The sequence below is a fragment of the Ureibacillus sp. FSL K6-2830 genome (genome assembly GCF_038004145.1).
Classification (GTDB): Bacteria; Bacillota; Bacilli; order Bacillales_A; family Planococcaceae; genus Ureibacillus; species Ureibacillus thermosphaericus.
In genome coordinates this window covers 2203187-2285000 of sequence record NZ_JBBOQR010000001.1, presented here as the reverse complement: position 1 = coordinate 2285000, position 81814 = coordinate 2203187, and the positions used below count along the sequence as shown (strand labels likewise).

Genomic DNA, 81814 nt, shown 5'->3' with positions numbered 1-81814 from the left:
GGTTCGCTCGACTTGCATGTATTAGGCACGCCGCCAGCGTTCGTCCTGAGCCAGGATCAAACTCTCCATAAAAGAAAATTTGATTTGCTCAAAAATTGAATGTCCGAATCTAGTTTGTTAACGAGGGTTAACAACTAGATAAATTATTGCATTAACGTTTTGTTGTTCAGTTTTCAAGGTTCATTCACTTTTTATAGCGACTTTCACAATATAACATGTTTCCCTATTTAAGTCAACCACTTTTTTAAGTAATTATATTTTTTATTTGAACTCATTAAGAGAAAACATTATGTCGTTCAGCGACGTTAATTATATTACAATAAATATTCCCAAAATGTCAACACATTTAACGAAAAATTTTTCGAGGAAAAATAAAAATTATTTAACCTCGAAAAATTATGTTTTAACCATCTATATACTTTACTGCTCATGATAATGTTTAGTATTTGCTCGATATAATCGATGACTAATGGATTCATTTTTGGACTCAATTTCTTCAATTATAATGTATCCTTTTTCAATTAAAAATTCAACGAAAAGCTCCAATTCAACTGAGTAATATCTGAGTTCATGATGATTATGTAAATCTTGGATTGTCCAAAGATCTTTTGTAATAAGGGTTTCCATAATATGTTGAGAGCATGATTGAATTCTAGAATTCATAGAAAATTCAATCGCTAAAAATAATAACTCTAATCTTTTTTCAATACTTTCTCTACTTGTAACTAATTCTTCGTATAATTTGTAAATGGAAGGTTCGATTTTTTTTACTTGCGACCAAACTGTCACTTCTGGATATAGACCGCTTTCGATGATTGATAGTCTTGCCAAATATTGAAGAGATTTTACTACATGATTGTATGCATCTAAATAATCTCCACGTTGAAAAAACTCTTTTCCTTCATGATAACTTCTTACTAATTTCGCAAACTGCACGCCCGCCTTAATTTTTCGTCCAAAAAAGGAGAAATCCTCCAACTTCATTTTTAAATTACTCATATATTCATTGCGCTCAAACATGACTTTCCCATGGAAAATCCAGTCTACTAATAGACGGTTTCTACCTATGTAAATCCATTTATTTATTAAATCTTCAGTTACGACATGCATTGCAACTTTTCGTTCCTCGTAACAATAGTGCTTTGTAAAAATCGGTTGCTGGGCTTCTTTAACAATAATTAAAATAATCGTATCAAATGTATCTGTTAAATTGATTTGATCTTCACGTTTATTGACGAGTATTACTCCTAAGGTTTCAGGTTGACTTGCACGTTCTTGATAAATGGAACGTAGTATATAATCCATGAATAGTCCTCCTATTTTACGATTACCATAATTCCTTTCGACATTAGGGAGAAGAATCCTTCTTTTTTTTCTTTCTATTCTCGATTCTTCTTGTCTATGTTATATTAATATCAAGATTGGGAGGGCACTCTAATGAATAAAAAATATTCAAGCAAAATTAATAGAATACGTTCCTTCGCACTTGCACTAATTTTCATCGGATTTATAGTCATGTATGGTGCCGTATTTTTCAGAAATAGTGTTATATTAGTTCTACTTTTTATGGGTTTAGGTTTATTATGTATTATTGCCAGCACTGTTGTTTATCTTTGGATCGGGATGTTGTCCACCCGGGCAGTGAAAGTAGTTTGTCCAAATTGTGGTAAGCATACAAAAATGTTAGGACGTGTAGATATTTGCATGTATTGCAACGAACCATTGACTTTAGATCCGTTACTAGAAGGAAAAGAATTCAGTGAAGATTACAATAAAAAATCGAAAAATAATCAATAAAACGAATGAGCCTGTCCAAATAGTACAGAACTTTTGGGCAGGCTTAAATTCTTATGACCAATATTTTTTATCATTTTCGCAACTATTTATCTGCGTCGAATGGATTTGTTCTCATTTTTCACCTTTCAAGTAACGCAACGGTTATCATCCAACTCTTTATAAAAAAGATAAGCATTAATCGCATACAAGCTATCTTTATGAAGACATAAAAAAACCTAGCAACGAAGGTTACTAGGATTTTTATAGCACTTGCTTATTCTTTTGTTCTAGACAGTCAGGGCATGTTCCATAAACTTCGAGGCGGTGAGAATTAACTTTGTAACCAGTAACATGAGATGCGAAGTGTTCAACTTCTTTTAATGCTGGGTAGTGGAAATCAGTAATTTTCCCACATCCTTCGCAAATCATATGATAATGGTCGTTTGTTACAAAATCAAAACGACTCGCTGCATCACCATAAGTTAATTCTTTAACTAAACCTGCTTCACGAAATACACGTAAATTGTTGTATACTGTCGCAACACTCATGTTTGGAAATTTACCTTCCAATGATTTATATATTTCATCAGCAGTTGGATGAGACATAGAATTAATTAAATATTCCAAAATGGCATGACGTTGTGGAGTAATTCTTACGCCCGTTGCCTTTAACGTGTCTAGAGCATTTTTTAGATGCAATTCAGACATCGTCATGCACCTCTTTCCACTCATTATTAATTGATAATCGTTATAAATAGTGTACCTAAATATTTGAAATTCGTCAACAATTCGACATATTTAAACTCTCGGTATATCGATTTTCTCAAATTCTTTTATTATGTTCAATATATTATTTATTGGAAGTTTTTATCATGATAACAATCTAATTTTTAAATAATATTTATTCTAATTTAAAATTAATATCCACGCAAAATATCCATAACATTTTCTAAATCTCTCTCACCGCTCATCCACTTTCTTAAGCTTGGTTTAAATATTTCAAAGCTACGTTCTAAATATCTTGAAGACCGGCTTGAAATATGAGGTGAGAGCGTTACATTATCCATTTCCCAAAGCTTGCTATCACTCGGTAATGGTTCCGTTTCATAAACATCTAACACTGCATAGAAAATTTGCTTTTCTTCAAGTGCTTTTATTAAATCTTCTGTTCGCACTAAATCTCCTCGTCCAAAATTCATAAAAATGCAATTATTTTTCATTAATGTAAAATCTTCATAAGTCAACAAGTATTTTGTTTCTTTTGTGCTTGGCAAAATAGAGATGACAATATCCGCTTTAGGTAACAATTGTTTTAATTTATCCATTGAATGCGTTTCATTCATGTATGGAGCACTTTCTCCGCTGCGGTTGAGTCCAATTGTGTATACTTCAAATGCTTGTAACATACGCCCAACTTCACTGCCAATAGCTCCTGGACCTAAAATAAGAGCAGTTGAACCATTTAATTCATACAATTTTGTTTGTTGATTCCAAATTTTTTCTGACTGCTGTTTATAAATAAATGGCAATGCTCTTTTAATCGACAACAAATGAGCTAATATGGATTCTGCCATTGGTTTTTTATGTATGCCTCGCACATTTGAAACAATAATACCTCTATCAGCAATTGCTTGTGCAGGCATTTTTTCAATTCCAGCAGAAGCTACAAAAATCCACTCTACTTTTTCAGCAATTTTAATTTTTTCATTATCTAAATCTTCCCCGTAAGTAACTAACACTTCCGCTTTCGCTAATTCTTCTTCATCGATTTTTTTATGGAAAACAAAATCAACTTCAGGAAAATCTTTTAGTAAAGATTCTTTTAAATCTGGTCTTGGATCAAATGTGAAATAAACCCTCATATCGTTACTCCCCTTTAAAATCACGCAAATATTGCAAAACTTCTTTAATATGATCTTTTACGCGAACTTTTCTCCATTCCTTCATAATGATTCCATTTTCATCTATTAGAAATGTAGAACGTTCAATTCCCATATATTCTTTTCCAAAATTTTTCTTTAAAACCCAAACGCCGTATTTTTTACATACTTCATGATTTTCATCTACTAGCAAAGTAAATGGTAAATTATATTTTTCAATAAACTTTTTGTGTCGTTCTGCCGAATCTCCACTAACACCTAATATCACCGCATTCAAATCGGCAAAGGATTCATGATGGTCACGGAAATCACAAGCTTCCGTAGTACAACCAGGCGTCATATCTTTCGGATAAAAATACAGAATTACTTTCTTTCCTCGAAAATCACTTAAGCTCACTGGTTCACCATTTTCATTTAACAGCGTGAAATCTGGTGCTTCTTTATTTACTAAAGATTCATTCATAAAAATTCCTCCCTTTTGAATATCCTACCGAACCGCGTAAAATGTTTCAATTTCTTTGGCGTATTGTACCAAAGAAGGCTAAAATAAAGTTGAAATTATAAAATGGAGGCAATACGATGATTCACACAAAATCTGAAGAAGTATATCAAGAAGCTTTACAACATATCGTAGGAGGAGTAAATAGCCCTTCACGTTCCTATAAAGCGGTCGGAGGAGGGGCACCCGTTGTAATGGCAAAAGGAGAAGGACCATATTTTTGGGATGTAGATGGTAACCGCTACATTGACTATTTAGCTGGATATGGTCCAATTATTACTGGCTTTGGACACCCACACATTGCAAAAGCCATAAAATTAGCTGCTGATACAGGGGTGCTTTTTGGAACTCCAACGGTTCACGAAGTAAAATTTGCAAAAATGTTAAAAGAAGCTATTCCATCTTTAGATAAAGTGCGTTTTACTAATTCCGGTACAGAAGCTGTAATGACGACTGTTCGTGTAGCTCGCGCCTATACTGGACGGACAAAAATCATCAAATTTGAAGGCTGCTATCATGGGCATTTCGACCAAGTATTAGTAGCTGCAGGTTCTGGACCAGCAACTCTAGGTTCACCAGACTCTGCTGGCGTTCCTGTAACAGTTGCTACAGAAGTCATTACGGTTCCTTATAATGATACTGAACAATTCCAAATGGCAATGGATAAATGGGGAGAAGACGTTGCTGCTATTTTAATTGAGCCAATCGTTGGAAACTTCGGTATGGTTATGCCAAAACAAGGTTTTTTAGAATATGTTCATAAAGTTGCAAAAGAATTTGGTGCTCTTACGATATATGATGAAGTGATAACAGCTTTCCGGTTCCATTATGGAGCTGCTCAAGACTTGCTAGGACTAACGCCAGATTTAACGGCAATGGGGAAAATTATCGGAGGAGGCCTACCAATTGGTGCGTATGGCGGCCGTAAGGAAATCATGGATACAGTAGCCCCACTAGGACCAGCCTATCAAGCTGGAACAATGGCAGGAAATCCTGCGTCTATGTTAGCTGGAATCGCTTGTCTTGAAGTATTGCAAACACCGGGAGTATATGAAGAAATGGATCGTCTAGGTGCAATGCTTGAAAAAGGAATTTTAGATGCTGCGGAGAAACATGGCATCACAATAACAGTCAACCGAATAAAAGGAGCGCTTACGGTATACTTTACAAGCGAAAAAGTTGAAAATTATAAACAAGCAGAACAATCGGATGGCGAAATGTTTGCCAAATTCTTTAAATTAATGCTTTCAAAAGGAATCAACTTGGCTCCATCCAAATACGAGGCGTGGTTCTTAACAACTGAACATAAAGAAGAGGATATTCTTGAAACGATTGATGCTGTAAATTATGCCTTTTCAAAATTAAAATAAGAAATGCAAGTATGGAATACTATGCTTCACTCCTAATAATTTTGGGATATGTTGCCTTCTGCAAGCTAAATGGGATACAATAGGATTTCATGCTTTAACCATATTTTCAATACTTATTTTTTGACTAGCATATTTCCTTGGGGGATTTATTAATATAAATGAGAATCAGATTGTTATTGAATTATTTACTTCATTTTAATTTCTTAAAACTTTATAAAGTGGGGGCTACATTATGCAATTAGGCGCCCGAGTATTAAAAACAGGAGTAGCAATCGTCTTTTCTTTATTTTTAGCAGAACTTTTAAGTCTTCCATCGCCTGTTTTTGCTGGTATTGCTGCAATCTTTGCAATTCAACCTTCCATCTATCGTTCATATTTGACGATTGTGGAACAAATTCAAGGAAACTTGATTGGAGCAGTTGTCGCAGTTTTATTCGGGCTATTTTTCGGCCATCATATTGTGGCAATTGGTATCGCAGCAATTATTGTCATTGGCATTATGCTAAAATTGAAATTAAATTCATCCCTTTCATTAGCTCTCGTTACAGTAGTAGTTATTATGGTATATGAAGGCAATGATTTTTTGGAATTTAGTATCATTCGTTTCGCAACGGTAATGATTGGAGTATTTGCTTCTTTTATCGTCAATATGATCTTCCTGCCACCTCGTTATGAAGTAAAGTTATTTAGACTTATTCAAACACTGCAGGATGATATCATTCGATGGTCGAGATTAGCGATTCGAGGTGCTTCAGAGCATGTCTCAACAAAAAAAGCTTTAAGTAAATTTGAAAAAAGACTCTCTGAAATTGAATCAATTTATGATTTATATAAGGAAGAGAGGCAATATAGCAAAAAGAAACGAAATACGCAACTTCGCAGGCTTGTTGTGTATCGTCAAATGATTTTGACAACAAAGAAAAGTTTTGAGTTGCTCGTGAGACTTCATAAGCACGAAAATGAAATCGTCCATTTACCAATCGCATTCCAAACAATGCTCCAAGAACGATTAGACTTTTTGCTAACGTATCATGAACAACTGTTATTGAAATATACTGGAAAACTTCGATCTGAGCATTCAAAATGGTCTGTTAGTAAACATCATTTAAATCGTTCGGAAGTAATGGAACAATTAATTAAACAAATCGAGATTGAAAAACAACGAGAAGGTGAAGAAGAGTTTTCTAGCTATCATTTATTCTACATTTTTTCACGAATTCTTGATTATGAGGAAAACTTGGAACATCTTGATACTTTAATCGTTTCCTTCCGCAACTTCCATAGCCAAGACCGCAATGAAGATTTAGAAGAGCAATTTTATTAATGGAGGGTTTTCTAAAGATAAGGGCTGTCCAGAAAGTCGAACACTTTCTGAACAGCCTTACTTCTTATAGTAATATTCTCTTAAAAACTTTGCTCCTGCGGTGGTCACATCAAACGCGCCCCCTTTGTTGGCTGAAAAATATTTTATTGTAGTTTTTCAACATCAACTATCATAATGATTCCACTATCATAAGATAGGGCTCCATCTTTTTTCCATTTACTTAAATAGTTACTGATTTTTTGACGGCTGCAACCAAGATAATTCGCCATTTCTTCATGGGTCAAAGGAGATTCAATTAATAGTACTCCTTCTTTATCTTTTGCCATTTTTAAAAGCAACCATCGTAACCGTTCAGAAACTGTCATCGTAGAAAGCACGAAGTTTAACTGTTCCGCTTTTTCTAATTGTTGTATCAAAGAATCAAAAATAAAACTTTCTCTTATATAAGGATTATGTAATAAATCAATCGGCATTGAATAAAGTATACAATCTGTCAGCGCCACAGCGTATCTTGTATATTCCTGACATCCCTTTAAATATTCTAAATATCCAAAAAACTCATTTGACTCGTTTAAAGAAATGGTCGTTGTTTTACCATCTAAAGAATCCTCAGCCAGTTTCACTATTCCCTTTTCAATATAATAAAATGAATTTATTTTCTCTCCTGTTTGATAAATCGGTTTTCCCCTTTTTACTGTAACTAACTCCCCGAATTGCATTAATTTATCAGCGATTTTTCCCATAATTCCTCCTTATATACTTTGATTATACTAAAATCTTTTAATTTTGTAACAAAAGTGACAGAATTTTTTTTTATTAATGTTTAAAATTTCTTTTAACAACAAAACCCATTAATTTAGTTTGTTTTATAAGAAATTAGGTGAATGAAAATGACCGAACATATTGTATTACAGAACGTATACAAAACGTTTTCTAAGAAAAATCATTCCGAGACAGTTGCATTAGAAGATGTTTCACTATCAATAAAACGTGGTGAATTCATCTCCTTACTTGGACCTTCTGGATGTGGGAAATCTACATTATTAAATATCATTGCAGGACTTGAAAAAGAAACTTCTGGAAAAGTGCTAATTAATGGCTCACCGATTACAGGGCCTGGAAATGATCGTATTGTTGTTTTTCAAGAATCCGGCTTATTTCCTTGGATGACTGTTTTAGAAAATGTCATGTATGGATTGCTTATAAAAAAAGTGCCAAAAGAAGAAGCAAAGATGCGGGCAATGAATTGGATTCAAAAAGTGCACCTTGGCAAGTTTGCTGACAGAAGCCCTCATGAATTATCTGGAGGGATGAAGCAGCGGGTTGCTATTGCTCGAGCTTTAGTAATGGACCCAGAAATATTATTAATGGATGAACCTTTCGCTGCATTAGATGAACAAACGCGAATGGTACTTCATCAAGAACTGGAGACCTTATGGAGAGAAACAGGTAAAACAGTTATTTTTGTTACCCACAACATTCGTGAAGCTGTCGTTCTTTCAGATCGAATTGTATTAATGAAAACACGGCCAGGTGGAATAAAAAATATATTTTCAGTGCAGGCAGCACGTCCACGCAATTCATCCGGCAGCATTTTAAATTATTTAGAAACTCGCATTTTATCTGAGCTTGAGCAAGAGATGGAAAAAGTGCTGAAGGAGGAATTAGGCAGTGATTACGCACTTAAGAAGGATCGCCTTCATATTGATCCTCATAATAATTTGGGAAGCGATATCTAAACTCCAACTATTTCCTGCATTTATGTGGCCACCCCTACTTTTTCCAAATGAACCTGGGGGAGTAACTGTATTTAAAACTTTCATTAGTGGAATTGCCTCTGGTCAATTGCTAGAAGCTACAGGTGCTTCCCTAATAAGGCTGATTATCGGATTTATTATTGCTGTCGTAATTGGGCTGCTATTAGGATTATTAATTTATAAATATAAAGTTGTGGATGATACGCTTGGATTTTTTGTAACAAGCTTACAGGCGATTCCAAATATCGTTTGGTTGCCGTTAGCCATTTTATGGTTCGGACTGGGGGTAGGATCTGTTCTATTTATTGTCATATTAGGTGCCGCCATCTCTGTGACCATTACATCGAGCGCTGCATTTAAAGGAGTAAATCCCCTATTGATACGTGTAGCACAAACGATGGGTTCTTCTGGCTGGCATTTATTCCGAACTGTTATTTTTAAAGCTTCCATCCCGCAGCTAATTGCAGGACTTCGCATTGCTTGGGCTCTTGCTTGGCGAGCCGTTCTTGCTGGAGAATTACTTGGCGGCGGTGGTGGCGGTCTTGGAACATTGCTTGACTTAGGCCGCTCTATTCAAGCTATGGATTTAATTTTCAGCATCATGATCATCATCGGAATCATTGGTTCTCTAATAGACAATATTGTCTTCGTTCGCCTCGAAAAATTTGTATTCCGTAAATGGGGCATTTCATCAACATAAAAGGAGATGTAAAAATGAAAAAGATTTTATACTTAGCGATTTTATCACTTATCGTATTTGTACTCGCTGCATGTGGAAACAGCGGTTCAGAAAATAGTGGAGAATCGGGAGGTAGTTCTGAAGCAACTGAAATTCGTATCGGCTATTTCCCAAATATGACACATATCGCAACAATTGTGGCATTGAAAAAAGGATATTTTGAAGAACAATTTGGCGATGTAAAGATTTCTACAAATACTTTTAGTGATGGTTCTTCCTTCATGGAAGCTATGTCAACTAACGCCATTGATATCGGTACAGTAGGACCTACTCCAGCTTTAAACACATTTATTAAAAATCCAAAACACGAAATTGTATCAGGTGCAGTTAACGGTGGAGCGGTTTTAGTTGTTGCTGGCGATTCAAATATAAACTCTGTGCAAGATTTAGTTGGTAAAAAAATCGCTATCCCAACATTCGGTAGTACGCAAGATGTTGGTTTAAGAAAATCTCTAATTGACGCTGGGGTAAATGTGAAAGATGTCATTACAGTTAAACAAGCACCAGCTGATACAGCAGCATTAATATTAAAAGGAGAATTAGATGGTGCTGCAACTCAAGAACCTTGGGGAGTAAATATCGAAACAACTGCAGGTGCTAAATTATTATTAGATGAAAATGAATTTGCTTGGGGCAGTGAATCAACAAACACTGTTGTAGTAGCACAAACAAAATTTACAGAAGCTAACCCAGAACTTACAAAAAAATATTTAAAAGCGCATATTCAAGCGATTCAATTTATTAATGAAAATCCAGATGAAGCGATTCAACTATTCTTAGATCATATTAAAGAAATTACAGGTAAAGAGCTTTCATCTGATGAAGTAACGAAAGCATTTGCTCGATTAAAAGCGACAACAGATGTAAATGAAGATGTCATTAAAGAAATGGCAGTAATTTCAAAAGAAGCTGGATACATTAATTCTGACAACATCGAAGGACTTGTAAACCTTTCTTATTTAAATGAAGTATTAAATGAACAATAATAACAAAATTTTATTGTAAAATGCGGGCACTTAACCAAGTCTTGTCCTTATCCTATGGGTATGAGCAACTTGGAGAAGTTGCCCGTCTTCGTTTAATGAAAGTACTGTTAATTTTTAGTAACACTCTTTGAAAGGACGTCCATTATGAAAAGATATAATTCGATCGTAGAACTTATTGGCAACACGCCCATTGTGAAATTAAATAAACTACCTTCTCCTGAAGGTGCAAACGTTTATATGAAATTGGAATCTTTTAACCCTGGTGGGAGCGTAAAAGACCGCGCTGCCTATAATATGATTGTACGTGCAGAAAAAGAAGGAAAATTAATCCCTGGGAAAAGTACCGTCATTGAACCAACGTCAGGAAATACAGGAATCGGGCTTGCAATGGTTTGTGCAGTTAGAGGTTATCGTTGTATTATTACGATGCCTGATAATGCAACGAAAGAACGCATTCAATTAATGCGGGCATATGGAGCTGAAGTGTACTTAACTCCAAGTCATTTGAGAATGCAAGGTGCCATTGATGAAGCATATCGAATTGCAGCAAACATTCCAGATTACTTCATTCCACTCCAATTCGAGAACGAAGCCAATTCGGATGCTCATCGAAATACAACAGCGGTTGAAATATTAAATGCTTTCGGAAATCAACTAGATGCTTTTGTTTTAACAGCAGGTACTGGCGGCACTATTACAGGTACAGGAGAAGAATTGAAGAAAGCTTTGCCAAACTTGAAAATTTACGTTGTTGAACCAGCTGGATCCCCAGTACTCGCTGGTGGAAGCCCAGGCCCACACAAAATTCCGGGAACAGGCCCAGGGTTCATTCCAAAAATTTTAAATACAAACATTTATGATAAAATTCTTCACATCCAAGATGAGGTTGCCCAAATGACTGCAAGACGCTTAGCTCGTGAAGAAGGAATTTTAGTCGGTGCATCCGGTGCCGCTTCTGCTTATTTTGCTTTGCAAATTGCCAAAGACTTGCCGAAGTCGGCTAATGTGCTGTGCCTTGCACCTGATACGGGAGAACGCTACTTATCGACCGATTTATTTGAACTATAAACAAACCACTAATGATAAAAAGAGCTTGCTAGAAAGACAAACCTTCTAGCAAGCTCTTTTCTATTAGTATTAGTTTTTCATTTTCGGATCAAGCGCATCTCTTAATCCGTCCCCCATTAAGTTAAATCCAAGAACAGTTAGCATAATTGCAAGTCCAGGGAAAATCATTGTCCAAGGTGCATTCATTAAATAAATGCGTGCATCCGCTAACATTTTACCCCATTCTGGTTGAGGCGGTTCCGCTCCTAAACCTAAGAAGCTGAGAGCTGCCGCTTCAATGATAGCAGTCGCAATTGCTAATGTACCTTGAACGATGACTGGTGCAAAAGAGTTTGGCAATATGTGTCTTAATAATATTCTGGAATCTTTCATTCCAATTGCCTTTGCTGCTGTTATATATTCTTCTTCTTTAACACTTAACACTTTTGAACGAATTAACCTTCCAAAATTCGGCACGTTTACGATAGCAATGGCAATGAGAGCATTTTGTAAGGAACTACCTAAAATTGAAACAATTGCAATAGCCAATAATATACTTGGAAAGGCTAGTAAAATATCAAAGACCCTTGAAATGATCGTATCAACCCATCGACCATAATAGCCTGCAATGATTCCTAAAAAACTACCAAGAACAGCAGACAATACAACCGCACCAAATCCGACTGTTAAAGAAATTTGTGCCCCCCATACAACACGAGAAAAAATATCTCTTCCAAATTCATCTGTTCCGAACCAAAATTCACTTGAAGGAGGTACTAAATGAGTGCTTGGATCTCCTAACTTTTGCTCGTTAATCCCTTCAGGAGCAATAATTGGAGCAAAAAGTGCAACAAGGATGAAAAACAATACAATGACTGTTCCCGCTACAGCCGATTTACTTCTTAGAAAAGTGCGTAACGCTTCTTTCCAAGGAGACGTCACTTTATCTTCCACTTCTTGCACATTCATGTCTTTTGTTGCTGTTTCTGCCATAGTCTCCCCCTCCTTCTAGTTGTACTTAATCCGCTTGTCAATGAATGAATATAAAATATCGACAATAAAGTTGATAATGACGAAGAGAAATGCCACAACTAAAATGCCAGATTGAATCACCGGATAATCCCTAAATCCAATTGCTTCATATATGTAGCGACCAATTCCTGGCCAACTAAAAATTGTTTCTGTTAAAATAGCTCCACCTAACAGCATTCCAGTTTGTAAACCAATTACCGTTAAAATTGGAATAATTGCATTTTTTAAAGCATGTTTATACACGACAATAAACATTTTTTGTCCTTTTGCACGAGCTGTGCGAATGTAATCAGATCGCATTACTTCAAGCATAGATGAACGAGTCATTCTGGCAATAATCGCCATCGGGATAGTTGCAAGAGCCATTCCAGGCAAAATTAGATGTTTTACGACTGTTCCGAATTGATCATATCTACCTTGAATTAATGTATCGATTAAATAAAAATGCGTTATGGCCATAATTGGATCTCGTACTTCCTCACGTCCAGAAGTAGGAAACCATCCTAAATTAATGCTGAACAACCATTGTTCTAACAAACCAAGCCAAAACACTGGCACCGATACGCCAATTAAAGCAATTACCATTGCTAAATAATCAAACCAAGTATTTTGGAACCAAGCTGATATAATACCAGCATTCATTCCGATTACAACTGCAATAACCATCGCAAAAAACGCTAATTCAAAGGTAGCGGCAAGATATGGCCAAATTTCAGTAGATATTGGTTGATTTGTTCGCATTGATACTCCTAAGTCTCCTGTAAGCAACCCTTTTAAGTAATCAAAATATTGGATATACCACGGATTATTTAGTCCTAAATTTTCTCTTAATGCTTCCACAGATTCTTTTGTTGCTTGTTGTCCTAAAATCATTTGGGCTGGATCCCCAGGAATTGCACGAATAATTAAAAATACAATAAAAGTCATTCCAAGAAGCACAGGGATTAGTTGCAAAAATCTACGCCCTATGTAGTGAAGCATATTCTTCACCCCTCTACAAATGGTATAAATGCTTGGCACTCATACAACTTGCATGAGTGCCTTGCATGAAATTACTGAATTTCTACATTCGATAATACTTCTGAACCCGTTGGATGTGGTTTGTAGTTCGTTACACCTTTCTTAGCAGCAAGAAGTGGTATAGAGTGAGCTAATGGTACCCAAGGAGCGTCTTCTTTTATAATCTCTTGAGCTTTCTTATATAGCTCATTTCTCTTTTCTTCGTCTACTTCAGATTGAGCTTGGATTAGTAAGTTGTGAACTTCTTCGTTTGAATAGTACGCATAGTTATTGCTTCCGATTGTATCTTTATCTAGTAATGTATAAATGAAGTTATCTGCATCCCCATTGTCACCAGTCCAACCTAATAAGAATGCATCGAATTCACCATTTTTCGCCATATCTAAATATGTTGCCCATTCTGCCGTTTTAATTTCAGATGGAATTCCAACGTCTTGTAAGTTTTTCTGAATAGCTTCAGCAACTTTTCTTCCATCTGGCATGTATGGACGTGGTACAGGCATCGCCCAAAGTTCAATTGGTGTACCATCATATCCAGCTTGAGCAAGAAGTTCTTTTGCTTTTTCAGGATTGTATTCATAATCTTGAATTTCATCGTTATAACCGCTGATGGAAGGTGGCATTGGGTTTACTGCCACTTCAGCTCTTCCTAAGAAGAATGCATCTACAATTGCTTGTTTATCAATTGCATGGTTCACTGCTTGACGCACTAGTTTATTATCAAATGGTGGACGAGTGTTCGTTAAACCTAAATAACCAATGTTCATAGATGGGCGTTCAATTAATTGTAAATTTGCATTTCCTTCAACTGATTGTGCATCTGATGGATTAATTCCGTCTGCTAAATCGATTTCCCCAGCAACTAATGCATTTAAGCGCGCTGAGTTATCAGGAATAGAGCGGAAAATAACTTTGTCTAACTTTGGTAAACCTTCTTGCCAGTAATCTTCAAATTTTTCAAGTGTAATAGAATCATTTCGTTTCCATTCAACAAACTTAAATGGTCCAGTACCAACTGGATTATCTCCAAAGCTTTCACCATATTGATCTAAAGCTGTAGGTGAAGCAATACCGAATGAGAACATCGCTAAGTTTTTCAAGAATGGTGCTTGTGGTCTTGATAATTTAAAAATCACCGTATAATCGCCATCAGCAATTACTTCACTAATAATATCTTCTCCATCCGCTTTAAACATGGAGTGATAGTAATAGAATTTTTCTGAAGCTCCAGCTTTCCAGCGTTCGAAGTTTTTCACTACCGCTTCAGCATTGAAATCTGTACCATCATGGAACTTGACACCTTCACGTAGTTTAAACGTATACGTTAAACCATCTTCACTTACTTCCCAGCTCTCAGCAAGTCCTGGGTGAATCGTTGTATCTTGCTCACCGAAATTTACTAATGTTTCATATATGTTGATTGTTACTTTTGCAGATTCACCATCTGTAACAATCGCTGGGTCTAGAGATACTGAATCTCCACCGCGTCCAAATACTAATACTTGCGGTACATTTGATTTTTTGTCTCCGTCCGTTTCAGCTGGTTCATTCGCTTTATCATTACCGCTACAAGCAGCCAAAACGAATATCAGTAGAAGCAGTCCTACTGACCAAAGTTTTTTCAACATAAAACCCCTCCTAATTTCAAATCTTAAATTTATGTCATTGCTGCGGTTCATCATAAAGATGACACGCAACAGAATGACCAGGTTTAACTTCTTTTAATTCTGGAACTTTTGTCTTACATGCTTCTGATGCAAATGGACATCTTGGTTGGAATAAACAACCATTCTTTGGTAGAGATTCTGCAACATCTCCTTGAATCAAGATTTGTTCCTTTTGATAAGTAGGGTCCGGTATTGGAACGGAAGAAAGCAACACTTTTGTATACGGATGTAACGGTTCCTCATAAAGAGAATCACATTCAGCTAATTCTACTAATCTTCCTAAATACATGACTCCTACCCGATCACTAATGTGTCGTACAACACCTAAATCGTGTGCAATAAATATATATGTTAGTTTCAAATCTTCTTGTAAGCGCTTCATTAGATTTAGAACTTGAGCCTGTATCGAAACGTCTAATGCTGACACTGGTTCATCCGCAATGATGAGTTTTGGATTTGTCATGAGAGCTCTTGCAATACCAATTCGCTGTCTTTGCCCACCGCTAAATTGGTGGGGATATCTTTTTGCATGGTACGAATTTAAACCGACGATTTGAAGAAATTCTTTTACCATTTCTTTTCGAACACTTTTATTTCCAATACCATGAACAATTAACGGTTCTTCTAATATTTGTTCAACAGTATGTCTTGGATTTAATGAAGCATAAGGGTCTTGGAACACCATTTGTAAATCTCTTCTTGCTTTCCGCATCTCACTTTTTGAGAGAGATGTTAGTTCAATGCCATTAAAATAGATTTTTCCATCCGTCGGCTCCAAAAGCCGCATAATCATTCTTCCTGTTGTGGACTTTCCGCAGCCCGATTCTCCCACAATACCAAGAGTCTCTCCTTCATATACTTCAAAAGAAACTCCATCAACCGCTTTCACTACTTCTGTCGATTTTGTAAATCCCTTTTTTTTCTTGGGAAAATGCTTTTTTAATTGTTCAACTTTCAACAGCACGTTTGTCATCCGCAATCCCCTCCCCTTTTTCCAATAAGAAACATCTTGCTTTGTGATTGTCTGAAACATCATATATTGGAGGATTTTCAGCAAAGCAACGTTTTTGCGCAAATTCACATCTTGGTGCAAATCGGCATCCTACTTTTATTGAACCAGGTTTCGGCACTGCACCAGGAATCGAGTAGAGCGTTTCTTTTTTCTGTCGCATATCTGGAACTGATTGAATTAATCCTCTTGTATATGGATGGCTTGGATTTTTAAATATTTCTATCACTGGTGCTTCTTCCACAATTTGTCCACTATACATTACAATGACTCGTTCACATATTTCCGCTACTACTCCTAAATCGTGGGTAATGAGAAGAACAGCTGAATTAAATTTTTTATTCAAATCTTGCATTAACTTCATAATTTGCGCTTGAATGGTTACATCCAAAGCAGTTGTCGGTTCGTCCGCAATAACAAGTTTCGGATTACATGCCAACGCCATCGCAATCATCACACGTTGTCTCATACCCCCCGATAATTGATGGGGATATTCTTTCATTAATTCTTCTGCCCGACGTAGCCCAACAAGTTTCATCATTTCAATGGCATGATTGGCAGCCTTCTTTTTATCCCACTTATTATGTATTCGTATGGCCTCTATCAATTGGTTACCAATTGTATAGAGGGGATTTAAAGACGTCATTGGTTCTTGAAATATCATGGCAATATCTTTTCCTCGAATCTTTCTCATTTCTTTTTCAGAAAGCTTCGTTAAATCTTTACCTTCAAGTAATATTTCACCTGATGTAATTTTTCCTGGAGGGTTTGGAACTAGTCCCATTATGGATAACGAGGTAACACTTTTCCCGCAACCAGATTCTCCAACAATTCCTAATATCTCTCCCTCATAAACTTTAAAATCTATATGATCTACTGCAGGAATTTTTCCGTCGTTAGTAAAAAACGTCGTTTCTAATCCTTTTACCTCTAACAACACTTTTCTTTCCATGTATTCACCCCATTTGTTTTTTGTAGCTTCGTGTTGAAAAATTGACTCATTTTACTTTTTACTTAGAATTTTCTGAAATAATATTGCAAAAAAAATTCGCTTGAATAAATGGCTTAGTTAATCATCCTTCTACCTTCAATCAAATATACTACTAGTAAAAAAGTAGAATATCATAATATAATGATTTAATTTTAACAAATGCTAGCACTAGCGTCGCATTAAAATAATTTAACACCTTCAAATAAACCGAATTTTCTGAAATATAATCCAAACACAAAAAAAGCCTTTATAATGGTTGGGTGGTAGTAAACCATCCAAATCCAATACAAAGGACAAAACTATGGATAAGTTTACACGAAAAACATCATTTGAACAATGGTTTTCACCGATTAATCGTCCATTATTTGACGACCTAGTGAAAACACATCAATTAAATCACTATACCAAGAAGCTTTATATGGCTTCATTTATGAAACTGCTTTTGTATGCCCAACTCCATGAAACCGAGAGTTTACGGGCGTTGAGTGACGCTGTCTTTTTAGAAGAATTACAACGAGCAACGGGATTGGAATCGATTAGTTTTTCACAGTTAGGGAGACGAATCAATACCATCCCAACTGAGTTCTTTCAAACGATTTTTCTCGATTTAGTGGCACAAATTCATCGGAAAACCAATTTCCAAACAAGAAGAAAAGTGACAACGCCTTTGAAAATCATTGATTCGAGTACATTACCGCTTAATTTGACCAATCATCAGTGGGCAGAGTTTCGAAAAACAAAATCAGGAGTAAAGCTTCACTTACGACTTGTTTTTATGGAAAAAGGACTCTCCTATCCAGATAAAGCCGTACTCACGAATGCCAACGAACATGATCGTGGTCAACTAGAAGTATTCGTGGATGACAAAGAATGCATGTACGTGTTTGATCGTGGTTACTTGGATTATGGGCGCTTTGATCAAATGACGGAAGATGGCTATTTCTTTGTGACCCGTTTGCGTAAAAACGCTGTTGTCCGAGTGTTAGAATCCTTTTCGTTACCAGAAGATTCACCCGTATTCTCTGATGAAATGGTTGTCATTGGAACACCACAAAATCGTTCTGAAAACGTGTTTCGCTTACTCAAATTGCATGATACAAAAGGAAATGAGCTTCATTTACTGACAAATCGGTTTGACATTGACGCAGATGAAATTGCAGAAATCTACCAATCACGTTGGGCAATCGAACTTTTTTTCAAATGGATGAAACAACATCTGAACATTAAAAAGTTTTTTGGTCACAGTGAACAAGCTGTACATAATCAAGTGTACGTAGCCATGATAGTGTACTGTCTGAATGTTTTAGCTCAGCTGAACACGAATAGCGAACGCAGTTACTTACAAATTAGTCGCTATTTGAAGGCTTCTTTGTGGAAATCCGCTCACATTTGGTTACGAAAAATCGAAGGAAACGGCGTCCCATAAAGGTTTGCCAGTCGTTGTTGCACAAGTCATAGGTTATAGTAAAAAAATGGATGTTTACTACCCTCGCTTAGGTGTTTTCGTTTTTTCTCTAAAGTCCAGAAAAAATAAAACTGAAAATTCAGGCATTATTTATGCGACGGTAGTGAAATGCTAGATAAGAAAAAAAATTCCCTAAACTAAAAATTTTTCCATTTTACTAAACATTTTATACTTTTATATCTAACCTAGCAATATTTGTTTTATTACAGAAAATTTAGAATTATTCAATTTATTCAATCCAACAAAAGTTTTATTTTGTTTTTTGATCTATATAAGGTGATAAAGAAAATAAATATTTTTAGAGCATAACATTATTTTCAACATAAAAAACACCCAACCTCAATTGGTTGAGTGCAAAATCAATTATTCTAAATGTTGTATTTGGAATAAATCATGATAAACTCCCTTTTTCGCCATTAACGACTCATGAGTTCCTTCTTCAATTAGTTCACCATGATCGATAACAAATATTTTATCTGCATGGGTAATTGTTGAAAGACGGTGGGCAATAATGATTGTCGTTCTATCACTTGCCAAACGTTCCAAAGATTCCTGAATTAACGCCTCACTTTCTAAATCCAAAGCGGAAGTTGCTTCATCTAACACTAATATTGGAGGATTTTTTAAGAACACCCTTGCAATCGCGATGCGTTGTTTTTGACCTCCAGAAAGCTTCACACCTCGTTCTCCCACTTTTGTGTCATAGCCATTTGGCAAGGACATAATAAAATCATGAGCGTTTGCTGCTTTTGCTGCAGCAACGACTTCTTCATCCGTTGCATCTGGTTTTCCCATTAAAATATTTTGTTTCACTGAATCGCTGAATATAATATTGTCTTGCAATACAATCCCAATTTGCGAGCGCAATGATTTAATATCTACATCCCGCACGTCTCGCTCGTCAATTTTTACCGAACCACTTGTTACATCATAAAAGCGTGGAATAAGGCTAACAATCGTCGATTTTCCTCCACCGCTCATTCCTACAAACGCAGCTGTTTCTCCTGGTTGAATTGTAAAGTTTACATTTTTCAAGACTGTTTTACCTTCTTCTTCATACTTAAATTCAACATTTTTAAACTCTACTTTCCCCGATACAGGTGGTAAAGGCAATGCATTCGGTTTATTTTGAACATCATATTCTTCATCCATCAAACTAAACATTCGATCCATAGAAGCAATGGATTGAGTAAGCGTTGTCGATGAGTTCACCAATCTTCTTAGCGGTGCATACAATCGCTCGATATATCCCATGAAGGCTGCCATTTCACCGACAGAAAGTTGTCCATTAATGATTAAATATGATGCAAAACCGATCACTAATAATGGCGCAATATCCGTTATGGTGTTAACAACCGCAAAAGATTTTGCATTCCATCTTGTATGATCCAACGATTTTTCTAAAAACTCTCCATTTTCTTTATCAAAAATCTTTTGCTCATGTTCCTCAAGAGCAAAACTTTTTATGATGCTGATGCCGCTTACTCTTTCATGTAAATAGCTTTGTACATTTGCTAACGCTTGCGAACGTATTCTTGTTAATGCCCTTAGTCTTCCAAAAAAATATTTTACGCTAATTGCAAATAAAGGAAGAGAAATAATAGAAACAATTGTTAACTTCCAATTCATTGTTAACATGATTCCTATTACAATAAGAATCGTTGTCATATCAAGCCACAAGTTCATAAGACCAATCATCACGAAGTTTTTCGTTGATTCGACATCATTGATTACACGGGATATAATATCTCCTGCACGATGATTGGAATAATATTTCAAGCTTAATTTTTGCAAATGTACAAACAGTTTTTTTCGAATATCAAACAACACTTTATTGCTGACGTGTTGGGCAAAATATTGTCGGTAATATTCAACAGGTGGACGAATAATAAAGAAAATAATAATCGCTCCACCTAGCCAATAAACCAATTGCTCAATACGCTCGGCATTCGTTAATTCCGTATTTAATATAATATCATCGATTACAATTTTAGTTAAAAACGGAATAAATAAAGGAATAGCAAACTTAATAACTCCTATAATGAGGGTTAACATAATTTCCCAATAATAGGGTTTTACAAATTGCATATATCTTCTAATACTATCCAAATATCGTCACATCCTTAATGCCACCCAAAGTTAGTTGAGTTCAAATTTTACTAATTGATATTTCATAAATAGAACGTTTATATTTTACCACAATAAAAAGACGTCTCTTCATATGAGACGCCATTGTTCGTTATTTAGTGTTAGACCGCATGTCTTTATAAAATAAATAACGGTTTGTCCAAACTTCAATAAAGTCTTGGGCAAAAGGCCCTTTTTTTTGCTTTACCCAGCTCAACAATTTCGTTACATTTCGCTTTAAAATTTTATCAATTACTTCTGGATATCCCATTTCATTTTTATGTTGTTCATATTCATCTTCGTCTAATAATGTGTAAGATTTATCTGGAAATACTTTTATATCCAAGTCATAATCAATGTATTTAATTGCGTTATTGTCAAATACGAAAGGAGAACTCATGTTGCAGTAATAATAAACTCCATCTTCACGCAACATGCAAATAATATTAAACCAATGTTCTGCATGAAAATAACATATGGAAGGTTCCCTTGTAAGCCAAGTTCGACCATCCGCTTCCGTTACGAGCGTTCTGTCATTCGCTCCAATAATAATATTTTTCGTTCCTTTTAAAACCATCGTTTCATGCCAAACTCGGTGGATGCTTCCATTATGTTTATAACTATGTATTTGTATGGTTTCTCCTTCTTTCGGTACCGTCATTTTAGCCCCACCTTTACTCTTTCTCTATATACTCACGTTTATTATATCAATGTTTATAAAAACTTGTAGAAAATTACCCATTCTTTTATTTATTATATTTAGAAATTTCCTTTTTTTCTATTTAAAATGTCATAAAATTACATAAAAGCTGTGTGACAATAAGCTACAAATACAAAAATAAGGTATAGACAGACGTCTATACCTGGAAGTGAAATTTATTCACTAATTGAATAATACCTTATTTGTTGTTATTGCGGTTGTTGTTTTGTTGGTTTTGTTGATTTTGTTGTTGTTTATTTTGTTGATCCTGACGAGTTTGTTGAAAATCTTGTTCTTGAGCAAACTCCTCTTGGTTATTTTTGTTGCGATTTTTTGCCATGAATATTCACCTCCACGCTAGATATTGTGGACAGATGAACAGGTTATTATTCCAAAGGTTTAAAAATATATTGTTTCAAGAAATTCTTAATTTTTATCATTGGCACAGGAAGTGGTAATTCCTCAATTTCTTTTAATGTTACGAACTGAACCATGTTTCCTAATGGTCCAATTTCTTTTACTTCTACTAAATGACATCGTAAATTCCAAATGAGATGTGAAAATACATGTTTTTGTTCAAAAAAATCTTCTTCCAATACTTTTGTAATTTTAACATTGTATGTTTTTTCAAAAGAGTTCCCTGTTTCTTCAGGTGATTTTTCCACAAAAATCATCGGAAATTGCCACATATTTGCAAGCAAGCCATCACTATGTCTTTTTTCAAATAAGACTTTCCCATCATTCACTGCGATGTAAACATCGTAATATTCGTTTTTTACTTTTGTTTTCTTCGACTTTATTGGCAACTGATCTGCGTCACCTTCCATAAAACCGACACAATATTCTCTAACAGGACAAAGTAAACATTTTGGTGAAGTCGGAGTACAAATCATCGCTCCCAAATCCATTAACGCTTGATTAAAATCGCCTGGGTATTCAGGATGAATAAGTTGTTCGACAGCTTTTTCAAATGTTTTGCGAGTTTTTGGAAGGGCAATATCTTCTGTTATATGTAAAACGCGGCTCAACACACGCATGACATTTCCGTCGACTGCGTGTTCTGGAAGATTATACGCAATGCTTAATATCGCTCCAGCAGTATAGGAACCTATACCTTTTAATTGTTGTAAATCATGGCGATTGTTCGGAACAATACCCCCGTATTTTTCTACAACTTCTTTAACGCCGCTTTGTAAATTCCGTGCTCTTGAATAATATCCTAAGCCTTCCCACATTTTTAATAATTCTTCTTCATCGGCATATGCTAAAGCTTCAATGGAAGGATATTTCTCTATAAAACGATGATAATAAGGAATAACCGTATCAACTCTTGTTTGTTGAAGCATCACTTCTGATACCCAAATTTTATATGGATCTTTCGTACGTCTCCAAGGTAAATCTCTTTTTTCACGGTGAAACCAATCAACAAGACTTTGTCGAAATTGTTGCGAATATGGATATTTCACTAGTACCTCCTACCAGTTTTCGATTTTAATTTTAATTAAAAGGGTATAATATAGTTATATAAATTTTGCATTTATTTTTAAAAAGTGTAGTCCTCCGATTATAAGGAGTTGATTTGGATGGATACAGGTACACATCTTGTCATGGGCATTGCGCTCGGAGGCTTATCTTTAATGGATCCAGTTGTTGCAAATCATAGCGTTACATTTGCAGCCGTTTTAACTGGGACGATTGTTGGTTCCCAAGCACCCGATGTAGATACGGTGTTGAAACTTCGCAATAATGCGGTTTATATAAGACACCATCGTGGCATTACCCACTCCACTCCTGCAGTCATTCTTTGGTCTATTGGAATTACCGCAATTGTATCACTCATTTTCCAAGACGCCAATGTACTACATCTTTGGCTATGGACATTTATTGCCGTCTTTTTGCATGTATTTGTCGATATATTTAATGCTTACGGAACTCAAGCATTACGCCCCTTTTCAAGAAAGTGGATCGCCCTAGGTGTCATCAATACCTTTGATCCATATATTTTTGCTATCCACTGTATTGGAATAATTTTATGGGCTTTAGGTTCAAACCCGGTAATAATCTTCTCCATTATGTATTTCATCATCATCGGTTATTATATTTTAAGATTTTTACTTCAACAATCTGTAAAAAATGCCGTTCGTAAAACGATTCCAGATGCAAAAATCATCATTGTTGCCCCAACGATGCGTTTTTTCACTTGGCGGGTTGCAGCAAAATCTGAAACTCATTACTATGTAGGACGAGCATTTGGAAGAACGATTAATATATACGATAAATTTAAAATTCGTCCTCTACCAAAAACGCCATTGGTGGAAAAAGCATTGAGTGATCCAAATTTATCTGCTTTTTTATCGTTCTCGCCAATTTATCATTGGGACATTTCTGAACTAGAAAATGGACTTACAGAAGTTCGATTAGTCGATTTAAGATATCGAAGTAATGAACATTATCCTTTTGTTGCGGTAGCTCATTTGGATGAAGATTTAAACATTATTACTTCTTATACCGGTTGGATTTACAGTGAAGACAAACTACAACGAAAATTGCAGATTGGTGCAAGTGATTGAAATTGAAGTGTTCTTTTGAAAAGTCATTATGAGACGGCTCACCTGCGACAAAGAAATTTGCTTCGACTAATATTTATAAAAATCATGATTTGAGGGTGTCTAGAAAGCTTTCGACTTTCAAGACACCCCTTTTCATTACTGTTCTTCCAATAAATGTGCATATTTCGGGTTACGTCCTGCAAATTCATGGATTTTATCGCCATAACTTTCAATCCATTGGCGAATAATTCTTTCTGTATATTCGGCCCCACGATAGACATAACCAGCTTTTGCATATGTTGCTTCAAAATCAGACCATAATAATTCAATCCAAGTGCGAGCTTTGTTTTCAGATAAAAACGGATTTTTTTCTAATAATTCTTTCGTCAATTTATCCATAAGTGTGTATGCGTCCATATTATTCCCCCGCTTTCAATGGTGAGAGCATGGAAATTGGTAACGCTTCTTCAAAATTTTCACCGTTTAATCGGAAACCCCATGCAAAGCGTCCTTTTAAATATTCTACTTTGAAATATTCCCCAGGAGCACCATCAATTCTGTAAATCTCACCAGGCTTAATAAGTGACGGATCCATTAAATACGCTTGAGCCATAAGCGCTTTTCTTTCGTAAACCGCAAACTCATTGACGATTCCTAATTGTTCTGCTTTTCTTGCTTTTTCCTTAAGGTTTGCTATTTCCTGTCTCAATTCTTCTGGAGTCATTTGAGCATAAGTTTTTTTCATTCCTTCTCCCTCTTTTCATCGATAAATCGCTCGATTATCTCTAATGGAAATCCTTTTTGATACAGGGCTTGTTTTACTTTTAATTCAAGTTGCTTGTCTTCATATTTCCGAACATATTTATTCCAAATTTTCTCACCTTGTATGGTAATTAATTCGTACCATTCATCATCTTCTCGCTCTAATTGAATTTGGTCAAGTATTTCATTCACAATTTCAAAAGAATATCCTTTTCGAATTAATACGTCCTGTATTTTTTGCTTTATTTGGGTAGGTGTTTTATTGCTATTCATCTTCACTGTTTTTTCAGCTAACTGCATCGCTAATTGCATTTGTTCTTCATATGTAAATGATTTTAATGTTTTTTCGAGCGTTTTTTTATCAATTCCTTTTTTTATTAAGTCTTGCTTTATAGCCATTGGACCTTTTTTTGCAGTTTTTTTCCTTGTTTCAAGCAATGCTTTTGAATACGTTTCATCATTGAGGAAACCTAATTTTTCAAGTTTCCGAATTGCTTCGAGTACAACTGATTCGCCAAAGCCCGCATCAAGCAACTTTTTTTTCACCTCATATTCACTTCGCATTTGATAGCTTAAATATGATAATGCTCGATTAAAGGCTTTCGCAATTTCATCCTCATATGCAATTTCATCAATTTCAAATGAATCGAGTAATTTCCCTTTTGTTAAGCCAAACTTAATTAAAGTGGATTCATCTACTGAAAAGGCAAATTCTTCATTTAAATATATATTGTATCGCTCTTTATTATTTTTTTGACGGGTGATTTTTGTAATTACTTGCATTGAAACACTCCTCGTTTTTAGTATACACAAAATCCCGAAACGTTCATATGATTTGGGATATTCGCCATTCGATATAAGTCGCATAAACACTTTCTTTTTGCACAATCTAAGGCAAAAAGGAGAGGAGGTAGCAAGTTGAAATGGATCAATATTGCCCTGGCCATTGTTTTGTTATTTAGTATCCCAGCACCTCAAGCATTCGCAAAAGAATACCATTGGGGTTTTACAAAATCGAAAAATGGAAATCCCCCAGATGTTGGTGCAGAGTTTGAAGGTTTATTAAAAAACTACGGTGCGTTATATAGAGGAAATCCAGAGAAAAAAGTAATTTATTTAACTTTCGATAACGGATTTGAAGCAGGTTATACGGAAAAAATACTCGATACATTAAAGAAAGAAAATGTGAAAGCAACCTTTTTCTTAACGGGACATTATTTAACAAGTGCATCGGATTTAGTGAAGAGAATGGTTAAAGAGGGGCATACTATCGGGAACCATTCAGATAAGCATCCGAACATGGCTAGATTATCTCGCGAAGGAATGATCAGAGAATGGCAAAATTTTGATAAGAAATTAAAAGAGATTACGGGTATTAATCGTACTTATTATGTTCGACCACCTGAAGGAATTTTTAATACTGAATTGTTAGAAGTAGGCAATGAAAATGGCTATACTCACATCTTTTGGTCCATTGCTTTCAGAGATTGGGATACCGATCAAAAGAAAGGTGCAGAATACGCATACAACGAGTTAATCAGTCAGCTGCATCCCGGAGCTATCATATTAATGCATACGGTTGCTGAACATAATGCTGATGCATTGCCGGATTTTATAAAAGAAGCGAAAAAACAGGGTTATACTTTTGGAACCTTGGATGATCTTGTATTTGATCATTTAGTTGATGATTATTTATGGGGGAAAGCTTCTTAATATAATTTGTGGAACCCATTTTAAAATGGGTTCCTTTTACAATGCTTGCTTGTGCAGATAATTTCATTACTTGTACGGATACAACTTCTGCTTGAGCAGATAAACATCACACTTGTGCATTAAGCTCCCCTGTTTGTGTGGATAACTCTTCTACTTGTGCGGATAAACATAGTACTCGTGCACTTAAATTCCTTTCTTGTGAGGATACAACTCCTGCTTGTGTAAATAAACCTCGCTTGTGCAGTTACCTCCACCGCTAATGCGTATACAACCCCTTCTCTTGCAGATATTGTGCAAATACCCTCAACTTTAGAAATAAAATCCTTCAACTTATAAAATCTACCTAATAAAAAAGCTGCCTAGAAAGTTTTCCTCTCCAAACAGCTTTTTATCTATTATTTAAACATCTTTTTCAAATTCGCCATTTCAATCGCAGAAACAGCTGCATCATAACCTTTATTTCCAGCTTTCGTTCCAGCGCGTTCAATCGCTTGTTCAATATTTTCCGTTGTAACAATTCCGAAAATGACTGGCACATTTGTTTGCAGAGAAACTTGTGCAATGCCTTTTGCTGCTTCATTACATACATAATCGTAATGAGTTGTAGAACCACGAATAACCGTTCCTAAACCGATTACCGCATCATACTCGCCAGTTTCAGCCATTTGTTTTGCAATAAACGGTATTTCAAAAGCACCCGGTACCCATGCCACATCAATATTTTCTTCATCCACTCCATGGCGCTTCAATCCGTCCATTGCGCCATCTAGCAATTTACTTGTAATAAATTCGTTAAATCTTCCTACTACAATGCCAATTTTCAGCCCTGTTCCAACTAAATTTGCTTCAAATATTTTTCCCATTTCCAACTACTCCCTCTTCTAAAATGTAAATACAATATCTTTGTTTAAATAAAATGATGCATTTTTTCTCTTTTTGTTTTTAAATAAAAAGCATTAGCATTATTCGGTTCGATTTTAATTGGCACACGTTCCACAACTTGGATGCCATATTTCTCGATACCTTCAATTTTTTCTGGATTGTTCGTCATTAATCGAATTTTTGTAATGCCTAAGTCTTTTAACATTTGTGCACTTAATGCATAATCTCTCAACTCTGCAGGAAACCCAAGTTTCAGATTGGCTTCAACCGTATCAAAACCTTGTTCCTGTAATGCATATGCTTTGAGCTTATTAATTAATCCGATGCCGCGTCCTTCTTGTTGCATATATAATAGAACGCCTTTTCCTTCCTTCTCTATCATCTCTAATGACTTTTCTAACTGTGGACCACAATCGCAACGTTTTGAATGAAAAACATCTCCCGTTAAACAAGCTGAATGAATTCGTACAAGCGGTGTTTCTCCTTCATGGATATCCCCTTTTACTAATGCCACATGTTCCAATCCATCAACATCATTTTCATAACCAATCATTCGAAAATTTCCGAATGTTGTCGGCATATTTACTGATGCTGCCCGACTTACAACCACTTCATTTCGGAAACGATAACGAACTAATTCCTCAATTGAAATAATTTTTAAATCATGTGCTTTTGCGAATTTCAATAAATCATCGAGGCGAGACATTTTTCCGTCATCCCCCATAATTTCGCAAATCACACCCGCAGGAAATGATCCTGCAATCCTAGCTAGATCAACTGCAGCCTCTGTATGCCCTTGTCTTTCCAATACTCCATTTTTCTTGGCGATAAGCGGAAAAACATGTCCTGGTCTGCGAAAATCTTCTTTTTTCGCATCATCATCTATCATTTTTAAAATCGTTGTTGAACGCTCATATGCACTAATGCCTGTTGTCGTGCTAATATGGTCGATACTAACGGTAAATGCTGTTTGATGATTGTCTGTATTATTTGCAACCATTGCATGTAAATCCAATTTTTGTGCCAATTCTTCTATGATGGGCGTACAAATTAAACCTCGGCCGTATGTCGCCATAAAATTGATGGTCTCTGGTGTTGCATGCTCTGCTAAAGCCACTAAATCCCCTTCGTTTTCCCGATTTTCATCATCCACAACGATGATGGTTTTCCCCTTTTTCAATTCTTCAATTGCTTCCTCGATCGTGTTCAACATTAAAACCACCATCCTTAAAATCCTTTTTGAGTTAAAAATTCTAACGTAATTTTTGATTCTTCTTTTTGATTGATTTTCTTTAAATGATGTAACACGTATTTTCCCAACATATCCGTCTCAATATTCACTTGATCGCCAATCCCTTTCATTCCTAAAATCGTTTCTGAATACGTATGAGGAATGAGAGAAATTGTGACGCTTGTATCACTAACTCCAAAAATCGTCAAACTTGTCCCGTCAATCGTAATGGATCCTTTAGGAATACATTGTTCTAACAGTTCTTTCGGCATCTCAATTTCGTAATACACTGCATTGGATACCGGCTTTTTGCTGCGAATCGTTCCTACTCCATCCACATGACCCGACACAATATGACCACCAAAACGTCCACCAGCTGCCATTGCCCTTTCTAAATTGACATAGTCTCCTTTTTTTAACTGATGAATCGTTGTGGCTTTTACAGTTTCCGGCATGACATCTACCGTCATTTCATCTTTTGTTAAATGAGTAACTGTTAGACAAACGCCATTGACAGCAATACTGTCTCCTAAAGACGCATCTGACACAATTTTTGGAGAATGAATAACGATTTTCATACTTTTTTCGTCTTTTTGAATAGCAGTGACAATTCCTTTGTCTTCAATTAAGCCAGTAAACATGTAAATCCCCCTCATTTTTTAATAAAAGCAAAAACCCCATTAAGCGAAAACTTAACGGGGTTGGGAGAATGATGTATTTTTAGGCATGACAAAAAAGCCTGTGTACAGGCAAATTTTTCACGTATACCTAAATAAAAACTCCCGCTTATATGCGGGAGATAGAATGTAAAAAAGGGTATACTAAACTAGCCCATTAACTAACGATTAATGGGTATTTTTTACAAACCATCCTTCTCCCATCCAGACTTTCACTGTCGGCTTTGGATTCTCACCAAATCCTGCTCCAAAAGAGCTCGCGGGCTTAGAAGCATTGCTTCATCACCGCCGATTGGGAATTTCACCCGACCCCGAAGGATATAAAAATATTTAATTATCTATAACAATAACACTTATTTCGGAGAAAATCCACATAATCAACTGATTTATTATCTTGCACTAATCATACATATGCAATTTTACCTATCCTTATTCGATTGCTATAATATTTGAAGATTGAATAAAGGACGTGAAAAGATGTCTGAAAAAGTGCAAATCGAAATCGGTCAAAAATTTCCATTAACAATTAAACGACTTGGAATCAATGGTGAAGGTGTCGGCTTTTTCAAGCGGAATGTTGTATTCGTAAAAGGAGCACTTCCTGGTGAAGTCGTCACAGCAAAAGTTTCAAAAATCCATAAAAATTTTGCCGAGGCGGAAATTGTGCGAATTAGAGAAACTTCAAAAAATCGCATACCCCCTCCATGCAAAATTTATGAGCAATGTGGGGGATGCCAATTACAACACTTATCATACGAAGGACAATTAAAAGAAAAGCGTGATATCGTTATTCAAGCTTTAGAAAAATATGTACCACAGATTGCTGAAAATGCAGAAATACGTATTACTATTGGAATGGACAATCCATGGCATTATCGAAATAAAAGCTCTTTCCAGGTACGAAAAAATGGTAGCTATGTTTCTGCCGGATTGTTCGTCGAAGGCACGAATAAACTCTTAAATATCAATGATTGCATCGTACAACATCCTATAACAACAAAAATTACTGTCGGCATTCGAAAGCTTTTACAAAAACTGAACATTCCAATCTATGATGGAAAATCAAAAGGAATTGTTCGCACCATTGTCGTTCGTACAGGTATTCAAACAGGAGAAACACAAGTTTGCCTTGTTACGACGAAAAAAGAAATTCCTAAAAAAGCGGAATTAGTACAAGGCATAAAAAATTTGGATTCAAGCATTGTTTCCATCACTCAAAATATCAACCCTTCAAAAACTTCCTTGATTTTTGGGGATGATACCATTGTACTTGACGGCAAAGAGACGATACACGAAAAATTAGGAGAACTTGCTTTTGATTTATCTTCCCGCGCATTTTTCCAACTCAATCCAAAACAAACCGTTGTTTTATATGATGAAATCAAAAAAGCCGCGGGGTTAACTGGCAAAGAAACAGTTGTAGATGCCTATTGTGGTGTCGGAACAATCGGTTTATGGCTTGCGAAAGATGCAAAAGAAGTACGTGGAATGGATATCGTTCCTGAGTCCATTGAAGATGCTAAAAAAAATGCACAAAACCACGGATTTACTCATGCCAAATACTATAACGGTCCAGCAGAAGAGTGGCTTAAGAAATGGGCGAAAGAAGGATTTGTACCAGACGTTGTAACGGTTGATCCACCTCGTACTGGTCTTGCACCAAGTTTTATTAAAACCGTATTAAAAATTAAACCAAAACGATTCGTCTATACTTCTTGCAACCCATCCACTTTCGCAAGGGATTTAAAAGAATTATCTAAGCTATACACCGTTGAGTACATCCAACCAGTTGATATGTTCCCTCAGACAGCTCGGGTTGAAATAGTATCGAAATTAACTTTAAAAAATAAGTGTTAGAAAAAGGGAGGACGGCTGAAAAAAATTTTAAGCCGCCTCCTTTTTCAACTGACGTTAACACTTTCGTTACAAAAAAATTGTTACGAAGCGGTGCGTTTAATGTGACCCCCATAGAAAAAAGAAATATGTAGATCATAAAGAATTTGGCTATTATTTTATTTGAATTGACTATTATCTCAGACGAATTGGCTATTATCTTTTTGGGTTTGACTATTATCTCATCTTTGCTGGAGCAAATTTTTGGCTTTGGCTATTATTTTCCCTAGATTGACTATTATCTCGGCCGAGTTGGCTATTATCCCTTTGAATTTGACTATTATTTCATCTCTGCTGGAGCGAATTTTTGGCTTTGGCTATTATTTTATCTAGGTTGACTATTATCTCGGACGAGTTGGCTATTATCCCTTTGAATTTGACTATTATCTCATCTCTGCTGATGCGAATTTTTGGCTTTGGCTATTATTTTACCTAGGTTGACTATTATCTCGGCCGAGTTGGCTATTATCTTATTGGATTTGACTATTATCCTTATCTTTGCTGGAGCAAATTTTTGGCTTTGGCTATTATTTTACCTGGGTTGACTATTATCTCGGCCGAGTTGGCTATTATCCCTTTGAATTTGACTATTATTTCATTTCTGCTGGAGCAAATTTTTGGCTTTGGCTATTATTTTATCTAGGTTGACTATTATCTCAGGCGAATTGGCTATTATCCCTTTGAATTTGACTATTATCTCATCTTTGCTGGAGCAAATTTTTGGCTTTGGCTATTATTTTACCTAGATTGACTATTATCTCGGCCGAGTTGGCTATTATCTCTTTGAATTTGACTATTATCTCATCTCTGCTGGAGCGAATTTTCGGCTTTGGCTATTATCCTATCTTTGCTGGAGCAAATTTTTGGCTTTGGCTATTATTTTACCTGGGTTGACTATTATCTCGGCCGAGTTGGCTATTATCTCACTTGTTTTGGCTATTATCCTATCTTTGCTGATGCAAATTTTTGGCTTTGGCTATTATTTTACCTAGATTGACTATTATCTCGGCCGAGTTGGCTATTATCCCTTTGAATTTGACTATTATCTCATCTCTGCTGGAGCGAATTTTCGGCTTTGGCTATTATCTTATCTGGGTTGACTATTATCTCAGACGAATTGGCTATTATCTTTTTGGGTTTGACTATTATCTCATCTCTGTTGATGCGAATTTTTGGCTTTGGCTATTATTTTATCTAGGTTGACTATTATCTCGGCCGAGTTGGCTATTATCGCTTGGGTTTTGACTATTATCTTTTATTTGCTGGAGCGAATTTTCGGCTTTGGCTATTATTTTCCCTAGATTGACTATTATCTCTGGCGAATTGACTATTATCTCTTTGATTTTGACTATTATCTCATCTCTGCTGGAGCAAATTTTCGGCTTTGGCTATTATTTTACCTAGATTGACTATTATCTCGGCCGAGTTGGCTATTATCCCTTTGAATTTGACTATTATCTCATCTCTGCTGGAGCAAATTTTTGGCTTTGGCTATTATTTTACCTAGATTGACTATTATCAAGGGCGAGTTGGCTATTATCTCACTGGTTTTGACTATTATCTCATCTCTGCTGATGCGAATTTTTGGATTTGGCCTCACTAAAAATGTACTCTTATACATTCGACAGCACCTAAATTTAAAAAGATTATAATTCTTCATCGCTCTTCTTCCGCTTTCCCCATAATAATTCTCCTTATACTTTCCCTCGATAACTTCCACTCATTATGCTTTACATTTATTAGCTATTGCAATTTTACTTACCCAATAAGGAAAATTTCGATGGGCTGCAATCATCATTTTCCCTTTTTTATTTATTACACCTTTCATTCGTAAGTTCCGAATTATTTAAAGCTACATATATATATGAATAGTTATTTCGATTAGTAGAGGGGTGTATAAATGCCGACGATCAGTCTTTGCATGATTGTCAAAAATGAAGAAGAGGTTTTGGCAAATTGTTTATCAAGTGTAGAAGATATTTGTGATGAAATCATCATTGTCGATACGGGTTCGACAGATAGAACAAAAGAAATCGCAAGTAAATTTACAGATAAAATATATGACTTTACTTGGATTGATGACTTTTCAGCAGCGAGAAACTATTCATTCAGTCTTGCAACAAAAGATTATATTCTCTGGTTAGATGCTGATGATGTTATTCTTCCAGAAGAGCAAAAAAAGTTTAAAAAGCTGAAAAAAAACCTTAATAGCAATATTGATGCTGTCTCCATGAACTATATTGCCGCTACAGACGGAAATGGAAATCCAACCTTCCATTACCGAAGAAACCGCCTTGTGAAACGAAGCAAAGGATTTAAATGGATTGGACCTGTACATGAATATCTTGCTGTTCACGGAAATATATTGGAAGCGGACATTTCCATCCATCATAAAAAGAGAGAGAAAAAAGTGGATACTCAATCAATCGGCAGAAACCTAAGAATTTATGAAAATCGCATCAAAAATGGAGAAGAGTTTTCACCAAGAGATTTGTTTTATTATGCCAATGAGCTTAAAGATCATAAACAATACAATAAAGCGATTATTTATTATCAAGAATTTTTAGATGGAAAAAAAGGTTGGATAGAAGATAATATTCGGGCTTGCATATATATGGCCGACTGTTATGCTCGTCTCGGAGAAAAAGAGAATGAATTGATGGCTCTCTTTAAAACGTTTAACTATGATGAACCGAGATCTGAGGCCTGCTGCCGCATCGGAGACATCTTCCAAGCAAGAAAAGACTTCAAAACAGCTTTGTTTTGGTATCAGTTGGCTGTGAAGATGAAACATAAAAAAACAGGCGGCTTTCACCATACTTCTTACACAACCTGGTATCCGCATCTCGCTCTATGCGTTTGCTATTGGCAATTAGGAAATGTTGAAGAATCAATTAAATACCACGAATTGACGAAACAATATATCCCAAATGATCCGAAAGTTTTATATAATGAAGAATTTTTTCAAAGCTACTTAAAAAATCAAAATAGGAAAGATAGCGTTAAATAGTAAGTCTAAAATATTGAAGGTGAATTTCCTTATTTTCGATTAATTCGAAGTTAGAAAACGAAAAGCCCTATTTCCAAAAACAAAAATGAAAGGATGAGCAAACTGGGGCAACCTCAACTACCTGAAAGCATTAAACTTGGGCAACATGTGGTAATTGAAGAAGGGGTCACAATCGGAGAAAATGTTACGATTGGACATCATACAGTAATCCTAAAAAACACGATTATTGGTGACAATGTAATCATTGGGTCCAATTGTGTTTTAGGGGTCAAAAAAAGCGGAAATCAAAAAATGAGGGCATCCAATGTGAAACAGCCTCATCTAATCATCGGAGAAAATACAAAAATCGGAAATCATGTAACGATTTACGCTGGCTCAGAGATTGCAGACCACGTTTTTGTTGCTGACCATGCTAGCATTCGAGAGAATTCAACAATCGGCAGCCAAACAGTTATTGGCAGAGGTGCTATTGTTGAGCTAAATACGTCAATTGGGAAAAGATGTACAATACAAACCTTGGCCTATATAACTGGTGATACCATTTTAGAGGATGATGTTTTTATCGGTCCATGTGTGTCTATGTCAAATGATAAATACATGGGGTTAAAACCGTATGAATTAAAAGGAGCGCATATTAAAAAAGGAGCGAAAATTGGTAATAACGCTACCCTTCTACCAAATGTAACTATTGGCGAAAACGCTATAGTCGGTGCTGGTTCCGTAGTAACAAAAGACGTTCAGCCAAATGAAACAGTTGTCGGCGTGCCTGCTAAAAAAATTTCAAAAATAAATTCTAACGATGCAGAAAAGTAAAGTGAAATTTATATATTCATAACAACTAAAAAAATGTATAACTCTTTTACCATCCTCATAAAGAGTTATACATTTCTTTTTTATTGTGAATCGATTAAACTTTGTTTAATTTTCAATGCAACCTCTACCGCCGCTCTTCCTTCCTCAACGCCGATAAGCGGCTTTGTATCTGAATAGATACAGTCAATAAAATGTAGAAGCTCTTCCAGTAATGGATCGGAATAAGGTAGGGCAATATTAGCAATAACGGTCTCTGTTCCGACTGGAACTGTAGAATGATTATTTATTTCATTCATGACAAGTTGTTGCTGTCTCATTAAATAATCCGTTTTAATCACTTTTTCTTTCTCATAAATAATAAGTTCTCTCACCTTTTCATGAGATATATTACTTGCTAATAAATTTGCGACAATTCCATTTTCAAACAGAAGTATTGCTGAAACGGTGTCGTACTTCGCAGCATCACGTAAACGAATCCCCTCTGCTGAGATTCGTTTAATCGGACTTTTAATTATGCTCAAAATAATATCAATATCATGAATCATAACATCCAATACAACATCTGTATCTTTTATTCTATCTGAATAAGCAAGTCTTTTTGCTTCAATATTCATAATTTGTTCAGGGCGAATATAGTCATGAATTCGCCTTATAGCTGGATTAAATCGTTCAATATGCCCTACTTGAAATTTAAGATTTTTATTTTTCAGAAGCGCTTTAATTTTATCTGCTTCTTCTACTGTCATTGTAATTGGTTTTTCAACAAATACATGTTTATTGTGAACAATCGCTTCCGCTGCTAATGAAAAATGAAATGGTGTAGGTGTCGCGATAATGACCGCATCAATTTTTTTCAATAGTTCAGTATAAGTATTGAACGCTTTAACTTGAAAGGCTTTACTAATCTTTTTTGCCCTATTCATATCTGGATCATAAATTCCGATAAAGTTCACATTTTTCATTTGCTTTAATTTTGAACAGTGAAAAAAACCCATCTTTCCAGTACCTACGACACCAACTCTTACTAAACTCATGATGAAACACCTGCAAACTCTTTCATAGCTTTAATAATATATTCCTGTTCTGTTACAGTAATCGTAGGATTAATTGGAAGTGCTAAAATATGTCTTGCCACCTTCTCTGAAACAGGGAAATCCCCTTGTTGATATTGAAGGTACTGAAGGGCTTTTTGTAAATGCAACGGAATAGGATAATAGATTCCAGTGGCAATTCCCTTTTGATTTAAAAAGTTTATAAGTTGGTCCCTTTCATCTACTTCAATACAATATTGATGATACGTATGGCTCCTATCTGTATATTGCGGCGGCTTTCGTTTCAAATGAATGAGATTGAGCTCTTGGGTATACTTGTTAGCCACAGTCATTCTCTTAAATATAAACATATCTAAATATTTAAGTTTTTCTATTAAAATTGCAGCTTGTATTTCATCTAATCTACTGTTCATCCCTATAGATGTATGAACATATCTTTCCTTGCTGCCGTGATTGCGTAAAAAACAAATTTTCTCAAAAATATCTGGATTGTTTGTTGCAACTAATCCTCCATCCCCAAATGCACCTAAATTTTTCGTTGGGAAAAAGGAAAAGCAGCCAATATCACCAATACCACCAACTCGTTTACCTTTATATTCCGTTCCTATTGCCTGACAAGCATCTTCAATCACTTTTAACTTATATTTCGAAGCAATCTTCAGAATCTCATCCATCTCTACTGCCATACCGAACAGGTGAACAACGATAATCGCTTTTGTATTTTCCGTAATCGCTTTTTCGATTTTATTCACATCGATGTTATAGGTATTCGGTTCTATATCAACAAATACAGGCTTTGCACCAACTTTTGCAATAACTTCTGCAGTAGCAAAAAAAGTAAACGGCGAAGTAATCACTTCATCTCCTTCACCTATATCCAGTGCTTCGAGAGCTAGAAGCAGTGCATCCGTACCATTTGCTACACCTACAGCAAATTGAACTCCTAAGTAATTTGCAATCTCATTTTCAAATTGCATTACTTTATTTCCTAGAATATAAGAACCACTTTGCATTACTTCGATAACAGCTTTTTCAATATTTTTTCCATACATCTCATACTCTTTTTTTAAGTCAATCAAGGGAATATTCAATTTGATTCCTCCAACTATTAAAAGTTAGAAATGTTTTTTAAGGATGTTAATCGTTATACTATGCAATATCCTTTGAAACTGATTGTACTTTTACAATTTGTCTAAAAATTTTTGCACCTCTTGGACAAATTCTTTGGCTCTGACATCATTTGTATGTTTTGTATGAATAAATTGATAGCCGTTTTCCGTGATTCTTTTGCGCTCTTTTTCATTTTTTAAATAATACATAGCCTTTTCATAGAAATTAGATTGATTACATGCAACAAAATTCTCTCCATCTTTAAATCCCAATTCCAAGATATCAGGTACAGGTTCTGCAAGGAGAAGGGTTTTACAAGCTGGAGCCTCAAAATATTTCAAGACAGGATATTGTAATCTCGAGCCGCAAGTAAAGAAGATTTTCGCACGATTCAATTCTTTTGCATATTTCTCATTTACTAAAGCATTGGAAGAAGCATTATGGCCTGGGTGAGGATGAAAGACAAATCCTTTCTCTCCCCTCAATTTCTCCAATACCGCTTCTCTAAATGGATATTTCCCTTTTGGCGTCATTGTTCGATACCCTGTTTTTTTTGTTCTGTCATACAATTGTCCAATTAATAAGAAGTCGATGTCTTTTTCTAATTGCCAATCTTTAAAAATAGTTGGATCAATAGAAAAAGGCAACCATCTGAATTTATCTTTATATTTTGCATGAGTTTTCAAAAAAGAAGATTTCGTTACAGAAAAAATCAAATCGATTTTATTTTGTTCGAAATATTTTCGTCTTTCTGCAGGTGAATAATGTGTATCAATTACATAACAACCTTTTGAAATGTTTATTTCATGAAGTCCTGTAATCCTTGGGGCTAATACGTATCCCCAACCTATATCATAATGGAAAATAAAGTCAGGTTTAAAATCAAGTTGTTTTAGAATATCGTGAATATTTCCATCCCTGTACCAATATCGAACATCAGCAAATTTTTCAATCGCTTTGATCGTTTCAAATTTATGTTTATGCTTCGGAAAATTTTTTGTAAATTGTCGAATCAGAATTAATATTTTAAGTTTTTTTTGCATTTTACACCCTCCTACCCTACACAACATTCAATATATGTTTCATTCATACCAAGTGTTTAAACGTTCTCACTAAATTTGCTAAAAAAAGAGAAAAGATGAGAAACTCTTACAACATCGACAACTTTTATACATATGATTTATGTGATGGAAAGAAAATAGAGTTTTTTTAGGATTGAACTCTGCAAAGTTGTTAAGGTAAAAAGGAGTTGAATGTATGAAAACTGTTACTGTTGTTGGTTTAGGTAAAATTGGATTACCACTTGCAGCAGTTGTTGCAAACTCTGGGCATTTCAATGTCATTGGCGCCGATAAAAACGAAAAAGTCATTGAAACTGTGAATAGAGGAATTTCACATATTCAAAATGAACCAGGATTAGATCAGCTATTATATGAAGCATGGAAAGCGGGGACATTTCGAGCCACAGTTGATACGACTAAAGCAGTGAAACAATCTGATGTGGTTATTGTTATTGTACCCGTATTAGTGAATGAACAAGGAACAATCAACTATGAATTCATTGACTCAGCTGTAGAAGATATTGGAAAAGGGATTTGTAAGGGAACGCTAGTTATTTTTGAAACAACATTACCTGCTGGAGATACTAGAAACCGTTTTGGCAAAAGAATCGCCGAGCTTTCAGGATTAACATTAGGAACGGATTTCCATTTAGGCTATAGTCCTGAAAGAGTTTACTCAAATCGTATTATTCAAGACCTTTCTAACTATCCAAAAGTGGTCAGCGGTGATAACGAAAAAAGTCTAGAATTAGTCATATCCTTTTATAAAAAAGCTTTAAACTGTGACATCATGCCTGTCAGCAATTTAGAGACCGCTGAATTTACAAAAGTAGCTGAATCCGTTTACCGTGATGTTAATATTGCATTAGCGAACGAACTGGCTGTATATGCTGACTCATTAGGAGTTAACATTAAGGAAGTAATTCAAGCAGCAAATAGCCAGCCTTTTTCCCATCTTCACTTTCCTGGTGTCGGAGTAGGCGGCCATTGTATTCCGGTTTATCCTTACTTTTTTATTAACAATGGTTTAAGTGATGGACTGGTACCTCTCTCAAGGGAAATAAATGACAAAATGGCTAAATATGCTGTTGATCAAGTGAAGGAATATTTCTCAACTCTTGAAAATAAAAACATTCTCATTTTAGGACTTTCATTCCGAGAAAATGTGAAAGAAACTACAAAATCTTCTACTCTTCTGCTTGCAAATGAATTGAAAAAAAGAGGTTCTACAGTATATGTTGACGATCCTCTTTACACTGCAGAAGAAATTGCTGCTTTTCAAGTAAAGCCTTTTTTTATAGAAAATCGTGAAAAGATTGATTCTATCATTCTTCAAGCTTTTCATGATCAATATAGAGATTTTAAATTTGAACTCTTCCCAAACTGTCAATTTGTTTTAGACGGAAGAAATGCTCTCGATCGAAAAAAGATTGAGAGTTTAGGAATGAAATATCGAGGAATTGGTATACAGTAAAACAGCATAAGAGACATCTGAAAATGGAGGAATCCTATATAAGTAGGAGTACTATGCACACAAATGGGGGACATCATCTGCACAAGTTGAAACGCTACCCGCTCAAACGATATACCTCACACTAGATAAAAAGAATTTGTCTAACCTATAAAAACAAGGAAAAAGAGCGAAGAGGAAATTTTTCATTGATTTCCTTTCATTCGCTCTTTTTTATTAAAAACTACCCGTGGTGCTAGTTGAGTCTTAACGCTCAACTAGCCTAAGAACAACAAGGGAGTAAGCCAGTAAAATACCATCCAGTGCCGTTTCAAATCCAGAAACCGAGTTCGCTCGAATCTCGGTGATCCGATACGAATCGACTAAAATCGAAAACACGGTTTCAATCACTTTGCGTTTTCGTTTCATCCACTGTTTCCATGCGTCGGATTGGAGAATTCGCTGATTTTTTCGAACGGGCGTCCAAAAAGCGACTCGATGCTCTTCGTACAGCTTCTTTTGCAGTTTTTGGCTGATGTACCCTTTGTCACCTAGGTTATATGGATGTGGAATTTGCGTCATGACGGTTTCAGCGGCCACCCGATCGTGACAAGACGCTTCGGTGACGACATATCCCATCGGAAGCCCTTGGTCGGTGACCTGCAGATGAAGTTTCAACCCATAGAAAGCGATCTTTTTCGAAGCACAATAGCCAATATCGGCAATTCCACGAAACCGTTTGGCGCGATACATTCGGGATGAATGACACAGCTCGATCGGCAAACTGTCCACGACCGCATACGCATGGTGTTGTCCACGCTTGGCCAGCTGGTGCCGCATCCACTTGATCGCAAAGCCAAGCGCTCGGCAGCGACGGTTGTATCGAGAACGTTCAGGGAACAAGTCCTTGGAAAACAAATTCCCGATCACAAACCGGTGCCAAGCCCGTTCGGAAGTGAAGCCTAACAACTTTCCAAGGACATGGACGGCGATGATGACCTCGTCCTTCTGTTTCAACAAATGAAGATTTCGACGTTGAAGATGAATCTGGATACTCGATAGTTGAGCTGATACAAAACACAAAATCGATACATGTATGAGTAAAATGTTTGTAGGCAAAATTAACCCCCTTCATTTGGTGAAGGATCGAAAGATCGTTCACCAAATGAAGGGGCCACCAAGCGAAAGCGCGGTAGGATTTAAGCAAGAAACATGAAAAGGAGGGTTACTCCTTGGTAGAATTATAGTCGACAAAAACCACACCACCAAAGGAGGTAACCCTCATGCAAAAGAATAACACAGTATATCCAAATTTAAAACAGATTGAGCAATTAGTTTGGAGGCAATTACAGGAAACCTTCTCAGAGGTCATGAAAACACTATTAGAGGACATGGACAAGCAGATTGCTGAAGAACGAAATAAAAAGCGTTATCGTCTACTCGATAAGCGTACTACCACTATTATCAGTCTTTTTGGCGAAATAAAGGTGAAACGGAACTACTACCGAGACAGGGAGAAAGGTGAATATGTCTATCTGCTTGATCGCTTTTTGGAATTCGAAGGGACAGGCTCCTTTAGTCCGCTGATAGAAGAAGCGGCTCTAGAGCTTGCCATTACGGGGCCATCCTATCGAAAGGCAGAACGCACGCTTGAAACACTTTTAGGATACCGAGTGATTAGTCACGAAGCTATACGTCAACATCTGTTACAGATTGAAAGTATCCCAAAAGAGCGACAGCCTGTAAACTATCCTGTCCTATTCGTGGAAGTAGACGGCCTATATGTGAAACGTCAAGGAAAAGGAAAACGGGGCAAGGAAGAAAAAATTGCAGCGGTTCATCAGGGCTGGGAAATCAACGGAAAACGAGTAAGTTTGAAAGACAAACGCCATTTTATTCACCGTGGGAATCAGCCATTTTGGGAGGCGTTTGAGGATTTTCTCATTGAAAACTTCGAGTATGACCCAACTGTCCATAAGCTAGTAATAAACGGGGATGGTGCCGGATGGATTACAGCCTGTCGAGACCATTTTAAAGGCAGGGCATTCTTTTCAATTGACCGTTTCCACGTGGCAAGGGATATTCGCAGCTTATTCCGTAAGCATCCTCGCTATCGCCAAATGCAAAAGGCACTAGCTTCCTATGACAGTCAGAAACTACTTACGGAATTAAACAGTGCTGTTGGAACACTAGAGACAGAGGATCAGGAAGAACGTCTTGAACAATTGATTCGTCAACTAGAAAAATATCCTGAAGCCCTCGGGGATTACCGGAAGTGGCTCCGAGAACAAGGTATTGACACCAAAGGAATGCGTCCAATGGGAAGTGCCGAGGGAACAATGAGTGTCTTCGCAAAAAGACTCAAAAACGGACGTAGCTGGGTAGAAAAAGGCGTAAGTGCCATGATTACTGGATTGGTGGCTTTCCTAGACAATCTGGCATTGAAAACATTATTTGGGAAAGTCGAAAGATGGACAGAAACCAAGGGAGAAAAGAATCCTCCGAAACATTATGTTGAAAAGGTGACAAGCACAGTTGGAGAAGCCACAAGAGACAATCTCCTATACTTGAAAGGTAAAGCCAATACTCCCATATACAAAGCCCTAAAAGCACTGACTGGTTTTTAAAAAAAAAGAAGAATTTTTTACCAAGAGAGTACCCTGAAAAAGTGAATTCGCTTTCAAAAAATAGCAATTAAAAAAGTTGCCCACAAATACTTGACTCAATCTCGATACATATTGTTTTTGAAGTTTGGCTCGATCTGTTGTAAAATGAAAGTGCTCTTGCATGGGACTTCTCCTTTTGGATGTTTGTTCGCACTTTCATTTTAAAGGAGATCCTCATGCAAGGGCTGTTTTTATGTCTTGAGATTTTATCTAGCACCACGGGTATTTCTATGTAAAAAAATCGTATGAACAAAGAAGAACTGATGATCGAAGAAAAGAAATTGTAGATTTAACGAATGAGCTGTATCGTGATGTTGTAGCGATATTGCTATGACCTGCGAGTCTCCGCACTTTCTCGATATCGTTGTTCGTCGCTTTTAACATCCACTTACAAAACGTATGCCGGAACATATGGGGCGTGAGCTTTTTATTCGGCAGGATGTAGCTTTCAATCATTCGCTGAATTCCCCTTAGTAAGAATTTCAGTGATCGTTGACTATAAAAGACATATGGAGATGCTGCAACATAAAGTTTCTTTTTTTGCCATTCCCACTCGAAACTTCAACTAATCCTCTAGTTCGGCTAATAAAATCTTCCGAGATAGGTACTACTTTCATTAATTTTGTTCACAATACGAATTCGTTTTAACTCGAGATTCAGGTCTGTTATTTTCAAATTGGAAATTTCTTCAACACATAGACACGCGTATGTACGAAGGTAAATGATCGCGTGGACGCATCGGTATTTATGTAGTGGGATTTTGGGGGATAAATCCAGTGAAAAAGTGGATAACTGGCTTGTATAATAGGGGTATCACTTGATATTTTGGGGGACGTGTTTTATGCCTACCTTTCAGTTTGGGAAGACAGCTATTGAGTACACATTGCAGCAGGTGAAAGGGAAAGAAGATATTTCTATTGTTGTAGAGTGGATGGAGGGGGTTACAGTGGTAGCTCCCGATCATCTAGTTCAGGAAGAAATAAACCGAGTTTTGCGTAAGAAGGCAACGTGGATTTTAGATAAGTGGAACTCTTTGAATAAGATTAAGCGACCACCGGCTCCGTTAGAATTTGTTAGTGTAGAGAAATTACCGTATTTAGGGCGGTATTATCGAATTAAGGTGAAACAAAATCAAGATATCGATAAGGTAAAAGTGTTATTTCATCAAGGGAAATTTCATATTGAAACACCAACATCAGCCGATGATATAGAGCATGTGCCTATGATTCGTGAAGCATTAAAATCTTGGTATATCCAGCGGGCGCAGGTGAAAGCGGAAGAACGGGTAAAACGTTATGCACAGCGTCTAGGGTTGCTGCTAGAATGTACGTCTCTCACTTAATCCAGCAGGGAAAAAAGTAGTTGCTCTCGACGGCTTAAATGAACTACGACAGTATTCTTCTTTACTTGGTGGCGAAAGTATAGAATACGATAAAATACAGCAAAGCCAATTCAATTCCCCATTGACTAATATCTTACTTCCAAGGGATGAAATACTTATAGAAGATTCTGTTGTAGATGTGTTAAAGAATTTAATTCTTCATTGTAAATTATCACTTTATTTCCGCACAAAAAAGACTCTTTTTTGCACATTCCTTCGGAATATCCCTCTCCCCCTTTCCGAAAGAATGTGCTAAATTTTTTGTGAATTATTTCGGAATGGGACATGGGTGATTTCCAGAGGGGGGGACGAGGACGTGATTCGGTTTCATGACTTTCAGGTCGATGTCCAGACATATGCCCAGCGGGGAAAACAAAACGACTTTCCCCTTCTTAAGCGGTGCCCTCATTGCCAGGCAAAACGACCTCTTTATCGCCATGGGTACTACGAACGAAATGCCGTGACGTCGCATCAGTCTTATCGCATTTGGATCGCTCGGTATCGCTGCCCGGAGTGCAGGAGGACGGTGGCCGTGTTGCCTTCATTTCTTCTCCCCTATTTTCAGTATACGTTGCCCACCATATGGAGAGTGGTGAAAGAACGGTTGGGCCTGACTCCGAAACGGGGGATGGAGGAGGCTCCACTCCTTCCTACGGATGAAGGGGTTTTATTTTATGTCCGACGTTTATTCCGAAATTTGAACCACCTTCATTGGTTTTTTGCGGAGCGCTGGAGAAAAATTGGTCCTGCCATCGCCCAAGCGAGAGAACGAGCCCTATGGTGGATCCAGACGATGGAGGAGATCGACCTCTTTTTCGTCATCCAAGAGATATGGGAGCACCGATCGACGCATCTTTTTGCACGTACATTCAGTTCCTGATTTTACTTATATCCCCTTATATGGAATCATTTATAGATTCCACAAACCTTTCCTCTCGACGGTCGGGGGAATGATCCGATAGGATAGAGACAGGATGGACCGATAAGGTCCTAGAATGGGATGAACGAAGGAGGAGATCGAAATGAATGAGTCGATGAGACAGGAGATCGCTTTATTTCGGTATGGATTGATCGCTCCATTGGTGAATGGACAAGTCGATCCAAAAACGTACTTGAAGGAAGTAGCGGAACGGATCCATCAAGTTCCCCACCATGGAGAGAAACGCATCGCCGCCAAAACGATCCTCGACTGGTGCACGCAGTACAAAAAAGGGGGCTTTGAGGCACTGAAGCCGAAACGACGGTCGGACCGTGGCCATTCCCGGAGGCTGTCACCTGAAGAAGAGGATCACATTTTAGCCCTGAGAAAAAAACACCCCCACATGCCCGTGACGGTGTTTTACCAACACCTTATCGAGCAGGGGGAAATCCAATCCATCTCTTATTTCACTATATACCGACTTTTAAAAAAATACAACCTCGTGGGGAAAGAAATTTTACCGATTCCTGAACGAAAACGATTCGCGTACGATCAGATCAATGAGCTCTGGCAAGGTGATTTGTCCCATGGCCCGTTGATTCTCGACCGTATAATGGAACATATTCGTTTAACCACCTTTCTTCATCATATAGCAGGCATCAGTCAGCTTAGTTATATGCAGAGCAAAAACTTAGTATTCAGTAGGCAAAGAATCTTCAATTATAGTGCACCGCGCTGCGGTTGCTTTATCTAAAGAATTCATCTACAAAATATCGACCCAAATTTTCACCGCCGTTGCCAAAATTAAAACGGCTAAAATGACTTGGAGTACTTTTGTATTCATTTTTTGTCCTGCTTTTGCCCCTAGCGGCGAGGCAATCAAACTGGCAACCACCATAATGAGGGCAGGGATATAATCGACCTGACCAGTGGTGATTTTGCCAAATGTCGAGCCAATGGAAGAAATAAAGGTGACAGCCAATGAAGTGGCAATCGTCATTCTAGTAGGAATTTTCAGAATCACGAGCATCACAGGAACGAGAAGGAACGCCCCCGCCGCCCCGACAATCCCGGAGCCAATTCCGATCAGAAATGCCAATGCGGCGGCCAGCCATTTGTTAAAGATCACTTTGTCCAACGGAATATCATCAATCCCTTTTTTCGGTACAAACATTATGATGGCTGCCAAAGCCGCCAAAATACCGTAAACGACGTTAATCGTTCCTTCGCTCATCAGTTTGGAGCCGTAGCCGCCGATGAAACTGCCGATTAAAATACTAATCCCCATATAAAGAATTAACGTTTTATTTAAATAACCGCCTTTTCGATATGCCCATACACCACCAATCGTGGCGAAAAAAACTTGCACGGCGCTAATGCCCGATACTTCATGGGCGCTAAACGCGGCAAGACCAAATAGCGGTGGAAGATAGAGAAGCATTGGATATTTAATAATGGACCCGCCAATGCCAACCATTCCAGAAATGAATGAACCGATAAAACCTATGAGAAAAATCACGATGATGAAATTCAGCGTCACTTCCATCAACACGTCACTCCTTTTGACGTTGTGAAAAATAGGGGGCACTTAATGTCCCCCGAATGATTATTTTCTTTTTATCCAAAATTTCCATACACCGTTTTCTTCTTTATAATCGACTAACTCATGACCGCTTACGTTTATCCAAGCGGTTAGATCATTTTTTGCTCCTTGATCCGTTGTTTCGATTTCAAGTATTTGGCCGGGCGGTAAGTCATCGATAGCCTTTTTTGCTTTCACAACGATCATGGCACAAGATAATCCTTTTGTATCTATGATCTTATTTGCATTCATTTTCTCACTCCTCAATTAACGAGTATGATGCAGCGCACAACGGTTTGGGCCGATTTCGAGTTCTTGCTGCTGTTCGATGTCGACCGCTTTTAGCCCGCGGTTAATCGCTACGATATCTTCAAAGTTTGGCGGTGTCTCTGTATTCGCGTTTTGAACGACAATATCGATAAATTCTTGTTTTTGCTTATACCGCATCATGTCGTTGCGGGCGCGAATGTTGCCTAATGTATCGCCGATATATCCCGCTTTGCTCATTTCTTCATCCAAATTAGCGTAATGGGCAGGCAGAACGATTACATCATCCGCAATCGCGGCTACTTTTTCGTATACCGTGTCATACAAATCCGCGGCCCATTCCGCCGCTTTTCCGCCTAAATCCGGGCGTCCGAGTCCGCCGACAAAAATTGTATCTCCAGAGAAAAGCAATTGATTATTCACGAAGAAGGAAACACTTCCCGGCGTATGCCCTGGCGTTTTCACCGCTAATACTTCTAATTGCACTTGCGCAAAATCAATGCGGTCATGTTTTTCCAGCGGTTCGAAATCAAACACCGCTCCTTCGCTTTTCATCAAATAGTATGTCGCTCCTGTCCGTTCCGCTAGCGCTTTTCCGCCGGAAATATGGTCGGCGTGCAAGTGGGAATCGACGATATGCGTAATCGCTACTCCTTCTTCTTTTGCGACTTGTTCATATACATCAATAAACCGCGACGGGTCCACGACAAGCGCTTCTTTTCCGGAAATCACCATATAAGAGAGACATCCTTTTCCGACACGAATGAATTGATATACTTTCATCTTGTCATCTTCATATACTTTTGCTTTATGAAGATGTTCACTCCACGCTTTCATGCCGCCAACGAGCGTATAAATATTGTCAAATCCTGCTTCTACTAATTGTTCTGCAACAAACGCCGCTGAACCGCCTTTGGCACAAACGACGACAACCTCTTTTTCTTTTGGAAGGCGGTCGATTACCGAATTGACACCATCAATCAACTCAAAGTATGGAACATTAATATATTCAAAGTTCTCCCCTTCAATTTTCCAATCATGAAAATCGCTTTCGTTACGTACGTCAAAAATAACGAGATGTTCTTTATTTAATACTTTTTCTGTTAATGTTTGCACCGTCATTTCTTTTACCGCCATTTTTATACCCCCCTATAGTATATTTTTGTTTTTAAAAAACCGCTCAATCAGGATTGAGCTGTATCGAGCGGCCCGTTCCATTGGGACATGCCTGGAACAACATTCCATACATTAGTAAATCCTTTTTCTGTTAATTTTTGTGCCGCTAAATCGCTGCGCGTGCCAGTACGGCAAACAACATAAATCGTTTTATCCTTCGGCAACTCATTAATGCGATCTTCTAATTCTCCAAGCGGAATCGACAAGGCGCCAGGAATATGGCCAAATGCATATTCTGCTGGTTCGCGCACGTCTAAAATCAAAGCAGATGGATTGTCCATTTGATTGTGCAATTCTTCATTCGAAACGACATTTGGAAATTTCGTTTCTTTCTTCGTCTCACTGTCAGTTGCTTTACGGATATAATGCTTTAACACCCCATATTCTTCAATCGTCCCGAGATATTGGTGTCCTGTGCTTTCGGCCCATGCTTTGATATCCGCCTTCGAACCTTTATCCGTCGCCTGCACTTCGAGCACTTGCCCCGGTTCAAGATCATTGATCGCTTTTTTCGTTTTTACGATCGGCATCGGGCAAGATAATCCTTTCGCATCGACTGTCAAATTCACTTGAATCACGCTACATTCCTCCTTCACTAATTACTCGACCGGCCCTTCCCACGCTAACATGCCGCCAGTCATATTGACAACGCGATATCCATGTTTTTCAAGAAGTTCTGCCGCCCGTCCGCTTCGCCCGCCGGAACGGCAGACAAGAATATACTCTTTATTTTTATCAAGCTCATCCATTCGGAATTCAATGAGCCCAAGCGGAATATGCATAGCCCCTGGGATTTTTCCAGCCGCGACTTCATCCGCTTCACGCACATCGACAATATTCAGCGGCTTTCCCTCACGAAGCAACGTTTCCACTTCTTTTGCTGTGATCGTCTTCATCTCGTTCCCCCTCCTTTACACCCATGCATTGATTCCGCCTTTCACATTTGTCACATGTCGGAAACCCATTTTCTTTAATAGTTTGCTCGCTTTCATGCTTCGCATACCACTTTGGCAAATGACGATTACTTCTTTTTCTTTTGACAGCTCATGTACCCGAGAAGGAAGTTCATTCAGTGGGATATTTTTAAATCCCGGCAAATGGTGAGCTCGAAACTCCATCGGTGTGCGGACGTCAACATATTGCACATCTTTTTTCCGCAGTTGCTGCTTCAGTTCCGTCGGGGTGATCATCCGCACTCCCTTCGGCGGCAACACTCTGCTTGTGATAAACCATATAATGAGAATGAATAAAACGATGTTAACAATTGTTTGGACCATGTCGATGTCCCCTCATTTAAATAAACAAATTTACATTTCCTTCAGAAGCATCGGCTAAATACGCGGCCACTCCTGCAAATTCAATTCCATCGATCAGTTCTTCCGGCTTCAATCCTAAAAGATCGACTGTCATTTGACAGGCTACGAGCTTCACCCCTTGCTCTTTCGCCATGTCAATGAGTTGCGGAAGGGGCATGGCATTGTGTTTTTTGATGACATGTTTAATCAATTTCGGGCCGATGCCCGCAAAATTCATTCGCGACAAGCCCATGCGGTCGGCGCCGCGAGGCATCATTTTCGCAAACATTTTTTCTAAAAATCCTTTTTGGACTGGAGCGTGGGCGTCTTTACGCAATGCGTTCAGCCCCCAGAACGTATGGAAAATCGTTACATCATGATCGTAAGCAGCGGCGCCGTTGGCGATGATGTACGCCGCCATTGCCTTATCGTAATCGCCGCTAAACAAAATGATTGTCGTTTTTTTCTTTTGTTGCGACATCTTTCGCCCCCCCTCCATGAATCATATGCAAGTGTACAGTAAGCGATCGTATTATCCTTTTTCGATCCAGAAAGTTAGAATGCCATTTTCTTCTTTAATATCGATCACTTTATGGCCGCTTGCCTGCGCCCACGCCGGCAAGTCGCTTTTTGCCCCTTTATCGGTTGTTTGGACTTCCAATACTTGACCAGACGTTAATTCATCCATCGCTTTTTTTGCTTTAACGACCGGCATCGGGCAAGACAATCCTTTCGCATCCAATACTTTTGCTACATTCATTTTTGATAACCTCCTTGATTTACTATTACTCCTATGGGTATATTAATTATTAATAAAAAGAGTGTTGTCAACACCTTTTATACTTGTTGACGCGACGATTTTAGCGACTTTTTATGAGCAATTCCATTGCTTCTTTCACAAGATGATCCGTTTTCTCGCCTTTTTCCAAACTTTCACGAAGACAATGTTCCAAATTAGAGCTGGCGATCACCGCAATGGCGCGATCAATCGCATTGCGCGCTGCCGACAGTTGGGCAACGACGCTTTTACAATCTTTTCCTTGCTCCATCATACCAAGAACCCCTTTAATTTGTCCTTCGATTCGTTTTAAGCGGTTTTTGATTTCTTTATTGTACTCCATTTTTTAGTATGGCTCCTTTCCTGGCAACGACAGACGGCCAAGGAGTAACTTTGGACATTATAACCGTAGCGGCGCAACCAACGGATGCCTAAATTTTTTTCCACGGAATCCTTAGCAATGACATGCAACGATTGCCGTGGAATAAGGAAAACATGTCGTTTCAAATACGCCAAAGGAATATTCAATGTCCCTTTAAGGCCGTCCTGACTTACTTCATTATAATCACGAAGATCGACCTTAATCAAGTGTTTGGGCACATCAGCTGACTGGATGCATCGAATTCTCTCCACTGGATAATACCGACGGTAAACGGCCAGCAACAATATCCCTAATACTAATAATAGTAACCAAATGATTTTATCCACCCGTTTTACCGCCTCCTTATTACGATTGTATTATATACCCTTATAGGTATATAATCAACAGAAATATTTTCATTTTAATCCGCTACTACTCAATAGTGGATTAAAACTCCATATATTGCCGGATGAAAACGAATGAACTCTACCTGGCTCGTTTTCGTTTTCAAATAAGCAAGCAAGTTACTTGAAGCGATTCGTTCGTGCACAGGCGGTCCCATTTCACTGTTAATCACTTCCCATTCAATGAACAAAAACTGTCCGTTTGGCTTCATAATGCGGCGAATTTCATCCATCACAGCATCTTTTGGCTCAACCTCATGAAACACGAATGCCATTAAACCTTTATCAATAGAATGAGATGGAAGGGCAGTAGAGCTGACATCCGCGACCTGATACTCAATATTAGTAATCGCCATTTGTTCCGCGCGCTGTTTTAGCAGTTGGATCATTTCCGGTTGTACATCGACAGCATGTACTTTCTCATTTGTTTCCTTAGCAAGCGGTATGGTAAAATAGCCGTTCCCTGCTCCAAGATCAGCGATCACATCGTCCCGTTGAACAGATAAGACAGAAATCACTTGTTCGGGAGAAATCCATTCCTTTCGTTTTGGATCGAGCAGTTTTTCCGCTTTTTCATAATGAAAACGATGTCCAGCCATATGTTCACCTTCCTGCTATTGTGTTTTGCCCTTGCATTAAATCATATCAAAAGCAAGGTGAAAACGAAAGATCGCGAACGTTATACAACGATCCAAAGTGAGACGGCTTTAAAAAATAGAGGGCTCGATGCAACTGCATACCAAGCCCCCTTTTCTTTTTAGCTGCTATATGCTATGAAACGGCTCGGTTATCGTACAGCGCAACGGTTCGGCCCTATTTCCATTTCCCGTTGCTGTTCTTCGTCCGGAGAAAGTTTGCCCATGTTCGTTTGCCGAATTTCTTTGTACGCGTTCGGCTGCGGCGGCAAGTTCTCTGTCACCGTTTTTCGGAATTCTTCCTCGCTTCCAATATTTAAACCATGATTTTGCTTATAGAGAACGCCTAACGCCTCTGCCACACTTCCATCCTCGTTCATTTCATTCGGTCCCATATAGTGCGCTGGCAAAACAACCAAGTCATCAGCGAGTTGTTTATAGCGTTTATATAACGTTTGACGCAAATCACTGACCCAGTCTTGTGCCTTCCCGGCCAAATCTGGGCGGCCGATCGAGTCAATGAACAAAATATCCCCTGTTAATAAATATTGATCATCAACAATAAACGACGTGCTCCCGATCGTATGCCCCGGCGAATACAACGCCTTGATCACCACGTTGCCAACTTGGATGCGATCCCCATCTTGAATCGGCGTGTAAGAAAACGTCACTTCTTCCGCTTCTTTCGGTGGCAAATAGTACGTCGCTCCAAGTTGTTCGGCCAGCTTGCGGCCTCCAGAAATATGATCAGCATGCAGATGGGTGTCAATCACATGCTTAATGGTAATACCGTGTTCTTTCACAAACCGAACGTATACATCTGTCATGCGGTTTGTATCAATGAGCGCCCCTTCGCCGTTGGACTCGACAAGATAAGATAAGCACCCTTTGCCAAGGCGAACGAATTGATAGAGCGTGCCACCACTTTTCAACTCTCCAATTTTAACTGGTTCTAAATGCTCGCTCCACGCTTTCATGCCGCCTTCAATCGAGTAAACGTTTTGATATCCGGCTTGCTCGAGCTGTTCCGCCACAAACTCCGACGAACCGCCTTTTGCACAAACCGAATAAATCGTCGTGTTTTTATCTTTCGGCAGGCGATCTAAAAAAGGCTCCACCCCATCGAGAATTTCAAAATATGGGATATTGACGACCTCTACGTTTTTTCCCTCAATTCTCCAATTAGCAAACTCTTCTGCATTGCGGGCATCAACGATAAACATTTTTTCGCCGCGAATAATTTTATTGGCCACTTCTTTAACTGAAATGATTTTTGCCATCGACTATACCCTCCCTCTAAAAAGATGAATGATCAAAATGCCGTATCCTCTTGGCGGTGTCAAAGACTATTTTTGGGACAAAATCTCTTTTTATCGATTCCATAATTGCATAATTGTTTCCGGGTCAAACCCGAGCACCCATTGCTCGTCAATTTTCGTTTGTGGCACGCCTATTTGCCCAGTTGTTGCAACTAACTTGCGCGCTGCCGCTGGATCTAGTTGAACATTCACCTCAGTAAACGGAATGCCTTGCTCGCGCAAGAAATTTTTTAACATCACGCAATACGGACACGTCGTTGTCGTATAGACAGTGACTTTCTTCATTCTCATTCATCTCCTAATGATCAAAACGCTAATGTAATATCGGCGTCTTTCGCAAATTGCAGAAATGTGGCCGCTCCAGCGACTTCAATTCCATCAACAAACTGTTCTTTCTCAAGCCCCATCACGTCCATCGTCATTTGGCAGGCGATCAACTTCACGCCCATTTCTTGCGCCATTTGGAGAAGTTCTTCAATTGACGGAACCTTCGCTTTTTGGAATCCTTGTTGGAAGTGTTCTTTTCCCGCTGGGATCGGAAGTTGTTTGTGCGCCTCTTTATGGATTAAATTCAATCCTTCAAACGTGAAAAATACTCCCACTTCCGCCTCGACAGCCGCCGCAGCCGTCGCGATATTGAATACTTTGTACGCATCAAACAAACCACCATTTGCAGCAATAATAGCTACTTTCATAATTGATGCCTCCTTATTTTTTTCGTTTATATTTTGGATTAAAAAAATTTCCCTATACACGGGTACATTATTATCCGTGTATCCATTCACATATACACATATAAATTACATATACGTGTATATGTATATTTTATATTACTTAACTTCTCTCCATCTGTCAACACATTTTCCTTATTGATTTTTATCATACCCTCTCATGCCCTATTGCCATGTTTTAATCTATCCAAAACATCAACACAACTGACAATATCCTGACCGCCTGTTTATTGCAAAATTAAAGTGGTTCTTACGTTCTTTTGGTGAAAAGTCGACATAATTGAGAATAAGAAGCTAAAAATTCTACACACTATTTTTCTCAATTAGTTCCTCCCTATCACCAAGATTGCGTAAGAACCATTAAAGTACAGAAATGTGCAAAATTTTTATGCAATGGTTATGCTGAGAGGCTTTACATGGAGGGGCAGCCATGGTAACATGTTTGGGTTTGCCAAGTCTGTTGCAGTTGGCCGCTTTGCAAAAGAATCATGGTTGTAGAGGCTCCATGTCAAGCCCCCAATAGCGAGAATTCAGATTGAATTTTTATACGATATAAACAAATTTATATACTGAAATGCTCTGCACTTTTTTCTTAAAAAACAACCGCCGCATAGAAAAATAAAAATCGTTTTCACCACTCTAGAACATAGGTTTTGAAAGTTATACTGCGATATAGGAGAATATACATTCACAAATGGCACAAATTATATCCTAGGAAACCATTCTGAAGGGAGGTTTTATTCAAATGAACAAAATTGTTCTAGCCACTATAATTTTATGTTTAGCCATTATCCAATTCCACACTCAGGCCTTTGCCCAGTCCACAAGCAGCTCTTTTATCATCCATGAAGTCAAAGCAGGGGAACCGTTATGGAAAATCGCCAACAAATACAATCAAACCGTAAGCAGTATTCAAAAAATGAACGATCTTTCTACCGATCAAATTGTCCCTGGATAGTCTCTTCTTATTCCAGGAACAACATATACGATTTCTCGAGGAAAATCATTGTGGACGATTGCAAACCGCCATTCTCTTTCGGTTTGGCAATTAGCTCGGTTCAATGGTATTAAAGACCCTTCCGTAGTAAGAAGCAAAGATCTACATTCCGCAATATAAAAAACACCGTATTATGACAGGTGCTTATATGGTGCCGAAAAATAAAGAATCTGATCAATCGCTACTACGTAATTATCGCCCCTTGGTCAGTCAAATCGGTGTATTCGAATATCATCCGGATTGGAATGGAAATTTAAGTTCATTGCAAGCAATAACGGACATTACTGAAGGATGAAAGCAACATATGGTACCAGTAGCCGTTATTACCAACCTAAGTGCAAAGGGATTTGATCATCAATTAGCACATCATATTTTGAATAATCCATCCTTAAGAAAAAAATTAATCAATAATATCGAACGGTTACTCCGATACAATGATTTCAAAGGGGTAAATATTGATTTTGAGGAAGTACGTTCCGAAGATAGGACAGCACTGAATCTGTTTATGAAAGAACTAGCTAATAAATTGCGACCGTCTGGATTCACTGTTTCCATTTCTGTGCCTCCTAAACAAGGAGATCGGTATCCATCTCATTTTGCGGGGTATGATTATGCGGCGTTAGGAAAAGTTGTCGATTATATGTTTCTCATGACGTATGATTGGCACTGCTTTGGAGGGCCTCCTGGACCGATCGCACCCATTAATCAAGTGCGCGCTACTTTAAATTATGCAGTAAATACCGTTCCGAAGCAGAAACTATTTTTAGGTATTGCTATGTATGCTTATGATTGGATCTATTTGCGAAACGGCGCGACAAAAGGAACATCCCATTCACAAAATGAAGCTGTAAAACTTGCCATGGATCACGGGTCGTCAATTATATACGATCCCTCATCAAAATCGCCATACTTTTTCTATACAGATAAAAAAGGAAATAAACATGTGGTATGGTTTGAGGATGCCCGGAGCATTATTGCGAAATATCGATTAATTTCTCAATATGGCATTAGAGGAATGGGGGGATGGAAATTGGGGCTTCCGTTTCCTCAAGCAGAAGCAATGTTGAGGCAAATATTTTGGGTTGAAAACCGTAAATATGTCCTCTCCCACTTGCCAAGGAGCGGGAGGGGATCTTATCTTTTGTTTTATGCATGATCAAAAAACAGACAGAAGCTAATTTCAATTACTGCTGTCCAATTTTCTAGAAGCTAACGGTATCGTAAACCAAAACGAATGTGTATTCCCTTCAGAATACATTCCTACTTCTCCCATATGACGTTCGATAATCTTTTTCACAATCGATAGCCCCAACCCCGTTCCGCCGGTATTTCTACTTCTTGCTGAATCTACTCGATAGAATCGTTCAAATAACCATTCTCTTTTCTCTTCAGGAATCGGTTCTCCTTCTCCTTGCACCGTCACCTTGTACATTCCTTCCTCTTTTCTGCCATAAATACAAATATCCCCATCTCCTATCTTATATTGAATACCCGTGGTGCTAGATAAAATCTCAAGACATAAAAACAGCCCTTGCATGAGGATCTCCTTTAAAATGAAAGTGCGAACAAACATCCAAAAGGAGAAGTCCCATGCAAGAGCACTTTCATTTTACAATAGACCAAGCAAAAATTCAAAAGCAATATGCCGCGATCTTATTCTTTGTATCAGAACAATTGCCTTGTATCCAGATGTATTTACAACGTCGAAATTGTCATTTGTTGAAGCAAGAGGATGAGGTCATCATCGCCATTCACATTCTTGGAAAATTGCTGGGCTTCACTTCCGAACGGGCTTGGCATCGGTTTGTCATTGGAAACCTGTTCACAAAGGAAATGTTCCCAGAGCGCTCTCGATACAACCGTCGATGCCGGTCGTTGCGTTGGGCGATCAAATGGATTCGTCACCAACTCGCCAAACGTGGACAACATCACGCTTATGCGGTGGTGGATAGCTTACCCATTGAACTCTGCCACCACGCACGAATGTATCGCGTCAAACGATTTCAAGGAATCGCAGATATTGGGTATTGTGCATCCAAAAAGATGGCTTACTATGGATTTAAGCTTCATCTTCAGATTACCGACCAAGCGCTTCCGATGGGATATGTCCTGACCGAAGCATCCTGCCACGACCGGACAGCTGCGGAAACCGTGATGGCCCAACTTCCTCATCCGTATACACTTGGCGACAAAGGATATGTGAGCCAAGCCTTGCAAAAGAAACTATACGATGAATACAAAATCGCTTTTTGGACGCCTGCTCGGAAAAATCAACGAGTTGCGCAATCAAAAAAATGGAAACAATGGATGAAGCAAAAACGCAAAATCGTCGAAACTGCGTTCTCGGTTTTAGTGGATTCATTTCGGATTACGGAAATTCGTGCCAATTCGGTTTCTGGATTTGAAACAGCGCTTGATGGCATTTTATTGGCCCATTCTCTCGTTGTTCTTGGGCTAGTGGAGCGTTGACGCTCAACTAGCACCACGGGTACACATATACACGCTGTATTATACATATACATGTATATGTATTGCAATAATCATACTATCGCATCATTGTTTTCTTGTCAACAAAAAAACGCAAAATCCAATGCAACGACTTTTCAGCCAGCTTCCAAAAAACGCTTCCCACTTCAAACGAAGCGAGAAGCATCCATTTTCCCGATTTCCCCGCTGACTAGACAACCAACAGAAATGGGTGTTTCTTATACTTTCCGAACAGTAAAAAACTTTCGCACCAACCATGGGCCTGGCGCAAATCGCAGCCCCAACTCCCATGCACCGATGCCCGCAATCTGAAATTGGCGGGCCAATTTCATTTTCTGTCCTATGCTTCTGACATCTTCAAACCATACCTCATGAATGTTTCCAAGTTCATCCGTATATCGAAAAAAGGGGGATTCATATTGAAACGAATATTGAATCGGCGATTGGTAACGCATGGCGGTTAAAACCGCCTCTTGGTTGGAGAGGGCCTTCGCCAATGTCCCAGGCTGGTACGGAATGATCCAATCGTATCCATATAAAGGGAGTCCGAGCAAGATTTTTTTTCGGGGGACGCGCTCGACGGCAAACTGAAGCGTCGATCTCACCTCACTAATAGGAGCGACTGGACCAGGTTCACTTGTTAAATGGTGCCAATCGTACGCCATAATAAACATATAGTCGACGACAGCACCAATGCCGCCGTAATCGTAGCCCCTGAGCCAAGGGATCTCCTCGCTCGTTTTCGCTGGAACGGCGATCGTCAAAACATACCCAGCCGGTTTTAACCGATCGCGCAACTGGCGCAAAAAACCCGTAAACAAATCACGATCCTCTCCGCGAACCTGCTCGAAGTCAATATTGACGCCACCATAGCCTTTCCGTGATACTAAATAAAAGATGTTCTCAACCAAGTTCGCCCTTGCTTCCGTATTGTTCAGCACTTGGCTTGCCAGTCTCGCACTAAATCCTTCTGATGTTAGGTTCGTCACTACCGCAATGGGTGTGACGCGGTTTTGCCATGCTGTTTCAATCGCTGCGGCGTCATCCCGCGTAGTGACAATGTCGCCATTAGGGGCAAAGTGATATTCGAACAGGGCAATGTACGATGAATACGGGGCAAAATCTCGCACGAACGTCCGATCTAAGTTCGGTTCGCGGAGAATGTAATAGGCTAACGTTATAGCTTGATACCAGGAAATATCAGGAATATAAATTTTCATTCCCGGATACATCCTGTACGGATCCACCGCCGGATTGGCTGCCCGCAACTGTTCGACCGTCACAAATGCTTTCTGTGCAATGGCGCTTAGCGTGTCTCCTGGCTGCACTGTATACGTATAGCTAGGAACAAGCAAAGCTTGACCAGGAACAATATTCGTTTCAACTAAGCCATTGACAAGGCGCAGACTTTCCAGCGGATAATCGTATCGCCTGCTGATTGAAAAAAGCGTATCTCCAGGTTGAACAATGTGGATAAACATGACCATCCCTCCGTTGAATCAACAAAGCTTCGGCGCTGGCATCATAATAAATATATATATGCTTAATAAATATATATATGCTTATCGACCGCAACCGCACCTTGTCTTGACATGGCTAGTTTGCGATTCTTTTGCATGTTCCTAACGCGCAAGTCCTCCACGCACACCAATGCTCACACGTGGAAGCGGGTGTCTTCTCGGTTCAGGATAATAAAAAGCGGCCAAAAAGCCGCTATTAAAGCAAGGTAAAAAATAATATCCAAACAATCCGGTGATCAGCAGCAACAGAGAAGCCAAAAGCCAAATAAGCGGGCGCGACGGCCGGAACGTTTGTTCATTAATTTGTTTGGTCTTCATGACATAACTAATGGTGGAAAACACAATCGTGCAGATGGAAATGACCACAGCTAATGCTCCGATCAATTGGACAATGGCCGTGGACAATGCGTTGCTTGTTGATTTTTCATGCAAATTGATCAATGAACCTGAGGGTGTCCCATTTTTCTGCTTTTGGGACATCCTCTTTTTTTAAAGATAAGACTCTGTTTAAATTTTAATGTTGATTTTTAGACTGCAGAAAAAGACCAAACTAAAGGTTCTTGCGCTATTTTAGGAGGTGACTTTCTATTAACTACAAGTTAAGTCCATATAATTGTGTAAAAAGGGAAATAGAAAAAGAGCCATGTTGCTTCCCCTTTGGTAGAATAAACAGTGGACAAACAAACACCAAACATAAGGAGGAATGCAACAACGGCTCAATATCATGAGAGGGGGCATTTCTTACTTATAATTAGTTATATAATATACGTTGAGTTTATTGTAATCCCCCTGCTTAGTCCCCTGTCCTTCATGTCAACTTAGACTTAACTAAGATTTCTAAACAATCATGTAAAAAAATTCAAACATAACCCGTGGTGCTAGATAAAATCTCAAGACATAAAAACAGCCCTTGCATGAGGATCTCCTTTAAAATGAAAGTGCGAACAAACATCCAAAAGGAGAAGTCCCATGCAAGAGCACTTTCATTTTACAATAGACCAAGCAAAAATTCAAAAGCAATATGCCGCGATCTTATTCTTTGTATCAGAACAATTGCCTTGTATCCAGATGTATTTACAACGTCGAAATTGTCATTTGTTGAAGCAAGAGGATGAGGTCATCATCGCCATTCACATTCTTGGAAAATTGCTGGGCTTCACTTCCGAACGGGCTTGGCATCGGTTTGTGATTGGGAATTTGTTTCCCAAGGACTTGTTCCCTGAGCGTTCTCGGTACAACCGTCGCTGCCGAGCGCTTAGCTTTGCGATCAAGTGGATTCGGCACCAGCTAGCCAAGCGTGGGCAACACCATGCGTATGCGGTCGTGGACAGCTTGCCGATCGAGCTGTGTCATTCAGCTCGAATGCATCGCGTCAAACGATTCCGTGGAATTGCCGATATTGGCTATTGTGCTTCCAAAAGGATCACTTTCTATGGGTGGAAACTTCACCTGCAGGTCACCGACCAAGGGCTTCCGATGGGATATGTTGTCACCGAAGCGTCTTGTCACGACCGGGTGGCCGCTGAAACCGTCATGACGCAAATTCCACATCCGTATAACCTCGGTGACAAAGGGTATATCAGCCAAAAGCTGCAAAAGAAGCTGTACGAAGAGCACCGAGTCGCTTTTTGGACGCCCGTTCGAAAAAATCAGCGAATTCGCCAATCGGACGCATGGAAACAGTGGATGAAGCGAAAACGTAAAGTGGTGGAAACCGTGTTTTCGATTTTAGTCGATTCGTATCGGATCACCGAGATTCGAGCGAACTCGGTTTCTGGATTTGAAACGGCACTGGATGGTATTTTACTGCTTACTCCCTTGTTGTTCTTGGGCTAGTTGAGCGTTAAGACTCAACTAGCACCACGGGTTAAAAACTATTTTTATCTGAAATGATCCACATGTTTATCAATAATATTATACCCTTTCAATATGCCAATGATTTTTAAATTTTTCACAGGCGCATGATAGTTTGGCGATAGTTGCAGTGCTTTTATAAAGTGCTCATAGGCGGTATTATAATTCTTCATATGGAGAAACGCTTCCCCAAGATAATTCTCCTCAATATGATCGCGATCCGTAATTTGCTGAAAATGATGGACAGCATGCTTATAATTATTTTCAACTAACCCCTTCATTCCTTCAAAAAAGTGACGATCCCTTTCTGTTTTAACTAATGGTATTGCCTCATGAAAGAGAGAAAATCCCTCTTGTTTCATCCATCTTCGTGATAAGGCAAGCCCTGCAATCAATTTTGCTGTTAATAAATTGTTTTCCTTTCTTTTTTCATCGACTTCGTTAAGACTCATCAAATCTTCATTTTGAATATTTAAACGGATATGCCTCGCTAATTCTTCATAACTTCTATTCTTCGTAATATTTGCTTGATGTCTTCTATAGATATACATCGGTTCAGGAACATGGGAAGAACGCCATTTTTCTTTCGCCACTTTTAAGATAAAATCTGTATCGGAACCGACTTTGATGCTTTCATCAAAATAAATATGCTCTACAGCTTCTCTTCTAAATAGGATCGTTCCATTATTAAATGGGGTACCAACATTAAGGAAAAATGAATAAATATCATTCGGAGAAATATTTGCTGCTTGCCAATAACTAAAAGGAGAATTATGTTCCGTAATAAGCAACATATCGGAATGAACATACCCAATTTGCTCACAGCAAAATTCAGCTAATAATCGCTCAAATCGATTGGGCAAAGACAAATCATCTGCGCCATGAAAAGTAATATAATCTCCCTTAGCAATTTTTAATCCTTCATTAAAGGCAGCGGCAACTCCTTTGTTGGTCTCGTGCTTTACATAACGTATCCGTTCATCATTGAATGACAATATAATCTCTTCACTATTGTCCGTCGAACCATCATTCACTACGATTAACTCAATATTCCTTTCAGTTTGCTGCAATATACTAGCAATCGAATCTTTTACATAATGACCAGCATTATATACTGGTAAAATGACACTGATCATCTGTCCACCTCATTCCTAATTTATCCCCCCTATACTGTTGAAACAATGTTAAAGAAAAATTCGGGATAGGATGTGGCATCACCTAATATTTTAAGGTTGTAAATCGGTTTTAAATTGTCTTTATCCTTTCCTTCCAATAGAAGAGATAATTTATACAAATCAGCATTATATGGATGTTTTGTCATTAATTCTTTTAATCTTCTCTTTGCTTCTTCTTTTCTTTGCAATCTCATTAACGTCAATATAACCCATTTTTCAGCTACGGCTTGCTCCTTCTCATCTCCGTTTTTCTGTAACACCAAAAATTCTTCTAACGCTTGCTCAAATAGTTTTAAAAGAAAAGACTGATAACCCTTCAGATTATAGAGTTGAAACTTATTATCTGGACGTACAGGACAAAAACATGTTTCTACCAAGCCATCTTCAACCTCTTTTCGAACTGCTGCTACTTCCCATCGTGCAATTGTAGGAATTTTATCGATTTGATAAATGACAGGTACTTTCACAATATCAGCATTTGTAACAAGGAGGAATTTTTCTAATCTCTTATAATCATCATGGTTGAAACAATTTTCTTGATGAATCATAATATCCCAATCGCTTAATTTATTTCGTGGTTGAACTTTAAAGGATGCAATTTCTTGATAATAATGAAAAATATTTCCAATAATTTTATTCCAGTTATATTGTTTTGCGGTCTCTAATCCGTTATGAATTAACTTTTCCTTCAATTCTTGGTTTGTCAGCAATTCTTTAATTTTTTCCGCCATATCTTCTGAATCCTTCATACGGCAAATTAATGCATTTTTTTGATGTACTGCATATTCTAATGCCCCTTTGTTATCCGTCGTTACAACTGGACATCCACATGCCATCGCCTCTAGTGGAGGCAAGGAAAAGCTTTCATAAGTAGAGCCAGATATATATAAAGCAGCACCTCGATATAAAGAAGCAATCTTTTCTTGTGTTGGACTAACAAAATACTTCGTTACTCTTTGTTTCATTTTTTCTGATGGTGTTTCAGGTATAATCCAATATAAATCAAGTGCAAATTCATTTTTGAGCTTTTCATAAGCATCCATAATATAGCAGATTCCTTTAAACGCAGTTCTTTCTCCTCCTACCATTAATAAATATGGATGCTCTCCTTCCTCCCGATGGCCTTCACGAGTAAAAATATGTTCATCAACTGCATTGGGATATACTTTCGCTTCTCTGCCATAAATAGCTTCAATTAAATCAGCAGCTTGTTGAGAAACAGTATAAATAAAAGAAGGTAATTGAAATTGTTTCTGAATAAAATTCTTTAATGTTTGATTCATGTTGTCGTAATCAAATAAATGAAAATCACCTTGTTCAAAATAAACAACTGGGGCAATACCTGTTTCAATACATGGTTGAATATGATCCCAGTAAGTCGCTACAATCAAGTCGCAGTCTGGAATGCCTTTCGCTAATTCTAAATCAAAAGGAACTTGAATATAATCTGCTTCAATCGGAAACCAAGCCGGCTTTTCATAATGAGCAACGATTGTAACTTTTGCTCCAAGCCGTGTAAGTCTGTTTGCATGTTCAAATATAATTTTTGCACCGCCTGAGACACCTGTATGGGTCATAACGTAAACAATATGAAGCATTTCTTTTTTTTCATCACGCTTTGTTACGTTTTGCTCAAACGCATGAGAAACACGTGCTAATCGATGTTGGAACTCCAGGGATCTAAGTTTTTGTATCAACGTTTCCACCTTCATCACATAGTTCGTTCCACAGTATTTTATGTAGGTTTGACGTTAAAGTGAATATCATCTAACGGTTAAAAAAAGCCATACCCGATTAACGAGTATGACTCGATATCTTAATTAATTGATCAACAATGTAATAATAAGAATAATCACGATTGGGACAATAAGAATAAGGAAACCAATTGGGTTAGCTAGATTAATCGTCCACCCTACACCAAATCGTTTCTCGACGAAAATCGATGGGTCATTTTTATTAAAATAAAACAAACCTGCTTTCCAATATGGATCATCATTCACATCCATAATTCCCTTTTCTAACGATGCTGGTGGCGTTTTATCCGAACGACCTACCTTTACTACAAGGACAATTGTTCCAGCTAAAATCAAAAATAAAAATCCAAAAGGCAAAATCGTTTTCAATATTGAATCGCCGAACAATTCCGGATGAATGGTCTTCAATTGGAAGAATGAAAACAACATTGTTAATAACAATACAGTGTAAAACGAAAACCAGCTAGTTGATTTTCTTAATGTTAATTGACGATTTTTCGAAGCAGTCAAGTTTGTGGCACTCAGCTTAATTCCAGAAAATTTCATTCCTATTTGTATTCCCAAAAACATCAATTGAAGCAACAGTAAAAATAGCAACATTTGAATAGCAGTCAAAGGTGTTTTTTCAGTAAAGGCATCTGGCTCTCCATTTAGTCCCCAATGAGTTGGAATTTGATTTGGCAATAAATCATATTGATAAAGCGTATAAACTATTAATCCAATAGTAATCACCATTGGGAATAAATAAATAAACCATGGTGGCAAATGATCTTCTGAACGAACAGATACATCAACTACTGACACTTGTTTCATTTGTGTCGTCCACTGCATTTCTTCTTTATATTGTTTCATTTTTTCTCGGAAGTAATAGAATAATGCTAAATTTACAAAAATAATTCCAAATTCAATGACAGTGCATACTAAAATCAATAATTCATCAGAAGGATTTTTTAGACCTATCCATGAGCAAAACATTAATATCATTAAAAAAGAAAAAATTAAGGACAATATAGAATATTGTTTTTTATAAGATACGACATAATCATCTTTTATATGTTGTTCAGGAATCATTACTCCAAAAACAACTGTTCTTTTAACTAAATATGGCACAATCGCTTGAATAACCCCTAAAAACAGTAAAATAGTCAATGAAATTAATAATGTCATTGCAATCCTCCTTTAAGGATTTTTTTTCATTTCATTTATAATTTTCTCAATTAAATCCACCAATTCTTCTTTCTCTATCCCTAATACAAGCCCTTCAGCAATTTGAGGCTTAAGCATCTGATAAAGCCTTTCATATGCTTCTTGATCTATATGGGAACGCCTCTTTATGACCGCACCTGATTTTGGCACAATTTCGATAATCCCTTTTTTTTCTAATTCGTGATAACTTTTATTGACTGTATGCATATTCACCCCCAAATCCGCTGCAAAAGCACGAACAGACGGAAGAAATTCCCCTGGTTTTAAATCACCTTTCGCAATCCCTTCAATAATTTGATTCGTTAATTGAATATAAATTGGTATATCTGAATCTGGTTCAATTCTAATGATCATATCCTCACCCCAATCTGTTCTACATTTATTATAACAAAATTGTTCTACTTTGTGTATAACAAATTTTTATTTCTTAGTAATTAAAAATTGAGTAATTGCTAAAAAGCATGACTTCTCGGACTTATAGATATATTTTTCCTAGACAATATTTTTGTCGAAAGTTGCGAATACTTGAACCCATTTGACGAATTTCCCTGCTTAATTGACCAATTACACACTCATAAATGTTGAATATTTTGTATCGTAAAATTTCACTCATTCCCATTTAAAAAGTAGACAACATATACTTCAGCCAATTAACAAGTAAAATAAGAAGAAACTCAAATCTTATCTAGCTTTTTAATTGACTAAAATTTTTTTTATTTTCATTTAAAAAAGAATTGATACGAAAAAAATTATTATGTATAATCTAATTCATTGTCTAATACTATTTTTCCATTAAGGGGGTTATAAAGAATTGGGTAAAGCATTGATTATTGGTGCTGGCGGTGTAGCTAGTGTTGTGGTACACAAATGTGTGCAAAATTCAGACGTGTTCGAGGAAATTATGATTGCCAGTCGAACAAAGTCAAAATGTGACGCATTAAAGGAGAAACTCGACGGTGGCAAAACAATTATCCACACTGCTCAAGTAGATGCGGATAATGTTGACGAACTCGTTGAATTAATCAATGGTTTTAAACCAGATGTGGTAATTAACGTAGCATTACCATATCAAGACTTAACTATTATGGAAGCTTGTTTAGCTACAGGTGTTCACTACTTAGATACTGCTAACTACGAACCACCTGAAACAGCTAAATTTGAATATAAATGGCAATGGGCTTATAAAGAAAAATTTGAAAAAGCTGGAATCACTGCTGTATTAGGTTGTGGATTTGACCCAGGTGTAACAGGGGTTTTCACAGCTTACGCATTAAAACATCATTTTGATGAAATTCATTACATCGACATTTTAGATTGTAATGCAGGTGACCATGGCTTACCATTCGCGACTAACTTCAACCCTGAAATTAACATTCGCGAAATTACTTCTAACGGCCGCTACTGGAAAGAAGGAAAATGGATTGAAACAAAACCATTAGAATTTAAACAAGTTTACAACTTCCCTGAAGTTGGTCCAAAAGATATTTACCTTCTTTACCATGAAGAATTAGAATCTTTAGCGAAAAACGTAAAAGGCTTAAAACAAATCCGCTTCTGGATGACATTCTCTGAAAAATATTTAACGCACTTACGAGTACTTGAAAATGTTGGAATGACATCAATTGAACCGATTGAATTTGAAGGCAAAATGATTCAACCTCTTCAATTCTTAAAAGCGGTTCTGCCAGATCCAGCGTCATTAGGACCTCGTACAAAAGGTAAAACAAATATCGGGTGTATTTTCCGCGGCATTAAAGACGGAAAAGAAAAAACATACTATTTATACAATGTATGTGACCATGAAGAATGCTATCGTGAAGTGGGAAGCCAAGCAATCTCTTATACAACTGGCGTTCCAGCGATGATTGGTGCAAGTCTTGTTATTAAAGGTCTATGGAAAAAACCTGGTGTTTGGAACGTAGAAGAATTCGATCCAGATCCATTCATGGAAGAATTAAATAAATGGGGACTTCCATGGAAAGAAAGCTTCGAGCCAGAATTGCTTGAATTAGATTTGGAAAAGCGTGAGGTAAAATAATGAAAGCGATTGACTGGAAAAGTGCACCATCCCCAAGTTATATTGTCGATGAACGTTTATTAAAACGGAATTTAGAAATTTTAGATACTGTACAACAACGTACAGGTTGCGATATTTTACTCGCTCTTAAAGGGTTTTCAATGTTTTCCACATTTCCTTTAGTGAGTAAATATTTAAAAGGGGTTACTGCCAGTTCACTATTTGAGGCTCGCTTAGGTTTTGAGGAATTTGGAAAAGAAGTCCATGCCTATTCACCGGCTTATGCAGAATATGAAATCGATGAATATTTAAAATATATCGACCATATTGTATTTAATTCTTTTAATCAATTGAATAAATACAAAGAAAAAATTCAAAATCTGGACAAGCATGTTTCTATCGGATTGCGTGTAAACCCTGGGTATTCAGAAGTGGAAACGGAACTATATGACCCATGTGCATTAAATTCTCGTTTAGGAATTCCCTTCGACCAATTCCGTCCAGATGAGTTAGACGGTGTGGAAGGGATTCACTTCCATGCAATGTGTGAGCAAAACTCAGACGTACTCGAACGCATACTTCCTCATTTTGAAGAAAAGTACGGACAATACTTGCACAAAATGAAGTGGGTGAACTTCGGAGGCGGACATCATATTACTCGTCCTGATTACGATGTGGAAAAACTAATCCACCTCATAAACTATGTAAAGGATAAATATGATGTTCAAGTTATCCTTGAGCCAGGTGAAGCCATCGCATTAAATACGGGCTACCTTGTGACGACAGTCCTCGACATTGTGAAAAATGGAATGGAAATTGCGATTCTTGATACATCGGCAACTTGTCATATGCCGGATGTATTAGAAATGCCTTATCGTCCACAAATTATCGGTGCAAGTACACCAAACGATAAACCATACACATATCGCCTCGGTGGTATGACATGCCTTGCAGGGGATGTAATCGGTGACTATTCTTTTGATGAACCACTGAAACCTGGAGACAAAATTGTATTTACTGATATGGCTCATTACACAATGGTGAAAAACCATATGTTTAACGGTGTAAACTTACCGAGCATTTGCTTATATAATGAAGAAGAAGGCATCAAAGTAATTAGACAGTTTAAGTACGAAGATTACCGTAATCGTTTATCGTAATTATTCAACACCAATTGGACTAGCCACCAATTGGTGTTTTTTTGGTTCTTTGTCAAATGGTGTTGGTGAATAAATTTTAGTGACATTATTTGGTAATATGTAATCGGATGGCTTAGGGGAAATTCGAGGTTCCCCTAAGCTGTTTTTATTTTCGCTAAGTTTTGGGTAATGAATATTCGGTTTCTAAAGTGATAGAAGGATCGATAACCGAAAGAAATGCGTTTAATCACTTTGATTTTGTTATTAATCCCTTCTAAAATGCCGTTATTATAATCGTACTTTAGCGTATTCTCGACGTAATTGATGTATTTGTTGATTGTCTTGATGGCGGTTTTCATATAGCTGGAAACGATATTTTGTTTATTCTCTAATGTTTTCTTTAGGAGCTCAAAGTCTTTGATTTTTATGCAATGTTGCACGTATTGATATAACTCATAGGACGCTTTTAATTCAGAATCTAAATCAATGAGATAGTGGAGAATCTCCACCTCACACATATGCTTTTTAAAGCAACGATGATATGTATAGTTCTTATAATCAAGTTTTGTTTGATCTTTCAGAAGGAGCTTCCAGTATTTTTTCAATTTATTGTAATTCTTTTTATCCCGATTCATGACGTTGATGCGCGTTTTGTTTAAAGCTCTGCTAAATAGTTGGAGGATATGGAATTTGTCGAGTATGATTTCCGCTTTAGGGAAAACTTCTTGGATTAAGGAAATATAAGGGCTGTACATATCGATGACAATCGTTTTTACCGCATCTCTCGCCTTCTTGGAATACCGTAAGAAATACTCTTTGAGGACATGTAATCTCCGGTCCTCCACGATATCCACAATCTCCCCCGTTTCAGAGTCGCAGAAAATAAAGGACATCGCTCCAGCTGCGGATTTCACTGATTTAAACTCATCAAAACACAAATGCTTTGGAAGGTAGTGAACATTTGGTTGATAGTAGCTATAAAAGCTGTCAATGACACGACTGACAGTGGCATGAGAAACATTATGTTTCATCGCAATATCTTTTTCGGATATTTTATCTTTGGCGTTTAAAGCAATTGATACTTTGGTATTGTTGGAAATACAACAGTTTTTAGCCACGACGCTCGTTTTTAAAGTAAACGTGGAATGACAATGTTTACAGAAATAACGCTGTTTACGCAATTTTAAGTAGGTATGAAAACCTGAAATGCTAGGCATTTTAATGAGAGACGTTTTAAAACCGTGTTTAATGATTTGAACATCAAAGACATGTCCACAAGCATAACAAGCTTTTGGTTGGTAAGTTAATTGGCCATAAAAGACTTTTGATTGGACCCCTTTAATGAGTTCTTCTGCACAAAAATTTTCATCAAATGTGATATTTTTGTCTTTTATATTGAGTAGGTTTCGTATAGAATGATGGTGAGACATGTGACACAACTCCTTTGGAAAATGTGTTTTGGCGATTACATTTTACCAGAGTTTTGTCACTGTCTCATTTTTTTTGTTCAAAAAAATTGGTGCTGGTTTATACTCACCAACACCAAATATTATAGAGCCGTTTTTTTATACTGCCCTTATTTTCAGAAACCCCCTGTACCCATTAATTATGCGTAAAAAATCGGCAACAGTAAGAAAATAAAGAACAAAAACAACTCCTGAATTTTTTCAATCGTTTAATTGGAACCGGTATTAAAAAACAAAAATTAAAACCCTAGGATTGTGCATCGTTATTGATGCACATCTACTAGGGTTTATCGTTTACTTACCACCATTATTGTTGTATAAACAGTTTTTGGCAATTAGTCAGGCCGAAATATTGTTTAAACACCCTCCTTTGCAATTAGAGTGAGCGTGTTCTTTTCGACCATCCCCTTTACGAATTGTTAATTATAATTTAACACAACACTTCATTTTTGTAAATATTCTGAATAATAAAAATAAAATTAATTCTAAATACCTATTATTTTCAATTTAAATCTTTATCTTTTATTGCAATTATCGCTGGTTTTCGTTATGATGACCTAGACGAAAGAGGTGGAAACGTGAAACCAATTCAAGACAAAAACACACAAGTTAAATACTTAAAAGAGCGTTTAGAAATCTTCCTCGAAGTATTAGAAGCAATTGATGAAGAAACTGCGGGTATCGAAGACATTGATCGCTTAATTAAAATGATTGACGATATTGAAGAAAAAATCGAGCAGTTTAAACAAAGATCTTAACAAAGCTGTTCATTTCCAAACTTAACAAACAAATCCAAACAATAAAGGGTCATCTGAAAAGTCATTTTGAGACGCCTTCTTTGCGGCTGTCGCTAAAGCTTTCGCCGCAGATGAATTGCGGCTGTCGCTAAAGCTTTCGCCGCAGATAAATTGCGGCTGTCGCACATGCTTAGCCTCAGATAAATTACGGCTGTCGCACAAGCTTAGCCTCAGATAAATTACGGCTGTCGCACAAGCTTAGCCTCAGATAAATTGCGGCTGTCGCTAAAGCTTAGCCTCAGATAAATTGCGGCTGTCGCTAAAGCTTAGCCTCAGATAAATTGCGGCTGTCGCTAAAGCTTTCGCCGCAGATAAATTGCGACGAGGAGGCGCGTTTGATGTGACCACCACAGGCGCAAAGTTTTTAAGAGAATATTACTATTAAGAAGTAAGGCTGTTCAGAAAGTGTTCGACTTTCTGGACAGCCCCGTTCTTACCTCTAGTCAAGTGTTTTTTATTAAATAATTTGGTTCACATAGATTTTATTTTGGAAGGAAGGGGTACCCCTTCCTTCCAAAATAAATTTTCGCATGACAAATAGACCTCACGATTTCCATTTTTTTCGCCAGGTCTTTGTGATATAATCTTACTTACGATTACTGATGCATTGTTGCCTTTTCGTAATCGTATTTCAGATTATGTGTGATAAGGTGATAAGCCGATTTCAAGAACTTATTCACGCATGCTATGGACGCAACTTTATGAGGTTTCCTCTGGGGTTGCGTTTTTAATTTATCATAATAATCTACAATATGATTTTGTGTATTTTTCCGTAGTTGGATCATGGTCTGGATCATGTAAAATAGAATCTTTCTAAGTTTGTTATTTCCTCTTTTATTAATCTTGTCTTTATAAAAGGTATTCCCAGATTGATATCTCATGATATCAATACCGACGTAAGCATTCAGTTGTTTATGGTTTTTGAATCGTCGAATATCTCCTAGTTCTCCAATTAAACGAACTGCAGTCGTTTCTCCGATTCCTGGAAATGAAATTAAAATCTGATACTCTTGTTTATCTTTCGATAATTTAACCATCTTTTGGACAAGTTGATCTCTTTTCTCCTTCAAGTCTGCAATCCGTTTGGCATAATCCCGCACTTGTTCACAGCGAATATCATCTTTTGAAATTGCTGGATACGCTTCTTTTGCTGCTTCGATTAAAGCGATCCCTTTTTCTTCAGCACGTGCCAATGATAAGTTTTTTCTTGTGTTGGCTTTTAAACGATTACGAATCACTGTTTTTGAACAAACTAACACATGATCCGGATGAGGGTATAATTGAACGACATTCAAAAATAAAGCAGAACGTTTACTGAATAGTTTTTCTAACTCGGGGAAACTCAATTGTAGAATCGCATGTAAACGACTATATAAATGCGTCATTTCACTACTTAATTCATCATAATATCTCGTCATTGCACGCATTTGTTTATAATACTCCTCTTCTTGATAAGTTTGTTCACGTTCAACTCTAAAGTGAGTTTTCGCAAGTTCATGAGCGTCGCTTTTATCTGTTTTTTGTCTCCTCATTGAAGCCATTTGAATATTCGCTTCGAGTGGGTTAACTCGATAATACATATAACCTTGATCACCTAAGAATCGTTCTAGTGGTTTTGAATATACGCCTGTTGCTTCAAAGACAATATCAGGGGCCTGTCCATCTTTTTGTGTTAAAGTTATAAGGGTTTCGTTTAATTTCTCGAAAGAGTAACGGTTATGGGTTATTTCACCCTCATATTCGCATTGACGATAACGGTCGTAAATGACCATTGTACTTTTCCCCATACTGACATCAAATGCCACTACGTGTTTCATATTTTCTGCCTCTCCTTTTTAGCCAAACATAGAAGTTCTTCACATTGCCTTATCGATTCCACTTTCTTATACACGGTCTCTATGGACCCAACATACTAAACTGATTCAAATAAGGGTGTGAAGTTGGTCTGTTTTTAATACGGACTCTATTTGGTCCCAGGAGCTGTTCGACCTTCCTTCACTTCTACTATAAAAAAATAGTAGCACAAACCTTGGCCTAGGTCTGTACTACTAATGTTAGTATGTTTTACATGTCGAAAACCCTGCTTTTGACAGTTTCCCTTTTAAGCTTCTACTCTTTTAATAGAAATTATAAAAAGGTATAATAGACATGGACTTTAATCTTTTTTTATTAATTTTGGGGGGTAGACATTTCATGTCAGTCGCAACAACATATTTACAAACTTTGGAGAAAAGTCTTTATGACTTAATTTGTGAAACGTCCACAAATTTACCGAAAGATGTTCGCCGTGCCATTAAACGAGCAAAGGAAGCTGAAAGTGCTGGTACTCGTGCTGCAATGAGTTTAGCAACTATTACGAATAACATTGTAATGGCAGAAGATAATGTATCACCTATTTGCCAAGATACAGGACTTCCAACATTTAAAGTAAAAACTCCTATTGGTGTTAACCAATTAGAAATTAAGGAAGCAATCCGCAATGCAGTAAAAAAAGCAACTGAAGATGCGAAACTCCGTCCAAACTCTGTTGATTCATTAACTGGAAAAAATAGCGGTGACAATCTTGGTGAAGGCGTTCCTGTTATCAAGTTTGAACAATGGGAAAACGATTATATTGAAGTGAAACTAATTTTAAAAGGCGGAGGCTGTGAGAACAAAAATGCTCAATACAGCTTACCTTGCGAATTAGAAGGTCTTGGTCGCGCTGGCCGTGATCTTGATGGCATTCGTAAATGTATTCTTCATGCTGTATGGAAAGCTCAAGGACAAGGTTGTTCTGCTGGTTTTATCGGAGTAGGTATCGGTGGAGACCGCTCTAGCAGCTACGATCTTGCAAAAGAACAATTATTCCGCCACTTAGAAGATACAAATCCTATTCCTGAACTTGCTAAATTAGAAGAGTACATCGTTGAAAAAGCAAATACACTTGGTGTAGGAACAATGGGCTTCGGCGGTGAAGCAACATTATTAGGTTGTAAAATTGGCGTAATGCACCGTATTCCAGCTTCTTTCTTCGTATCAATTGCTTACAACTGCTGGGCATTCCGTCGCATGGCGGTTGATATTGATGCCAACACTGGCGAAATCAAAAAATGGCACTATCAAGATGGTGAAAAAATTACATTCCGAAACGAAGAAGAAAAAGCTGAAACAAAATCTGAAAGCCGCGTAGTTGAATTAAAAGCACCAATCACTGAAGAGCAAATTCGTGAACTAAAAGTAGGCGACGTTGTGAAAATCAGCGGCCGCATGTACACTGGACGCGATGCAATCCACCATCATTTAATGACTCATGATTCGCCAGTAGACTTAAATGGACAAATTATCTACCACTGCGGTCCTGTTATGGCAAAAGACGAAAATGGAAATTGGACTGTAAAAGCGGCTGGTCCTACAACTTCCATCCGTGAGGAACCTTATCAAGGCGATATCATGAAAAAATTCGGAATCCGCGCAGTAATCGGTAAAGGCGGTATGGGTGCAAAAACATTAAAAGCATTACAAGAACACGGTGGCGTGTACTTAAATGCAATTGGTGGTGCAGCACAATACTATGCTGACTGCATTAAGAGCGTAGACGGTGTAGACTTCCTTGAATTCGGTATTCCTGAAGCAATGTGGCACTTAACAGTTGAAGACTTCACTGCCGTTGTAACAATGGACTCTCATGGAAACTCTTTACACGCAGATATCGAAAAATCTTCATTAGAAAAATTAGCTCAATTCGCAGAAAGAGTATTCTAATTAAATCCATCTAAATGATATAGGTTTTGCTGTTCAAAAAATCAGATGAATATTTGATTTTTTGAACAGCTTTTTTATGAATTTTTTGCAACTATTATAAAAATAATCGAGTAGGAGGGAGCGATTAACTCCCGTCCTCTCACACCACCGTACGTACGGTTCCGTATACGGCGGTTCAATTAAGATAATTGACGCAAGTTTTCATAACTTCCGTGAATAGCTTGTCTTCTTATGCCAGTGGTCACTCCACCCTCCAAGAGGTCTCCCACGGGATTCACCGCTTCCTTCCTCAAGTGAGGTACTACGTTTTCTGTGTTCATCATGACTCACTGAATGCCAAGGGCTATTCTCTCTTAATTGTTCGGTCCTTCTTAGTTGTTCTAGACCAACTAATACTATGACCTCTGCTGACTTCTGACGGTTCAGCTACTTATCACTAAGTAGGTTATGAAGCGTACTTCACCTATCCGCCAGACCTCCCCGGGTAAGTACATGCACTTTCACACCATCTATCCGCCTCATCTACTCGATATGACCTTCGACAGAAAGAGCTTTGTTTTGTTTGGCAAACTCACTCAATCATACCTAGCCTTATATGAGGTTCGTGTTCCTCGGACCGGTGTTTTGCCTCCAGCTTCCTTCAGATTCCGCGTCACCACGGACACCCTTGCTCTTGGCTAACCTCTACTTCTGTCTTCGGGGTTCGGGACTTACACCCTATAGTTCATGTACATGCCGGGCGCACCATAAAAATGGGCATTCACTTGTGATGAATGCCCATTTTCCTTTGGCGAATTGGAGTATTATTTAATGGTTAAACCAAAGATGTCTTTTCTGAAGTGTCATTATAAATTTCTGTATCCAGTTCTTTTGTGATACGGCTTGATACAATACCGGACACCATAGAACCACTTACATTCAGCGCAGTACGTCCCATATCAATCAACGGTTCTACTGAAATCAAAATACCCGCAAGTGCTAACGGCAAATCCATAGCAGATAATACAATGATTGCTGCAAATGTTGCACCACCGCCAACACCGGCTACACCAAATGAACTGATTGCAACGATTAAAATAAGCATTGCAATAAACCCTGGTGTAAACGGATCAATTCCAACAGTCGGCGCAATCATAACAGCCAACATTGCCGGATATACACCAGCACAACCATTTTGACCAATGGATAAGCCAAAAGAACCTGCAAAGTTGGCAATTCCTTCTGGAACGCCTAAACGTTTTGTTTGCGTTTGAAGATTTAACGGTAATGTAGCTGCACTTGAACGTGATGAAAATGCAAATAATAAAGTTTCAGCAACTTTTTTCACGTATAATACCGGATTTAAACCTGTCAACGAAACAATTATTAAATGTACAATAAACATTGCAATCAACGCTGCATAAGAAGCAATGACAAATTTGCCTAAATCGGCAATTGCACCGAAGTTGCTTGTAGCAACCGTACGTGCCATAATCGCCAATACCCCATATGGCGTTAATTGCAGAACGATGCGTACAACGCCCATTATGAGACCATAAATGGCATCGACGCCTTTTTTCACTGTGTTTGCTGTTTCCTCATCTTTTCGTTGAAGTTGTAAATAAGCAAATCCTAATAAGGCTGCAAAAATTACAACCGCAATCGTTGAAGTGGAACGGGCACCTGTCATATCAAGAAATGGGTTGGCAGGGAACATTTCCAAAATATGCTCTGGCAATGTTTTTACATTTTCAGCTTTTTGCACAATTTCCTCTCCACGTGCAACTTCAGAGTCCCCTTGCATGATTTGTGAAGCATCCAAATCAAAAATGGCTGTTGATAAAATACCTAAGGATGCAGCAATGGCAGTTGTACCAATTAGCACAGCCAAAATGATGCTTGCAATTTTCCCTAAATTTTTTCCTATTGTTACTTTCGTAAATGCCGCCAAAATTGAAATAAATACTAAAGGCATTGCAACCATTTGCAATAATTTTACATAACCATTCCCGATGATATTAAACCATGGCATCGTTTTTGTTATCGTTTCTGAACCAAATCCATAAATCCATTGCAGAACAGCTCCAAATATTACCCCAATAGCTAACGCTATAAACACTCTGTTTGAAAATTTTACATTTTTTTTCTTTAAAAAATATAAAAAGACCAACAAGCCTATTAAAATAGTAATATTTACTATGATTCCCATCACTTAGCCTCCTTTTATATGAACAAACTTTATAATACATCTTTATTCCGATAAGTCAAGTAAGATTAATATAATTTAAATTTTCTATAATTTTTAGTGTTTAATTGTTTACAAAAGAACCGTTTTTGATTATAATAATTTTAAAATAAAACTTATTATAAATAATTGATATTGATTATCAATTACTATAAAAATGGAGGTTTGAAACTGAAATTCATTATCACAAGGAGGATTTTATGGATAACAGTAATCGAGAAAGTTTCTCACTAATTGAGAATATAAAACAACATCAGGAACTAATCGCAGCTATTATAAGCGGAGTCATTATATTAATGGCGTGGAAATTAGAAAAAGAAGGCTTATCAACAGCTTCGGTATTTTCATATATAATCGCTTTTATTATTGGTGGTTATGCGAAAGCAAAGGAAGGAATCCTTGACACTATAGAAAATAGAACATTAAATGTGGAGTTATTGATGATTTTGGCAGCCATCGGTTCAATGACAATCGGCTACTGGACAGAGGGTGCCATATTGATCTTCATTTTTTCCTTAAGCGGCGCCCTTGAAACTTATGCAATGAATCGTAGTCATCGTGAAATCTCATCCTTAATGAATTTGCAACCAGAAGAAGCATGGCTCGTACGAGGAAATTTTGAGCCGATGAAAGTACCCGTATCTACTTTAAAAGTAGGCGACCATCTGTTAATTAAACCGGGAGAAAGAATTCCTGCAGATGGTGAAATCATAAAAGGCTCTTCATCTGTTGATGAATCAGCCATAACAGGTGAATCTATTCCCGTTTCCAAAAATGTAGGTGATGAAGTTTTCGCAGGTACCATCAATTTAAATGGCACCATTACAATTAACATGACAAAACCAAATTCTGAAACGCTTTTCCAAAAAATTATTACGCTCGTGCAATCAGCTCAAAGTGAAAAATCCCCTTCCCAACTATTTATAGAAAGATTTGAAAATCTCTACGTAAAGTGTGTTTTAATTGCCGTTTTAATTATGATGATTCTTCCACACTACCTATTTGGTTGGGACTGGAATACAACTTTCTATAGAGCAATTGTGTTACTAGTTGTCGCTTCACCTTGTGCCCTTGTTGCATCCATTATGCCCGCTACACTCGCAGCAATCTCAAATGGTGCACGACATGGCATTTTACTAAAAGGTGGCGTCCATTTAGAAAATTTGAGCGTCATTAAATTACTTGCAGTCGATAAGACTGGAACACTAACGGAGGGAAAGCCGTCAGTAACCGATGTGATTGTCCGAGAAGATTTGGATACGAAAGAAACGCTTCAAATTATTGCATCTATTGAAGCTCAATCCAATCACCCGCTTGCTCAATCCATTGTTCAATATGCGAAAGAACAACAAGTGGAAATTATCTCCGGCATTGATATTGCTGATGTTCCTGGATTTGGGTTAAAAGGGAATATTCGCGGTCAATCTTACCTGATTGGTAAGGGAGATTTTGTAGGAAGCAATGAAGCAAAGACATTTGCGAATGGTGTTGCAGCTCAACTGGCAGAAGAGGGAAAAACCGTTGTCTTTATGAAAGATGAGCAAGGTATTGCCGCATTGATTGCTTTAAAAGACATAATTCGTGATGAAGCGAAAGAAGCTGTTCAAACATTGAAAGAACTTGGAATCAATATTACCATGATTACAGGAGATAATGAAAAAACAGCCAAAACAATTGCGAAAGAAGTAGGGGTAACGGAATATATTGCTGAATGTTCTCCGGTTACAAAAACAGAATTTATTAATAAAGCTTTAAAACAACATCAATACGTTGGAATGGTAGGCGATGGTATCAATGATGCACCTGCCCTTGCAAAATCAACTGTAGGAATTGCTATGGGCGGAGGTACTGATGTAGCATTGGAAACGGCAGACGTCGTATTAATGAAAAACGATTTATCGAAAATTGCCTACGCTATTAAACTGGGAAGAAAAATGCAAAAAATTGTGAAACAAAATGTTATTTTTTCAACAGCAGTCATTGCTTTACTCATCATTTCTAATTTTCTTCAAATCGTCGATCTCCCACTTGGGGTAGTTGGGCACGAAGGTAGCACTATTTTAGTGATCTTAAATGGATTAAGAATGCTCAAAACACAATCATAGAATATTTAGTTGATGCATTGGTTTATATATCGAGTAGGAGGGAGTGATTAGCTCCCGTCCTCTCACACCACCGTACGTACGGTTCCGTATACGGCGGTTCAATTAAGATCATTGACGCAAGTTTTCATAACTTCCGTGAATAGCTTGTCTTCTTATGCCAGTGGTCACTCCACCCTCCAAGAGGTCTCCCACGGGATTCACCGCTTCCTTCCTCAAGTGAGGTACTACGTTTTCTGTGTTCATCATGACTCACTGAATGCCAAGGGCTATTCTCTCTTAATTGTTCGGTCCTTCTTAGTAGTTCTAAACCAACTAATACTATGACCTCTGCTGACTTCTGACGGTTCAGCTACTTATCACTAAGTAGGTTATGAAGCGTACTTCACATATCCGCCAGACCTCCCCGGGTAAGTACATGCACTTTCACACCATCTATCCGCCTCATTTACTCGATATGACCTTCGACAGAAAGAGCTTTGTTTTGTTTCGCAAACTCACTCAATCATACCTAGCCTTATATGAGGTTCGTGTTCCTCGGACCGGTGTTTTGCCTCCAGCTTCCTTCAGATTCCGCGTCACCACGGACACCCTTGCTCTTGGCTAACCTCTACTTCTGTCTTCGGGGTTCGGGACTTACACCCTATAGTTCATGTACATGCCGGGCGCACGTAAACAGAAAAGCGGATAACTTAAACCGCTTTTCTGTATAATTGTATGAAGTACAAAATTGCTATGAGTGGAGTGTCTGCTTTGGGAAATTTTTTAATTAGGAGATGTTGCCTTTCTTATTTTCGCAAAATGTCTTTTACGCATTGCTGCATTTAATATTCCACCGAATATTAAAATCATTCCCGTAAAATACAACCAAAGCATAAAAATAATGACACTGGCAATACTTCCATAAGTAAAAGTAAAATTCCCAAAATGTTTCACATAAAAAGAAAACCCGTAAATTAACACTACCCATGAAATAGTTGAAAATACTGTTCCAGGTAATACAGTCACAATATGAACTCGTGATTCTGTATAAGGTATAACCCAGTACAATAAAAGTAACACAATAAAAATGAGTAGTGGTGGTAAAATCCATTGTACATAATTCCAAAAGTCAACAAATGATGTCTCGACTCCTAAAAAATCGAATAGCAAGTATACATATCGTTGACCAAAAATCGGCACTATTAAAGCAAGCAGCAATATTAAAATTAATAATACTGTAAAGACTAATGACCAAGCTCGGTTTATAATTCCCATCTTTGGCTCTGTTTCATAAGCTTCATTTAACGTTTTAATTATCGCATTCATTCCTCTTGAAGCAGACCACAATGTACCTAATATCCCGATTGATAAAACACCGCCCCCATTATACGTTGTCAATACTTCTACAATCGTTCCTTGGGTCAACATGAAAACTTCAGCTGGTACAATGGTTTGAATAAAACGAAAAACATGTTCTTGATTAATATCCAAAAAAGGTAATGTGGAAACTACGACTAATAACAACGGGAAAAATGATAGTAAGAAGAAGTAAGCTAGTTGCGCCCCCATTCCGGAAATGTCCACTTTCTTCATTCTGATAATGATTTCCTGGACAAATCCTTTAAAAGTCGTAATATCAATTTTTGATTCATCTGGATTAAAAATTGATTGAAACATTAAAACCCATTTTGTTTGCGAAACTTTTGAATCATTCAAGCGCTAGCTCACTTCCCTTCATCCCACATCACATTATTTTTCTTCTTTCGATGAAAAAGCTGCTTTTGTATCTTCGACAATCGCTTGAACGGTACTTGGAATTTCTTTCATTTCATCGATTTTTTCCATAATAAAATTTACATTTTCCGTCGTATCTTCATATAATTTTTGCATTTTTTCTATCTTTTCATAAACGAGTTGTTGGAATTCATCACGATTTTTAGCATAGTAAATAACAGAATCCTTTATATTTTTCATTGTTTCAACGGTATGTTCTCTTGTTTTACGATCAAACATGCTCACTGCGGCACCTACTATTGCACCAATCACAACACCTTTGCATAATTTGCTTTGGCTCATTACCTTCTCCTCCTGTCGATTCATGTAAAGTTTTACTAATAATATTCTATAAGAACTTTTAATCTTTTAAAAGTAAGGGCGAATGCATGGATACAACTTGACAACCATAATATGAAATGAAATGATGATACAAAGCTTAATTGAAAGGTGGCTAAAAAGAGATGAATTTATCAACGCCTTCCAAAGATAATGTGGCGTATATTGTAGAAAAAATTAAAGAAAAATTGAAAATGGTCAATTCGAGCGCATTGCGTTCAGAAGATTTTACAAAAGCTAATTACGAAGATTTGTATGACTTATACGAAATGGTCATGAAGCGTGATTCCTTTAGCCCTAGCGAAATAGAGGCAATCGTCTCTGAATTAGGTTCGCTTCGAAAATAAACCATTTTCATTTTATTAACTACCGCATACTTTTTCCTATTTAATTAATCATTATTCAAATATCTTGTAAAAGGATTCATTATGTTCTTTTAAAGTAAATCATACACTTTAAATAAAACGATTTAAAAAGGAGCGTTCCACTATGAAACGCTCCTTTACAACAAATTATTTTAATTCGTTTCTGAAGTTGTAGTTTCATCTTTTTTCACGAGTTGTTGAATTAACACTTCAACCCGACGATTTTTCGCTCTACCTTCTGCTGTTTCGTTCGTTGCAATTGGATTGTATTCTCCATACCCTTTTGCACTGAAATATTTAGGATCTAAATTCGGATTTGAATCGATAATTAATTTTAAGAAATTCACTGCCCGCATCACAGATAATTCCCAATTTGATCGAAATTCCGGAGTATTTTGAGGCACATTATCCGTATGTCCAGTAATAACAATATAACGTGGTGGGTCAAATTCTAAAATAGCCGATAACTCCTGGGCAATTGGGATGTTTTCAGGTTTTATATCTGCTTTCCCTGAATCGAATAAAATACTATCACGAATTGTAAGCAGCAATCCCTCATCTGTCATTTTTGCTGAAAATGTATCTTCCAATTCATTGACAGCGATAAAATTTTCAATTTCACTTTGAATTTGTTTAAGTTGAGCTTGGTCTCTTAAATAAGCTTTTTGCTCTACTGTCATTCCATCCGTTCTAGCCGTTGGATTATCAATGACTGAGGTATTTTCCATAAACCCAACGCCGCCATTAAAAATTTCATTGAACACTTGCGACATTTTTTGGAACTTTACTTGGTCAATACTACTGGAAGCAAATAATACAATGAATAACGCTAATAGCAACGTCATTAAGTCCGAATACGGTAAAAGCCATGATTCATTGATTTCTGTTTCTTTTCCTCGCTTTTTAGTTCTCTTTGCCAAGACCGCCAGCCCCGCTTTCGTAGAATTGTTTACGCTCTTCATTTGTCAAATACGAAGCTAATTTCTGTTCAATAATACGCGGAGCCTCACCTTCTAATACAGATAAAACACCTTCAATCATTAATCGTTTTTGTCTAGCCTCAAAAGCGGATTTACGTCTTAATTTATTAGCAAATGGATGCCATAATACATAACCAGTGAAAATCCCTAATAATGTTGCAACGAAAGCCGAAGAAACTGCATAACCTAATTTATCGATATTTTCCATATCTCCTAAAGCGGCAATTAGACCGACAACCGCCCCAAGTACTCCGAGTGTTGGAGCATATGTACCTGCTTGCGAAAAAATTTGGGCACCACTTTCATGGCGCTCTACCATCGCTTCAACTTCTTCATTTAATACATCCCGTATGTAATCTGCACTTTGACCATCGATTGCAAGAATTAAACCATTTCGTAAAAATGGATCTTTAATTTCTTGGGCTTCACTTTCCAATGCAAGGAGACCTTCACGGCGAGCTAGGTCTGCCCACTTTGAAAACATTTGAATGATTTCTACATCGCTTACTGTTTTTTGTTCAGTAAAAATTACTTTTAATAATTTAGGGATTCTTTTTAGTTCTTTTCCTGGGAATCCAATCACAACAGATGATATTGTACCAACGATAATGATTAAAAATGCCGCTGGGTTGATTAAAATACTCAAGGACGCCCCTTTTACTATCATCCCGACAAATACCGCAATAATGCCGAGAAAAATACCTATAACTGTAGCTAAATCCATAACTGTACCTCCAAATCTTCCACTACTTTATATTTCGACATTTTCCAATATTTTTTTAAGTAT

79 protein-coding genes, 1 rRNA gene, 3 pseudogenes and 1 riboswitch (1 of these 84 only partly in view) are annotated in these 81814 nt (G+C 37.6%); of the genes and pseudogenes, 29 read left to right on the top strand and 54 right to left on the bottom strand.

What is annotated here, in order from left to right:
- Together NSU17_RS11210 and NSU17_RS11205 are read right to left on the bottom strand one after the other, a co-directional pair.
- A 16S ribosomal RNA gene (locus NSU17_RS11210) occupies positions 1–72 on the bottom strand; it reaches 1481 nt to the left of the window's first position.
- 348 nt (positions 73–420) lie between these two features.
- The gene (locus NSU17_RS11205) at positions 421–1305 is read right to left on the bottom strand and encodes a nucleotidyltransferase-like protein (protein WP_340705040.1); all 885 of its coding nucleotides are present in this window, start codon (positions 1303–1305) and stop codon (positions 421–423) included.
- 132 nt (positions 1306–1437) lie between these two features.
- On the opposite strand from NSU17_RS11205, the gene NSU17_RS11200 reads away from it, so the two are divergent.
- The gene (locus tag NSU17_RS11200) at positions 1438–1797 is read left to right on the top strand and encodes a YgzB family protein (protein ID WP_096552216.1); all 360 of its coding nucleotides are present in this window, start codon (positions 1438–1440) and stop codon (positions 1795–1797) included.
- A gap of 240 nt (positions 1798–2037) precedes the next feature.
- Here NSU17_RS11200 and perR read toward each other — a convergent pair whose 3' ends face one another.
- The 3 genes from perR to bcp all read right to left on the bottom strand — a co-directional run bounded on the left by perR (position 2038) and on the right by bcp (position 4119).
- Positions 2038–2484, bottom strand: a complete 447-nt coding sequence (gene perR / locus NSU17_RS11195; RefSeq protein WP_016837847.1) for a peroxide-responsive transcriptional repressor PerR — start codon at positions 2482–2484, stop codon at positions 2038–2040.
- Between the two features lie 209 nt (positions 2485–2693).
- On the bottom strand, positions 2694–3638 hold the full coding sequence (locus NSU17_RS11190; protein ID WP_340705039.1) for a D-2-hydroxyacid dehydrogenase: 945 nt from the start codon (positions 3636–3638) through the stop codon (positions 2694–2696).
- A 4-nt stretch (positions 3639–3642) separates the two neighbouring features.
- Positions 3643–4119, bottom strand: a complete 477-nt coding sequence (bcp, locus tag NSU17_RS11185; RefSeq protein ID WP_096552220.1) for a thioredoxin-dependent thiol peroxidase — start codon at positions 4117–4119, stop codon at positions 3643–3645.
- 116 nt (positions 4120–4235) lie between these two features.
- Here bcp and NSU17_RS11180 point away from each other — a divergent pair, with 116 nt between their 5' ends.
- On the top strand, positions 4236–5525 hold the full coding sequence (locus NSU17_RS11180; RefSeq protein ID WP_340705038.1) for a glutamate-1-semialdehyde 2,1-aminomutase: 1290 nt from the start codon (positions 4236–4238) through the stop codon (positions 5523–5525).
- 232 nt (positions 5526–5757) lie between these two features.
- A complete protein-coding gene (locus NSU17_RS11175) occupies positions 5758–6849 on the top strand; it encodes an FUSC family protein (protein WP_016837851.1) in 1092 nt (363 codons plus the stop codon).
- 143 nt (positions 6850–6992) lie between these two features.
- Here the strand turns inward: NSU17_RS11175 and NSU17_RS11170 are convergent, their stop codons facing one another.
- Positions 6993–7592: a Crp/Fnr family transcriptional regulator gene (locus NSU17_RS11170; protein WP_340433700.1), complete on the bottom strand. Its 600-nt coding sequence runs from the start codon at positions 7590–7592 to the stop codon at positions 6993–6995.
- 147 nt (positions 7593–7739) lie between these two features.
- Between NSU17_RS11170 and NSU17_RS11165 the strand changes: the two genes are divergently transcribed.
- The 4 genes from NSU17_RS11165 to cysK all read left to right on the top strand — a co-directional run bounded on the left by NSU17_RS11165 (position 7740) and on the right by cysK (position 11399).
- Positions 7740–8588, top strand: a complete 849-nt coding sequence (locus tag NSU17_RS11165; RefSeq protein ID WP_340705037.1) for an ABC transporter ATP-binding protein — start codon at positions 7740–7742, stop codon at positions 8586–8588.
- Entirely contained in the window at positions 8554–9306 is a 753-nt protein-coding gene (locus tag NSU17_RS11160) for an ABC transporter permease (protein WP_340705036.1), read from the top strand. Before NSU17_RS11165 ends, NSU17_RS11160 begins: the two co-directional genes overlap by 35 nt.
- Positions 9307–9320: 14 nt before the next feature.
- A complete protein-coding gene (locus tag NSU17_RS11155) occupies positions 9321–10331 on the top strand; it encodes an aliphatic sulfonate ABC transporter substrate-binding protein (RefSeq protein ID WP_340705035.1) in 1011 nt (336 codons plus the stop codon).
- 144 nt (positions 10332–10475) lie between these two features.
- The gene (cysK, locus tag NSU17_RS11150) at positions 10476–11399 is read left to right on the top strand and encodes a cysteine synthase A (RefSeq protein WP_340705034.1); all 924 of its coding nucleotides are present in this window, start codon (positions 10476–10478) and stop codon (positions 11397–11399) included.
- A 69-nt stretch (positions 11400–11468) separates the two neighbouring features.
- On the opposite strand, the gene NSU17_RS11145 is transcribed toward cysK, so the two are convergent.
- The 5 genes from NSU17_RS11145 to NSU17_RS11125 all read right to left on the bottom strand — a co-directional run bounded on the left by NSU17_RS11145 (position 11469) and on the right by NSU17_RS11125 (position 17058).
- Entirely contained in the window at positions 11469–12371 is a 903-nt protein-coding gene (locus tag NSU17_RS11145; protein WP_340705033.1) for an ABC transporter permease, read from the bottom strand.
- A gap of 15 nt (positions 12372–12386) precedes the next feature.
- A complete protein-coding gene (locus NSU17_RS11140; RefSeq protein ID WP_340433691.1) occupies positions 12387–13391 on the bottom strand; it encodes an ABC transporter permease in 1005 nt (334 codons plus the stop codon).
- A gap of 71 nt (positions 13392–13462) precedes the next feature.
- Complete coding sequence (locus tag NSU17_RS11135) at positions 13463–15058, bottom strand: ABC transporter substrate-binding protein (protein WP_340705032.1); 1596 nt, start codon at positions 15056–15058, stop codon at positions 13463–13465.
- Positions 15059–15092: 34 nt separating this feature from the next.
- The gene (locus NSU17_RS11130) at positions 15093–16070 is read right to left on the bottom strand and encodes an ABC transporter ATP-binding protein (protein WP_340705031.1); all 978 of its coding nucleotides are present in this window, start codon (positions 16068–16070) and stop codon (positions 15093–15095) included.
- The gene (locus tag NSU17_RS11125; protein ID WP_340705030.1) at positions 16045–17058 is read right to left on the bottom strand and encodes an ABC transporter ATP-binding protein; all 1014 of its coding nucleotides are present in this window, start codon (positions 17056–17058) and stop codon (positions 16045–16047) included. The genes NSU17_RS11130 and NSU17_RS11125 overlap by 26 nt, the downstream gene beginning before the upstream one ends.
- A gap of 340 nt (positions 17059–17398) precedes the next feature.
- Here NSU17_RS11125 and NSU17_RS11120 point away from each other — a divergent pair, with 340 nt between their 5' ends.
- Positions 17399–18523 (top strand): IS4 family transposase, encoded by a 1125-nt coding sequence (locus NSU17_RS11120; RefSeq protein ID WP_096550405.1) that lies wholly within the window; start codon positions 17399–17401, stop codon positions 18521–18523.
- Between the two features lie 402 nt (positions 18524–18925).
- On the opposite strand, the gene NSU17_RS11115 is transcribed toward NSU17_RS11120, so the two are convergent.
- From NSU17_RS11115 to mutY, 4 genes are all read right to left on the bottom strand, one after another.
- Positions 18926–20671: an ABC transporter ATP-binding protein gene (locus NSU17_RS11115; protein WP_340705029.1), complete on the bottom strand. Its 1746-nt coding sequence runs from the start codon at positions 20669–20671 to the stop codon at positions 18926–18928.
- A 130-nt stretch (positions 20672–20801) separates the two neighbouring features.
- Positions 20802–21350 carry a nucleoside tri-diphosphate phosphatase gene (gene ntdP, locus NSU17_RS11110; protein ID WP_340705028.1) on the bottom strand — a complete coding sequence of 183 codons (549 nt, stop codon included), beginning with the start codon at positions 21348–21350 and terminating at the stop codon, positions 20802–20804.
- A gap of 238 nt (positions 21351–21588) precedes the next feature.
- Complete coding sequence (locus NSU17_RS11105; RefSeq protein WP_016837864.1) at positions 21589–21729, bottom strand: hypothetical protein; 141 nt, start codon at positions 21727–21729, stop codon at positions 21589–21591.
- A 46-nt stretch (positions 21730–21775) separates the two neighbouring features.
- A complete protein-coding gene (gene mutY, locus NSU17_RS11100; RefSeq protein WP_340705027.1) occupies positions 21776–22855 on the bottom strand; it encodes an A/G-specific adenine glycosylase in 1080 nt (359 codons plus the stop codon).
- Positions 22856–22972: 117 nt separating this feature from the next.
- Here mutY and NSU17_RS11095 point away from each other — a divergent pair, with 117 nt between their 5' ends.
- Positions 22973–23959, top strand: coding sequence for a metal-dependent hydrolase (locus NSU17_RS11095; RefSeq protein ID WP_340705026.1), 987 nt, complete (start codon positions 22973–22975; stop codon positions 23957–23959).
- A gap of 135 nt (positions 23960–24094) precedes the next feature.
- Here NSU17_RS11095 and NSU17_RS11090 read toward each other — a convergent pair whose 3' ends face one another.
- Genes NSU17_RS11090 through recX form a run of 3 tightly spaced genes read right to left on the bottom strand, consistent with a single transcriptional unit; the run spans position 24095 to position 25483 of the window.
- Positions 24095–24355 carry a YfhJ family protein gene (locus tag NSU17_RS11090; RefSeq protein WP_016837867.1) on the bottom strand — a complete coding sequence of 87 codons (261 nt, stop codon included), beginning with the start codon at positions 24353–24355 and terminating at the stop codon, positions 24095–24097.
- 1 nt (position 24356) lies between these two features.
- Positions 24357–24683, bottom strand: coding sequence for a YfhH family protein (locus NSU17_RS11085; RefSeq protein ID WP_168412752.1), 327 nt, complete (start codon positions 24681–24683; stop codon positions 24357–24359).
- A complete protein-coding gene (gene recX / locus NSU17_RS11080; protein WP_016837869.1) occupies positions 24680–25483 on the bottom strand; it encodes a recombination regulator RecX in 804 nt (267 codons plus the stop codon). The genes NSU17_RS11085 and recX overlap by 4 nt, the downstream gene beginning before the upstream one ends.
- 135 nt (positions 25484–25618) lie before the next feature.
- Here recX and NSU17_RS11075 point away from each other — a divergent pair, with 135 nt between their 5' ends.
- Entirely contained in the window at positions 25619–26413 is a 795-nt protein-coding gene (locus tag NSU17_RS11075; protein ID WP_445684076.1) for a delta-lactam-biosynthetic de-N-acetylase, read from the top strand.
- Positions 26414–26808: 395 nt separating this feature from the next.
- On the opposite strand, the gene ribH is transcribed toward NSU17_RS11075, so the two are convergent.
- The 3 genes from ribH to ribE are packed head-to-tail and all read right to left on the bottom strand — an operon-like array spanning position 26809 to position 29167.
- Positions 26809–27276 (bottom strand): 6,7-dimethyl-8-ribityllumazine synthase, encoded by a 468-nt coding sequence (ribH, locus tag NSU17_RS11070; RefSeq protein ID WP_026019034.1) that lies wholly within the window; start codon positions 27274–27276, stop codon positions 26809–26811.
- A gap of 44 nt (positions 27277–27320) precedes the next feature.
- Positions 27321–28508: a bifunctional 3,4-dihydroxy-2-butanone-4-phosphate synthase/GTP cyclohydrolase II gene (locus NSU17_RS11065; protein WP_016837872.1), complete on the bottom strand. Its 1188-nt coding sequence runs from the start codon at positions 28506–28508 to the stop codon at positions 27321–27323.
- A gap of 14 nt (positions 28509–28522) precedes the next feature.
- Positions 28523–29167, bottom strand: a complete 645-nt coding sequence (gene ribE / locus NSU17_RS11060; protein ID WP_016837873.1) for a riboflavin synthase — start codon at positions 29165–29167, stop codon at positions 28523–28525.
- A 224-nt stretch (positions 29168–29391) separates the two neighbouring features.
- Positions 29392–29526, bottom strand: a riboswitch (FMN riboswitch).
- Positions 29527–29680: 154 nt separating this feature from the next.
- On the opposite strand from ribE, the gene rlmD reads away from it, so the two are divergent.
- The 3 genes from rlmD (at position 29681) to NSU17_RS11045 (ending at position 34919) form a co-directional block, all read left to right on the top strand.
- Positions 29681–31060 (top strand): 23S rRNA (uracil(1939)-C(5))-methyltransferase RlmD, encoded by a 1380-nt coding sequence (rlmD, locus tag NSU17_RS11055; protein ID WP_340705025.1) that lies wholly within the window; start codon positions 29681–29683, stop codon positions 31058–31060.
- A 1936-nt stretch (positions 31061–32996) separates the two neighbouring features.
- Positions 32997–34106, top strand: coding sequence for a tetratricopeptide repeat-containing glycosyltransferase family 2 protein (locus NSU17_RS11050; protein ID WP_340433873.1), 1110 nt, complete (start codon positions 32997–32999; stop codon positions 34104–34106).
- A 93-nt stretch (positions 34107–34199) separates the two neighbouring features.
- Entirely contained in the window at positions 34200–34919 is a 720-nt protein-coding gene (locus tag NSU17_RS11045) for a DapH/DapD/GlmU-related protein (protein WP_340705024.1), read from the top strand.
- An 80-nt stretch (positions 34920–34999) separates the two neighbouring features.
- On the opposite strand, the gene NSU17_RS11040 is transcribed toward NSU17_RS11045, so the two are convergent.
- The 3 genes from NSU17_RS11040 to NSU17_RS11030 form a co-directional block, all read right to left on the bottom strand.
- Positions 35000–35953 (bottom strand): Gfo/Idh/MocA family protein, encoded by a 954-nt coding sequence (locus NSU17_RS11040; protein WP_340705023.1) that lies wholly within the window; start codon positions 35951–35953, stop codon positions 35000–35002.
- A complete protein-coding gene (locus NSU17_RS11035) occupies positions 35950–37062 on the bottom strand; it encodes a DegT/DnrJ/EryC1/StrS family aminotransferase (protein WP_340705022.1) in 1113 nt (370 codons plus the stop codon). The genes NSU17_RS11040 and NSU17_RS11035 overlap by 4 nt, the downstream gene beginning before the upstream one ends.
- 90 nt (positions 37063–37152) lie before the next feature.
- A complete protein-coding gene (locus NSU17_RS11030; protein WP_340705021.1) occupies positions 37153–38124 on the bottom strand; it encodes a glycosyltransferase family protein in 972 nt (323 codons plus the stop codon).
- A gap of 214 nt (positions 38125–38338) precedes the next feature.
- On the opposite strand from NSU17_RS11030, the gene NSU17_RS11025 reads away from it, so the two are divergent.
- Positions 38339–39616, top strand: coding sequence for a nucleotide sugar dehydrogenase (locus NSU17_RS11025; RefSeq protein ID WP_340705020.1), 1278 nt, complete (start codon positions 38339–38341; stop codon positions 39614–39616).
- Positions 39617–39859: 243 nt separating this feature from the next.
- Here NSU17_RS11025 and NSU17_RS11020 read toward each other — a convergent pair whose 3' ends face one another.
- Complete coding sequence (locus NSU17_RS11020; protein ID WP_340705019.1) at positions 39860–40711, bottom strand: IS982 family transposase; 852 nt, start codon at positions 40709–40711, stop codon at positions 39860–39862.
- A 164-nt stretch (positions 40712–40875) separates the two neighbouring features.
- Between NSU17_RS11020 and NSU17_RS11015 the strand changes: the two genes are divergently transcribed.
- Entirely contained in the window at positions 40876–42219 is a 1344-nt protein-coding gene (locus NSU17_RS11015; protein WP_340704274.1) for an ISLre2 family transposase, read from the top strand.
- A 267-nt stretch (positions 42220–42486) separates the two neighbouring features.
- Here the strand turns inward: NSU17_RS11015 and NSU17_RS11010 are convergent.
- Positions 42487–43014: pseudogene (locus NSU17_RS11010) on the bottom strand (site-specific integrase); the annotation flags it as partial.
- Positions 43015–43099: 85 nt separating this feature from the next.
- Here NSU17_RS11010 and NSU17_RS11005 point away from each other — a divergent pair.
- From NSU17_RS11005 to NSU17_RS10995, 3 genes and pseudogenes are all read left to right on the top strand, one after another.
- Positions 43100–43600: a YgjP-like metallopeptidase domain-containing protein gene (locus NSU17_RS11005; protein ID WP_340705018.1), complete on the top strand. Its 501-nt coding sequence runs from the start codon at positions 43100–43102 to the stop codon at positions 43598–43600.
- 355 nt (positions 43601–43955) lie between these two features.
- A complete protein-coding gene (locus NSU17_RS11000; protein WP_340705017.1) occupies positions 43956–44519 on the top strand; it encodes a DUF6431 domain-containing protein in 564 nt (187 codons plus the stop codon).
- Positions 44520–44661: 142 nt separating this feature from the next.
- Positions 44662–45159, top strand: a pseudogene (locus tag NSU17_RS10995) (helix-turn-helix domain-containing protein); the annotation flags it as partial.
- A gap of 162 nt (positions 45160–45321) precedes the next feature.
- On the opposite strand, the gene NSU17_RS10990 reads toward NSU17_RS10995, so the two are convergent.
- The 14 genes from NSU17_RS10990 to NSU17_RS10925 form a co-directional block, all read right to left on the bottom strand.
- Complete coding sequence (locus NSU17_RS10990; RefSeq protein WP_108897627.1) at positions 45322–46104, bottom strand: sulfite exporter TauE/SafE family protein; 783 nt, start codon at positions 46102–46104, stop codon at positions 45322–45324.
- Between the two features lie 60 nt (positions 46105–46164).
- Positions 46165–46392 (bottom strand): sulfurtransferase TusA family protein, encoded by a 228-nt coding sequence (locus NSU17_RS10985; protein WP_108897626.1) that lies wholly within the window; start codon positions 46390–46392, stop codon positions 46165–46167.
- A 15-nt stretch (positions 46393–46407) separates the two neighbouring features.
- Complete coding sequence (locus NSU17_RS10980) at positions 46408–47544, bottom strand: MBL fold metallo-hydrolase (RefSeq protein ID WP_340705016.1); 1137 nt, start codon at positions 47542–47544, stop codon at positions 46408–46410.
- Positions 47545–47591: 47 nt separating this feature from the next.
- Positions 47592–48161, bottom strand: coding sequence for a sulfurtransferase TusA family protein (locus tag NSU17_RS10975; RefSeq protein WP_340705015.1), 570 nt, complete (start codon positions 48159–48161; stop codon positions 47592–47594).
- A gap of 21 nt (positions 48162–48182) precedes the next feature.
- Positions 48183–48479 (bottom strand): rhodanese-like domain-containing protein, encoded by a 297-nt coding sequence (locus NSU17_RS10970; RefSeq protein WP_270897443.1) that lies wholly within the window; start codon positions 48477–48479, stop codon positions 48183–48185.
- Positions 48480–48494: 15 nt separating this feature from the next.
- Positions 48495–48860 carry a rhodanese-like domain-containing protein gene (locus tag NSU17_RS10965; protein WP_094245782.1) on the bottom strand — a complete coding sequence of 122 codons (366 nt, stop codon included), beginning with the start codon at positions 48858–48860 and terminating at the stop codon, positions 48495–48497.
- A gap of 16 nt (positions 48861–48876) precedes the next feature.
- Positions 48877–49359 carry a DsrE/DsrF/DrsH-like family protein gene (locus tag NSU17_RS10960; protein WP_094245781.1) on the bottom strand — a complete coding sequence of 161 codons (483 nt, stop codon included), beginning with the start codon at positions 49357–49359 and terminating at the stop codon, positions 48877–48879.
- 51 nt (positions 49360–49410) lie between these two features.
- Positions 49411–49638, bottom strand: coding sequence for a sulfurtransferase TusA family protein (locus tag NSU17_RS10955; protein WP_108897621.1), 228 nt, complete (start codon positions 49636–49638; stop codon positions 49411–49413).
- A gap of 100 nt (positions 49639–49738) precedes the next feature.
- The gene (locus NSU17_RS10950) at positions 49739–49999 is read right to left on the bottom strand and encodes a metal-sensitive transcriptional regulator (protein WP_340705014.1); all 261 of its coding nucleotides are present in this window, start codon (positions 49997–49999) and stop codon (positions 49739–49741) included.
- Positions 49966–50364, bottom strand: a complete 399-nt coding sequence (locus tag NSU17_RS10945; protein ID WP_340705013.1) for a rhodanese — start codon at positions 50362–50364, stop codon at positions 49966–49968. The genes NSU17_RS10950 and NSU17_RS10945 overlap by 34 nt, the downstream gene beginning before the upstream one ends.
- 89 nt (positions 50365–50453) lie before the next feature.
- Positions 50454–51020 (bottom strand): class I SAM-dependent methyltransferase, encoded by a 567-nt coding sequence (locus NSU17_RS10940; protein ID WP_270897447.1) that lies wholly within the window; start codon positions 51018–51020, stop codon positions 50454–50456.
- Positions 51021–51208: 188 nt separating this feature from the next.
- A complete protein-coding gene (locus NSU17_RS10935; RefSeq protein ID WP_340705012.1) occupies positions 51209–52336 on the bottom strand; it encodes an MBL fold metallo-hydrolase in 1128 nt (375 codons plus the stop codon).
- 90 nt (positions 52337–52426) lie between these two features.
- Positions 52427–52660 carry a glutaredoxin family protein gene (locus NSU17_RS10930; RefSeq protein ID WP_108897617.1) on the bottom strand — a complete coding sequence of 78 codons (234 nt, stop codon included), beginning with the start codon at positions 52658–52660 and terminating at the stop codon, positions 52427–52429.
- Positions 52661–52680: 20 nt separating this feature from the next.
- Positions 52681–53070 carry a DsrE/DsrF/DrsH-like family protein gene (locus NSU17_RS10925; RefSeq protein ID WP_108897616.1) on the bottom strand — a complete coding sequence of 130 codons (390 nt, stop codon included), beginning with the start codon at positions 53068–53070 and terminating at the stop codon, positions 52681–52683.
- Positions 53071–53851: 781 nt separating this feature from the next.
- Between NSU17_RS10925 and NSU17_RS10920 the strand changes: the two genes are divergently transcribed.
- From NSU17_RS10920 to NSU17_RS10910, 3 genes are all read left to right on the top strand, one after another.
- Positions 53852–54064 (top strand): LysM peptidoglycan-binding domain-containing protein, encoded by a 213-nt coding sequence (locus NSU17_RS10920; RefSeq protein WP_270897437.1) that lies wholly within the window; start codon positions 53852–53854, stop codon positions 54062–54064.
- 190 nt (positions 54065–54254) lie between these two features.
- Positions 54255–54398, top strand: a complete 144-nt coding sequence (locus tag NSU17_RS10915; protein ID WP_161522361.1) for a hypothetical protein — start codon at positions 54255–54257, stop codon at positions 54396–54398.
- Between the two features lie 9 nt (positions 54399–54407).
- Positions 54408–55259, top strand: a complete 852-nt coding sequence (locus NSU17_RS10910; RefSeq protein WP_108897613.1) for a glycosyl hydrolase family 18 protein — start codon at positions 54408–54410, stop codon at positions 55257–55259.
- A 24-nt stretch (positions 55260–55283) separates the two neighbouring features.
- On the opposite strand, the gene NSU17_RS10905 is transcribed toward NSU17_RS10910, so the two are convergent.
- Entirely contained in the window at positions 55284–55640 is a 357-nt protein-coding gene (locus tag NSU17_RS10905) for a sensor histidine kinase (protein WP_340705011.1), read from the bottom strand.
- A 53-nt stretch (positions 55641–55693) separates the two neighbouring features.
- On the opposite strand from NSU17_RS10905, the gene NSU17_RS10900 reads away from it, so the two are divergent.
- Positions 55694–56572, top strand: a complete 879-nt coding sequence (locus tag NSU17_RS10900; RefSeq protein WP_008881892.1) for an IS982 family transposase — start codon at positions 55694–55696, stop codon at positions 56570–56572.
- A gap of 236 nt (positions 56573–56808) precedes the next feature.
- On the opposite strand, the gene NSU17_RS10895 is transcribed toward NSU17_RS10900, so the two are convergent.
- The gene (locus NSU17_RS10895; protein ID WP_060788960.1) at positions 56809–58071 is read right to left on the bottom strand and encodes a glycoside hydrolase family 18 protein; all 1263 of its coding nucleotides are present in this window, start codon (positions 58069–58071) and stop codon (positions 56809–56811) included.
- 141 nt (positions 58072–58212) lie between these two features.
- Entirely contained in the window at positions 58213–58590 is a 378-nt protein-coding gene (locus NSU17_RS10890; RefSeq protein ID WP_340705010.1) for a hypothetical protein, read from the bottom strand.
- Positions 58591–59079: 489 nt separating this feature from the next.
- Between NSU17_RS10890 and NSU17_RS10885 the strand changes: the two are divergent.
- Positions 59080–59957: pseudogene (locus tag NSU17_RS10885) on the top strand (IS982 family transposase).
- 33 nt (positions 59958–59990) lie between these two features.
- Here NSU17_RS10885 and NSU17_RS10880 read toward each other — a convergent pair.
- The 4 genes from NSU17_RS10880 to NSU17_RS10865 all read right to left on the bottom strand — a co-directional run bounded on the left by NSU17_RS10880 (position 59991) and on the right by NSU17_RS10865 (position 64453).
- Positions 59991–61100, bottom strand: coding sequence for a glycosyltransferase (locus NSU17_RS10880; protein WP_016837883.1), 1110 nt, complete (start codon positions 61098–61100; stop codon positions 59991–59993).
- A gap of 29 nt (positions 61101–61129) precedes the next feature.
- Positions 61130–62836: a glycosyltransferase family 4 protein gene (locus tag NSU17_RS10875; protein ID WP_340705009.1), complete on the bottom strand. Its 1707-nt coding sequence runs from the start codon at positions 62834–62836 to the stop codon at positions 61130–61132.
- A 123-nt stretch (positions 62837–62959) separates the two neighbouring features.
- Positions 62960–64060: a DUF1648 domain-containing protein gene (locus tag NSU17_RS10870; RefSeq protein ID WP_340705008.1), complete on the bottom strand. Its 1101-nt coding sequence runs from the start codon at positions 64058–64060 to the stop codon at positions 62960–62962.
- Positions 64061–64072: 12 nt separating this feature from the next.
- Entirely contained in the window at positions 64073–64453 is a 381-nt protein-coding gene (locus tag NSU17_RS10865) for a GntR family transcriptional regulator (RefSeq protein WP_340435510.1), read from the bottom strand.
- Positions 64454–64910: 457 nt separating this feature from the next.
- On the opposite strand from NSU17_RS10865, the gene NSU17_RS10860 reads away from it, so the two are divergent.
- Positions 64911–66137: a saccharopine dehydrogenase family protein gene (locus tag NSU17_RS10860; RefSeq protein ID WP_340705007.1), complete on the top strand. Its 1227-nt coding sequence runs from the start codon at positions 64911–64913 to the stop codon at positions 66135–66137.
- Positions 66137–67276, top strand: coding sequence for a carboxynorspermidine decarboxylase (nspC, locus tag NSU17_RS10855; RefSeq protein WP_340705006.1), 1140 nt, complete (start codon positions 66137–66139; stop codon positions 67274–67276). Before NSU17_RS10860 ends, nspC begins: the two co-directional genes overlap by 1 nt.
- A gap of 134 nt (positions 67277–67410) precedes the next feature.
- Here nspC and NSU17_RS10850 read toward each other — a convergent pair whose 3' ends face one another.
- Positions 67411–68685 (bottom strand): ISL3 family transposase, encoded by a 1275-nt coding sequence (locus NSU17_RS10850; RefSeq protein WP_340704291.1) that lies wholly within the window; start codon positions 68683–68685, stop codon positions 67411–67413.
- Between the two features lie 614 nt (positions 68686–69299).
- Between NSU17_RS10850 and NSU17_RS10845 the strand changes: the two genes are divergently transcribed.
- Positions 69300–69479 (top strand): SE1561 family protein, encoded by a 180-nt coding sequence (locus NSU17_RS10845; RefSeq protein WP_016837889.1) that lies wholly within the window; start codon positions 69300–69302, stop codon positions 69477–69479.
- Positions 69480–70114: 635 nt separating this feature from the next.
- Here the strand turns inward: NSU17_RS10845 and NSU17_RS10840 are convergent.
- Positions 70115–71335, bottom strand: a complete 1221-nt coding sequence (locus NSU17_RS10840; RefSeq protein ID WP_340704488.1) for an IS110 family transposase — start codon at positions 71333–71335, stop codon at positions 70115–70117.
- A 376-nt stretch (positions 71336–71711) separates the two neighbouring features.
- On the opposite strand from NSU17_RS10840, the gene NSU17_RS10835 reads away from it, so the two are divergent.
- Positions 71712–73262, top strand: a complete 1551-nt coding sequence (locus NSU17_RS10835; protein WP_340705005.1) for a fumarate hydratase — start codon at positions 71712–71714, stop codon at positions 73260–73262.
- Between the two features lie 814 nt (positions 73263–74076).
- Here the strand turns inward: NSU17_RS10835 and NSU17_RS10830 are convergent.
- Positions 74077–75450: an L-cystine transporter gene (locus NSU17_RS10830; protein ID WP_340434709.1), complete on the bottom strand. Its 1374-nt coding sequence runs from the start codon at positions 75448–75450 to the stop codon at positions 74077–74079.
- A gap of 236 nt (positions 75451–75686) precedes the next feature.
- On the opposite strand from NSU17_RS10830, the gene NSU17_RS10825 reads away from it, so the two are divergent.
- The gene (locus NSU17_RS10825; protein ID WP_340705004.1) at positions 75687–77591 is read left to right on the top strand and encodes a heavy metal translocating P-type ATPase; all 1905 of its coding nucleotides are present in this window, start codon (positions 75687–75689) and stop codon (positions 77589–77591) included.
- 762 nt (positions 77592–78353) lie between these two features.
- Here the strand turns inward: NSU17_RS10825 and NSU17_RS10820 are convergent.
- Positions 78354–79286, bottom strand: a complete 933-nt coding sequence (locus tag NSU17_RS10820) for a YihY/virulence factor BrkB family protein (protein WP_340434713.1) — start codon at positions 79284–79286, stop codon at positions 78354–78356.
- A 33-nt stretch (positions 79287–79319) separates the two neighbouring features.
- Positions 79320–79646: a YtxH domain-containing protein gene (locus NSU17_RS10815; RefSeq protein WP_016837896.1), complete on the bottom strand. Its 327-nt coding sequence runs from the start codon at positions 79644–79646 to the stop codon at positions 79320–79322.
- A gap of 161 nt (positions 79647–79807) precedes the next feature.
- Between NSU17_RS10815 and NSU17_RS10810 the strand changes: the two genes are divergently transcribed.
- A complete protein-coding gene (locus NSU17_RS10810) occupies positions 79808–80029 on the top strand; it encodes a DUF1128 domain-containing protein (RefSeq protein WP_340705003.1) in 222 nt (73 codons plus the stop codon).
- Positions 80030–80199: 170 nt separating this feature from the next.
- Here NSU17_RS10810 and motB read toward each other — a convergent pair whose 3' ends face one another.
- Positions 80200–80967, bottom strand: coding sequence for a flagellar motor protein MotB (gene motB, locus NSU17_RS10805; protein WP_016837898.1), 768 nt, complete (start codon positions 80965–80967; stop codon positions 80200–80202).
- Positions 80951–81751 carry a flagellar motor stator protein MotA gene (gene motA / locus NSU17_RS10800; RefSeq protein ID WP_340705002.1) on the bottom strand — a complete coding sequence of 267 codons (801 nt, stop codon included), beginning with the start codon at positions 81749–81751 and terminating at the stop codon, positions 80951–80953. The genes motB and motA overlap by 17 nt, the downstream gene beginning before the upstream one ends.
- Positions 81752–81814: the final 63 nt, after the last annotated feature.

Bases quoted from the DNA above. Each gene is read 5' to 3' on its own strand.
- NSU17_RS11190 (WP_340705039.1), bottom strand. From the start codon at position 3,638: ATGAGGGTTTATTTCACATTTGATCCAAGACCAGATTTAAAAGAATCT.
- NSU17_RS10970 (WP_270897443.1), bottom strand. From the start codon at position 48,479: ATGAAGACGATCACAGCAAAAGAAGTGGAAACGTTGCTTCGTGAGGGA.
- NSU17_RS11045 (WP_340705024.1), top strand. From the start codon at position 34,200: ATGAGCAAACTGGGGCAACCTCAACTACCTGAAAGCATTAAACTTGGG.
- NSU17_RS10810 (WP_340705003.1), top strand. From the start codon at position 79,808: ATGAATTTATCAACGCCTTCCAAAGATAATGTGGCGTATATTGTAGAA.
- ribE (WP_016837873.1), bottom strand. From the start codon at position 29,167: ATGTTTACTGGCTTAATTGAAGACAAAGGAATTGTCACTGCTATTCAA.
- NSU17_RS10890 (WP_340705010.1), bottom strand. From the start codon at position 58,590: ATGTCCCAAAAGCAGAAAAATGGGACACCCTCAGGTTCATTGATCAAT.
- ntdP (WP_340705028.1), bottom strand. From the start codon at position 21,350: ATGACGGTACCGAAAGAAGGAGAAACCATACAAATACATAGTTATAAA.
- ribH (WP_026019034.1), bottom strand. From the start codon at position 27,276: ATGGGAAAAATATTTGAAGCAAATTTAGTTGGAACAGGGCTGAAAATT.
- NSU17_RS11140 (WP_340433691.1), bottom strand. From the start codon at position 13,391: ATGCTTCACTACATAGGGCGTAGATTTTTGCAACTAATCCCTGTGCTT.
- NSU17_RS11120 (WP_096550405.1), top strand. From the start codon at position 17,399: ATGGATAAGTTTACACGAAAAACATCATTTGAACAATGGTTTTCACCG.
- NSU17_RS11180 (WP_340705038.1), top strand. From the start codon at position 4,236: ATGATTCACACAAAATCTGAAGAAGTATATCAAGAAGCTTTACAACAT.
- NSU17_RS10920 (WP_270897437.1), top strand. From the start codon at position 53,852: ATGAACAAAATTGTTCTAGCCACTATAATTTTATGTTTAGCCATTATC.
- NSU17_RS11170 (WP_340433700.1), bottom strand. From the start codon at position 7,592: ATGGGAAAAATCGCTGATAAATTAATGCAATTCGGGGAGTTAGTTACA.
- bcp (WP_096552220.1), bottom strand. From the start codon at position 4,119: ATGAATGAATCTTTAGTAAATAAAGAAGCACCAGATTTCACGCTGTTA.
- nspC (WP_340705006.1), top strand. From the start codon at position 66,137: ATGAAAGCGATTGACTGGAAAAGTGCACCATCCCCAAGTTATATTGTC.
- NSU17_RS10815 (WP_016837896.1), bottom strand. From the start codon at position 79,646: ATGAGCCAAAGCAAATTATGCAAAGGTGTTGTGATTGGTGCAATAGTA.
- NSU17_RS10930 (WP_108897617.1), bottom strand. From the start codon at position 52,660: ATGAAGAAAGTCACTGTCTATACGACAACGACGTGTCCGTATTGCGTG.
- NSU17_RS11205 (WP_340705040.1), bottom strand. From the start codon at position 1,305: ATGGATTATATACTACGTTCCATTTATCAAGAACGTGCAAGTCAACCT.
- NSU17_RS11025 (WP_340705020.1), top strand. From the start codon at position 38,339: ATGAAAACTGTTACTGTTGTTGGTTTAGGTAAAATTGGATTACCACTT.
- NSU17_RS10840 (WP_340704488.1), bottom strand. From the start codon at position 71,335: ATGAAACACGTAGTGGCATTTGATGTCAGTATGGGGAAAAGTACAATG.
- NSU17_RS10950 (WP_340705014.1), bottom strand. From the start codon at position 49,999: ATGGAGTACAATAAAGAAATCAAAAACCGCTTAAAACGAATCGAAGGA.
- NSU17_RS10940 (WP_270897447.1), bottom strand. From the start codon at position 51,020: ATGGCTGGACATCGTTTTCATTATGAAAAAGCGGAAAAACTGCTCGAT.
- NSU17_RS10850 (WP_340704291.1), bottom strand. From the start codon at position 68,685: ATGTCTCACCATCATTCTATACGAAACCTACTCAATATAAAAGACAAA.
- NSU17_RS11065 (WP_016837872.1), bottom strand. From the start codon at position 28,508: ATGTTGAACACGATCGAGGAAGCAATTGAAGAATTGAAAAAGGGGAAA.
- NSU17_RS10990 (WP_108897627.1), bottom strand. From the start codon at position 46,104: ATGGAAGTGACGCTGAATTTCATCATCGTGATTTTTCTCATAGGTTTT.
- NSU17_RS10870 (WP_340705008.1), bottom strand. From the start codon at position 64,060: ATGACATTATTAATTTCATTGACTATTTTACTGTTTTTAGGGGTTATT.
- NSU17_RS10985 (WP_108897626.1), bottom strand. From the start codon at position 46,392: ATGAATGCAAATAAGATCATAGATACAAAAGGATTATCTTGTGCCATG.
- NSU17_RS10925 (WP_108897616.1), bottom strand. From the start codon at position 53,070: ATGAAAGTAGCTATTATTGCTGCAAATGGTGGTTTGTTTGATGCGTAC.
- NSU17_RS11105 (WP_016837864.1), bottom strand. From the start codon at position 21,729: ATGGCAAAAAATCGCAACAAAAATAACCAAGAGGAGTTTGCTCAAGAA.
- NSU17_RS11040 (WP_340705023.1), bottom strand. From the start codon at position 35,953: ATGAGTTTAGTAAGAGTTGGTGTCGTAGGTACTGGAAAGATGGGTTTT.
- NSU17_RS10835 (WP_340705005.1), top strand. From the start codon at position 71,712: ATGTCAGTCGCAACAACATATTTACAAACTTTGGAGAAAAGTCTTTAT.
- NSU17_RS11005 (WP_340705018.1), top strand. From the start codon at position 43,100: ATGCCTACCTTTCAGTTTGGGAAGACAGCTATTGAGTACACATTGCAG.
- NSU17_RS10895 (WP_060788960.1), bottom strand. From the start codon at position 58,071: ATGTTTATCCACATTGTTCAACCTGGAGATACGCTTTTTTCAATCAGC.
- NSU17_RS11145 (WP_340705033.1), bottom strand. From the start codon at position 12,371: ATGGCAGAAACAGCAACAAAAGACATGAATGTGCAAGAAGTGGAAGAT.
- NSU17_RS10905 (WP_340705011.1), bottom strand. From the start codon at position 55,640: ATGCAAGGGCTGTTTTTATGTCTTGAGATTTTATCTAGCACCACGGGT.
- NSU17_RS11165 (WP_340705037.1), top strand. From the start codon at position 7,740: ATGACCGAACATATTGTATTACAGAACGTATACAAAACGTTTTCTAAG.
- NSU17_RS10910 (WP_108897613.1), top strand. From the start codon at position 54,408: ATGGTACCAGTAGCCGTTATTACCAACCTAAGTGCAAAGGGATTTGAT.
- NSU17_RS11015 (WP_340704274.1), top strand. From the start codon at position 40,876: ATGCAAAAGAATAACACAGTATATCCAAATTTAAAACAGATTGAGCAA.
- NSU17_RS11135 (WP_340705032.1), bottom strand. From the start codon at position 15,058: ATGTTGAAAAAACTTTGGTCAGTAGGACTGCTTCTACTGATATTCGTT.
- perR (WP_016837847.1), bottom strand. From the start codon at position 2,484: ATGTCTGAATTGCATCTAAAAAATGCTCTAGACACGTTAAAGGCAACG.
- NSU17_RS11090 (WP_016837867.1), bottom strand. From the start codon at position 24,355: ATGGACGCATACACACTTATGGATAAATTGACGAAAGAATTATTAGAA.
- NSU17_RS11050 (WP_340433873.1), top strand. From the start codon at position 32,997: ATGCCGACGATCAGTCTTTGCATGATTGTCAAAAATGAAGAAGAGGTT.
- NSU17_RS10980 (WP_340705016.1), bottom strand. From the start codon at position 47,544: ATGGCGGTAAAAGAAATGACGGTGCAAACATTAACAGAAAAAGTATTA.
- NSU17_RS10900 (WP_008881892.1), top strand. From the start codon at position 55,694: ATGCAAGAGCACTTTCATTTTACAATAGACCAAGCAAAAATTCAAAAG.
- recX (WP_016837869.1), bottom strand. From the start codon at position 25,483: ATGCAAGTAATTACAAAAATCACCCGTCAAAAAAATAATAAAGAGCGA.
- NSU17_RS10865 (WP_340435510.1), bottom strand. From the start codon at position 64,453: ATGATCATTAGAATTGAACCAGATTCAGATATACCAATTTATATTCAA.
- NSU17_RS10825 (WP_340705004.1), top strand. From the start codon at position 75,687: ATGGATAACAGTAATCGAGAAAGTTTCTCACTAATTGAGAATATAAAA.
- NSU17_RS10880 (WP_016837883.1), bottom strand. From the start codon at position 61,100: ATGATCAGTGTCATTTTACCAGTATATAATGCTGGTCATTATGTAAAA.
- NSU17_RS11085 (WP_168412752.1), bottom strand. From the start codon at position 24,683: ATGAAAAAAACTTATGCTCAAATGACTCCAGAAGAATTGAGACAGGAA.
- NSU17_RS11030 (WP_340705021.1), bottom strand. From the start codon at position 38,124: ATGCAAAAAAAACTTAAAATATTAATTCTGATTCGACAATTTACAAAA.
- NSU17_RS10935 (WP_340705012.1), bottom strand. From the start codon at position 52,336: ATGGCAAAAATCATTTCAGTTAAAGAAGTGGCCAATAAAATTATTCGC.
- cysK (WP_340705034.1), top strand. From the start codon at position 10,476: ATGAAAAGATATAATTCGATCGTAGAACTTATTGGCAACACGCCCATT.
- NSU17_RS11095 (WP_340705026.1), top strand. From the start codon at position 22,973: ATGGATACAGGTACACATCTTGTCATGGGCATTGCGCTCGGAGGCTTA.
- NSU17_RS11200 (WP_096552216.1), top strand. From the start codon at position 1,438: ATGAATAAAAAATATTCAAGCAAAATTAATAGAATACGTTCCTTCGCA.
- NSU17_RS10955 (WP_108897621.1), bottom strand. From the start codon at position 49,638: ATGAATGTAGCAAAAGTATTGGATGCGAAAGGATTGTCTTGCCCGATG.
- NSU17_RS11125 (WP_340705030.1), bottom strand. From the start codon at position 17,058: ATGGAAAGAAAAGTGTTGTTAGAGGTAAAAGGATTAGAAACGACGTTT.
- motA (WP_340705002.1), bottom strand. From the start codon at position 81,751: ATGGATTTAGCTACAGTTATAGGTATTTTTCTCGGCATTATTGCGGTA.
- NSU17_RS11155 (WP_340705035.1), top strand. From the start codon at position 9,321: ATGAAAAAGATTTTATACTTAGCGATTTTATCACTTATCGTATTTGTA.
- NSU17_RS11130 (WP_340705031.1), bottom strand. From the start codon at position 16,070: ATGACAAACGTGCTGTTGAAAGTTGAACAATTAAAAAAGCATTTTCCC.
- NSU17_RS10965 (WP_094245782.1), bottom strand. From the start codon at position 48,860: ATGGTCCAAACAATTGTTAACATCGTTTTATTCATTCTCATTATATGG.
- rlmD (WP_340705025.1), top strand. From the start codon at position 29,681: ATGTCTGAAAAAGTGCAAATCGAAATCGGTCAAAAATTTCCATTAACA.
- NSU17_RS10960 (WP_094245781.1), bottom strand. From the start codon at position 49,359: ATGTCGCAACAAAAGAAAAAAACGACAATCATTTTGTTTAGCGGCGAT.
- NSU17_RS11175 (WP_016837851.1), top strand. From the start codon at position 5,758: ATGCAATTAGGCGCCCGAGTATTAAAAACAGGAGTAGCAATCGTCTTT.
- NSU17_RS10830 (WP_340434709.1), bottom strand. From the start codon at position 75,450: ATGGGAATCATAGTAAATATTACTATTTTAATAGGCTTGTTGGTCTTT.